95 protein-coding genes and 1 tRNA gene (2 of these 96 running past the window's edge) are annotated in these 114,603 nt (G+C 72.9%); 58 read left to right on the top strand and 38 right to left on the bottom strand.

All coding sequences use genetic code 11. The annotated features are described in order from the left end of the window. The 12 genes from ACGF3A_RS19030 to ACGF3A_RS18975 form a co-directional block, all read left to right on the top strand. Window positions 1-1,513, top strand: partial view of an HAD-IIIC family phosphatase gene (locus ACGF3A_RS19030; RefSeq protein ID WP_393731207.1) — the 3' portion only. The gene continues 353 nt to the left of window position 1, outside the view; the window shows 1,513 of its 1,866 coding nt (coding positions 354-1,866); its start codon lies off the left edge, out of view; it ends in the stop codon at window positions 1,511-1,513. A gap of 315 nt (window positions 1,514-1,828) precedes the next feature. After that, the gene (locus tag ACGF3A_RS19025; RefSeq protein WP_393731205.1) at window positions 1,829-3,604 is read left to right on the top strand and encodes a fatty acyl-AMP ligase; all 1,776 of its coding nucleotides are present in this window, start codon (window positions 1,829-1,831) and stop codon (window positions 3,602-3,604) included. 1 nt (window position 3,605) lies between these two features. After that, window positions 3,606-5,381: an acyl-CoA dehydrogenase family protein gene (locus ACGF3A_RS19020; protein ID WP_393731204.1), complete on the top strand. Its 1,776-nt coding sequence runs from the start codon at window positions 3,606-3,608 to the stop codon at window positions 5,379-5,381. A gap of 9 nt (window positions 5,382-5,390) precedes the next feature. Further along, complete coding sequence (locus ACGF3A_RS19015) at window positions 5,391-7,127, top strand: acyl-CoA dehydrogenase family protein (protein ID WP_393731202.1); 1,737 nt, start codon at window positions 5,391-5,393, stop codon at window positions 7,125-7,127. 91 nt (window positions 7,128-7,218) lie between these two features. After that, window positions 7,219-7,500 (top strand): acyl carrier protein, encoded by a 282-nt coding sequence (locus ACGF3A_RS19010; RefSeq protein ID WP_393731200.1) that lies wholly within the window; start codon window positions 7,219-7,221, stop codon window positions 7,498-7,500. Then, window positions 7,500-10,562, top strand: coding sequence for a type I polyketide synthase (locus tag ACGF3A_RS19005; RefSeq protein WP_393731198.1), 3,063 nt, complete (start codon window positions 7,500-7,502; stop codon window positions 10,560-10,562). Before ACGF3A_RS19010 ends, ACGF3A_RS19005 begins: the two co-directional genes overlap by 1 nt. Next, the gene (locus tag ACGF3A_RS19000) at window positions 10,559-11,596 is read left to right on the top strand and encodes a 3-oxoacyl-ACP synthase III family protein (protein ID WP_393731197.1); all 1,038 of its coding nucleotides are present in this window, start codon (window positions 10,559-10,561) and stop codon (window positions 11,594-11,596) included. Before ACGF3A_RS19005 ends, ACGF3A_RS19000 begins: the two co-directional genes overlap by 4 nt. A gap of 13 nt (window positions 11,597-11,609) precedes the next feature. Further along, a complete protein-coding gene (locus ACGF3A_RS18995; protein ID WP_393731195.1) occupies window positions 11,610-11,834 on the top strand; it encodes a phosphopantetheine-binding protein in 225 nt (74 codons plus the stop codon). Then, entirely contained in the window at window positions 11,831-12,715 is an 885-nt protein-coding gene (locus tag ACGF3A_RS18990) for a 2-oxo acid dehydrogenase subunit E2 (RefSeq protein ID WP_393731193.1), read from the top strand. Before ACGF3A_RS18995 ends, ACGF3A_RS18990 begins: the two co-directional genes overlap by 4 nt. Further along, a complete protein-coding gene (locus ACGF3A_RS18985; RefSeq protein ID WP_393731191.1) occupies window positions 12,672-13,508 on the top strand; it encodes a 4'-phosphopantetheinyl transferase family protein in 837 nt (278 codons plus the stop codon). Before ACGF3A_RS18990 ends, ACGF3A_RS18985 begins: the two co-directional genes overlap by 44 nt. 141 nt (window positions 13,509-13,649) lie before the next feature. Then, the gene (locus ACGF3A_RS18980; RefSeq protein ID WP_393731189.1) at window positions 13,650-14,780 is read left to right on the top strand and encodes an alpha/beta fold hydrolase; all 1,131 of its coding nucleotides are present in this window, start codon (window positions 13,650-13,652) and stop codon (window positions 14,778-14,780) included. Between the two features lie 50 nt (window positions 14,781-14,830). Beyond that, the gene (locus ACGF3A_RS18975; protein ID WP_393731187.1) at window positions 14,831-15,772 is read left to right on the top strand and encodes a hypothetical protein; all 942 of its coding nucleotides are present in this window, start codon (window positions 14,831-14,833) and stop codon (window positions 15,770-15,772) included. 377 nt (window positions 15,773-16,149) lie between these two features. On the opposite strand, the gene ACGF3A_RS18970 is transcribed toward ACGF3A_RS18975, so the two are convergent. Both ACGF3A_RS18970 and ACGF3A_RS18965 read right to left on the bottom strand, forming a co-directional pair. Continuing rightward, on the bottom strand, window positions 16,150-18,891 hold the full coding sequence (locus ACGF3A_RS18970) for a BTAD domain-containing putative transcriptional regulator (protein WP_393731185.1): 2,742 nt from the start codon (window positions 18,889-18,891) through the stop codon (window positions 16,150-16,152). 64 nt (window positions 18,892-18,955) lie between these two features. Beyond that, window positions 18,956-19,972 carry an AfsA-related hotdog domain-containing protein gene (locus ACGF3A_RS18965; protein WP_393731183.1) on the bottom strand — a complete coding sequence of 339 codons (1,017 nt, stop codon included), beginning with the start codon at window positions 19,970-19,972 and terminating at the stop codon, window positions 18,956-18,958. Window positions 19,973-20,233: 261 nt separating this feature from the next. Between ACGF3A_RS18965 and ACGF3A_RS18960 the strand changes: the two genes are divergently transcribed. From ACGF3A_RS18960 to ACGF3A_RS18940, 5 genes are all read left to right on the top strand, one after another. Next, window positions 20,234-22,057: a glycoside hydrolase family 15 protein gene (locus ACGF3A_RS18960; protein WP_393731181.1), complete on the top strand. Its 1,824-nt coding sequence runs from the start codon at window positions 20,234-20,236 to the stop codon at window positions 22,055-22,057. Between the two features lie 106 nt (window positions 22,058-22,163). Further along, complete coding sequence (locus ACGF3A_RS18955; protein ID WP_393731179.1) at window positions 22,164-24,050, top strand: fatty acyl-AMP ligase; 1,887 nt, start codon at window positions 22,164-22,166, stop codon at window positions 24,048-24,050. A 28-nt stretch (window positions 24,051-24,078) separates the two neighbouring features. Next, complete coding sequence (locus ACGF3A_RS18950; RefSeq protein ID WP_393731177.1) at window positions 24,079-24,378, top strand: acyl carrier protein; 300 nt, start codon at window positions 24,079-24,081, stop codon at window positions 24,376-24,378. Next, window positions 24,378-25,163, top strand: a complete 786-nt coding sequence (locus ACGF3A_RS18945) for a 4'-phosphopantetheinyl transferase family protein (protein ID WP_393731175.1) — start codon at window positions 24,378-24,380, stop codon at window positions 25,161-25,163. Before ACGF3A_RS18950 ends, ACGF3A_RS18945 begins: the two co-directional genes overlap by 1 nt. Window positions 25,164-25,316: 153 nt before the next feature. Next, on the top strand, window positions 25,317-25,922 hold the full coding sequence (locus ACGF3A_RS18940) for a response regulator (RefSeq protein WP_393731173.1): 606 nt from the start codon (window positions 25,317-25,319) through the stop codon (window positions 25,920-25,922). Window positions 25,923-25,942: 20 nt separating this feature from the next. Here ACGF3A_RS18940 and ACGF3A_RS18935 read toward each other — a convergent pair whose 3' ends face one another. The 3 genes from ACGF3A_RS18935 to ACGF3A_RS18925 all read right to left on the bottom strand — a co-directional run bounded on the left by ACGF3A_RS18935 (window position 25,943) and on the right by ACGF3A_RS18925 (window position 29,824). Beyond that, a complete protein-coding gene (locus ACGF3A_RS18935) occupies window positions 25,943-27,208 on the bottom strand; it encodes a sensor histidine kinase (protein WP_393731171.1) in 1,266 nt (421 codons plus the stop codon). A gap of 77 nt (window positions 27,209-27,285) precedes the next feature. Continuing rightward, entirely contained in the window at window positions 27,286-29,538 is a 2,253-nt protein-coding gene (locus ACGF3A_RS18930) for a TOMM precursor leader peptide-binding protein (RefSeq protein ID WP_393731169.1), read from the bottom strand. Between the two features lie 7 nt (window positions 29,539-29,545). Further along, window positions 29,546-29,824 (bottom strand): hypothetical protein, encoded by a 279-nt coding sequence (locus ACGF3A_RS18925; RefSeq protein ID WP_393731167.1) that lies wholly within the window; start codon window positions 29,822-29,824, stop codon window positions 29,546-29,548. A 252-nt stretch (window positions 29,825-30,076) separates the two neighbouring features. On the opposite strand from ACGF3A_RS18925, the gene ACGF3A_RS18920 reads away from it, so the two are divergent. Next, window positions 30,077-30,925: a BTAD domain-containing putative transcriptional regulator gene (locus tag ACGF3A_RS18920; RefSeq protein ID WP_393731165.1), complete on the top strand. Its 849-nt coding sequence runs from the start codon at window positions 30,077-30,079 to the stop codon at window positions 30,923-30,925. A gap of 101 nt (window positions 30,926-31,026) precedes the next feature. Then, complete coding sequence (locus ACGF3A_RS18915) at window positions 31,027-31,884, top strand: BTAD domain-containing putative transcriptional regulator (RefSeq protein WP_393731163.1); 858 nt, start codon at window positions 31,027-31,029, stop codon at window positions 31,882-31,884. Here ACGF3A_RS18915 and ACGF3A_RS18910 read toward each other — a convergent pair. After that, window positions 31,872-33,224, bottom strand: a complete 1,353-nt coding sequence (locus tag ACGF3A_RS18910; protein WP_393731162.1) for a hypothetical protein — start codon at window positions 33,222-33,224, stop codon at window positions 31,872-31,874. The genes ACGF3A_RS18915 and ACGF3A_RS18910 overlap by 13 nt on opposite strands. After that, complete coding sequence (locus tag ACGF3A_RS18905; RefSeq protein ID WP_393731160.1) at window positions 33,221-34,579, bottom strand: DUF6002 family protein; 1,359 nt, start codon at window positions 34,577-34,579, stop codon at window positions 33,221-33,223. Before ACGF3A_RS18905 ends, ACGF3A_RS18910 begins: the two co-directional genes overlap by 4 nt. A 233-nt stretch (window positions 34,580-34,812) precedes the next feature. On the opposite strand from ACGF3A_RS18905, the gene ACGF3A_RS18900 reads away from it, so the two are divergent. The 4 genes from ACGF3A_RS18900 (at window position 34,813) to ACGF3A_RS18885 (ending at window position 37,315) form a co-directional block, all read left to right on the top strand. Beyond that, complete coding sequence (locus tag ACGF3A_RS18900) at window positions 34,813-36,066, top strand: aldehyde dehydrogenase family protein (RefSeq protein ID WP_393731158.1); 1,254 nt, start codon at window positions 34,813-34,815, stop codon at window positions 36,064-36,066. A gap of 102 nt (window positions 36,067-36,168) precedes the next feature. Next, window positions 36,169-36,507: a TcmI family type II polyketide cyclase gene (locus tag ACGF3A_RS18895; RefSeq protein WP_393731156.1), complete on the top strand. Its 339-nt coding sequence runs from the start codon at window positions 36,169-36,171 to the stop codon at window positions 36,505-36,507. Continuing rightward, entirely contained in the window at window positions 36,504-36,827 is a 324-nt protein-coding gene (locus ACGF3A_RS18890; protein WP_393731154.1) for an antibiotic biosynthesis monooxygenase family protein, read from the top strand. Before ACGF3A_RS18895 ends, ACGF3A_RS18890 begins: the two co-directional genes overlap by 4 nt. Further along, window positions 36,824-37,315, top strand: coding sequence for an SCP2 sterol-binding domain-containing protein (locus tag ACGF3A_RS18885; protein ID WP_393731153.1), 492 nt, complete (start codon window positions 36,824-36,826; stop codon window positions 37,313-37,315). The genes ACGF3A_RS18890 and ACGF3A_RS18885 overlap by 4 nt, the downstream gene beginning before the upstream one ends. 177 nt (window positions 37,316-37,492) lie before the next feature. Here the strand turns inward: ACGF3A_RS18885 and ACGF3A_RS18880 are convergent, their stop codons facing one another. Further along, window positions 37,493-37,984: a PPOX class F420-dependent oxidoreductase gene (locus ACGF3A_RS18880; protein ID WP_393731151.1), complete on the bottom strand. Its 492-nt coding sequence runs from the start codon at window positions 37,982-37,984 to the stop codon at window positions 37,493-37,495. Window positions 37,985-38,033: 49 nt separating this feature from the next. Then, window positions 38,034-38,483, bottom strand: coding sequence for a MarR family winged helix-turn-helix transcriptional regulator (locus ACGF3A_RS18875; RefSeq protein WP_393731149.1), 450 nt, complete (start codon window positions 38,481-38,483; stop codon window positions 38,034-38,036). A gap of 124 nt (window positions 38,484-38,607) precedes the next feature. Here ACGF3A_RS18875 and ACGF3A_RS18870 point away from each other — a divergent pair, with 124 nt between their 5' ends. After that, window positions 38,608-39,696 carry an NAD(P)/FAD-dependent oxidoreductase gene (locus ACGF3A_RS18870; protein ID WP_393731147.1) on the top strand — a complete coding sequence of 363 codons (1,089 nt, stop codon included), beginning with the start codon at window positions 38,608-38,610 and terminating at the stop codon, window positions 39,694-39,696. A gap of 228 nt (window positions 39,697-39,924) precedes the next feature. On the opposite strand, the gene ACGF3A_RS18865 is transcribed toward ACGF3A_RS18870, so the two are convergent. The 3 genes from ACGF3A_RS18865 to ACGF3A_RS18855 all read right to left on the bottom strand — a co-directional run bounded on the left by ACGF3A_RS18865 (window position 39,925) and on the right by ACGF3A_RS18855 (window position 42,528). Further along, window positions 39,925-41,406, bottom strand: a complete 1,482-nt coding sequence (locus ACGF3A_RS18865; protein WP_393731145.1) for a SulP family inorganic anion transporter — start codon at window positions 41,404-41,406, stop codon at window positions 39,925-39,927. Window positions 41,407-41,417: 11 nt separating this feature from the next. Then, a complete protein-coding gene (locus tag ACGF3A_RS18860; RefSeq protein ID WP_393731143.1) occupies window positions 41,418-42,038 on the bottom strand; it encodes a carbonic anhydrase in 621 nt (206 codons plus the stop codon). Window positions 42,039-42,150: 112 nt separating this feature from the next. Further along, on the bottom strand, window positions 42,151-42,528 hold the full coding sequence (locus ACGF3A_RS18855) for a hypothetical protein (protein WP_393731141.1): 378 nt from the start codon (window positions 42,526-42,528) through the stop codon (window positions 42,151-42,153). A 170-nt stretch (window positions 42,529-42,698) separates the two neighbouring features. Between ACGF3A_RS18855 and ACGF3A_RS18850 the strand changes: the two genes are divergently transcribed. Further along, a complete protein-coding gene (locus ACGF3A_RS18850; protein ID WP_393731139.1) occupies window positions 42,699-43,124 on the top strand; it encodes an NUDIX hydrolase in 426 nt (141 codons plus the stop codon). A gap of 223 nt (window positions 43,125-43,347) precedes the next feature. Here the strand turns inward: ACGF3A_RS18850 and ACGF3A_RS18845 are convergent, their stop codons facing one another. Then, window positions 43,348-44,253 carry a hypothetical protein gene (locus ACGF3A_RS18845; RefSeq protein ID WP_393731137.1) on the bottom strand — a complete coding sequence of 302 codons (906 nt, stop codon included), beginning with the start codon at window positions 44,251-44,253 and terminating at the stop codon, window positions 43,348-43,350. 198 nt (window positions 44,254-44,451) lie between these two features. Between ACGF3A_RS18845 and ACGF3A_RS18840 the strand changes: the two genes are divergently transcribed. The 3 genes from ACGF3A_RS18840 to ACGF3A_RS18830 all read left to right on the top strand — a co-directional run bounded on the left by ACGF3A_RS18840 (window position 44,452) and on the right by ACGF3A_RS18830 (window position 49,302). After that, window positions 44,452-47,562, top strand: coding sequence for an endo-alpha-N-acetylgalactosaminidase family protein (locus ACGF3A_RS18840; protein WP_393731134.1), 3,111 nt, complete (start codon window positions 44,452-44,454; stop codon window positions 47,560-47,562). A gap of 135 nt (window positions 47,563-47,697) precedes the next feature. Continuing rightward, a complete protein-coding gene (locus tag ACGF3A_RS18835) occupies window positions 47,698-48,570 on the top strand; it encodes a helix-turn-helix domain-containing protein (RefSeq protein WP_393731890.1) in 873 nt (290 codons plus the stop codon). A gap of 63 nt (window positions 48,571-48,633) precedes the next feature. Continuing rightward, window positions 48,634-49,302: a DUF4097 domain-containing protein gene (locus ACGF3A_RS18830; RefSeq protein WP_393731132.1), complete on the top strand. Its 669-nt coding sequence runs from the start codon at window positions 48,634-48,636 to the stop codon at window positions 49,300-49,302. On the opposite strand, the gene ACGF3A_RS18825 is transcribed toward ACGF3A_RS18830, so the two are convergent. Then, entirely contained in the window at window positions 49,289-52,630 is a 3,342-nt protein-coding gene (locus tag ACGF3A_RS18825) for a BTAD domain-containing putative transcriptional regulator (RefSeq protein ID WP_393731130.1), read from the bottom strand. The genes ACGF3A_RS18830 and ACGF3A_RS18825 overlap by 14 nt on opposite strands. Before the next feature lie 105 nt (window positions 52,631-52,735). Between ACGF3A_RS18825 and ACGF3A_RS18820 the strand changes: the two genes are divergently transcribed. Beyond that, window positions 52,736-53,635 carry an NAD(P)-dependent oxidoreductase gene (locus tag ACGF3A_RS18820; protein WP_393731129.1) on the top strand — a complete coding sequence of 300 codons (900 nt, stop codon included), beginning with the start codon at window positions 52,736-52,738 and terminating at the stop codon, window positions 53,633-53,635. A 38-nt stretch (window positions 53,636-53,673) separates the two neighbouring features. Then, on the top strand, window positions 53,674-54,033 hold the full coding sequence (locus ACGF3A_RS18815) for a chorismate mutase (RefSeq protein WP_393731127.1): 360 nt from the start codon (window positions 53,674-53,676) through the stop codon (window positions 54,031-54,033). Window positions 54,034-54,063: 30 nt separating this feature from the next. Here ACGF3A_RS18815 and pyk read toward each other — a convergent pair whose 3' ends face one another. From pyk to pepN, 5 genes are all read right to left on the bottom strand, one after another. Beyond that, window positions 54,064-55,488 (bottom strand): pyruvate kinase, encoded by a 1,425-nt coding sequence (pyk, locus tag ACGF3A_RS18810; RefSeq protein WP_393731126.1) that lies wholly within the window; start codon window positions 55,486-55,488, stop codon window positions 54,064-54,066. Between the two features lie 142 nt (window positions 55,489-55,630). Then, window positions 55,631-56,353 (bottom strand): SIMPL domain-containing protein, encoded by a 723-nt coding sequence (locus ACGF3A_RS18805; RefSeq protein ID WP_393731124.1) that lies wholly within the window; start codon window positions 56,351-56,353, stop codon window positions 55,631-55,633. Beyond that, entirely contained in the window at window positions 56,350-57,756 is a 1,407-nt protein-coding gene (locus ACGF3A_RS18800; RefSeq protein WP_393731889.1) for a lysine N(6)-hydroxylase/L-ornithine N(5)-oxygenase family protein, read from the bottom strand. Before ACGF3A_RS18800 ends, ACGF3A_RS18805 begins: the two co-directional genes overlap by 4 nt. Before the next feature lie 5 nt (window positions 57,757-57,761). Then, window positions 57,762-59,186, bottom strand: coding sequence for a pyridoxal phosphate-dependent decarboxylase family protein (locus tag ACGF3A_RS18795; RefSeq protein ID WP_393731122.1), 1,425 nt, complete (start codon window positions 59,184-59,186; stop codon window positions 57,762-57,764). A 190-nt stretch (window positions 59,187-59,376) separates the two neighbouring features. After that, complete coding sequence (pepN, locus tag ACGF3A_RS18790) at window positions 59,377-61,893, bottom strand: aminopeptidase N (protein WP_393731119.1); 2,517 nt, start codon at window positions 61,891-61,893, stop codon at window positions 59,377-59,379. 49 nt (window positions 61,894-61,942) lie between these two features. Here pepN and ACGF3A_RS18785 point away from each other — a divergent pair, with 49 nt between their 5' ends. Continuing rightward, window positions 61,943-62,533: a dienelactone hydrolase family protein gene (locus ACGF3A_RS18785; RefSeq protein ID WP_393731117.1), complete on the top strand. Its 591-nt coding sequence runs from the start codon at window positions 61,943-61,945 to the stop codon at window positions 62,531-62,533. A 4-nt stretch (window positions 62,534-62,537) separates the two neighbouring features. On the opposite strand, the gene ACGF3A_RS18780 is transcribed toward ACGF3A_RS18785, so the two are convergent. Then, window positions 62,538-63,308, bottom strand: coding sequence for a transcriptional regulator (locus ACGF3A_RS18780; protein WP_393731116.1), 771 nt, complete (start codon window positions 63,306-63,308; stop codon window positions 62,538-62,540). A gap of 109 nt (window positions 63,309-63,417) precedes the next feature. Continuing rightward, window positions 63,418-63,491: transfer RNA gene (locus ACGF3A_RS18775), tRNA-Leu, on the bottom strand. Between the two features lie 96 nt (window positions 63,492-63,587). Here ACGF3A_RS18775 and ACGF3A_RS18770 point away from each other — a divergent pair. After that, the gene (locus tag ACGF3A_RS18770; RefSeq protein ID WP_393731114.1) at window positions 63,588-64,256 is read left to right on the top strand and encodes an ANTAR domain-containing response regulator; all 669 of its coding nucleotides are present in this window, start codon (window positions 63,588-63,590) and stop codon (window positions 64,254-64,256) included. A 79-nt stretch (window positions 64,257-64,335) separates the two neighbouring features. On the opposite strand, the gene ACGF3A_RS18765 is transcribed toward ACGF3A_RS18770, so the two are convergent. The 9 genes from ACGF3A_RS18765 to ACGF3A_RS18725 form a co-directional block, all read right to left on the bottom strand. After that, complete coding sequence (locus ACGF3A_RS18765) at window positions 64,336-65,052, bottom strand: ABC transporter ATP-binding protein (RefSeq protein WP_393731888.1); 717 nt, start codon at window positions 65,050-65,052, stop codon at window positions 64,336-64,338. Then, a complete protein-coding gene (locus tag ACGF3A_RS18760; protein WP_393731112.1) occupies window positions 65,049-65,963 on the bottom strand; it encodes an ABC transporter ATP-binding protein in 915 nt (304 codons plus the stop codon). The genes ACGF3A_RS18765 and ACGF3A_RS18760 overlap by 4 nt, the downstream gene beginning before the upstream one ends. 3 nt (window positions 65,964-65,966) lie before the next feature. Beyond that, the gene (locus tag ACGF3A_RS18755; RefSeq protein ID WP_393731887.1) at window positions 65,967-67,802 is read right to left on the bottom strand and encodes a branched-chain amino acid ABC transporter permease; all 1,836 of its coding nucleotides are present in this window, start codon (window positions 67,800-67,802) and stop codon (window positions 65,967-65,969) included. Between the two features lie 5 nt (window positions 67,803-67,807). Then, window positions 67,808-68,737 (bottom strand): branched-chain amino acid ABC transporter permease, encoded by a 930-nt coding sequence (locus ACGF3A_RS18750; RefSeq protein ID WP_393731110.1) that lies wholly within the window; start codon window positions 68,735-68,737, stop codon window positions 67,808-67,810. 101 nt (window positions 68,738-68,838) lie between these two features. Next, window positions 68,839-70,080 carry a branched-chain amino acid ABC transporter substrate-binding protein gene (locus tag ACGF3A_RS18745; protein WP_393731108.1) on the bottom strand — a complete coding sequence of 414 codons (1,242 nt, stop codon included), beginning with the start codon at window positions 70,078-70,080 and terminating at the stop codon, window positions 68,839-68,841. Window positions 70,081-70,383: 303 nt separating this feature from the next. Then, a complete protein-coding gene (locus tag ACGF3A_RS18740) occupies window positions 70,384-70,998 on the bottom strand; it encodes a hypothetical protein (RefSeq protein ID WP_393731106.1) in 615 nt (204 codons plus the stop codon). A 4-nt stretch (window positions 70,999-71,002) separates the two neighbouring features. Next, on the bottom strand, window positions 71,003-71,377 hold the full coding sequence (locus ACGF3A_RS18735) for a hypothetical protein (RefSeq protein ID WP_393731104.1): 375 nt from the start codon (window positions 71,375-71,377) through the stop codon (window positions 71,003-71,005). 193 nt (window positions 71,378-71,570) lie between these two features. Then, complete coding sequence (locus ACGF3A_RS18730) at window positions 71,571-72,032, bottom strand: PaaI family thioesterase (RefSeq protein WP_393731102.1); 462 nt, start codon at window positions 72,030-72,032, stop codon at window positions 71,571-71,573. A gap of 79 nt (window positions 72,033-72,111) precedes the next feature. Next, window positions 72,112-74,427, bottom strand: a complete 2,316-nt coding sequence (locus tag ACGF3A_RS18725; protein ID WP_393731100.1) for an FdhF/YdeP family oxidoreductase — start codon at window positions 74,425-74,427, stop codon at window positions 72,112-72,114. Window positions 74,428-74,612: 185 nt separating this feature from the next. Here ACGF3A_RS18725 and polA point away from each other — a divergent pair, with 185 nt between their 5' ends. From polA to ACGF3A_RS18695, 6 genes are all read left to right on the top strand, one after another. Continuing rightward, entirely contained in the window at window positions 74,613-77,348 is a 2,736-nt protein-coding gene (gene polA / locus ACGF3A_RS18720; protein ID WP_393731098.1) for a DNA polymerase I, read from the top strand. Between the two features lie 572 nt (window positions 77,349-77,920). Continuing rightward, window positions 77,921-78,937, top strand: coding sequence for a serine hydrolase (locus tag ACGF3A_RS18715; protein ID WP_393731096.1), 1,017 nt, complete (start codon window positions 77,921-77,923; stop codon window positions 78,935-78,937). 103 nt (window positions 78,938-79,040) lie between these two features. Further along, a complete protein-coding gene (locus tag ACGF3A_RS18710) occupies window positions 79,041-80,837 on the top strand; it encodes a lytic transglycosylase domain-containing protein (RefSeq protein ID WP_393731094.1) in 1,797 nt (598 codons plus the stop codon). A 162-nt stretch (window positions 80,838-80,999) separates the two neighbouring features. Next, window positions 81,000-81,491 (top strand): hypothetical protein, encoded by a 492-nt coding sequence (locus tag ACGF3A_RS18705; RefSeq protein WP_393731093.1) that lies wholly within the window; start codon window positions 81,000-81,002, stop codon window positions 81,489-81,491. Between the two features lie 134 nt (window positions 81,492-81,625). After that, complete coding sequence (locus ACGF3A_RS18700; RefSeq protein ID WP_393731091.1) at window positions 81,626-81,760, top strand: SPW_0924 family protein; 135 nt, start codon at window positions 81,626-81,628, stop codon at window positions 81,758-81,760. 14 nt (window positions 81,761-81,774) lie between these two features. Then, complete coding sequence (locus tag ACGF3A_RS18695) at window positions 81,775-82,791, top strand: DUF3068 domain-containing protein (protein ID WP_393731089.1); 1,017 nt, start codon at window positions 81,775-81,777, stop codon at window positions 82,789-82,791. A 27-nt stretch (window positions 82,792-82,818) separates the two neighbouring features. Here the strand turns inward: ACGF3A_RS18695 and hrpB are convergent, their stop codons facing one another. Next, on the bottom strand, window positions 82,819-85,407 hold the full coding sequence (gene hrpB, locus ACGF3A_RS18690) for an ATP-dependent helicase HrpB (RefSeq protein ID WP_393731088.1): 2,589 nt from the start codon (window positions 85,405-85,407) through the stop codon (window positions 82,819-82,821). A 64-nt stretch (window positions 85,408-85,471) separates the two neighbouring features. After that, window positions 85,472-86,296: a class I SAM-dependent methyltransferase gene (locus ACGF3A_RS18685; RefSeq protein ID WP_393731086.1), complete on the bottom strand. Its 825-nt coding sequence runs from the start codon at window positions 86,294-86,296 to the stop codon at window positions 85,472-85,474. 333 nt (window positions 86,297-86,629) lie between these two features. Between ACGF3A_RS18685 and rpsA the strand changes: the two genes are divergently transcribed. Continuing rightward, window positions 86,630-88,147, top strand: coding sequence for a 30S ribosomal protein S1 (gene rpsA, locus ACGF3A_RS18680; RefSeq protein ID WP_393731085.1), 1,518 nt, complete (start codon window positions 86,630-86,632; stop codon window positions 88,145-88,147). Window positions 88,148-88,281: 134 nt separating this feature from the next. On the opposite strand, the gene ACGF3A_RS18675 is transcribed toward rpsA, so the two are convergent. Further along, entirely contained in the window at window positions 88,282-89,283 is a 1,002-nt protein-coding gene (locus tag ACGF3A_RS18675; protein ID WP_393731083.1) for a sheath polysaccharide-degrading enzyme, read from the bottom strand. 247 nt (window positions 89,284-89,530) lie between these two features. Between ACGF3A_RS18675 and ACGF3A_RS18670 the strand changes: the two genes are divergently transcribed. The 4 genes from ACGF3A_RS18670 to ACGF3A_RS18655 all read left to right on the top strand — a co-directional run bounded on the left by ACGF3A_RS18670 (window position 89,531) and on the right by ACGF3A_RS18655 (window position 92,910). After that, on the top strand, window positions 89,531-90,496 hold the full coding sequence (locus ACGF3A_RS18670; protein WP_393731886.1) for a proteasome assembly chaperone family protein: 966 nt from the start codon (window positions 89,531-89,533) through the stop codon (window positions 90,494-90,496). A 35-nt stretch (window positions 90,497-90,531) separates the two neighbouring features. After that, window positions 90,532-91,119 carry a dephospho-CoA kinase gene (gene coaE / locus ACGF3A_RS18665; protein ID WP_393731081.1) on the top strand — a complete coding sequence of 196 codons (588 nt, stop codon included), beginning with the start codon at window positions 90,532-90,534 and terminating at the stop codon, window positions 91,117-91,119. 289 nt (window positions 91,120-91,408) lie between these two features. Continuing rightward, window positions 91,409-92,428, top strand: a complete 1,020-nt coding sequence (locus ACGF3A_RS18660; protein ID WP_393731079.1) for an ADP-ribosylglycohydrolase family protein — start codon at window positions 91,409-91,411, stop codon at window positions 92,426-92,428. Window positions 92,429-92,502: 74 nt separating this feature from the next. Continuing rightward, window positions 92,503-92,910: a tetratricopeptide repeat protein gene (locus ACGF3A_RS18655; protein ID WP_393731077.1), complete on the top strand. Its 408-nt coding sequence runs from the start codon at window positions 92,503-92,505 to the stop codon at window positions 92,908-92,910. A 37-nt stretch (window positions 92,911-92,947) separates the two neighbouring features. Here the strand turns inward: ACGF3A_RS18655 and ACGF3A_RS18650 are convergent, their stop codons facing one another. After that, entirely contained in the window at window positions 92,948-93,493 is a 546-nt protein-coding gene (locus tag ACGF3A_RS18650) for a hypothetical protein (protein ID WP_393731075.1), read from the bottom strand. Window positions 93,494-93,570: 77 nt separating this feature from the next. Here ACGF3A_RS18650 and ACGF3A_RS18645 point away from each other — a divergent pair, with 77 nt between their 5' ends. From ACGF3A_RS18645 to ACGF3A_RS18635, 3 genes are all read left to right on the top strand, one after another. Further along, on the top strand, window positions 93,571-94,017 hold the full coding sequence (locus tag ACGF3A_RS18645; RefSeq protein WP_393731073.1) for a hypothetical protein: 447 nt from the start codon (window positions 93,571-93,573) through the stop codon (window positions 94,015-94,017). A gap of 76 nt (window positions 94,018-94,093) precedes the next feature. Further along, complete coding sequence (locus tag ACGF3A_RS18640) at window positions 94,094-94,831, top strand: 2OG-Fe(II) oxygenase (protein WP_393731071.1); 738 nt, start codon at window positions 94,094-94,096, stop codon at window positions 94,829-94,831. After that, entirely contained in the window at window positions 94,828-95,379 is a 552-nt protein-coding gene (locus tag ACGF3A_RS18635; protein ID WP_393731069.1) for an ABC transporter substrate-binding protein, read from the top strand. Before ACGF3A_RS18640 ends, ACGF3A_RS18635 begins: the two co-directional genes overlap by 4 nt. Here the strand turns inward: ACGF3A_RS18635 and ACGF3A_RS18630 are convergent. Beyond that, on the bottom strand, window positions 95,341-96,072 hold the full coding sequence (locus tag ACGF3A_RS18630; RefSeq protein ID WP_393731067.1) for a hypothetical protein: 732 nt from the start codon (window positions 96,070-96,072) through the stop codon (window positions 95,341-95,343). The two genes, ACGF3A_RS18635 and ACGF3A_RS18630, sit on opposite strands and share 39 nt — an antisense overlap. Window positions 96,073-96,316: 244 nt before the next feature. On the opposite strand from ACGF3A_RS18630, the gene ACGF3A_RS18625 reads away from it, so the two are divergent. From ACGF3A_RS18625 to ACGF3A_RS18590, 8 genes are all read left to right on the top strand, one after another. After that, window positions 96,317-97,831 (top strand): glycoside hydrolase family 3 protein, encoded by a 1,515-nt coding sequence (locus ACGF3A_RS18625; protein WP_393731065.1) that lies wholly within the window; start codon window positions 96,317-96,319, stop codon window positions 97,829-97,831. Between the two features lie 765 nt (window positions 97,832-98,596). Next, window positions 98,597-99,613 carry a phytanoyl-CoA dioxygenase family protein gene (locus ACGF3A_RS18620; protein ID WP_393731063.1) on the top strand — a complete coding sequence of 339 codons (1,017 nt, stop codon included), beginning with the start codon at window positions 98,597-98,599 and terminating at the stop codon, window positions 99,611-99,613. 45 nt (window positions 99,614-99,658) lie between these two features. Then, window positions 99,659-100,978 carry a DUF6271 family protein gene (locus ACGF3A_RS18615; RefSeq protein WP_393731061.1) on the top strand — a complete coding sequence of 440 codons (1,320 nt, stop codon included), beginning with the start codon at window positions 99,659-99,661 and terminating at the stop codon, window positions 100,976-100,978. Window positions 100,979-101,019: 41 nt separating this feature from the next. Next, window positions 101,020-102,186, top strand: a complete 1,167-nt coding sequence (locus tag ACGF3A_RS18610) for a type III PLP-dependent enzyme (RefSeq protein WP_393731059.1) — start codon at window positions 101,020-101,022, stop codon at window positions 102,184-102,186. Then, window positions 102,187-102,720 carry a GNAT family N-acetyltransferase gene (locus ACGF3A_RS18605; protein WP_393731057.1) on the top strand — a complete coding sequence of 178 codons (534 nt, stop codon included), beginning with the start codon at window positions 102,187-102,189 and terminating at the stop codon, window positions 102,718-102,720. Window positions 102,721-102,725: 5 nt separating this feature from the next. Next, window positions 102,726-103,940, top strand: coding sequence for an MFS transporter (locus tag ACGF3A_RS18600; RefSeq protein ID WP_393731885.1), 1,215 nt, complete (start codon window positions 102,726-102,728; stop codon window positions 103,938-103,940). Window positions 103,941-104,050: 110 nt separating this feature from the next. Continuing rightward, complete coding sequence (locus tag ACGF3A_RS18595; RefSeq protein ID WP_393731055.1) at window positions 104,051-106,873, top strand: DEAD/DEAH box helicase; 2,823 nt, start codon at window positions 104,051-104,053, stop codon at window positions 106,871-106,873. Next, window positions 106,870-108,267: a hypothetical protein gene (locus tag ACGF3A_RS18590; protein WP_393731053.1), complete on the top strand. Its 1,398-nt coding sequence runs from the start codon at window positions 106,870-106,872 to the stop codon at window positions 108,265-108,267. The genes ACGF3A_RS18595 and ACGF3A_RS18590 overlap by 4 nt, the downstream gene beginning before the upstream one ends. 103 nt (window positions 108,268-108,370) lie before the next feature. Here ACGF3A_RS18590 and ACGF3A_RS18585 read toward each other — a convergent pair whose 3' ends face one another. Both ACGF3A_RS18585 and ACGF3A_RS18580 read right to left on the bottom strand, forming a co-directional pair. Then, window positions 108,371-108,799: an ester cyclase gene (locus tag ACGF3A_RS18585; protein ID WP_393731051.1), complete on the bottom strand. Its 429-nt coding sequence runs from the start codon at window positions 108,797-108,799 to the stop codon at window positions 108,371-108,373. An 88-nt stretch (window positions 108,800-108,887) separates the two neighbouring features. Further along, window positions 108,888-109,547 carry a TetR/AcrR family transcriptional regulator gene (locus ACGF3A_RS18580; protein ID WP_393731049.1) on the bottom strand — a complete coding sequence of 220 codons (660 nt, stop codon included), beginning with the start codon at window positions 109,545-109,547 and terminating at the stop codon, window positions 108,888-108,890. Window positions 109,548-109,658: 111 nt separating this feature from the next. Between ACGF3A_RS18580 and ACGF3A_RS18575 the strand changes: the two genes are divergently transcribed. From ACGF3A_RS18575 to ACGF3A_RS18565, 3 genes are all read left to right on the top strand, one after another. Next, window positions 109,659-110,306, top strand: coding sequence for a hypothetical protein (locus tag ACGF3A_RS18575; protein ID WP_393731047.1), 648 nt, complete (start codon window positions 109,659-109,661; stop codon window positions 110,304-110,306). Between the two features lie 8 nt (window positions 110,307-110,314). After that, entirely contained in the window at window positions 110,315-111,592 is a 1,278-nt protein-coding gene (locus ACGF3A_RS18570; RefSeq protein WP_393731045.1) for an APC family permease, read from the top strand. Between the two features lie 115 nt (window positions 111,593-111,707). Continuing rightward, entirely contained in the window at window positions 111,708-112,973 is a 1,266-nt protein-coding gene (locus tag ACGF3A_RS18565) for a hypothetical protein (RefSeq protein WP_393731043.1), read from the top strand. A gap of 65 nt (window positions 112,974-113,038) precedes the next feature. On the opposite strand, the gene ACGF3A_RS18560 is transcribed toward ACGF3A_RS18565, so the two are convergent. Next, window positions 113,039-113,854 carry a class I SAM-dependent methyltransferase gene (locus ACGF3A_RS18560; protein ID WP_393731041.1) on the bottom strand — a complete coding sequence of 272 codons (816 nt, stop codon included), beginning with the start codon at window positions 113,852-113,854 and terminating at the stop codon, window positions 113,039-113,041. Between the two features lie 250 nt (window positions 113,855-114,104). On the opposite strand from ACGF3A_RS18560, the gene ACGF3A_RS18555 reads away from it, so the two are divergent. Then, window positions 114,105-114,603, top strand: partial view of an MHYT domain-containing protein gene (locus ACGF3A_RS18555; RefSeq protein WP_393731039.1) — the 5' portion only. It continues 335 nt past the right edge of the window; only the first 499 of its 834 coding nucleotides appear in the window; the start codon lies at window positions 114,105-114,107; its stop codon lies off the right edge, out of view.

Below are 114,603 nucleotides of genomic sequence, written 5' to 3'. Positions count from 1 at the left end.
CGCCCTGTGCGTGCTCGACGCCGACGTGGTCTTCGGCGAACTCCCCGTCCCCTGGCGGGTGGAGGACGTAACGGAGGCCACGACCGCCAAACTGGAGCTGCTGGGCCACCTGGCCGCGCAGCACGCCACCCACGCGCCGGGCACGCTGGTCCTCAACACCCTGCCGCTGCTGCGCTTCCACACCGCGCAGCTCGCCGACCACCGCTCGCGCGCCGAACTCGGCGTCGTCTGGCGGGAGTTCAACGCGGGCCTGCTGCGGCTCACGACCCACCACCCCCGGCTGCACGTCGTCGACCTCGACCCCCTGATCGCCGAGGGCGGCCCGGTCCGCGACACCCGCCTCGCCGCCTACGCCAAGGTCCAGCTCGGCGAGGAGCTCCTCGGCCGCTACGCCCGCGAGATCGGCCACCTCGCCCGCACCCTGCGCGGCCGTACGAAGAAGGTCCTCGCGGTCGACCTCGACAACACCCTGTGGGACGGCATCCTCGGCGACGACGGCCCCGAGGGCATCGCGGCGGCGACGACGTACCGGGGCGAGGCGTTCCGCACGTTCCAGCGCGTCGTCAAGCAGCTGGGGGCGCAGGGCGTGCTGCTGACGGCCTGCAGCAAGAACGACGAGGCTCCGGTGCGCGAGGTTCTCCGGTCCCACCCGGACATGGTCCTGAAGGAGGACGACTTCGTCCGCGTCACCGCCAACTGGCAGCCCAAGGACGGCAACCTCCGGGACCAGGCGGACCGCCTCAACCTCGGCGTCGACAGCTTCGTCTTCGCCGACGACTCGCCCTTCGAACGCGGCCTGGTCGCCGGGAGCCTCCCCGAGGTCGCGGTGGTCCCGTTGGACGAGGAACCGGCGCTCCACGCCGAACGGCTCCTCGCCGACGGCTGGTTCGACGTCCGCGAGCTCACGGCGGAGGACCGGCTGCGCGCCGGGCAGTACCGCTCCGACGCCGAGCGGGCCGACCTGCGGGAGAACACGGGCTCGATGGAGGAGTACCTGCGCGGCCTCGACGTCCGCGTCGAGTTCTCGCCCGCGCGGGACCACGAGGTCGCGCGCCTCGCGCAGATCACGCTCCGCACCAACCAGTTCAACCTCACCACGCGGAGGCTGCAGCAGACCGACGTCCAGCGCGTCCGCGAAACGGACGGTTCACAGGCCCTCGCGATCCGCGCCCGCGACCGCTTCGGGGACAACGGCGTGGTGGGCGCGGTCTTCGTCCGCTGGACGGAGGGGGCGCTGTGGATCGACAACGCCCTGCTGAGCTGCCGCGTCTTCGCGCGCGGCATCGAGGACGCGGCCCTGTCCGCGCTGCTCCGTCACGCGAAGGAGTCGGGCGCGCGGTGCGCGCACGCCGAATACCGCCCCACCGCCAAGAACACCCGCTACCGCGACTTCTGGCCCACGCAGGGCTTCGCCCTGACGGAGGAGAGCCCGGACGGCACCCTGACGTTCACCCACGAGCTGGCCGCGCTGCCGCCGATCCCGGAACACGTCACGCTGACGGCCGAGTTCTGACCAGCTTCCGGAGAGGCGCCTGGTGCGGGCTCATTCCCCTGCCCCGCCCCTTCCCGAAACCGGGGGCTCCGCCCCCGGGCCCCCGGGAGGGGGGGCGGGGCCGAGCCCGTCCGTCGCCCCGGGGCGCCCCGCAGGGGCGCCTCAGGGGCGCGGGGAACTGCGCGCTCAGCCACAGCGCACCCGCACCCGGCAACGCAGGGCAAGGGGCAGCCCCTGAGCCGGTCTCCGGACATACGGCACACAACCGAAGCCTTAGGCCCGTCCCGGAGGGTCTAGGTGTCCGCCACATCCTCGTCTGAGAGGTCAGGGAACGACGTGACTAGCACAGGCTTCCGCACGTTCACGGAACTCGTGCTCGCGCGAGCAGAAGCGCTCGGCGGCGAGGACTCGTTCATCTTTCTGCCCGACGACGCCAGCGGCTCGACGCCGGAGCACCTGTCGTACGCCTCGCTCGACCAGGAGGCCAAGCGGATAGCGTCCTGGCTCCAGGCGAACGGCGCGGCGGGGCGGCAGGTGCTGCTGCTGTATCCGCCGGGGACGGCGTTCGTGAAGGCGTTCGTGGGGTGCCTGTACGCGGGGGCCGTCGCCGTGCCCGCGCCGCTCCCGACCGAGCAGGGCCAGCACTTCGCGCGCGTGTCCGGGATCCTGCGCGACGCGGAGGCCCGTGCCGTGCTGACCGACACCGGCAACGCGCCGGAGATCGCCGCGTGGCTGGCGGCCGAGGGCATGACCGAGGTGCTGTGCCTGGCGACGGACCAGGGGCCCTACGGGGACGCCGCCGCGTGGACCGAGCCGGAGATCGCGCCGGAGAGCCTCGCCTTCCTGCAGTACACCTCCGGGTCCACGAGCGAGCCCAAGGGCGTGATGGTCTCGCACAGCAACCTGCTGGCGAACCAGGCCGCGATCCAGAACTCCGTGGGCTCGAACGAGCACTCGCGGTACGGCGGCTGGCTGCCCTTCTACCACGACATGGGGCTCATCGGGCACATCCTCCAGCCGCTCTACCTCGGCGGCTCCGCGGCGCTGATGTCGCCCGTCTCGTTCCTGAAGCGGCCCTACCGGTGGCTCCAGATGATCGGTGACTACGGCGTGACGATCGGCGGCGGCCCCAACTTCGCGTACGACCTGTGCCTGCGCCGCGTCACCGACGCGCACATGGAGAATCTCGACCTGTCGACATGGCAGGCGGCTTGCAACGGCGCCGAGCCCATCAGGGCGGAGACGATCCGCGCGTTCACCAAGCGGTTCGAGCAGGTCGGCTTCCGCCCGGAGACGTTCTTCCCCTGCTACGGCATGGCCGAGACCACCCTGCTGATCTCCGGTGTGCCGCGCGGCACCCGCCCCGTCGTACGGGACGTGGACGCCGCCGGACTGGAGCGGGGCGAGATCGCCGAGCCGCGCGAGCAGGCGCCCACGCGGCAGCTCGTCAGCAGCGGGGCCGTGAAGGACTTCGACGTGCGGATCGTCGACCCCGACACGTTCGAGGAGCGGGCCGAGGGGCAGGTCGGGGAGATCTGGGTCAAGGGCGACAGCGTCGCCAGCGGCTACTGGAAGCGGCCGCTGACCAACAAGGAGATCTTCGACGCGCACATCCGCGACGGCGAGGGCGGCTGGCTGCGCACCGGGGACCTCGGGGTCTTCGAGGGCGACGAGCTGTACGTCACCGGACGGCTGAAGGAGATCATCATCTTCGCCGGGCGGAACCTCTACCCGCAGGACATCGAGCGCGCCGTCCAGTCCAGCGACAAGTCCCTGGGCATCGGCGCCGGTTCGGTCTTCGCCGTGGACACCGACCGCGAGCACCTGGTCGTGCTGCAGGAGGTGCGGACGAGTGCCGTCAGCACCGACCTGCGGACCGTCGCCACCGGGGCGCAGCGGCTGATCGGCATGGAGTTCAACATCCCGGCCGGCAACGTCGTCCTGGTGCGGCCCGGCACCATCAAGAAGACCACCAGCGGCAAGATCCAGCGGACCGCGATGCGCAAGCTCTTCCTGGAGGGCGCCATCACGCCGCTGTACGAGGTGCTGGAGCCCGCCGTGCGCGAGCTGGTCTCCGACGCCACCGACCGCCCGCTGGAGCCGGTGGTCTGACATGGAGCATCCGCCCTACCGGCTCGCCGAGGACCTGGACAGGTTCCTCGGCGACCCCCGGGACCCGGCCGAGGAGTTCTCGTACGCGCGCTGCGTCGAGCTCGACGAGAAGGAGGAGTTCCCGGCCGCCATCTGCGCGCTCCTGGAGCAGTGGGGGCTGTCCGGCTACTACGTGCCCGTCGAGCACGGCGGCAGCCTGCGCGACTACGAGCAGCTCCTCCAGCTCTCCCGTACGGTCGCCCGGCGCGATCTGACGGTCGCGATCGGGCACGGTAAGACGTACCTCGGCACCGTGTGCGTCTGGGTCTCCGGCACGGCGGAGCAGGCCACCTCGCTCGGCGGCGCCGTCCGCGCCGGGCTGCCCGCCTCGCTCGCGCTGACCGAGCGCGCCCACGGCAGCGACCTGCTCGCCGGAGAGGTGCGCGGGGAGCCGCGGGAGGCGGGGGAGGGCGGCGGATGGTCGGTCTCGGGCGAGAAGTGGCTCATCAACAACGCCACCCGCGGCACCCTCCTCTCCCTGCTGACCCGCACGGCCCCGGAGGGCGGGCCGCGCGGCTTCAGCGTGCTGCTCGTCGACAAGCGGCGGCTGGCCGAGGGCACCTTCCAGCACGTGCCGAAGGTGCACACCCACGGCATCCGCGGCGCCGACATCTCCGGCATCGCCTTCGACGGGGCGCACGTACCGGCCGAGGCGCTCGTCGGCGCCGAGGGCGGCGGCATCGAGACCGTCCTCAAGGCCCTCCAGCTCACCCGCACCATGTGCGCCTCCCTCTCGCTCGGCGCCGCCGACCACGCGCTCGCCCTCGGCCTGGACTTCGCCGAGGAGCGCGAGCTGTACGGGCGCCGGCTGATCGACCTGCCGCAGGCCCGGCGCACGCTGGCCGCCTGCGCTGCCGACGTCCTGCTGCACGAGGGCCTGGCGGTCGTCGCCTCCAGGGCCGTGCACACCCAGACCGCCGAGATGAGCCTGACCTCGGCCGTCGTGAAGTACCTGCTGCCCAGCGGCACCGAGACGGTCATCGGCGACCTCACCCGGCTGCTGGGGGCGCGCGCCTTCCTCAAGGGCGTCTACGCCGACGGCAGGTTCCAGAAGGTCGAGCGGGACCACCGGATCGTGGGCCTCTTCGACGGCAACACGCTGGTGAACCTGAACTCACTGGTGAACCAGTTCCGTTCGCTGGTGCGCGGCTACCGGCGCGGCACCGGCGACGGCGAGGGCGCGGCGGCCGCATACGACCTGTGCGCCCCGCTGCGCCCCCTCGACCCCGCGCTGCTGTCGCTGGTGGCCCGGCGCGGCAGCGGCGTCATCGCCTCGCTGCCGCGCTCGGTGGCCGAACTGGAGCGCCGGGCCGCGGCCCGGCCCGCGCTGGAGGGCGCCGCCGCGCGCGCCCGCCGGGTGCTGGAGCGGACCGCCGAGCTGCACGAGCGGATGGCGGCCCACCAGGACTCCCTCGCCGAGGTGCCGGAGGCCGCGTTCGCGACCGCCCGCGGCTACGCCCAGTGCTACGCGGCCGCCGCCTGCCTGGGCCTGTGGACGGGGAGCGCCGACGCGGCGGCCGAGGGGCCCACCGGGGCGCTGTGGCGGGACGGGCTGTGGCTGTGCGCCGCGCTCGACCGGCTGCTGGCGCGGCTCGGCGACCCGGCCGCCGGGGACCCGGCGGCCTACGAGGAACTCCTCGCCCGTCTGCGCGCGGCCCGCCGGGAGGGCGCGCTGTTCTCCCTGCTGCCCCAGCGGACGCCCCATGGAACGACCGGCCCGCGCGCCGGAGAGAGCTGAGAGGACCCCATGTCGATCGGTATCGCGGCACAGGAGGAGCGCGTCGTCGCCCGTATCGCCGAGCTGGAGAAGGTCCTCGGCGACCCGGCCGACCCCCTGGGCGACGTGTCGTACGCGCGCGTCCTGGAGGCCGACGAGGAAGGCGAGATGCTCACCCCGGGTGAGCGGCTGCTGGACGACGTGGTCCTCAACTCGGACTTCGTCCCCCGCGCGCACGGCGGCCGGCTGGAGCGCATCGACAACCTGGTGCGCGTCATGCGCCAGGTGTTCCGCCGGGACGTGGCCCTCGGCCTCGGCTACGGCGTCACCTCGTTCATGGCCGGTGTCAACCTGTGGACCTGCGGCACGGCCGAGCAGCGCGAGCGGCTGGCGCGGCTGCTGCTCGACGGGGGCAAGGTCTCCGTCGCGTACCACGAGCTGGCGCACGGCAACGACTTCGTCCGCAACGAGTTCGAGGCCACCCCGACCGGGGACGGCTTCCGGCTCAACGGCACCAAGCAGGTCATCAACAACGCCGACCGGGCCGCCGCCTGGGTGCTCTTCAGCCGCACCAGCGACAAGCCCGGCAGCCGCAGCCACTCGGTGATGTTCGCCGAGCGCGGCGGCCTGGACGCCGCCAGCTACCGGGTGCTGCCCCGCTACGACGCCGTCGGCGTCCGCGGCTGCCACCTGTCCGGGCTGCACTTCGAGGACTGCGCGCTGCCGTCCGACGCGCTCGTCGGCGAGCTGGGCCAGGGCGTCGAACTCGCCCTGCGCGCCTTCCAGATCACCCGCACAGCGGTGCCCGGCATGGCGCTCGGCGCGACCGACACGAGCCTGCGCACCGTCGTCCGCTTCGCGCTCGGCAGGCAGCTCTACCGGCGCTCCGTGATGGAGATCCCGCACGCCAAGGCCACCCTCTCCGGGGCCTTCCTCGACCTCCTCGTCTGCGACAGCCTCTCGCTCGCCGGGTCCCGCGCCGTGCACCTGCTGCCGGACGAGACCAGCGTCTACGCGGCGGCCGTCAAGTACCTGGTGCCCAGGATGCTCTCGGACGCCATGAACGAGCTGTCGATCGTCCTCGGCGCCCGGTTCTACGTCCGCGAGGGCGAGTTCGGGATCTTCCAGAAGCACGTGCGCGACCTGCCGGTGCTCAGCCTCGGGCACGCGGGCTCCGCCGCCTGCCAGGCCACGATCATCCCGCAGCTCCCGAGGCTGGCCCGCCGCGCCTGGTTCACCGGGGACCCCGCGCCCGACGCGCTGTTCCGGCCCCGCGAGGACCTGCCGGAGGTCTCCTTCGACGGGCTGACGCTGGCCAGCGGACGCGACGGGCTCAGCGCCTCGCTCGTCGCCGCCGTCGACGAACTGCCCAGCGGCACCCCCGTGGAGCGCGCCGCGCACGGCATCGCGCTGAAGATGATGGACGAGCTGCGGCAGGTCCAGGAGGAGGCCCTCGCGCTGGCGCCGGAGGACCGTACGGCCCTCGCCCGGCCCGCCTCCTTCGCGCTCGCCGACCGGTACGCGGTGCTGCTCGCCGCGGCCTCCGCGATCGGCGTGTGGCGGCAGGCGGCAGCGGCGCCGGCCGACGACCCGTTCCTCGCCGACCCGGCCTGGCTCGCGGCGGCGCTGCACCGGCTGTCGCGACGGCTCGGCCACCGCCCGCCCGACCTGCCCGCCGAGGCCGAACCCCGTGTCCACGAGGAGGTTCTGCGCCGGTTCCAGGAAAACGCGAGCTACGACCTCTACAACACACCTCTGGCGGGCTGAACCGCCCGCCGGAGCCCGATCCGAGCCCGAACCGAGCCCGACCCGAGCCCGATCCGTCCGCTGTGACGACCCTTGCCGAGGAGTGCGAATCATGTCCGTTCCGGCCGCAGGACACACCGCCGAGACGCTGACCACCTGGCTGGCCGAGCGCATCGCCCTGTACCTCAAGCGGCAGCCCGCCGAGATCGACCCCACCGTCCCGCTCGCCGAGTACGGACTGGACTCGGTGGCCGCCCTGAGCCTGTGCGGGGACATCGAGGAGGACTTCGACGTCATCCTCGAACCGACCGTGGCGTGGGACTACCCGACGGTGGGCGCGCTCGCCGCGCACCTGCGCGAGGAGCTCGCCGCCGCCACGTCGGAGGCCGTCTGATGACCGACGTCCCCCAGGACGCCGTCGCCATCGTCGGCGTCGACTGCCGGTTCCCGGGGGCGCCCGACACGGGCGCCTACTGGGACCTGCTGATGCGCTCGGGGGACGGCGTCGGCCAGGTGCCGGGGCAGCGCTGGGACGCGCGCGAGTTCCACTCCGAGGAAGCGGGCGCCGAGGGCAGCAGCAACACCACCGAGGGCGGCTTCATGGCCGACCCCGACGCCTTCGACAACGAGTTCTTCACCATCTCGCCCCGCGAGGCCGCCGCCATGGACCCCCAGCAGCGGCTGCTGCTCCAGTCCGCGTGGCGGGCCGTCGAGGACGCCGGAACCGCCCCGCAGACCCTCGCCGGGTCCCGCACCGGGGTGTTCGTCGGGATCATGGGCAACGAGTGGGCGCAGCTCCACCTCACCGACTACGCCCGGGTGACGGCGCAGGCCGGGTCCGGCAACGGCTACTGCATGACCGCCAACCGGATCTCCTACCACCTCGACCTCAAGGGCCCCAGCCTCGCCGTCGACACCGCCTGCTCCTCGTCGCTGGTCGCCGTGCACCTCGCGGGCAACGCGCTGCTGTCGGGGGAGTGCGACACCGCGCTCGCCTCCGGCGTCAACGTCGCGCTCACCCCGGCCCTGTCGATCTTCTACACGCAGGCCGGGCTCTCCGCGCCCGACGGCCGCTGCAAGCCCTTCGCCGCCGGTGCCAACGGCATCGGCAGGGGCGAGGGCGTCGGCACCGTCGTGCTGCGCAGGCTCTCCGACGCGCGCGCCGACGGGCAGCGGATCTACGCCGTCGTCCGCGGCACCGCCGTCAACCAGGACGGGCGCAGCAACGGCATCACCGCGCCCAGCCGCTGGGCCCAGCAGGACGTGCTGGAGGCCGCGTACGCGCGGGCGGGCTGCGACCCCGCCGACGTCGTCTTCACCGAGGCGCACGGCACCGGCACCGTCCTCGGCGACATGATGGAGGTCAAGGCGCTCGGCCACCACCACAGGGGCCGCGCGCGCCCGATGGCCATCGGCTCGGTCAAGGGCAACCTCGGCCACGCCGAGGGCGCCGCCGGGATCGCCGGGCTCATCAAGGTCGCCCTCGCGCTGCACCACAGGACCGTGCCCGCCAGCCGCTACGCGGCCAAGGAGAACCCGCAGCTCAGGCTCCGCGAGCACGGACTGCGGCTGCTGAAGGCCCCGCTGCGGCTCAGCGGCACGGCGCTCGCCGGGCTCAGCAGCTTCGGCCTCGGCGGCACCAACGCGCACGCGGTGCTGGAATCGGCGCCCGCCGTGCGTACGGCACCGCGTGACGGAGCGGAGGAGGAGACCGAAGCGACCGGCATCGGCTGCGGGATCTTCACCCTCACCGCGCCGGGGGCCGACGCCGTGGCCCGCAATCTGCGGGTCCAGGCCGAGGCCGTCGCCGCGCGCAAGCAGCCCGCGGGACCGCTGTGCTGGACCAGCAACCGCGTCAAGGCCGGGCACCAGCTCCGCTTCGCGGTCGCCGCCGACGACAGCGCCGAACTGGCCGGGGCGCTGCGCGAGGCCGCCGAGACGCCCGACGCGCTCGCCCAGCTCACCGGCCAGCCCCCGGGGCCGCCCCGGCTGGCGTTCCTGTACACCGGGCAGGGCTCGCAGTACGCGGGCATGACCGCGCGGCTGTACCGCGAGTCCCCGCTCTACCGCCGGTTCCTGGACGAGGCCGACGAGGCGCTGCTCCCGCACACCGGGCGCTCCGTGCGCGACCAGCTCCTGGACGGCGACGAGGACGTGCACCGCACGGCGTACGCGCAGCCCGCGCTCTTCGCCGTCGGCTACGCGCTGGGGCGCACGCTCACCGAGCTGGGCGCGGAGCCCGGGCTGCTGCTGGGGCACAGCGTCGGCGAGTTCGCCGCCGCCTGTCTCGCGGGCGCGCTCACCCTCGAAGGCGCCGCGCGGCTGATCGCGGCCCGCGGCAGGCTGATGCAGCAACTCCCGTCCGGCGGCGGCATGCTGGCCGTGCTCGCCGGGCCCGACGCGCTGCGCGACCGCGTCGCCGACGAGCCGCTCATCGACCTCGCCGTGCTCAACGGGCCGCGCGCCTGCGTGCTCTCCGGCGAGCTGACCGCGCTCGGCCGGATCGAACGCGAGCTGGCGGGTACGGGCGTACGTACGCGCAGGCTGCAGGTCTCGCACGCCTTCCACTCGCCCCTGATGGACCCGATGCTCGAACCCTTCGCGCGCGAGGCCGAGAAGGCCGGCGGCGGAGTGCCCCGGCTGCCCTTCCACTCGACGCTGCGCGGCCGCCTCCTCACCGAAGGGGAGGCGCTGGACGCCGCGTACTGGACCGAGCACGTGCGCGCGCCCGTCCTGTTCGCGGACGCCGCGGGCGGCCTGCTCGCCGAGGGGCCCAGCCATCTCGTCGAGATCGGCCCCAAGCCCGTCCTGCTGTCGATGACGGCGCACCTGGGCGGCCCCGCGGGCGGCACACGCGGGACGCGCGGGATACGCCCGGCGTCCGTACTGCCCGTCAAGGACGGGGAGTCCGGGGCCCGGCGGCTCGCCGAGGCCGTCGCCGAGCTGTACCGGGGCGGGGTCGACCCGCGCTGGGAGGCCGCGTACCCCGCACGGGAGCGCACCGCGCTGCCGCTCGCGCCCTACGCGTTCTCCGCCGCGCACCGCTACTGGACGCGCGAGCCGGTACGCCGGGACGCCACGGCGCGGTCCGAGGAGCCCCCGGCACCCGCCGCACCCGTCCAGGAGAAGGCGGCACCCACCGGCGTACTGACGCTGGACAGGCCGCCGGAGGGCGACCCCGTCGCCACCGTGGTGTACGAGGCGATCGCGCAGGTCGGCGGCTACGCCGTCGAGGAGCTCTCGCCCTCGCTGCGGCTCTACGAGGACCTCGGCTTCGACTCCGTCATGATCATGGAACTCAAGACCCGCCTGGAGGAGCGGCTGAGCGGCACCGCCGCGCTGACCGTCCAGGACCTGCTGCCCCAGCTCGCCACCGTCGGCGACCTCGCGGACTTCCTCGGCGAATACCTCGGCCGGGACGCGGATGGAGCGGAGAAGGAGGAGAAGACAGCGTGAATCACCATGCCCCGGCGGAGGCCCCCGCCTACCTCGCCTCGGTCGGCACCGCGCTGCCCGGCGACCCCGTCGACAACGCGGCGCTCGCCAAGGCGCTCGGTGTCAACGAGGAGTGGATCGAGGTCTTCATCGGCACGAAGACCCGCCACTTCGCCCGCGACCTCGCCACCGGCACCGTCCGCTGGTCGCTCGCCGACCTGTGCGCGCAGGCCGGGGCGCGGGCGCTGGACGGTCCAGGGCCGGGCCACGAGGACATCGACTTCGTCGTGCTGGGCACCGCGACCCCCGACACCCTGATGCCCGCCACCGTCAACCACGTGGCCGACCAGCTCGGCCTCGACCAGGTGCCCACCTTCCAGCTCCAGTCGGGCTGCGCGGGCGCGGTCCAGGCGCTGAGCCTGGCCCGCACCATGATCGCCTCGGGCGAGTACGGCACGGGCCTCGTCATCGGCGGCGACGTGTGCAGCAAGCACCTCGACCTCGACCGCGACCTGTCCGGCGCGGCCCCCGGCGACATCGTGAACTTCGTGCTCTTCGGCGACGGCGCCGGAGCGGCCGTCGTCACCGGCGAACCCGCGGGGGAGCGGGTGGCCCTGCGCCGCGTGCTCAACCGCTTCACCGGGCTGGGCCGCGAACCCGGCCAGGTCATCGAGTGGTTCGGCCTCGCCGACCGCTACGACGACCGGCAGGCCGTACGCGAGGACTACAAGGCCATCGAGGAGGCCGTGCCCGTCATGGCCGTCGAGATCCTCTGGGAACTCCTCGGCGACCTCGACTGGGAGGCCGAGGACCTCCACTACCTCCTGCCCCCGCAGCTCTCCGGCCGCATGACCGCGCGTATCACCGGAGAGCTCGACGTCCCCTCGGCCCGCGAGATCTCCTGCGTCGCCGACACCGGCAACAACGGCAACGCGCTGCCCTTCCTGCAGACCGAGAAGCTCCTGGAGCACATGGCCACGGGAGAACGCGCACTGGCGGTCGCCATCGAGTCCAGCAAGTGGATCAAAGCGGGCTTCGCCCTGGAGAAGCTGTGACCCTGGAGAACCTATGACCCTGGAAGACTTCGCCCGAATCGTCAGCGACGAACTCGGCGTCTCCTTCGGCACCGACGAACTCTCCGCCGACTTCGACGACCTGCCCGAGTGGGACTCGCTCTACCTGCTGAAGGTCGTCACCGCCGTCGAGTCCGAGCTGCGCCGCTCCGTGCCCGTGGGGAAGGTGCTGGAGGCCCGCAGCCTGAAGGAGATCTACGACCTGGCGGTCACGGCGTGAGCGGGACGAGCGGCCTCGGCAGCACCGTCTTCGCCGAGCGCCGGCGCCGCCACACCCTCTACTTCCTGGAGTGGGCCGCGCGGCAGCGCCCGGTGCACCTGGACACCGAGGTCGACATGACCCGCGTCCAGCGGCACCGGGCCGCCGCGCGGGAGAGAGGCGAGCGCTACGCGGTGGTGAGCTATCTGCTGTACGCCACGGGGCGCGCCCTCGCCCGGCACCCCGAGGCCAACGCGGTCGCCGCCACCCCCTGGCCCGCGCCGCTGCGCGCGCCCCGGACCGTACGGTTCGAGGGCGTCACGGCGAAGCTCGCCCTGGACCGCCCGGTCGGTCCGGACGCCGAACGCACCGTGCTCTCCGCGCTCGTACCGGGCCTGGAGTCCGCCGGACTGCCCGCCATCCAGCAGCGCGTCGAGCGCTACGCCGGGCGGTACGCGGCCGAACTCCCCGAATTCCAGCGGGTCCTGAAGCTCGGCACGCTCCCCGCCCTCCTCGGGCGGGCGCTCTTCGGCGCGGCCCTGCGCGACCCTCGGCGGCGCCCCGACATCTTCGGCACCGTCTCGGTCAGCTCGCTCGGACACCGCCCCGTGGACGGCTTCCACTCGGCGGGCGGCACGGCGGTGACCGTGTGCGCGGGGCAGATCGCCGAACGGGCCGTCGTCCGCGACGGCCACGTCGTACCCGCGCCCGTCATGCGGCTCGGCCTCACCTTCGACCACCGGGTGATCGACGGCGCGACCGCCGCCGATGTGCTGGGCACGCTCCGACACAGCTTGGAGGACTTCGATGACGGCTCCTGGGAGGACGCCTCACGGGCGCACCTTCGGAGCACCGATCATGATCTCGGGTCCCCGGGGGGACTGGCACCGAGTCCGCGCTGACCTCGACCGGTACGCGACGGTCGTGCTCTACGCCCACCTGGGCGACTGGCAGCCGCAGCGCGCGGGCAACCCGCGGCTGCGGGCCCTGCTGGGCCGCGACTGGGCCCGCTTCCTGGACCTCACGCACCCGGGACTGCGCACGCGCTTCGCCTCCTCACGGGTGCTGCTGAAGTTCGCCGCGGCCTCGGTGCTGCACGTCGCCCCGCAGGACATCGAGCTGGGCTACACGCCGACGGGCCGCCCCTATCTGCGCGGCTACGACGGCGTGCAGATCAGCCTCAGCCACACCGACGAGCTGCTGCTCGTCGGCCTCGCGACGGGCGGCGTGATCGGCGTGGACGCCGAACGCAGCGACCGTTCGCTCTACGGCCCGGGACTCGGCCGCCAGCTCTGCACCGCCAACGAGACCGAACTGATCGAGGCCATGCCCCTGGAGGAGCGCGACGCCGCGCTCCTGCGCCTGTGGACCCTCAAGGAGGCCTACAGCAAGGCCATCGGCCTCGGCATGCAGTTCCGCTTCACCGACTTCGGCTTCCGCCCCGACGGCACCCCCACCGAGGTACGCCGCCCCGACGGCACGCCCGGCACGGGCGACGAGTGGTCGTTCGGCACGTACCTGCTCGACGCGAGCGACGGGCAGTACACGGTGAGCGTCGCGGTCGGCGACGCGGGCTTCGGCGGCACCGTCGACCATGCCGCCGCCACGACCCTCGACGCCGGCATCGTGGATGCCCTCACCGAGGCCCTCGGCGCGGACCTCTCCGAGGACGCGGACGAGTTCGGCGACTGGTAGAGGCCCTGGGCAGGGGCTGCCCCTGGCGGTGCGTCGCAGTCTGCCGGTGCGTTGTGGTTGCTCGCGCAGTTCCCCGCGCCCCTTTGGGGCGCACAACTCAGCCTTCACCAGCGCTGAAGGGGACGGCGAGACGCTGTCGGCATGGAGCACCTCCAGGAACTGAAGGAATTCGCGCTGCTGCACGCGAGGGGCCAGGGCATGGCCCCGGCGCACGCGGCGCGCGTCGTCTCCCGTATCGCCAACGACACGCCGGGCGACGCCCGTTCATGGGCCTCCGTATGGGTGGCCGAGGGGCGCTCCGCGTCCCGGCGCGGCGATCTCCTGGCCGCCTGCCGCAGCTATGCGCTGGCCCGCTTCCCGTACCCCGCCGACGAGGAACGCCGGCTCGCCCAGCGGCTCTGCGTGGACGCCTTCGACACCTGGCGCGGGGAGCACGACGTGGAGCGCCTGGAGTTCCCCCTCCCCGGCGACGCCACCTGCCGCGCCTGGGCCTCGGGGCTCGACCGCGACCGGCCGCTGCTGATCGTGATGGGCGGCATCGTCAGCGTCAAGGAACAGTGGGCGCCGCTGCTGCCGCTGCTGCGCAAGATCGGCTTCGCGGCCGTCGTCACGGAACTGCCGGGCGTCGGCGAGAACTCGTGCGTCTACGCGCCCGACTCCTGGCGCATGCTGCCCACGCTCCTCGACCACCTCGCGGGCCGCGCCCGGGTCGCCGACACCTCGCTGCTGGCCCTCAGCTTCAGCGGCCACCTCGCGCTGCGCGCCGCGGGCAAGGACGCGCGGATCCGGCGCGTGCTGACCGTCGGCGCGCCCGTCACCGACTTCTTCCGTGACACCGGCTGGCGCGCGGGCGTGCCCGCCATCACGCTCGACACCCTGCGGCGCCTGACGGGCGCCGCCGACCGGGACCAGCTCTTCGCCGTGCTGCCCGAGTTCGCGCTGACCGCCGCGGACCTCGCCGCGATCCGGATCCCGGTCCGTTACGTCGTCAGCGCCCGCGACGAGATCATCCCGCCCGGCGAACGCGCCCGGCTCCGGCAGGCGCCCGGCGACATCCGTTTCAAGGTCTTCGACGACGTGCACGGCTCGCCGTCCCATCTGGGGGCGACGCGCCGCTGGTTGTTCGGCTCGCTGCTGCGCAGCCGTTTCCTGTCGCTGAGCGGAGGACGTAACCATGCCCGACACGACCCCGACGGTCCAGCCCTGGCGCACCCTGTCCGCACTCGGGGTGCTGGAGAGCGACCTGCACCCCGAGGAGGCCGAGCAGGCTGAGCCGGAGGAGTAGTTGACCCTCCCACGGTGTCAGGGCCTTCCGTAGGCCCATGAACGACATCGACTACACCGGCTCGGGCCCGTACTGCTACACGCACTCCCTCGCCATGGTGCTCGGGCCCGGGGCGCCCGGCCCGTCCGTCATCGAGACGCTGACCGGCTCCGCCTTCGGCGCCCAGCTGGCGGGCGGCACGGTGCCCTTCTTCGACCCGTACGGCTGGGACCCCGAGGTCGGCCTCGACGACGCGATCGGCCTCCTCGGCCTGCGCTGCGCACGTACGTGCGGGGGTACGCCCGAGGAGGCCCTGGCCCGGCTCCGCGCCGCGTGCGCGCGGGGCCCGGCCCTCGTCGGGCCCGTGGACATGGGCATGCTCCTCTACCACCCGGGCACGCCCTGGCCGCCCGAGCCCGGCGGCAGCGACCACTACGTGGTCGCGCTGGAGGCCGACGAGGACTCCGTCCTCCTCCACGACCCGCACGGCCATCCCTACGCGACGCTCCCCACGGGCGACTTCCTCACCGCCTGGCAGGGCAGCACGGTCACGTACACCGATGCGCCGTACGTGATGCGGACCGATTTCGTCCGCGTCCGTGAGGTCGCCGCGGAGGAAGCGCTGCGTGCGGTGTTGCCCGGTGCGGTCGCCTGGCTCGGGGGCCGCGCGGACCGCCCCGTCCCCGCGGGCACGCTGGGCGGCGCGGCGGCCCTGGAGGCCCTCGCCGTCCAGGTCGAGGACGGCCTGGACCCCGGTGTCCAGGGCCTCCTCGAACACTTCGCCGTCCGCGTCGGCGTACGACGCCTGGCGGACGCGTCCACGTCCCTGTTGCCCCTGGGCCTCCCCACCTCCGCGCGCCTCCTGCTGACCCAGTCCCGCCTTCTGGGCGCGGTCCAGCACCCCCTCACCCGTGGGGACACCGGAACGACGGCCCACCTCCTCCGCGAACTGGCCCCCACGTACGCCCAGTTGCGCGAGACCTTGCAGAAGGAGCTGTGAGGGGCACGGCACTGTGCCCCGTCAGGGGCGCGAGGCTGTGCTTGTTTTGCGGCTCCGCCGCGTGGGCGCGACCGGTTCAAGACTTCGGGGCTTGCCCCGGTTCCCTCAGGGGCGCGGGGAACTGCGCGACAAGCCACGACGCGGCCGCAGCCCGCGAAGCACAGCCCGGGGCACCCCGAACCCGGCTCTTTCACCGGTGCACCCGGCGAAGGGGGCTGCGCTTGCCAACCCTGCGCCTTGCGCAGACTTCCCAAGCACAGTGGGGGGGGGGAGGGAGCAGACTTCCCAAGCGCTGCAGGGAGAGCCAGGGGCGCGGGGAACTGCGCGACCAGCCACGACGCACCCGCAGTCGGCGGTGTGCGGACAGGGGCACTCTCTTACGTGTGGGGTGAGGCGATCAGCCAGATTCCGGGGCGGACTTCCAGGGTGCTGGGGACTCCCGTGGGGGTTTCGCGGAGGCGGTCCGCGACGCGGCGTGCGTAGGACGCCCAGCGGTTGTCGCCCAGCGCTTCCGCCTCGGCCCCGCACGCGGCAAGGCGGTCGAGGGCCGTCGCCACGTCCTCGCGGCGCAGCGCCGCGAAGGCGAGGCCGCGCAGGGCCTCCATCGCGCCGCGCGGGTCGCGCGAGGCACGGCTCGCGGCGAGGGCCCGCTCGTACGTGCGCGACGCGCGGGCAGTCTGCCCCTGGTCGAGCAGCACGTCGGCCTCACCGGTGAGGCAGCGGCCCTCGGAGGCCGCGCCGCCCACGTGCCGCGCCAGCCGGTAGCGGTCGAGGGCGCGCGCGTGCCGGCGGCGCTGCCAGGCGAGGTCGCCGAGGGAGCGGAGCAGGGTCGCCTCGGCGAGGGCGTCCTCGCCGTGGCGCGCGGCGTCGAGGGCGAGTTCGTGTGCGGTCTCCCAGTCGTCCCAGAGCGCGCACGCCTCGTAGTAGCCGCCCGCCGCCGAGGCGAGGGCGCAGCACAGCCGCCACAGGCCCGCGGCGTGGCACTGGCGTACGGCCTCCAGCAGGCCCGTGGACTCCTCGCGGAACCAGCGCAGGGGAGCGGGGCCGACCCACGCGGCGCCGTTCTCGTCCGGGAAGTCCCCGGTTCCCGCGAGCGTGTCGCGGCCGGGGGCGAGGCGCGCGTCGGCGTGGCGGGCGAGCGTCAGCCAGGCGCGGCCGAGCCGTTCGGTGGCGCGCGGGGCCGTACGGGGTTCGGCCGCGGCGAGTTCGTCGAGCATCTCGACGGCCAGGTTCCGCAGCAGGGAGGGGAAGCCGTAGCGTACGGCGCCGGACGAGCCCTCGACCGCGCTCTCGACCGCGCCGTTGCCGTCGTCCTCCGCCCGGCGGGCCTCCAGGAGGTGGGACCTGGTCAGTTCCTCCGCGAGGCGCTCGGCGCCGGAGAGATCGGTGCCGAGCAGCGCGGCGACGGTCCACAGCGGGAAGTCGGGCTGGGGGGCGAGCGCGAGGAGGCGGAAGGCGCGGCGTTCCTCGTCGCCCACTTCCTGACAGGCCGTCAGCAGGCTGCCGCGTACGTTCAGGTCGCACAGGGCGAGCGCCGCCAGGCGCGTACGCTCGTCGCGCAGCCGCCGCGCCAGGCCCGGCGCCGTCCAGTGCGCGCGGGCCGCGAGACCGGCCGCCGCCACGCGCAGCGCGAGCGGCAGGCAGCCGCACAGCCGGGCGATCTCGGCGGTGGCGCGCGGCTCCTCGGCCATCCGCCGTCCTCCGGCCTCGCGCAGCAGCCGCTCGGCGTCGCGGGGCTCCAGGACGTCGAGCACCAGGTGCTGGACCCCGTCGAGGCCGCCCAGCGCGCGGCGTCCGGTGACGAGGACGGTCGTGTCGGGCAGGGCGCCGAGCAGGGGCCGGACCTGGCCCTCGGAGACGGCGTCGTCCAGGACGAGCAGCAGCTTGCGGCCCTCCGTGGCGCGGTAGAGCAGGTCCGCCAGCTCGTCCTGCCCGCGCGGCGACGCCGTGCCGGGCAGGTCCTCGCGGCGCAGCCTGCGCAGCAGCGTGGTCATCGCGGCGGCGGGCGTCACGGCCCGGCCGCCCGCGTCGCGCAGCCGCAGCAGCACGCGCCCGTCGGGGTACGACTCGGCAGCGCCGTGTGCGAGGCGTACGGCCAGCGCGGTCTTGCCGACGCCCGCGCGCCCGGAGACGGCGAGGACGCGTGCGCCGCCGTCCCCGCCCCCGCCCCCCGTCGCCTCGGCCAGCATGCGGCCGCCGGAGGCCAGTTCCTCGCCGCGTCCGGTGAAGTCGGAGGCGGCGGGCGGCAGCCACAGCACGGGCCCCGGGCCGGGAGGGGGGTCCGCGGGAGGGGCGCCGGAGGGGGCCGCCCGCGTGGGGACGGGGGGTGGCGGAGGCGGCTCCTCCTGCCAGGCGAGCGCGGGGTCGGAGGCGAGGATACGTTCTTGCAGGCGGGTGAGGACGGGGCCCGGCTCGACGCCGAGCTCGTCGATGAGGGCCCGCCGCGCGCGCTGGTAGGCGCCGAGCGCGTCGGACTGCCGCCCGGAGCGGTAGAGCGCGACCATGAGGTGCGCGTGCAGCGTCTCCCGCATCGGGTGCTCGTTGGCCAGCGCCATGAGTTCGCCGGTCAGCTCGTGGTGGCGGCCCAGCCACAGATCGGCGGAGATGCGCTGCTCCAGCACCTCGGTGCGCAGCTCGTCGAGGCGTACGGCGTTCGTCTCCAGGCACGGCCCGTGCGGGATGCCGGAGAGCGCCGAGCCGGTCCACAGGGTGAGGGCCCGGCCCAGCAGCAGCGAGGCGTTGGCGTAGTCCCGCCGTTCGTAGGCCGTGCGGCCCTCGGCGCGCAGCGACTCGAAGACGTTGAGGTCCAGCTCGTCGGGGCCCACCTGGATCAGATAGCCGGGCGGCTGGGTCAGCAGCGGCTGCCCGGCGGTCTCGCCGCCGTCGCTGTCGCCGCCGTCGCTGTCGCCGCCGAGCGCCTTGCGGAGCTGCGAGACGTAGACCTGGAGCGTCGTGGCCGCGGTCCGCGGCGGCTCGGTGGCCCACAGCTCGTCGATCAGGGTGTGGGCCGGTACGACGCTGCCGTTCTGGACCAGCAGCGTGGCGAGGACGGCGCGCGGCTTGGCCGCCGACGGCGTGCGCGGCGCCATGCTCACGGGCCCGAGAACGCGGAAACGCACGGTGCTCCCCCTTAGTCGTGCTGTGCCTGTCGTGCTGTGCCTGTCGTGCGGTGTTCTTCGTCTGTTACTGGCAGTCCTGGAGGACCGAGGCGTGGATCCGGGCCACCGTGCGGTTGCCCTGCGAGAAGACCAGCCGCCACTCGCTGGTGGGCCGGTCGCCCGCGTCGCGCGCCGGTTCCCCGCCGCCGCCCGCGCGGGAGTGGTGCCGCACCTCGCACCACAGCGGATGCCCCAGCTCCGCGAAGCCGCGGAACGAGGCGTGCCAGTGCGTCATCACCGAGTGGGCCGGGGCGAAGCCGTGCCGACCCGCCGCCGCGACCAGCGCCGCCTGCCGCGAGGCCTCCAGGAAGAGCGCCGGGGGCAGCTCGCCGGGCATCGCCTGCAGCGCCTCGGCCGCGGCGCGCGTGTCGACGGGGAAGAGCAGCGTCCCGTCGTCCGGCCCTGGGCCGTCGCCGCCGGGGTCCTCGGTGGGCGGGCCCAGCAGCACGTTGCGGGCCGAAACGCGGCCCACCTGGTGCGGCTCGGGCGCCCCGTCGGACGTACGGACCCGCTCCTGGGCCGTCGCGGCGGCGCTCTCGCGCAGCCCGGCGGCACGGTGGCTGCGGTAGACGCCCGGGGTGGCGAAGACCAGCCGGGCCCGCGCGGTCGCGCAGCGGTGCCCGCCGATGCTCACCACGGCGTCCGCCTCCAGGCCGCGCGGCACGCCCCGCACCACGTCGACCGGCGTCAGCTCCAGCTCCAGCGCGAGCTGCGCGCCCTGGGAGCCGTTCGCCCCGTGCGTACGCCGCCAGGGCGTCAGGTCGGTGACGGTGGCGCCGCCCTCGGCGATCACGGCGTGCCGCCGCTCGGGGACGCGGAAGTACTGGTGCGCGGCGAAGAGCGCCGCCTGCCGCAGCGACTCGACAGGTAGCAGCAGGTCGTGGAAGGGCGCCGCCAGGTCCGTGAACAGCGGGTGCTCGCCCGGGAGTTCGGCGGAGAACGCGAACCGCTGGCGTACCGGCGTGACCGCGCCCAGCACGAACCCCTCCGGGGTGTCCGGCTGGTAGAGCAGGTGGTGCGGTCCGAGGAAGGTGCCGTGCAAGGGCGCGGAAAGGCTCGCTACAGGCGGCCTGGACACACTCTCCATGGGGATCCTCTGCGTAGTTCTCTGTGTGGTCCTGCGGGGCCGGGCCAAGGTGGCCCGCGACGCTTGAGAAATGAGGGAGGGGAGGCAGAGCGCACGGCGTTGCGCCGTGCGCCGCGCCCGTGCTCCGTCGTACGCCGTGAGGCGTCCGAGCGTGCCTTGAGGACCCCTCCATACGCTCCGGACGACTGATCGGGACGGCGGCGTCGGGAGCGTGTTGTGGCTGCACTCATCGAGGACTTCGCGCTGGTGGGGGACATGCGGACGGCCGCACTCGTCTCCCGTTACGGCTCGGTGGACTGGCTCTGTCTGCCGCGCTTCGACTCCCCGGCGGTCTTCGCCGGGCTGCTCGGCGAGGACGAGCACGGCTCCTGGCGGCTGGCGCCCGCCGAGTGCGTCGCGGGCCGCAGACCGGCGGCCCGCCGCCGCTACCGGGGCGACTCGCTCGTCCTGGAGTCGGAGTGGGAGACCCCCGGCGGCACCGTGCGCGTCACGGACTTCATGCCGCCGCGCGGCCGTTCGGGCTCGCCGGACGGGGCGCCGTGCGTGGTGCGCGTCGTGGACGGCCTGACGGGCAGCGTGCGGATGCGCTCGGTGCTCCAGACGCGGTTCAGCTACGGACGCATCGTGCCGTGGGTGCGCCGCGAGAGCCACGGCGGCAACCGGCGCCCCGACCGGGTGGTCGCCGTCGCCGGGCCCGACTCGCTGTGGCTCGACACCGACGCGGACACCTACGGCACCGACCTGACGACGTACGCGGACTTCACGGTGACCGCGGGGCAGCGCACCGCGCTCACCCTGACCTGGCAGGCGTCCCATCTGCGCCCGCCGCCCCGCCCCGACGCGGAGGCGCTGCTGCGCGACACCGAGCGGTTCTGGGAGGACTGGACGAACCGCTGCACGTACAACGGCCCCTGGCGGGAGGCCGTCATGCGCTCGCTGATCACGCTGAAGGCGCTCACCTACGCGCCGACCGGCGGCATCGTCGCGGCCCCGACGACCTCGCTGCCCGAGGAGATCGGCGGCGTCCGCAACTGGGACTACCGCTACACCTGGCTGCGGGACGCCGCCATCACCCTCTCCTCGCTGCTGCGCACCGGCTACCACGAGGAGGCCAGGGCCTGGCGCGAGTGGCTGCTGCGCGCGGTGGCGGGGGACGCGCGCAACCTGCAGATCATGTACGGGGTCGCGGGGGAGCGGGAGCTGGCCGAGTCCGAGCTGCCCTGGCTGCCCGGCTACGAGAACTCCCGCCCCGTCCGTATCGGCAACGGCGCCGCGGGGCAGCTCCAGCTCGATGTGTACGGCGAGGTCGTCGACGCGCTCTACCTGGGCCAGACCTCGGGCCTGTCCAGCGACGACGACGGCCACGTCCTGCAGATGAAGCTCATGAACTACCTGGAGTCGAGCTGGCAGGAGCCCGACGAGGGCATCTGGGAAGTGCGCGGCCCCCGGCGGCACTTCGTCCACTCCAAGGTGATGACGTGGGTCGCCGCCGACCGCACGGTGCGCCGCCTCAGCAGGCTGCCGGGCGAGCCCCCGGTCGGGCGCTGGCGGGCGCTGCGCGACGAGGTGCACCGCGAGGTGTGCGCCAAGGGATTCGACTCGGACCGCAACACGTTCACACAGTCCTACGGCTCGCGCGAGCTGGACTCCTCGCTGCTGCTGATCCCGCAGGTCGGTTTCCTGCCGCCGCACGACCCGCGAGTCGTCGGGACCGTCGAGGCCGTGCAGCGTGAGCTGAACGACGACGGCTTCGTCCGCCGCTACCCGGTGGAGCAGGACGGCTCGGAGTCCGTCGGCGGCGACGGACTCCCGGGCGGCGAGGGTGTCTTCCTGGCCTGCTCGTTCTGGCTCGCGCACGACCTCGCGCTGATCGGGCGGCGCGCGGAGGGCCGCCGCCTCTTCGAGCGGCTGCTCGCGCTCCGCAACGATGTGGGGCTGCTCGCCGAGGAGTGGGACACGGGGCGCCGCCGGCAGGTGGGCAACTTCCCGCAGGCGTTCAGCCACGTGCCCCTGATAGACGCCGCGCTCCGGCTCGGCTGAATGCTTCAGGTGGTACATCCACACGCATTAGAGGCGTACTTGAGGGAGTACGGTCACCCTCTGGCCATAGATGATGAGTCACACATCGTCGGCTATGGGGGCGCAGATGGCTGGGCCGAGGAATTTCACCGAGCTCGTCGTGCGGAGGATGGCGGAACTGTCCGACAGGGACGCCTATCAGTTCGTCCGCGTGCGCGAGGACGGGGACGCGGACGGCGACCGCCGGGGCGACCGCCACGGTGACCGCCACGGCGACGTCGGCGGTGAGTCCCTCTCGGCCACCCCCCTCACCTACGGCGAGCTGGGGACCCGCGCGATGCGGCTCGCCTCCTGGCTCCAGGAGCGCGGCTGCCACGGGCAGCGCGTGCTGATCCTGCACGGCGACGGGCGGCAGTTCATCAGCAGCTTCCTGGGCTGCCTCCTCGCCGGGGCCGTCGCCGTGCCCGCGCCGCCGCTGGGCGGGGCGCGGCAGAACGTGGAGCGCGTCGCCAACATCGTCCGCGACGCCTCCGTGAGCTATCTGCTCACCGACGCCGCGAACGCCTCCGCCGTCTCCCAGCTCCTCGCGAACATCGGCCACCCCGAGGTGACGTGCCTGGCCACCGACCGCACCCAGGTCGGCACGGAGGCGGCCTGGGAGGAGCCGGGGCTCTTCCCCGACGACGTGGCCTATCTCCAGTACACCTCCGGCTCGGTCAGCGAGCCCAAGGGCGTGATGGTCACCCACCGCAACCTGCTCGCCAACCAGCGCGCCCTGCAGCAGGCGCTGCGCACGGACTCCGCCGCCCGCGTCGGCGGCTGGCTGCCCTTCCACCACGACATGGGCCTGGTGGGGCAGTTGCTGCACCCGCTGTGGCTGGGCACCAGCGGGGTGCTGATGCCGCCGGTCACCTTCGTCAAGAAGCCCGTGCGCTGGCTGCGCATGGTCGACCAGTACGGGATCACCGCGGGCGGCGGCCCCAACCTCGGCTACGAGCTGTGCGTGCGCCGCGTGCGCCCCGAGCAGACCGAGGGCCTGGACCTGTCCCGCTGGGTGACCGCCGTCAACGGCGCGGAGCCCGTGCGCGCCGAGACGATGGACGCCTTCGCGGAGAAGTTCGCCCCCGCCGGATTCCGCCGCGAGGCCTTCTACCCCTGTTACGGGCTGGCCGAGGCGACCCTCCTCGTCGCCGGGGGCGTGCCCGGCAGCCGCGTCCGCGAACGCGTGGCGGACGCCCGCAGCCTGGAGCACCACCGGCTGCGCGAGCCGCGCCCCGACCGGCCCGCGCGCACCCTGGTGAGCTGCGGGCTGCCCCGCGACTGCGAGGTCCGCGTCGTCGACCCGGAGAGCCACGCGCGGCTCCCCGACGGGCAGGTGGGCGAGGTGTGGCTGCGGGGCGAGAGCGTCGCGCACGGCTACTGGAACAGACCGCTGGAGAACCCGCGCGCCTTCCGCGCCACCACCAGCGACGGCGCGGGCGGTTTTCTGCGCACCGGCGACCTCGGCCTGCTCGACGGCGGCGAACTCTTCCTCACCGGGCGGCTCAAGGACGTACTCATCGTCGGGGGCAGGAACCTTTACCCACAGGACATCGAGCGCAGCGTGCAGCGTGTCAGCGCGCTCTTCGGCTCCAGCGCGGCGTTCTCCGTGGAGTCCGGCGGCGATCACGTCGTGGTCGTCCAGGAGGTGCGCACGGGGCGGGACTTCGACGCCGAGCTGACCTCGCTGGCGGCGGCCGTCCAGACGTGCGTGGCCAAGGAGTTCGAGGTGGCGGCCGAGAACGTGCTCCTCGTGCGGCCCGGCACGGTGCGCCGCACCACCAGCGGCAAGCTCCAGCGCACCGCCATGCGCCGGCTCTTCCTCGACGGGCAGATCCAGCCCCTGCACGAGGTCGTCGCGCCCGAGGTGCGCAAGCTCGTCGCCGTCGACGGCGGCCGCTCGGGCGGCGGCGCCGGGGGCGGCCCGTACGGGGACGAGCCGTTCGCCGGAGGCCCGTACGGCGACGACGCCTGAGGGCTTCCAGGAGCTGAGGGGAGCAGGGATGACGGAGCGGCGTGTGCACGAGGTGGTGGCCGGGATCGCCGGGCTGCGCGGGGAGGAACTCGACGCCTCCCAGCGGCTCTACGAGGACCTGGGCTTCGACTCGGTGATGCTGCTGGAGCTGAAGAACCGGCTGGAGGACGACTTCCCCACCCTGCGGGAGATCTCGCTGCCCGAGATGCTCCCGTCCATGGGGAACGTGGCCTCCCTCGTCGCGTACGTGGACGTGGTGACGGCGGAGCCGGACGGGGCGGAGTGGCCGGACGGGCCGGACGCGGGTGACGGGCAGGGGTCCGCCTGATGCGGAAGGTGGCGGAGCCGGAGGCCGCCGCGTTCGCCAGCCCCGTCCGCTCCACGGGGCCCGCCGCCTCCTGGGAGCCCGTGCGGCGCGCGGTCGAGGAGCACGGCAGCGTCCTCGTGCACGCCCGGCTCGGCGACTGGACGCCGCCCGACCTGGAGGCGCCGGGGCTCGTACGGCTGCTGGGCGAGGACCACGCGCGCTGCCGGACGATGACGCACCGCGGGATCAAGGCCCGCTTCATCGCCTCCCGGCTGCTCCTCAAGCACGTCGCGTGCGCGGCCGTCGGGGCCACGCCCGAGGCCGTCGAGCTGGCCTACCGGCCGGGCGGGCGCCCGTATCTGCGCGGCCCCGGCCGGATCGACATCAGCCTCAGCCACACCGAGGACCTGCTGCTCGTCGGGCTCACCCGGCGCGGCTGGATCGGGGTGGACGCGGAGGCCAAGGACCGGCCGATGCTGGGCCTGGGCACCGACGCGCAGGTCTGCACACCGCACGAGCGGCGGATGCTGGCGCGGATCGCGCAGGAGCGGCGCAACGGCGCGCTGGTGCGGCTCTGGACGCTCAAGGAGGCCTACAGCAAGGCGATAGGGCAGGGCATGCGGTTCCGCTTCACCCAGTTCGGCTTCGGGCCGCAGGACCGCAACCCCTCGGTGCTCAGGCCCGACGGCACCCGGGGAACGGGGGACGAATGGACCTTCCACACCTGCGTGGTGGACCGCGCCTACACGGTCAGCGTCGCCCTGTTCGACGCGGCGCTCGCGGAGCAACGGAGCCGCCACGACTAACGGCCTACACTCACGGCACTGCTTTGGCCTTAGGTTGCACTCAAGCCGCTGTCCGGCACGCGGACGGGACGGTATCGTCGCATACCGAACCAGCAGCCTGAGTGCGGAACCAGCGGGATACGTGCGGGCCGAGTGCCGCGGGGGAACTCGACAATGATCAGAGTGGTGATGGCCGAGGACATGCACATGGTCCGGGGGGCGTTGGTGGCCCTGCTCGACATCGAGACGGACATCGACATCGTCGCGGAGGTCGACTCGGGGAACGACATCCTGCCCACCGTCTTCGCGCACCGCCCGGACGTCGCCGTCATCGACATCGACCTGCCGGGCATGGACGGGCTGACGGCCGCGGCCGAGGTGCACGAGAAGCTGCCCGCCTGCCGCGCGCTGATCCTCACCAGCCTCGGCCAGCCGGGCAATCTGCGCCGTGCCCTGGAGGCCAAGGTCTCCGGCTTCCTGCTGAAGGACGCCCCGCCCAGCAAGCTCGCCGACGCCATCCGCCGGATCCACGCGGGGGAGCGGGTCATCGACCCCGAACTCGCCCTCGGCGCCTGGTCGGCCCGCGAGAACCCGCTCACCGCGCGCGAGACGGAGGTGCTGCGGCTGGCCGCCGAGGGCGCCGAGGCCGCCGACATCGCCGGGCGCCTCTTCCTCTCGATCGGGACGGTGCGCAACTACCTGACCACCATCGTGATCAAGCTCAGCGCCCGTAACCGGGTCGACGCCATCCGCATCGCGCGCGAGCAGGGCTGGCTCTGAACCTCTGAACTCCACCGGCCTCACGCCGTGTTGGGCAGCTCCTCGACCGGTGGGTCCAGGCGGTCGGGCGCGCCGGTCTCCAGCGGGACCACCGCCTCCAGATGGAACCTGCCGTCCTTGCGGACCCGCGCGGAGAGCGTGCCGCCGATCGCGGCGAGCCGGAGGCTCAGGTTGCTGATCCCGTTGCCCGTGAGCCCGTTCCCGTCCGCCGGGGCCACCACGGGGACCGGCGGGCCGTCCGGCTCGGTCACCCCGTCGTTGACGAGGCGCAGCACGGCCGCGCCGCCCAGCACGGTCACCGTGATCGAGCAGCGGCGCACCTTGCTGTGCCGCAGCACGTTGGTGATGCCCTCGCGCAGCACCGTCGCCAGCACCGTGCCCACCGCGTTCGGTATGCCCTCCAGCGAGGTGTCGACCTCCGCCTCGATCCCCGCCGCCTCGAACACCGAGACGGAGGAGGAGACCTCGGCGGGCAGCGAGATGTTGCGGTAGTCGCGGGCGACGGCCCGTACGTCGGAGAGGGCCTGCCGGGAGACCTCCAGCACCGAGGTGACCTCGCGCTTGGCGCGCGCCGGATCGGTGTCGACCAGGCGGTGCGCGAGCTCACTGCGCAGCGTGATCGCGGAGAGGCTGTAGCCCAGCAGGTCGTGCAGGTCGCGCGCGAAACGCAGCCGCTCCTGCTCGACGGCGAGCCGGGCGATCTCCTCCTGCGCGGCGCGCAGCCGGACCACCATCTGGGAGAGCAGCGTCAGCCCGACGACCACGGCGGCGGTCGTCATGCTCGCCACGCCCAGGTAGAGCCCCTCGTTGTAGGTGAAGCCGAGCCTGAGGGCCAGCACCGAGACGCTGACGCACACCGCTCCCGCGACCAGCCACGACCAGGGGCGGCGCAGGGTGAGCAGCACGGAACCGGCCAGCAGGCCGGGCAGGCTGATCCAGGACTGTCCGAGCACCAGCACGGGCAGATAGACGAGCACCGCCTGGGCGCCCAGCACGACGTACAGCTTGCGCTGCGACAGCTTGGTCTTGCGCGGGGCCGAACGGAGCACCTGCGTGACGAACAGCCCGGCGATCGCGACGGTGCCCAGCGCCATCTGGAGGAGCGAACCGCCGATGTAGACGAGGTGCAGCGAGGCGGAGAAGAAGATTCCGCACAGCACGATCACGAGCAGGGCGTAGGAGATGCGGACCGCGGACCGCGCTTCCCCGCCCTGCAGACCCGGCGACGACGCCTCGGACGAGGCGAAGCTGAGGCTTCGCTCTTCCTGTGCCTGGTGAGTCTTCACACCTGTGCTTCTCCCCGTTCAGACCCTTGGCCTTGGCGGGATAGTAAGCGGGGCGTCGCCGCACGAGAGCGCCATAACTAGACAAAGACCGGTATCGGATTGAGCTGCTCGTAGGGCGTCGGCGCCGTCTGCCGCCCCAGCTCCACCGGTACGTCGTACAGCCGTCCGGGCCCGAACCGCGCCCAGAAGTGCCGCAGCCCGGGCACCAGCACCTTCACCACCGGGATGCCGAGGTCCGGCCGGGTCTGGTCCAGCACCAGCAGCTCCATGCCGCGGGCGCGCACCATCCGCTCGGCGGCGTGGATGTCCTCCAGCAGGTCCTCGCGCGGACAGTAGCCGTACTCCGGCATCCGGCGGGCCCTGGCCCCCGGGTCCGGCGCGAGATGAGGCTGCCCGGCCAGCGTCGCTCGCCGGCACCAGTCGAGCAGCTCGGGATCCTCGGCGGGCGGCCCGTGCCGCACGGCGGAGAGGAACTGGTTCATCTCCGTCACCGCCCTGCGCACCGCGAGCGCGGGATCGAAGTGGCTGCCGAAGCCGAACACGATGTCCTCCTGCGGCTTGTCGGTCCGCCGGGAGAGCGCCGCGACGGTGGGCACGCCCAGGTCGGAGGAGAGGTCCAGGACCCACAGCTCCCGGTGCAGCTCCGCGTAGGCGGCGCGTATCGCGTCGAGTTCGCCGTCGTGGAAGGAGTCGAGATCGACGCCGGGAGCGCGGGTGCGGTTGTACCACCACAGGGCCACCGCGTCGCGCTCCACGAGTTCGAGGAACCCCTGGACCACGGCGTCCTCCAGGCTGCTGCCCGCCGCGTTGCCGTTGGAGTCGGCCAGTACGTAGGTCGGCCCCGGCTCTCCGGCGGTGTCGAAGTAGAGCATCCGCGTCGGCAGCAGCCGGTGTCTGCCGCCGGTCACCGACCAGACGGGGGTCCAGTCGACCGGGGCGTCCGCGTCGAACGGCTCGCAGACGTACTGGAACCGTGGACGGGCGGCGTTCCACTCGTGCCGCGTCACGTACTGCCGCTCGTGGTAGAGCTGGCAGCGGTTGGGGTGGATCGCGTCGTCCCCCAGCTCGGCGAGGCTCGCGCGCACCACCGGCTCGTCGCCGTGCAGCGTGGCCGAATATCGCTCAAGGGCCTCGCACAGCGCCCCGACTTTGGCATCGAGTTCGGTCACCCCCTTCCCCCCGCTCTGCCCGCGCAGCCCGCTGCGGAAGGAGGTGAGCCCGCCGCCCGTCGCGGCCGGATTGCTGCCCGAGACGTAGGAGTTGAGCCCCTCCGGGCAGTTCAGATCCCGCCGCAGCGTACGGACCACACCCGTGACGTCGCCCACGAGGTGCTCGTAACGCTCCAGGACCTGCCGCGGGGGCAGCGAACGGTGCCCGCCGCCCGAGACCGAACGCTTGGGCCGGGACGTGAACGAGAGAGGCCCCCGCACCCGCCGTCCCACGAGCCCCGGATCCCCGCACGCGGAGCACTGGGGTCTGCGGTCCACGGCGTGCCGCCGGGAGTCCAGCCGGAGGCTGTCCAGCGTCCACACCGAGGCCTGGCTCCCGTCGCGGAATCCGGCCAGCCACTTCTCCGACTGGAGGGTCACCAGATGCAGCGCCATCGCCCTGCTCGCCGCCGTCGCCGCGCGCGGCGGCGCCAGCGGCGCGCGCTGCCCCAGCGCCTGCCCGAGATACAGCTCCGACTGCCGGTGATGGCGCAGCCGGTGCGCCAGGCAGTGCCAGCAGGACCCGGTGCCCGGCTGGAAGACCGGGCCGATCCACGGGGTGACCCCCGAGGGCTTCGCGAGCAGCCAGGGCCGCCCGGCGGCCCGCTGCGCCTCGTCGATGTCCGCGAGCCCGGCGCACAGATAGTCCTCGCAGAGCACCACGGTCAGTTCCGCCTCCTCGTCCGCCGTCAGGGCGATGCCCGCGGTCGCGAAGGCCTCGGCCGTCAGCAGGCCCTCACCGGACCCCGACAGCTCCAGCAGCCGGACGCGGCCCGTCGAGAGCCGCCCCGCCGCCTGTCCCCCGTCCATCCCGGCGGCCTCCCAGAACGCCGCGTGGGCGTCCTGGGAACCGGGGCGCGGGGAGGGCCCGAACCGGCCGATGAGGCCGGCCCTGGCGAGAGCTCCCAGCACGCCGCCGAGCTGTGCCGGAGACAGCAGCCCTCTGGTCTCCCGCACCAACGCGGGGAGATCGCGGCTGCCGTCGAGCAGGGGAGCCAGCATGGCCACGGCATCACCCTCAAGCGCGGTGACGCCCTGCTCGGAGACCAGATAGGTCGCGTCGTCCGGCACAACCGCCGGGGTGAGATGGCGCTTGAACCCCACCCGGGTGTACGTGTCCATCTACGGCTCACAGGGTCCGTAACGGCACGGGTACCCCCCAGCAGGGGCCGGTGGCGCGGACCATGACGGGCACGCACTCGCGCCTGTCCAGGCTGGTGATCGTCACCTCGGAGCCCGCGTCGGCGGGCAGGGCGGGGATCTCGGTCTCCTCGTCGGTATCGATGCCGAACTCGGCGAGCACGTCGCGCGGTTCCACCGCGTAACGCACGGCGAGCACGGGGTCGAGATGGCACTGCGCGGTCAGCTCCGCGAACCGCCAGTCCGTCGAAAGCGCGTGACCTGTCATCGTGGTTCTCCCGTCTGTGATCGGTTGTCGTGTGGTGGGGAGTGGCCCGAACGTGATGGTCGGCTGCGCAAGGAAAAGTGTGGGCATGTGACCAGGTGATGGAGTAGTGGAGCGGTCACGAACCTGGATGTGAAGAATTCACGGTCCGCTCCGGCGGACGTTCAGGCCCATGATCGTGAGTTGTTCACTGGTCCCTCCGGCGGCGGGGTGGAAGTCTCCCAAGCGGGTTTCTTCTCTGACAGGAGGCACCGGATGCTCATCAGAGTGCTGGGCACTCTGCACGCGGAGACGGCAGGTGTCCCGATCGTGCCGAGCGCGGCCAAGCCACGGCAGATCCTGGCGCTGCTCGCGCTCAACGGGCGCCGGATCGTGCCGGTGCCGGACCTCATGGAGGAGGTGTGGGGCGCCGATCCGCCCCGGAGCGCGACCACCACGATCCAGACGTACATCCTGCAGCTGCGGCGTAGGCTCCGCCTCGCGCTGGGCGACGGACAGGGCGAGGCGGCTCCCCGTGACGCGGCCCGCGACAAGGAGATGCTCGCGACGCGGCACGGCGGCTACCAGCTCGACGTGGACCCCGCCGACGTCGACGCGCTGGAGTTCGACCGGCTCACGCACCAGGGCCACGCGGCCTACGAGACGGGCGACATGGAGTCCGCCTCCCGGCTGTTCACCACGGCCCTGGGGCTGTGGCGGGGGCCCGCGCTCGCGGACCTGCCGCACGGACGGCACCTGGCCATCGAGGTGACGCGGCTGGAGGAGGGCAGGCTCAGCGCGCTGGAGCGCCGGATCGCCGCCGACCTCCGGCTCGGCCGGCACGGCGAGGTGCTGGGGGAGCTGTGCGCCCTGCGGGGGCGCTACCCCCTCTACGAGAACCTGCACGGGCTCCTCATGATCGCCTTCTACCAGGACGGCCGTTCCTCGGACGCGCTGATCGCCTTCAAGCGGCTCCGCGGAACGCTCGTCGAAGAACTCGGACTGGAGCCCTCACCCCACCTCGACCGCCTGCACCAGGCGATCCTGCGCGGCGAGAACGCCCTGAACGTCTGGAGCGGACCCGCCCCCGCAGGCCCCGGCGCGACGGCGGTCATCGCCGGGTGAGGGGCTCCGCCGGGGCGCCCTCCACGTGATCTCGACCGGTTGTCCAGCACGGGTCGTGAGCATCGGGCCCCCGACGTCGGAATACCGAAGGGAGTCGGGAGATGGACATCAGCGTGCTGGGACCGTGCAGGGTCGTGCAGTCGGGAGTCTCCGTCGTCCCCACCGCAGTCAAGCCCAGGAAGGTCCTCGCCCTCTTCGCGATGCACCCGGACCAGGTGGTCTCGGTGGCCTCGCTGGTGGAGGAGCTGTGGGGGGAGTCGCCGCCGCGCAGCGTGCAGACGACGCTTCAGACCTACGTGCTCCAGTTGCGCAACCTCATCGAGGCGGTCCTCGGCGAGACGCCACCGGCCGATCTGCCGCACGGCGCGAAGAGCGTCCTGGTCACGGAGCCGGGCGGCTATCTGCTCGACACCCAGGGCGGCAGGATCGACGTATCGGAGTTCGACAGGCTGTCCGGAGCGGGTCACCGGGCACTGGAGGCCGGGGACTTGGTGGGTGCCTCGGCCTCCTTCCGCTCCGCGCTCGACCTGTGGCGCGGCCCCGCGCTCGTCGACGTGCAGTGCGGGCCGCTGCTGGAGATCGAGGCGACCCGCCTGGAGGAGTCCCGCCTCGGGATCCTCAACCAGCGCATCGACGTGGACCTCTCGCTCGGCCGCCACCACGAGCTGGTCGGCGAGCTGTCCGGGCTGGCCGCGCAGCACCCGCTGCACGAGGGGCTCCAGGCCCAGCTCATGCTGGCCCTGTACCGCTCGGGCCGCCGGGGCAGCGCGCTGGAGGTCTACCAGCGGCTGCGCGGCGTCCTCTCCCGCGAACTGGGCCTCGACCCCTCGCCCGACCTCCAGCGCCTGCAGTGCGCGGTGCTCGACTCGTCGGACGAACTGGCCCTGCCGCTGCCGCCGTTCTCCGACGGCGCGCTCGCCGGGAGCGGCGGCCTGCTGCGCGCGCTTCAGGACCGCTGAGCCCCCACGGGGCGGCCGGACGGCTCCCGCACCCAGGCGAGCACCACGTTCTGGCCGCCCGTCCCCGCCGGGGTCCGCCCCGTGGGGGCCGACACGGTCCAGCGGGCCCAGCAGCCGCCGGGGCGGCCCGCGAAGAGCATCGGGCCGAAGACGGCCGTCACCCGCGCGGTCCACACCGCGTCGCCGTCCGTCAGCTCCAGCTCCGAGCCCAGCGGCTCCACGTACTCCTGCACCACCCCGTCGCCGCGCCGGAAGGCGTCCCCGACGGCCTCGTGCCACCGGGCCTCCTCCGTGTCCCGCCCGACGAGTACGCCGTCGGTGCCGGGCACGGCGCCCTTGAGGACGAACGCCTCCCGCTCCTGGAGCACGGCCTCGGGCAGCTCCCGCTCCCTGCCCCGCCACGTGGTGCGGCCCGCGAGGGTGAGCCGCGTCCAGGGCAGCCAGCGCTCCATCAGCTCGCGCTCGCCCCGCGTCATCCAGGGCAGCCCCTCCGAGACCAGCGCGAGCACCCTGCGGTCGGCCAGCAGCCCGCTGCTCTGCGGCGGCAGCAGGAGCAGCCCCGCGTGCTGCGCGTCCCGTACGGGCGCCGTGGCGAGCCCCTCGCGGGCCCAGGCCGTCGGCGAGAAGCGGCACAGCCCCAGCGGGTAGCGCAGCCGGGCCGGGCGGCCCAGGGCCTCGGGGAGCGCGCCGGGTTCGAAGAAGTCGGCCGTGAAGCCGTGCGCGCGGAAGCCCGCGACCTCGCGCTCCGCGCCGTCCGGTCCGAGGTCGGCGGCGCGGCCGATGACCGCGACGGCGCGCGGCAGCCGGCGGCGGGCGCAGACCTCGGCGAAGGCGGCGGCCCTGACCGCCAGCGGATCGTGCCCGGTGAACGGCGGCTCCCCGCCGCCGCCCTCCGGCGTGTGGACGCGCCGCCACACCCGCGTCAGCCCCTCCGCCTCCACGGCCCCCCGGAAGGCGCCGCCCACATGGAAGTCGAGCAGCTTGGGGCCGTCCGCGCTCAGCACGATGTCGGGGCGCGCCATCATGGCGCAGTAGCTGGTCTCGGTGTTGTCCATGCCGGACAGCAGCGGGTGGTCGGCGGCCCGCGCGCCCAGCGCCGCGAGCCGCGCGGGCCAGGTCGTGCCCCGCGCGAGCGCGGCCCGGCGCAGCAGGGCCAGCACCAGCCTGCTGATGCCGAACAGCTCGTCGTAGGACCGGCGCGGCAGCACGAACGGGCTTGCGGGCAGCGCGTGTTGCCCGGCGCCAGCGTCAGGGCCGGGCCCGGCGAGGCCCTCGGCTCGCAGCAGGGCCGCGATCTCGCCCGGCTCGTGGCAGAACGACGGGGGACCGGGCGCCGTCATGGCCGCTCCTCCTCCAGTGCCTCGGTGACGATGGTGTCCAGCTCCTCCACCGCGTCGGCGTAGCGCAGCCGCCCGTCGGGCAGCGGGGCGCCGTCGTGCGCGGTCCAGCCGCCGGTGTGGTGCACCAGCACCTCCGTGTCCCCGCCGGCTCTCAGCACCCCCCGGTCGACGGCGCACAGCACCCCCGTCAGCGCCATCACCAGCGACCACTCGCGGAGCCTGCCGGGCGCCTCGGGCAGTTCGACGCCCGCGGCGCGCAGCAGCGAGCGGACGGTCGGGTAGCGCGCGAGGCACTCGTAGGCGGAGACCACCGAGCCGCTTCCGCCGCTCCCGCGCACCAGCGCGGTCACCTCCCCGGCGGTGGCCGGGGCGCGGGTGAAGAACGTCGGCTCCAGCACCTCGTCCGGGCTGTGCGCGGCGTACGGGAACCGGGGATCGGCCGACTGGAGGTGCAGCCGCCGCGCCGCGTCGTACGCGTAGGCGGGCATCGGCGCGCGGGAGAACGAGCCGAAGCACAGGTGCAGCACCAGGTCGGGGGCGTTGAGGTGCTGGACGAGGTGGTAGCGCGGCGGGGGGTGCGCCCCGGGGACGCCGGGGAGCAGCAGCGTGCCGTCGTGGTGGCCGAGCAGCCCCGCCGCGCCGTCCACCGCCTGCGCGTGCACGCGCCCGCCGGGCGGCGGCGCGGCCATCAGGTCCCGCTCCAGCAGCGCGCGCACGGCGCCCGCGGCGCGGTCGCCCGCGAGCCCGGGGACGAGCCAGAGCGCGCTGCCGTACTCCTGGCGCAGCTTCCCGGCGTACTCCCGGTGGTACGCGTGGGCGAGCCCGCGTACGCCCTCGGGGTCCGAACCGTGGCAGACCACCGCCGGGTTGCGGCGGCGCGGCCCCGGCAGCGCGCCCAGCTCCGAGTCCCACACCTTGGTACGGGAGCGCGCGGGCACCAGGGACACCACGCGCAACCGCCCGGGGTCCGCGAGGCCGTGCCGGTGGGCGCGCAGCACCGCGTCGCGCAGCGCGGTCGCGCCGTTCCCGGAGGAGGGCGCGAGCAGCGTGACGGACTCGCCGGTGCCCGCGGTGGCGCGCAGATGCGCGACGGCGCGGGCGACGGTCACCAGCGCGCCCAGGCTCTTCGCGGTCGGCGCCGCAGGGTTGCGGCACAGGTCGAGCAGCCGCAGCCGGGTCCCGTGGTAGTCGGGCAGCGGCAGCACGGCCGCCTCGGCGGCCGACAGGTAGTCGCGCAGCGCGTCGTCCAGCGGTGGCAGTCCGCCGCCGGGGAACGCCTCGCGCACGGTGTCCCAGTAGGAGGCCAGCGCGGGGACCGGCGTCCGTGTGGTTCCGGTCGTCTCGACGAGATTCATGGGCGGTCTCCCGGGTCGGACGGACGGGCCCCAGGGGTCCTTGAGCGGGCGTCAGGCGTGTTCCGAGAGTTCCGCGAAATGCTCTGCTCGGCGCCTGTACGACAGTTCAGGGCGCACGGGTTCATTTCTCGATTTCTAGCCTGGCGGTCTCAAAGGCAGGTCGAGGCCGCGGAGGGCGCGCCACCCGGCGCGCGCTCCGCGGGACCGGCCGGGAGACCCGGAGGAGAGGACCGATGAACCAGCCGTTCATGCCCGTGCTGGAGTCCTTCACCCGCAACTGGCCCGACTTCGAGGCCGCGCACGGCCGGGCCGCCGCCGCGGCCTGCGCCCTGCTCCAGCACGGCGACGCGCTGCTGTCGGTGCTCACCCGCGTCGCCACCCACCGCAGCGCGCGCGACGAACTGCTGCGCGCGGTCGCGACGCTGGCGGGCGCGCCCCGCGAACTGGCCCGGCACGAACCGCCGCAGCACACCCGGATCTCGGCGTTCCTGCCGCCGCACAACCTGCTGTACGCGTACGTCGTCCACGGCCTGGTGCCCGCGCTCTACGCCGACGAGGTCGTGCTGCGCCCCACCGAGCGCACCCAGCACACCGCCAACGCGCTGCACAAGGCCCTCACCCGCCACCTTGACCCCGCGCTGACCGAGCACGTGCAGCTCACCGACGCCACCCCGCAGCAGTTCGCGCCCGTCTGCGCCGAGTCCGACGCCGTCGTCTTCTGGGGCGTGCCCGAGGACGCGCACGCGGCGATGGCCGCGATCGGCGAGCGCCCCCTCTTCCTCGCCCTGGGCCCGGCGCCCGACCCGCTGGTGGTCGGCCCGCGCACCGAACCGGCCGCCGCGTGCCGCGCCGTGCTCCGCGCCCGGCTGCACAACTCGGGCCAGGACAGGCTCTGCCCCGACGTGATCTTCGTGCACCGGCTGCGGCTCGACGCGCTCGTGGAGCGGCTGCGCGCCGAGCTGTCGGTGCTCACCGTGGGCGTACGCACGTGGCCCGACACCGTCCTCACCTCGATGATCTACAGCGACGCGGTCGAGCGCACGGCCCGGTTCCTGGAGGAGCACCGCGACCACGTCGTGACGGGCGGCACGGCCGACCCGGACCGGATGCTCGTCGAGCCGACGCTGCTCGTCCTCCCCGAGAGCCCCGGCTTCCACCCGCCCGAACTCCTCACCCCCGTCTTCTGCCTCGTGCCCTACGACGACCCCGCGCTGATCCGCGAGTGGGCCAGGGACCCGCTGGAGCTGGAGCGCGGACGGTACGCCTCCGTGCTGGGGGAGCCTCGGCTGACGGGCGAGACGCTCGGCACGGCGGCGCTGCTGCGCAACACCACCGCACACGACGTCGAGGACGGCAACCGGCCGTTCGGCGGCTTCGGCGCCCACGCCGGCGGGGTGCGCCACGGCGGGCGGCTGATCGGCAGGCCGCTGCTGCTCTCCCAGGAGGCCTCGCTGCGCCGCCCCGTCATCACCGGCCCCCTGCGCTGACCCGTCGCCCACCCGACCACTGGAGTCAGGGTCGAGTGGGGCTCCAGTGCGCCTTGGCACGGTGGTACGGGCAGGATCTCTCCCCCGCGAAGGAGGCCGACGGTGGCGTACCGAACGCTCATAGTGGCGCGCATGGAACCGGGGAAGGCCGACGCCATCGCCCGGATCTTCGAGGAGTCGGACGCGGGCGAACTGCCCCTCATGGCCGGGGTCTCCCACCGGACCCTCTACTCGTTCCACGACCTGTACTTCCACCTCGCCGAGACCGAGGGCGAGCTCACCCCCGAGCTCTACCACGCCCGCAGCCACCCCCTCGTCGACGACCTCAACACCCGCCTCAACCAGTGCCTGTCGCCCTACGACCCGCACTGGAAGGAACCGAAGGACGCGCTGGCGGAGCCCTTCTACGTCTGGTCGAAGGGGGAGGGCAGGATCAAGTGAGCGAGGTGCGGGTGCTGGTGCACCAGGCCGTGCACGACGACCAGCAGCTCCAGGCCGTCCGCGAGGCGTACCGGGTGCTGAGCAAGCGGATGGCCGAGGTCCCCGGGCTGCTCGGCAGCGAGCTGCTGCGCTCGCCCGACGATCCCACCTCGGTGATCTTCATGAGCAGATGGACAGACCTTGAGGCGTTCCGGAGCTGGGAGCGCAGCCCCGGGCACCGCGAGGACACGGCCCCGCTGCGCCCCTACCGGGACCTGCGCTACGCGGTGCCGTTCGGGGTCTACGAGGTCGAGGTGACCGGAGGAGAGGGCTGGGAGTGACCGGGACCGCGAGCGAGAGCACGGACGAGAACACGGACGAGAAGGCTGAGGGGACGGCCGGACCGGCCGCCCGGGTACGGGCGGCGGGCGAGGCGGTGGACGGAGCCGATCCGCTGCCCTCGGCGGAGCAGGTCGAGCAGCTGCTGGACCTGCTCTGCGCGTGGTTCCGCCACCGCTTCCGCCCCGAGCGCGCGGTGGGCCGCTCCGGCACCTTCCGCCACGAGGTCGTGACCCCGCTGGGCGTCCGCCACCGCTATCTCTCCGTCGTCAACGGCCACTGCGCGGCGTTCGTCGCGGGCCAGGAGTCCGATGTGACGGTCGGCGTGGAGCTGCGGGACCTCGTCGCGCTGGCGACGGGGGAGAGCCGCGCGGACGAGGTGTTCGTCGCGGGGCGGCTGAAGTTCACGGGCGACGTCTTCTTCGCGATGAACTGGTTCGAGTGGTTCGGATTCCAGGACCGCCGCTTCCCGGACCGCCGGAACGGGTGAGCCTGCCCGGCGCCCGGCGGCGGGGGCTTCGCGAGAGGGAGAACACCCCCGCGCACATTCCCTGTCGCGGCGCTCCTCCCCGCCGCCCGAGGGGCGCGAGCAGGCCGTTCCACTCCCTGGATCGTGCCACCGCCGTCTCGCGCGGGGCTCGGGGACGTCTGGAGCCCCCGCCGGGGCTCACTCGGATTCCGGCTTCTCCTCCTCCGGCTCGGCCAGCCGGGCCGGGAAGCCGCCCGTCGCGATCGGACCCCAGCGGCGCGGCGTGACCCGGATCAGCGACTTGCCCTGCGTGAGCATCGCCGCCCGGTACTCGTCCCAGTCCGGGTGCTCGCCGGAGATCACCCGGAAGTACTCGACCAGCGGCTCGACCGAGTCCGGCGCGTCGATGACCTCGGCGTCCCCGTCGATCTGGACCCAGGGGCCGTTCCACTCGTCGGAGAGGACCAGCACGCTCACCCGGGGATCCCGGCGCGCGTTACGGGTCTTGACGCGCTCCGGATAGGTCGACATGACGACACGCCCGGCCTGGTCCACGCCGCAGGTCAGGGGCGACGCCTGGGGGGCTCCGTCCGCGCGGCGGGTCAGCAGGATCGCCCGGTGCCGCGGCCGTACGAACTCCAGCAGCCCGGCCAGGCCGACACGGGTGTTGGTGGCGATGGAAGGACTCATGCGCCGAACGTACGGCATGGAGTGCGCTCGAAGACCACTCCGGACGGCCCTACTCGGTGCGGTCCCACGGGCGGCCGGTCGCGGCGGTGTGAGCGGCGAGGATCCGTGAGACGGACGAGGTGAGCCGGTCCCTGTCCCGGCCGTCGAAGTCGTGCAGGAGCGCGTCGAGCCGCTCGCCCATGGCCCGGTGGGACTCCTGGCCGATCCGCTCCCCGGCCTCGGTCAGCTCGATGCGGCACGCGCGCCGGTCGTTGCCGTCGCGCACCCGGTCCACGAGTCCGCGCCGCTGCACCCGGTCCACGAGCCCGGTGAGGCTGGACTTCTCCAGATGCAGCAGCCTGCTCAGCTCGGTCATGCCGACGGGCCCGTCGATGAGCATGCACAGGAGCTGCGCCTGCTGCGGGGTGAGGTCGGCCTCGCGGCAGACGTCGGCGAAGACGTGGTCGACCAGGTGCGTCAGCCGGACCAGCGCATCCGTGACCTTCAGCTCCTCGCCCATGCCGCTCCCTCTCCGCCGCCGTCGTCGCCTGTGCCCGGAGTCTAGTTGACGACGGTTCGTGCTACGAACTACCGTCATTGTTCGTACTACGAACTGTCGTGGATGCGAACGAAATGGAGAGGTCATGAACGCGCATGCGACCGTTGCCGTCGTCGGGGGCGGATACGGCGGGGTCTCCGTGGCCAAGGCCCTGGACGACGTGGCCGACGTCGTCCTCGTCGACGCCAGCGACACCTTCGTGCACAACACGGCGGCCCTCCGCGCCCTCGCCGTCCCGGAGTGGACCGAGCGGATCTTCCTCCCCTACGACCGGCTGCTCGCCCGGGGCACCGTCCGCCACGACCGCGCGGTCCACGTGGACGCCGACGCCGTCACCCTCGCCTCCGGCGAGCGGATCACCGCCGACTGGACGGTGCTGGCCACCGGCTCGGCGTACCCCCTCCCCGCCAAGTTCGGCCTGAACGACAGCGCCTGGGCCAAGGACCGGCTCCACGCCCTGCGCGCCGCGCTGAGCGACACCGAGCGCGTGCTCCTCCTCGGAGCCGGGCCCGTCGGACTGGAGCTGGCGGGCGAGATCAGGGCCGCGTGGCCCGGCAAGGAGATCACCCTCGTCGACCCCGGCGAGGAGCTGCTGCCCGCGTTCCCCGAGGAGTTCCGCGCGGCGGTACGCGCCGAGCTGGACGCCCTCGGCATCACCGTGCTCCTCGGCACGGGCCTCGCCGAATTGCCTCCCTCCTCACCGGGCGAGGCCAAGACGTTCACGGCGACGACCCGGGACGGCCGCCGCGTCGAGGCCGACATCTGGTTCCGCTGCCACGGCGCGGCCCCCGTCACCGACTACCTCTCCGAGGAGGTGGCCGCCACGGCACGCCGCCCCAGCGGCCACCTCGACGTCACCCCCGAACTGCGGCTCGCGGGCCAGGACCGGATCTTCGCCCTCGGCGACGTCACGGCGCTCCCCGAGGGCAAGACCGCGAAGGCGGCGAGCGCGCACGCCGAGGTCATCGCCGCGAACATCCGTACCCTCGTGTCAGGGGGCGGCCCCCTGACCTCGTACACCCCGGCGGGGCCCGCGATAGTCCTCCCCCTCGGCCCGGAGCGGGGCGCCTCGTACGCCCCGGAGATGGGCGTGCTCGACGCCGCCACGACGTCCGAGATCAAGGGCCGCGCCATGATGCTCGACCGCTTCACGGAACTTCTGGGCAGGGCCTGATCCTGTCGACCGAGCCTGGGCTGCCCCTGCCTGTGCGTTGCGGACTGCGGCTGCGCTGTGGCGGGCCGCGCAGTTCCCCGCGCCCCTGACGGGGCGCTCTGAAGCGCCCCGGAGGGGCCGCTTCAGGGGCGCGGGGAACTGCGCGACCAGCCACCACGCACCCGCAGGCCGCGACGCACAGCAAGGGGCACCCCCTTCCCGGAATGGGGAGAAGGGGGTGCCCCTCAATCAGGCCGTCACCCGAGGTGCGGTCGCCGACCGGTTGTGCTGCTCTTCCCAAGACGCGAGGGCAAGCCCACAGGCATGGTCGACGTGGCGGAGCCCGTCCAGACGGAGTTCGACCCGGCGGTCGGACGGCAACGCCTCCAACTGGTCCAGAAGCTTGGGCAGCCGGAGAAAGGTCGCGTTGCCCACCACCCGTACCCGGAGCGGCAGCGCACCGTCACCCGGTTCCTCCGTCTCGACGTGCACATGGGACGTCTCCCATGCCGTCTTGACCACGGCCGTCAACAGCCCCAGCAGCACGCCCTGGAACATGTCCGTGACGACGATGGCCACCGCCGTCACCGCCAGCACCACCGCCTCGGCCCGGTGCTCACGCCAGAGCGGCGCGAACTCCCGTACGGGAATCAGCTTCCAGCCCGCGTGCACCAGCACGCCCGCCAGCGCCGAGACGGGGATCAGCTCCAGCGCCGCGGGGAACGCGGCGGCGAAGAGGAGCAGCCACGCCCCGTGCAGCACCCGCGAGAGCTTCGTACGGGCCCCCGCCGCGACATTCGCGGAGCTGCGCACGATGACGGCGGTCATGGGCAGGGCGCCCAGCCCCCCGCAGACGGCGTTGCCCGCACCCTGCGCGATCAGCTCCTTGTCGTAGTCCGTGCGCGCCCCGTCGTGGAGCCGGTCGACGGCCGCCGCCGAGAAGAGCGACTCGGCCGAGGCGATCAGCGTGAACGCGAGCACCGTGCCCAGCATGCCCACGGACGCCAGGCCCGCGAAGTCCCCGGCGCCCGGCGGCTGTACGGACGCCAGCAGGCCCTGGACCTCGACGCGTGCCACGGGCAGGTCCAGCGCGACCGTCGCGCCCGTGGCCAGCAGCACGGCGGCGAGCGGCGCGGGCAGCACGCGGGCCCCTGCCCGCCACCGCGGCCACAGCGCCAGCACCAGCACGGTCGCGGCGCCGAGCCCGAGCGCGGTGAGCGCGCCGGAGTCGGCGAGGGTGTCCACGACGAGCCCGCCGAGGCCCAGCAGCTTGTCGGGGCCGCTGCTCGGCGCCTCCGCGTCGGCCAGCGCGTAGAGCTGCCCGGCGATCAGCACCAGGCCGATGCCCGCCAGCATGCCCTGGACGACGGAGACCGAGATCGCCCGGAACCAGCGGCCGAGCCGCAGCACGCCCATCGCGATCTGGAGCACCCCGGCGGCCAGCACCAGGACGCCGAGCCCGCCGAGGCCGTAGCTGTCCACGGCCTCGTACACGAGCACGGTCAGGCCCGCCGCCGGGCCGCTGACCTGGAGGCTGCTGCCCGGCAGGAAGCCCGTGACCAGGCCGCCCACGATGCCGGTGATCAGGCCGAGTTCGGCGGGTACGCCCGAGGCGACGGCCACGCCCACGCAGAGCGGCAGCGCGACCAGGAAGACGACGAGGGACGCCGTCACATCGGCCCGCAACGTGCCCCGGCTACGGAAAGGGTTGAACTTTTCGGTGATCGGCACAGCGGGCCCCCTCAGAGCGGCAGGAAGGCGTCGGCGTGCGGCTGGTGCTCCAGGACGAGCCCGGTGTCTATCGCGTAGAACCAGCCGCGCAGCCGCAGCTCTCCCGCCGCCTCCCGCTGGGCGACGCACGGGTACGCGCGCAGCCGGGCGAGTTGGGCGCGCACATGGCGCTGCACGGCGGCGGCCACGTCGGCCTGGTGCCGTTCGTCGTCGTCGGCGGCGAGCTCGGCGGGTTCGGGGAGCTGGGCCGCCAGCCAGCCGCCGACCGCGGGCACGGCGGCGAGGTCGTCGCCGCGCACCCGCGCGCCGACCGCGCCGCAGTGCGAGTGCCCGCACACGACGATCTCGGGGACCTGGAGCACGCCCACCGCGTACTCGATCGTGGCCGCCTCGCCGGAGGGCGCCGAGGCACCGCCGTACGGGGGCACGGCGTTGCCCGCCGTGCGCAGCTCGAAGAGCTGCCCCGGCCGGGCCCCGGTGAAGACCGAGGGCACCACCCGGGAGTCGGAGCAGGTGATGAAGAGGGCCTCGGGCGACTGGCCGCGCGCGAGCCTGCCGAAGCTCTCGCGCTCGTCGGCCCGGGCGTCGATACGCGCGGGGAACGCGCGGACATGAGGAATCAGGGACTGCATGAGGATTTCCTCGCGTGGAAGCGTCGCGCCTCCCCGGCACGGGGGAGAGCGCGGTGAACGGGACGGTGACGTGCGGGCGCGGGCGGCGTCGGCGCCGCCCGGCGCGCGCCTGTCAGCGCCGGAACACCTCGTGCAGCACGGGCAGGGACACGGATCTTCTCCACGGCACGCCCGCCGTACCGGTCGGCGGGACGCCGTCCCCGTGCGGCAGCGCGACGGGTTCGGTCCAGCGGACGGCGGTGGTACGGGGCGGATGCTCGCCCGGCACGGGCGGCGCGGCGGAGTACCGGCCCGAACGCCGTACGCCGTGATCGGCGTGCTCGTGCTCGGCCTCGCCCGCCGTCTTGCTCACCGTCTTCGGCGCGGTGGCGGCGTCGCGCGCCTCGGCCCGCGCCTCGTCCGCCGTCACGCCGTCGACCGCCAGCACCAGGGAGAGCACCAGGGTGAGGGCGTACAGACACATCCGTACGACGGTCACGCCGCGCCGCATCTCCCCTCCTCCCTGGTCACCTGTAGTGGGCGGTCTCCATGGTCACCCATGACATGTGACGGTCCGCGTGGTGTGCGGTTAACGATCGGTGAACTCCCCGCGAGGGCACGGGCGTACACGTCGCGCGGTGATCGCTAATCTGTTCCCCACCCCCAGGTCAGGAGGCCGCCTTGGACCACTCCGTACGGTCACGCGTCTCGGCGTACGCCGTCGTCACCGCCGACGCGCACCTGCTGCTGACGCGGCTCGCCGCGTCGTCGCCGGTCTTCGAGCCGGGCCTGTGGCACCTGCCGGGCGGCGGCATCGACCCCGGCGAACAGCCGGACGCTGCGCTCGGCCGTGAACTGTGGGAAGAGACCGGCCTTGAGCTCGCCTCGGCCCCGAGGCTGGCCCTGGCCCGCTCCTACGCCGCCACGCGTCTCGGTGTGACCTGGCACCTGGTGGGCCTCTTCTACCGCGCCGAGGTCGCGCCGGGTTCCCTCCGCGTCACCAAGCCGGACGACTCGACGTCGGAGGTTGCGTGGCTGCCTCTGGCTGACTTGAGCCCGTCAATGCTCTCCCCGGCCGCCGTTGACGCCTTGGACCTGCTCGACTGAGCCGCCGGGCACGGGCTGCCCCGTCCTGTGCTTCGCGGGCTGCGGGCGCGCTGTGGCCGCTCGCGCAGTTCCCCGCGCCCCTTCGGGGCGCACCCGTGCGCGGCGCTCTGAAGCAGGCCCCGGAGGGGCCGCTTCAGGGGCGCGGGGAACTGCGCGACCAGCCACCCACGCACCGGCTGTCCGCCACGGGCGGAAAGGGGCACCCCGGACCCCGCCTCTCACATCACGTATCGCACTCCAGCACGGTCCGGCAAAGACCGCAGCGGGCCCGCACCCGACCCCGGACCGGCACTCTGATGCGCTGATGGCACGTCGGACAGGGAAAAGACACCCGCAGCGGAGAGTTGTGCTCGAAGGTGTATTCCTCGTTGCCCAGCGGAGGGGACCCGGGGGAGAGGTGGGCCTGGGCGTACCGGCGGTCCTTGGCGTAGCGGTGACGGCCGGCCCAGTTGGCCGCGACGAGCGGGGCCCGCTCCTCGTCGCGGGCCGCGAGCGCGCTGCCGCGTACGTACGCCTCGTACGCCTGCGGGCTCGTGAACCAGATCGACGGGTCCTCACCGAAGAGCCGGGCCCGTTTGGCCAGCACGTAGCCGAACTCCTCCGGCGTCAGATAGCCCAGCTTCTGCGAGGAGAGCTCGTCCTGCCGGAAGGCGTCGAGCAGCAGCCAGCCCGCGCCCAGGTACGCGGTCGCCGTGTCGGTCAGGATCTCGTTGTCCCGCGTGCCGGGGAAGGAGAGGTCCAGGCGGTGCAGATAGACGTGCATGACCTCGTGCGCGAGCGCGGCGCCGATGTCGCGGCGGTGGTTCTTGAAGCGGGAGTTGAGCTCCACGAAGTACTCGGGCCCGGCCGTGAGTTCGACGTGCGCCGCGTGCTCCATCTCGCGGAAGCTCACGATCACCCGCGCCCGAGGCAGCCGCAGATGCCGCACCATCACCTGCGCCACGCGCTGCGTACCGAGGTACAGGTCGTCGTGGTCGGCGAACGCCACGTCGCCCGGCGCGACGCTGGCGTCGAACGTCTCGACCGTGTCGCGCGACAGCCGCCGGTAGAGCGCCGTCACGGCGGACCTCACGGTGTGCAGATGAGGGAAGCCGTGCTCGACGGGATCCTTCGCACCACGCGCCGACACCGGCCTCACCCCCACGCGCCCCGCCGCAACTGCCCTCCCCGCCACTCTACGACCCGTCCCCGGGGCCGGTCCGGAGCCCGGAAGTCCAACACCTGCCCCGTCTTTGTCCATAGGCGCGCCCGTCCCCTCTGTCGCAGGCTGACGCCCCACAAGTCACCCTTCAAGACGGCGCCCGGCAAGGGAAACGGAGTGGAAGCGATGAGCGAGCAGCGGCTCGGCACCCGTACGGACGGACTCTCACGGAGAGCCGTGGTCGCCACCGGCACCCTCGTCGGCACCGGGGCGGCGTTCGGCCTGCTCCCCGGGGTCACGGCGCGCGCCGACGAGCCGAAGGGCACCCACACCCTGCGTTCCGAGGCCCTGGACGTCACCGTCGACACCGAGTTCCCCCGCGTCATCGGCTACCGGCACCGGGAGAGCGGCGCCGAGCTGCCCGCTCAGGACGAGGCCGTGACCACCCTCCTGGTCGACGGCAAGGAGCACACTCCGAAGGTCACCAGCGAGCCCGGCGACTCCCGTATCGCCTACACGCTGACCCTCGACGGCGGCACCACGCTGACCGTCGAGATCACGGTCGAGGGCTGGAGGACGGACTGGCGCGTCACCGGCATCGAGGACACCGGCGGCAAGGCGCCCCGCGTCGGCACCCTGGAGATCCCCGGGCTCGCCTTCCTCGCCGTACGGGCCGATCAGAAGAAGCCCACGCTGCTCGCGGCCCGCGTCGAGATCGACAAGGACAAGAGCGGCGACACCCTCGTCGAGCTGACCGGCTCCACGCCCGCCGACCCCGACCCGCTCGGCTGCGCGTACGCCGTCGTCTCCACCTCCGAGCTCGCCGCCGCCGTCGAGACGAACACCGTTTACGACAAGCCCGACGACACCAAGGGCGCCACCTGGGAGAACGGGCGGCTGTGGCGGCAGACGGTGAAGGGGAAGGACGGCAAGCCCGTCGCCCGGGTCCGCTGCGGACAGTGGACGCACCGGGCGGCGACCGCGGGGGAGAAGGACACCGAGCCCCTCCCGTACGCCACCGTGATCCTCACCCGCGACCGCAACGGCGACGGCACCGTGGACTGGCAGGACGCGGCGATCGCGATGCGCGAGATCATGGTGAACCCGCTCGGCGCGGACGAGCAGCATCTGCGCGTCGTCCCGCACATCGCGTTCAACTTCGCCAGCCAGGCCACCAACCCGTTCCTCGCCACCCTCGACAACGTCAAGCGCGTGCACCTGGCCACCGACGGTCTGCGGCAGTACACCCTGCTCAAGGGGTACGCCAGCGAGGGCCACGACTCCGCGCACCCCGACTACGCGGACAACTGGAACACGCGCGCGGGCGGCCTGGCGGAGATGAACCTCCTGCTGGAGAAGGGCAGCGCCTGGAACAGCGACTTCGCGCCGCACGTCAACGCCACAGAGTCCTACCCCGTGGCCAACGCCTTCTCCGAGAAGCTCGTCGACAAGAAGAACGAGCAGTGGGACTGGCTCGACCAGTCCTACCGCATCGACCAGCGCCGCGACCTGGTCTCCGGCGACATCGCCCAGCGCTTCCAGGACCTGCGCGACCAGGCCCACAAGGGCCTCAACGCTGTCTACATCGACGTCTTCCGCGAGTCCGGCTGGACCTCCGACCGCCTCCAGCGCGAACTGCGCGACCAGGGCTGGCTGGTCACCACCGAGTGGGGCCACGGCTTCGAACGCAGCGCCCTGTGGTCCCACTGGGCCACCGAGACCGACTACGGCGCCGACACCTCGCGCGGCATCAACTCGAAGCTCATCCGCTTCCTGCGCAACCACCAGAAGGACGTCTTCGCCGACAAGTGGCCCACCCTCCTCGGCATCCCCCGCATGGGCAACTTCGAGGGCTGGGTCGGCAAGACCGACTGGACCAAGGACTTCTACCCGCTGATCTGGGCGCACAGCCTGCCCGCGAAGTACCTCCAGGCCCACCCGATCCGGACGTGGACCACGCACGAGATCACCTTCGAGGGCGACACGGAGACCGCCGTCACCGACGAGGGCGGCAAGCGCCGCATCACCACCGACGGGCGGCGCGTCTACGACGACGGCGCGTATCTGCTGCCCTGGGAGCCCCGCAAGGCCAAGGACCCCGCGAAGCTCTACCACTACAACCCGAAGGGCGGCGCCACCACCTGGCAGCTCCCCTCCGGCTGGTCCGGCGCCTCCACCGTGCACCTCTACCCCCTCACCGACCAGGGCCGCGGCAAGGCCGTACGGCTCCGGGTCTCCGGCGGCAAGGTCACCGTCACGGCCGAGAAGGCCCAGCCGTACGTCCTCTACCGCGAGCCCGCGCCCGCGCAGCCCGACCCGAAGTGGGGCGAGGGCACTCCGCTGACCGACCCCGGCTTCCACTCCGGGAACCTGGACGGCTGGCAGGTCAAGGGGAAGGCCGCCGTCGAGCGCAGCGCCCTCGGCGACCACGAACTCGTCCTCGCGGGCGGTGCCGCCGCCTCCGTCGGCCAGCGCCTCGCGCGCCTCAAGCCCGGCACGTACGCCGCCTCCGTCCAGGTCGAGGTCGGCGCCAAGGCGGGCGAGAAGCGCCGCGCCGCGCTCACCGTCACCACCGCCGACGGCGTCACCGCCGAGAACTGGACGGAGACCTCCACCGCCGTCAACTACGTCGCCGCCGACCGCAAGCACGGCACCCGCTTCCAGCGGCTCACCACCTGGTTCACCGTCCCGGAGGGCGGCGGCCCCGTCACCCTCGCCCTCACCGCCGCCAAGGGCGCGGCCCGCGTCCGCTTCGACAACGTCCGCGTCGTGCCCGGGAAGCGCAGCGAGCAGGACGGCACCCTCTGCCACGAGGACTTCGAGCACGTCCCCCAGGGCTGGGGCCCCTTCGTCAAGGGCGACGCGGGCGACGCCAACGACCCCCGTACGCACCTCGCCCAGCGGCACGCGCCGTACACCCAGCGCGGCTGGAACGGGAAGGCCGTCGACGACGTCATCGACGGCACCCAGTCCCTCAAGTCCCGCGGCGAGAACAAGGGTCTCGTCTACCGCACCGTCCCGCACACCGTCCGCTTCCGGCCCGGCAAGAAGTACGAGGTCTCCTTCCGCTACGAGAACGAGAAGGCCGACCAGTACGCCTGGATCACGGGCGTGGACACCCCGGAGGCCAAGGAGCTCAAGCGGACCCCGCTGCCCGTCGCGACCGAACCCACCAACCACACCCACACCTTCACCGCGCCCGCCGACGGCGAGGTCTGGGTCGGCCTGCGCAAGACGGGCGAGGACGCCAAGGCCGAATGCGTCCTCGACACCTTCACGGTGACCGAACTCGACTGATCCCGTGACCGAACTCGACTGATCGACCAGTGACCGAACTCGACTGATCCCCGTACGCTGCTCCCCTCGATAGCCGGTGGACCGGTGGGACCGAGGGGAGCTGGCGCGGTGGCCGAACGGAAGTACCAGTCCTGGATGCGTTATTTCACCCCCGGCCCCGTCCACCATCGCCTCGGCCTCGTCTGTCTCGGCGTCGGCATGCAGCACGGCCCGCTCCCGCCCGTCGGCCCCCGCACCCTCGACCACCACGTCGCGATCGTCGTCAGCGCGGGCCGCGGCTGGTGCCAGGACACGGAGGGGCGGCGCCACGAGGTCATCGCCCCGGCGCTGCTCTGGATCACCCCCGGCGTCCCGCACCACTTCGGCGCGGACCCCGAGGAGGGCTGGGACGAGGCGTTCGTGGACTTCACCGGCTCCGCCGTCGCCGCGTACACCGAACTCGGCTGCATCGAGCCCGGCCGTCCCCTCGTCCCCCTCACCGACGCGGGACCGGCGCGCGGCGCGATCACCCGCATCACGCGCGCCGCGCGGCAGGGCAATCCGCTGCTGGAGATCGAGACGGCCGCCGCCGTGCACGAACTCCTCGTCGCGCTGCGCCGCACCCGCGCCGACACGACCGCCGACGGCGCCCCCGTCCTGGAGGCCCTGGCCCGCGACGCGTTCCTGCCCCTCTCCGTCGCCGAGCACGCCGCGCGGCACGGCATGACGGCCGCCGAACTCCGCACGGCCGTACGGCGCAGCGCCGGGTGCAGCCCCAAGGACTACGTGCTCGGGATACGGCTCGGCCGCGCGAAGGAGCTGCTCGCCGGGACCGATCTGCCCGTCTCCACGGTCGCCCGCCGCGTCGGCTACGACGACCCCGCCTACTTCTCCCGCCTCTTCACCCGCCGCGTCGGCATGGCCCCCGTACGCTTCCGCGAACAGCAGGGCCGTACGGTCCCCGGCGGCTGGAGCCACACCGTTCCCGACCCGGACCGCCCGCCGATGATCAGCCACGCGCAACCCTGACGCCCCTCGCGAGGTCTCTCCGCACGCAGGCATCACACACGTACAGCGGGGGAGCGTCCAGTCATGCGTCAACGGTTCCGGATCATGGGGTTCGTGGCCCTCGCCGCCGCCGGAGCGGTCGGCACGAGCGCGTGCGGCCTGCTGCCGGAGGAGGAGATGGAGGACGACACGAAGGTCAGCGAGAAGATCGTCTCCGTCCGCCTCGACACCGAGTCCGGCGACATCACGCTGCGGGGCGAGAAGGACGCCCCGGGAGTCTCCCTGCACCGCGAGATCGAGTACAGCGGCGAGAAGCCCGGCGCCTCCCACAGCGTGCAGGACGGCGTGCTGACCCTGAAGGGCTGCGGCGAGGACTGCGAGGTCAGCTACACCGTGGACCTCCCCGCCGGCCTCCCCGTGTCGGGCAGCACCTCCCACGGCGACATCACCCTCCGGGCCATGGGCACGACCGACGTCAGCACCAGCAACGGCGACGTCAAGGCCGACGGGCTGACGGGCAGGTCCCTGCGCGCCGAGTCCTCCAACGGCTCCCTCGACCTGTCCACCGCCGTCCCTCAGGACATCCGCGTCAACTCCTCCAACGGCGACGTCACCGTCCACCCCGCGAAGGGGCCGTACCGCGTCGAGGCCAGTACGAGCAACGGCGACAAGACGCTGAAGGTCCCCGACGAGAAGAAGGCGCCGCATCTGCTGGACCTGAGCAGCAGCAACGGCGACATCACCGTGGAGTAGCCGCCAGCGCGGTGGTGAACTCGGCGTCGAAGGCCGGGCCGCCGAGGGCCGTGCGGCAGCGGGCCGTCACGCGGTCCACGTCCGCCCGCTCGCCCGCGGCCAGCGGGGCGCCCGCCGCGCGGCGGGCCCTGTCGGCCGCGCCGAGGAGACGGGCCGCGTACGCCGGGTCGCCGCCCAGCGACACCGCCCCCGCGAGCCCCTCCCGGGCGAGGGCGACGCCCCGGGGATCGCCCACGGTCCGGGCGTCCTTGAGCCCTTCCTCCTGGAGGGCGCGCGCCGCCTCGGCGTCCCCGCGCAGCTCGGCCACGAAGCCGAGTTCGGCGAGGACGAGGGCGGTTCCCGGCAGGAAGTCCGCCCGGCGGTGCCACTCCAGCATGCGCCGCAGCTGGGCCTCCGCCTCGTCGAGCCGTCCCGCGCGCCGGGCGGTGAGTCCGAGGCCGATCTCCGCGTGCGCGACGCCCGCCGCGTACCCCTGCCGTACGGCCCTGCCGCGGGCCCGCTCGTGGAGCGCGGCGGCCTGCTCGTACCGTTTCGCGAGCATCTCCACCGAGCCCAGGTGGGTCAGCCACGCGGTGGCCTCGGCCTCCAGGCCCAGCTCCTCCGCACCGGCGAGGCCCTCGCGTACGAGACGGCGGGCCTCCTCGTAGTCGCCGGAGATCTGGGCGAGCGCGGCCAGCACCTCCAGGGACTGCAACCGGCCCCAGCGGTCGCCGCGTTCGCGGAACCCTTCGCCCGCGCGGAGCGCGTCGCGGCGAGCCGCGTGCAGGTCACCGCGGATCAGCGCCTGGTTGGCCCGCAGTCCCACCAGTACGGTCTCGCCCCACCCGTCACCCGCACCCCGCGCCAGCTCCAGCGCCTCGGGCAGCAGCTCCTCCCCGGCGACCAGCTCACCGGCCGTCCACAGCGCGAGGGTGAGAAACCCCGCCGCCCGCGCGTGCGCCAGGCCGTCCGGCTCGCCGTGCACCCCGCCGTCCGGCGGGGCATCCGGCCCGCCGGGTGGCCCGCTGTCCGGCCCGCTGTCCGGTTCGGCGCCCGGTTCGCCGGGTGGCCGGGCGTCCGGTCCGGCCTGTGGCGCGCGTTCCGGACGCGCCCTCCGCGGCGGCGCGTCCGGCCCGTGCTCCCGCTCCCCGAACGCGTCCAGCGCCTTCCGCCACCCCGAGGCGGCCCCGCCCTCCCCGGGGCCACCGGCGAGGAGCACCGCCCCCGCGTGCCGGGTCCGGGCCGTGACGAGCAGGGGGTCCGGCGCCGCGGAGCCGCCGCGGTCCGTCGCCGCGAGCGCCGTGTCCAGGGCGCGCAGGGCCTCGCTCGTACGGCCGCGCAGGAACCAGTACCAGCTCTGGGCCGTGACCAGCCGCAGCGCGCGGTCCGTGGCGCCGTGGGCCAGCGACCAGTCGAGCGCGGCACGGAGGTTCGCGGTCTCGGCGTCGAGGCGGGCGAGGGCGTCCCGCTGGCCGGGCCCGCGCAGCCGGGCGTCGGCGTGCTCGGCGAGCGCCGTGTAGCAGCGCGCGTGCCGGTCCCGCACGCGCTCCGTCTCGCCCGCCTCCGCGAGCCGTTCGAGGCCGTACGCGGCGATGCTCTCCAGCAGCCGGTAGCGGCGCGGCGCGTCGGGCCCGCCGTCCACCGGGACCACCAGCGAACGGTCCACCAGCCGCGCCAGCGGCGCGAGAACGTTGTCCTCCGGTACGCCCTCGCCCCCGCACACCTCCTCGGCGGCACGCAGCGTGCAGCCGTCCGCGTGCACGGCGAGCCGCCGCAGCACGGCGCGCTCGGCGTCGTCCAGCGTCTCCCAGCTCCAGTCGATCGCGGCCCGCAGCGTCCGCTGCCGCGCGGGCGCGCCCCGTTGCCCGCTGCCGACGCGCTCGCCGAGCAGCCGGAACCTGTCGTCGAGCCGGTCCGCCAACTCCCGTACGCCCAGCGCCCGTACGCGCGTCGCCGCCAGCTCCAGCGCGAGGGGGATGCCGTCCAGGCGGCGGCAGACCGCGCGCGCCGCCTCCGCGTCGGCGTCCGCGCCCTCCCCGGCGCGGGCGGCGAACAGCCGCAGCGCGTCCTCCTCGGCCAGCGGCTCGACGGGGCGCACGGTCTCGCCGGGGAGCGCGAGGGGCTCGCGACTGGTGGCGAGCACCCGCACACCGGGCGCCGCGCCCAGCAGCGCGCCGGTCAGCGCGGCGGCCTCCCCGACGACCTGCTCGCAGTTGTCGAGGATCAGCAGCAGCTCGCGGTCGCGCAGCACCTCGGTGAGGCGTTCGACGGGCGCCCTGCGCGCCTCGTCCCGAACCCCGAGCACCGCCAGCACGCTCTCGGCCAACGCGTCCCGTGAACCGGCGCCGCCGCACTCCGGGTGGTGCGCCGCCAGCTCCACCAGCCACACCCCGTCGCGGAACCGGTCCGTCAGGCCCGCCGCCGTCTCCAGCGCGAGCCGCGTCTTGCCCACGCCGCCGGGGCCCGTGAGCGTCACCAGCCGCGCCGCGCCGAGCACTTCGCGTACGGCCGCGACCTCGCGCTCCCTGCCGATGAGCGGCGTGAGCGGGGTGGGCAGAGGGGACGTGGCCCGCGCGGGAGGAGCGGCGTCACCCGTACTCACGGCCTGTTCCGGCCGGCGCAGCTCGGGTGCCTGGCGCAGCACCGCCCCGTGCAGGTCCGTCAGCTCGGGCCCGGGGTCCACGCCCAGCTCCTCGGCGAGCAGCGCCCGGACGCGCTCGTACGCCGCCAGCGCCTCGCTCTGCCGCCCCGCGCGGTACAGCGCGCGGATCTGCGTGGCGCGGAGCCGCTCGCGCAGCGGATGCCGCTCGACGAGGTCGCCCAGCTCGCCGGTGAGCGCGGCGTGCTCGCCCCGCTCCAGCCGGGCCTCGGCCCACTCCTCCAGGGCGGTGAGCCGCTCCTCCTCCAGCCGTACGGCGGCGGCGCGTACGAACTCCTCGTCGGCGAAGTCCGCGAACGCGGGCCCCCGCCACAGCGCGAGCGCCTGTCCGAACAGCTCGGCGCGGGGCCCGGGGCTCTCCTCCTCGCGCGCCCGCGCCGTCAGCTCGTGGAACCGTCCCGAGTCCACCGCGTCCCCGGCCGCGCGCAGCAGGTACCCGGGCGGGCGGCGCACCACCAGGTCGCGGCCGACCGCCCGGCGGAGCTGGGAGATCTTGGTCTGGAGGCTGTTGGCCGGGTCGCGGGGCGGACGGTCGCCCCAGAGCGCGTCGGTGAGCGTCCCCGTCGGCACGGGCCTGCCCGCGTGCACCAGCAGATGCGCCAGCAGCGCACGGACCTTCACCTCGGGAACGGCCACGGGATCCCCGTCGGCGCCCCGCACCTCCAGCGGACCCAGCACCCCGAATCGCATGCGCACACGCTAACCCGGCCCGGCGGCCCGGCTGCCCGGCGGCTCCTCAGAGAACCGTCAGGGAATCGTCGGAGAACCGTGCGCGCACTCCGGCACGGTGACGCCATGACCCAAACCCTTAGTTCCACCTCGACCAAGAGTCCCGTCACCGTCCTCGGCCTCGGCCCCATGGGCCGCGCCCTCGCCGCCGCGTTCGTCGAGGCCGGGCACCCCACGACCGTATGGAACCGGACCTCCGGCAAGGCGGCCGAGCTGGAGAAGCGCGGCGCGGCCGTCGCCGCCACCGCCGCCGAGGCCGCCGCCGCGAGCCCCCTGGTGATCGTCTGCGTCCTCGACAACGACGCGCTGCGCGCGGTCACCGCCCCCGCCGCCGAGGCCCTGCGCGGCAGGACCCTGCTCAACCTCACCTCGAACGCCGCCGACCACGCCCGCGAGACCGCCGCCTGGGCCGCCGAGCACGGCATCGACCACCTCGACGGCACCATCATGACCCCGACGATCACCATCGGCGGCCCCGACGCCGTCTACCTCTACAGCGGCCCCGAGGAGCTGTACGAGCGGCACCGCGCGACCCTCGCCGCGCTGGGCGGCACCGGCACGTACCTCGGCGCCGACCCCGGTCTGGCCGGGGCCTACGACGCCTCGCTGCTCGGCTTCTTCTGGACCGCCGTGACCGGGTACGTCCACGCGCTGGCCCTGGCCCGCGCCGAGGGCGTCGAGCTGACGGACCTCGCGCCGTTCGCACAGAACCTCGGGTCGCTGATGGCGAGCGTCACCCACGTGTTCGCCGAGGACGTCGAGAAGGGGCGCTACGAGGGCGACGAGTCCAACATCCGCTCCGTCCGCGCCGGGCTGGCCCACGTCCTGCACGCCGCCGAGGGCAAGGGCCTGGACAACACGGTGCTGCGCGCCGCCAAGGCCCTCACCGACCGCGCGGTCGCCGACGGCCACGGCGAGGCCGCCATCAGCCGCCTGGTGGAGACGGTGGCCGAGCCCGCGTCATAGGCTTGGCGGTCCCGACCGACGACTCCGCAGGGGCAGACATGGCAACCACGCGAGGCGAGCAGACCGACACGACCGCCGCGCCGGACGCGACCGACGCCGTACGGGAAGAGCTGGGATCCCTGCGCGACAGCATCGACAACATCGACGCGGCCGTGGTGCACATGCTCGCCGAGCGGTTCAAGTGCACGCAGCGGGTGGGCCGCCTCAAGGCGGACCACCGGCTGCCGCCCGCCGACCCCGCCCGCGAGGCCCGCCAGATCGCCCGCCTCCGCGAACTGGCCCAGGACGCCAAGCTCGACCCGGCCTTCGCGGAGAAGCTCCTCAACTTCATCATCGCCGAGGTGATCCGCCACCACGAGCAGATCGCCAACCACACGGCGACCGGCGACGGAGCCTGACGCGGGCTGCCCCGCGGGCTGCTCCTCGGGCTACTCCTCCTCGCCGAGGCGGTGCACCCGCACCAGGTTCGTGGAGCCGGGGACGCCCGGCGGGGAGCCCGCGGTGATGATCACGAGGTCGCCGCGCTCGCAGCGGCCCAGCTTCAGCAGCATCTCGTCGACCTGGTCCACCATCTCGTCCGTGCTCTGCACCATCGGGCCGAGGAACGTCTCGACGCCCCACGTCAGATTGAGCTGCGAGCGGGTCGCGAGGTCCGGGGTGAAGGCGAGGACCGGGATGGGGGAGCGGTAGCGCGAGAGGCGGCGGACCGTGTCGCCGGACTGCGTGAAGGCGACGAGGAACTTCGCGCCGAGGAAGTCCCCCATCTCGGCCGCAGCCCGCGCCACCGCGCCGCCCTGGGTGCGCGGCTTGCTGCTCTCCGTGAGCGGCGGCAGGCCCTTCGCGAGCATGTCCTCCTCGGCGGCCTCGACGATACGGCTCATCGTCCGCACCGTCTCGATCGGATACTTGCCGACGCTCGTCTCGCCGGACAGCATCACCGCGTCGGTGCCGTCCATCACCGCGTTCGCCACGTCGGAGGCCTCCGCGCGGGTCGGGCGCGAGGCCTCGATCATGGAGTCCAGCATCTGGGTGGCGACGATCACCGGCTTCGCGTTCCTCCGGCACAGCTTGATCGCGCGCTTCTGCACCAGCGGCACCTGCTCCAGCGGCATCTCCACGCCCAGGTCGCCGCGGGCGACCATGATGCCGTCGAAGGCGTCCACGATGGACTCCAGGTTCTGCACCGCCTGCGGCTTCTCCACCTTGGCGATGACGGGCAGCCGCACGCCCTCCTCCGCCATGATCCGGTGCACGTCCTTCACGTCGTGCCCGCTGCGCACGAACGACAGGGCGATGACGTCGGCCCCCATGCGCAGCGCCCAGCGCAGGTCCTCGACGTCCTTCTCGGAGAGGGCGGGCACGGAGACCGCGACGCCCGGCAGATTGAGCCCCTTGTGGTCGGAGACCATGCCGCCCTCGACCACGACCGTCCGCACCACCGGGCCCTCGACGCCGGTCACCTCCAGGGTGACCCGCCCGTCGTCCACGAGGATCCGCTCGCCGCGGGTGACATCGGCGGCCAGCCCCTCGTACGTCGTCCCGCACATCGCGCGGTCGCCCTCCGTCCGCTCGACGGTGATGGCGAACTCGTCCCCGCGTTCAAGGAGTACGGGCCCCTCGCGGAAACGGCCGAGCCGAATCTTCGGACCTTGAAGGTCCGCGAGGATGCCGACGCTGCGCTTCGTCTCCTCGGCGGCGGCGCGCACCCGGTGGTAACGCTCCTCGTGCTCGGCGTGCGTGCCATGGCTCATGTTGAAACGAGCCACGTCCATCCCGGCCGTCACGAGCGTCTTGATCTGCTCGTACGAATCGGTGGACGGGCCCAGTGTGCTGACGATCTTTGCTCGGCGCATACTGCGAGCCTACGACTTACCCGCCCGTAGATGGCTGCCGCCAGAGGAATGTCCAATGCCCTTTCCGTGAAAGGGCATTGGACGGAGAACGGCCAACTAATAAAGTGCGCGGGCACTCGCTCCGATGAGCAGAATTCCCTTCTCAGGTGAGCGTGGGAGGGCTCATCAGAAATCGCGCGTTCACCTGAGCCCGCACCGTCTGCCGCTGCGGCTCCAGATCCAGCGCGGGCGCCGCCTCCGCCGCACCCCCGTACGCCGCCCGGGCCATCCCGCCCGGCGCCGCCGGATACGGCGGCGGAGGCCCCGGCTCCTCCGCGCCCAGGTCCGCCAGCTCCACCAGCGCCACCAGCGAGGCGCCCAGCGCCTCCGCGTACTCCCGGGCCCGCGTCACCGCCTCCCGCACCGCCTGCTGCCGCGCCTCACGCCGCGCGGGCGACCCCGGCCGCAGCTTCCACCACGGCCCCTCCACCTGCGTCAGCTCCAGATCCGCCAGCCGCGTCGTCAGCTCGCCCAGCGCCGTGAAGTCCGCGACCTCCGCCGAGACCCGCACCCGCCCGTGATACGTACGGATCCGCTCCCGCTTCCCCTTCTCCGTCAGCTCAGGACGCACGCTGAACGAACCCGTCTCCAGCTTCTCGACGGCCTCCCCGTACCCCTTGATCAGCTCCAGGACCCGCGCGTTCCGCCGCGTCAGATCCTCCAGCGCCGCCCGCCGGTCCGTGCCCCGCGCGCTCACCGTCACCCCGATCGACGCCACCTCCGGATCGAACTCCAGCAGCGCCTCGCCGCGCACCGCCACCCGCGGCGCCTCGGCCGTACCGAAAGGAACAGGAACTCCGGAAGCGGAGGGCTCAGATATCGTCATGGCGCACACTCTCTCAAGCCCGCGCCCACCGGCGCCCCACGCAGCCCGAAACTCGTGAACGCGCTCCGCCGCGGCAGCGGAAGGACCTCCTCACCCGCCAGCGCGTTCACGATCACCGCGCTCCGGTGCGCCGCCAGCCCCAGATCCGGCTCACCCACCCCCAGCGCGTGCCGCGCCGCGTTCTGCACGAAGACGCTCCCCGTCACCGACGGATCCAGCACCAGCCGGTGCGCCTCGTCCACCCGCGGCCGCTCCGCCGAGTCCCGCCGCACATACGGATCCAGCGCCGCCAGCATCCCGCTCGCCGACCGCTCCTCGTACCCCGTCGCCAGCACCACCGCGTCCGTCGTCAGCCTGCTGCGCTCGCCCTGGTCCTCATGCACCAGATGCAGCTCCAGCCGCGTCGTCCCCAGCCGCCCCGCCGTCCGCACGCTCACCCCCGGCGTCAGCACCGCGTCCGGCCAGCCGCCGCCCACCGTCCTGCGGTACAGCTCGTCATGGACCGCCGCCAGCGTCCCGGCGTCCACCGCCTTGTGCAGCTGCCACTGCTCCGGCACCAGCCGGTCCCGCACCTGCTCCGGCAGCCCGTGGAAATACCGCGTGTAGTCCGGCGTGAAGTGCTCAAGACCCAGCTTGCTGTACTCCATCGGCGCGAACGCCGGACTCCGCGTCAGCCAGTGCAGCCCCTCCCGCCCCGCCGGACGCCGCCGCAGCAGATCGAGGAACACCTCCGCGCCCGACTGCCCCGAACCGATCACCGTCACATGCCCCGCCGCCAGCAGCCGGTCCCGGTGCTCCAGATACTCCGCCGAGTGCACCACCGGCACCGTCGGCGCCTCCGCCAGCGGACGCAGCGGCTCCGGCACCCGCGGCGCCGTCCCGATGCCCAGCACCAGATTCCGCGCGTACGACCGCCCCAGCGCCTCCGCCTCACCGGCCGCGTCGACCTGCGTGAAGTCCACCTCGAACAGCGCCCGTTCCGGATTCCAGCGCACCGCGTCCACCTGATGCCCGAAGAACAGCCCCGGCAGCCGCTCGCTCACCCACCGGCAGTACGCGTCGTACTCCGCGCGCTCGATGTGGAACCGCTCCGAGAAATAGAACGGGAACAGCCGCCCCTCCTCCCGCAGATACCGCAGGAACGACCACGGGCTCGACGGATCCGCCAGCGTCACCAGATCCGCCAGGAACGGCACCTGCAGCGTCGTCCCCTCGACCATCAGCCCCGGATGCCAGCGGAACTCCGCCCGCTGCTCGTAGAACGCCGTCCGCAGCCCCGGCACCCCGTGCGCCAGCGCCGCCAGCGACAGATTGAACGGGCCGACGCCCACCCCCACCAGATCCAGCGGCGCCTCACCCGGCGCCTCCCCGGCCGCCTCGCCCACAGGGCCGGTCTCCTCCATGGCCGTCATCGGCGTCCCTCCGGAACCGCGTCGTGCACGAGCTTCAACAGCGCCGCCAGATCGTCCGGTCGCGCCTCGGGGTTCATCAGCGTCGCCTTCAGCCACAGACGCCCCCGCAGCTCAGCCCGGCCCAGCACCGCCCGCCCCTCCGCGAGCAGCCGCCGCCGCACCAGCGCCACCGTCGCGTCGTCCGCCCCCGCTGGGCGGAACAGCACCGTCGACATCGGCGGACGCGCGTACAGCTCGAACCGCCCGTCCGCCTCCACCATCCGCGCCAGCCGCTCCGCCGCCGCGCACACCCGCTCCACCAGCGCCGCCAGCCCCTCCCGGCCCAGCGCCCGCAGCGTCACCGCGACCTTCAGCACATCCGGACGGCGCGTGGTGCGCAGCGAACGGCCCAGCAGGTCCGGAATCCCCGCCTCCGTGTCGTCGCCCGCGTTCAGATAGTCCGCGCGGTGGTCGAGCGGACGCAGCGCCGCCGCCTCCGGCACCACCAGCAGACCCGCCGCCACCGGCTGCCACCCCAGCTTGTGCAGATCGAACGTCACACTGTCCGCCCGCTCCAGCCCCGCCAGCCGCGCCCGCAGCCGCTCACTGAAGAGCAACGGACCGCCGTACGCCGCGTCCACGTGCCAGCGCGCCCCGTACCGCGCCACCACCGGACCGATCTCCAGCAGCGGATCCACATCCCCGCTGTCCGTCGTCCCCGCCGTCGCCACCACCAGCGCGGGCTCACCCCGCGTCTGCTCCAGCGCCACCTCCAGCGCCGCCGGATCCAGCACCCCACGCGGCGCAGGAACCACCAACGGCGCCTCAAGACCCAGCAGCCACGCCGCCCGGTGCACACTGTGATGCGCGTTCGCCCCGCACACCACCCGCACCGCGCCCCCGCCCCGGTACCGCCGCGCCCGCTCTCTCGCCAGCAGCACCGCCAGCTGATTCGCCTCCGTACCGCCCGTCGTCACCAGCGCGTCCGGATCCTCGTCCGGCGCCCCCTCGTACACCAGCCGCGCCAGCTCACGGCAGACCAGCGCCTCCAGCTCCGACGCCGCCGGAGCCTGGTCCCACGAATCCATCGACGGATTCAACGCCCCCGCCGCCACATCCGCCGCCACCGCCAACGCCAGCGGCGGACAGTGCAGATGCCCCGCACACAGCGGATCCGCCGGATCAGCGGCGCCCCGCGCCACCAGCCGCACCAGCGCGTCCAGCGCCTCCCGCGCCCCCGAACCCCGCTCCGGCAGCACCTCCCGCACCGTCCGCCGTACGTCCGCCGCCACCGCCCCCGGACCCCCCGACGGCAACGGCCCGCCCCGCGCCCCCGCCCCACCCGCCAGCGCCTCCAGCACCGACCCCAGCAACGGACGCAGCGCGGCGGGACCCTCGGCCCCACCCGCGAGCAGGCAGGAACCATCGGCGAACGCAGACATGGGCGGGCTCTTTCCGTACAAGATGGTTAGGGCGCCCTAACCTAGGCGCCGCGCCCGCGCCGGACGGCGATCTCGCCGCTTCTTCGCCCGAAGGGGGTACGGCCGTACGGAACGCCGCCGGAGATCTGATAAAGGGGCCGGAACGGGCCCTGCGGACAGCCCCGTTCCGGCCCGCGACTCGCTCCGCGCCTCAGCTTCCGGCGGCCTCCCGCACCCGCAGCGCACGCCGCAGATCATCCAGCTGATCCACCCACGCACGCCGCAGCGCCCGCACCGGAACACCCGACCGCAGACACTCCTCACCCCGCGCCAGCGTCCCCGCGTCCACCCACATCCTCGGGAACGCGTACCGCCCCGCCAACTCCGCCAACGACGCGCCCCGCCGCTCCGACACCCGCACCGCGTCCGCGAAATACCGCTCCGCGAACCCGCCCAGCAGACCCGCCTGCTCCGGCTGCCAGAAACCCTGCGCCGTCGCCGCGAACAGATAGTTCGACAACGCGTCCTCAGTGCCGAACATCGCCTCCCACGCAGCCGCCTTCCCCGCCGCGTCCGGCAGCGCCGCACTGCACCGCGCCGCGCCCTCCTCACCCGTCGCGCTCGGATCCTCCTCCAGCGCCGCCTCCACGTCCGCGACCCCCACCGCGCCCAGCACCGCCAGCCGCAGCAGCAGCCGCCACCGCAACTCCGCGTCCAGCTCAGGACCGCCCGGCACCATCCCCGCCGCCCGCCACGTCGCCAGCTCCCCCGGCGACGTCGCACAGTCGATGAAGTACCGCACCGCCGTCAGCCGCACGCCCCCGTCCCGCGCGCCCACCCCCTCCAGCAACTCCCGGCACGTCTCCGCCAGCAGCCCCAGCACCTCGTCCCGCGCCGCCCCGCCCGCCACGAACCGGTCCGCGACCTGCACCCGCGCGAACGCCAGCACACCCTCCACGATCGCGTTGTCCGACTCCGCCGGAAGATGCGCCCGCACCGTCCGCACATACTCCAGCGGCGCCAGCTCACCGTCCCGCACCATGTCCCGCGCCGCGTTCCACAGCACCGCCCGCGACAACTGCCCCGGCAGCCCCGACAGCGCCCGCCGCGCCGTCTCCCACGACCGCGCGTCCAACCGCACCTTCGCGTACGTCAGATCCCCGTCGTTCAGCAGCAGCAGATCCGGCTGCGGCCCGTCCAGCCGCACCGACAGACCCCCCTCCGCCGGAACATCCCGCTCCAGCCGCTCCCGCAGCACCAGCCGCCCCGGATCCGCCGGCGCCTCGTCGTACAGCCCGATCGCCAGCCGGTGCGGACGCCCACCCCGGTGCTCGACCTCCACCTCGCTGCCCTCGGCCCGAGGCACCAGCGTGTCGACACCCGTCGTCCGCAGCCAGCGCTCCGCCCAGCCGTGCACATCACGGTCCGACGCACGCGAGAGCGACTCCAGGAAATCCGCCAGCGTCGCGTTCCCGAACCGGTGCCGTGCGAAATGCTCGTTGATCCCCGCCAGGAACGCCTTCTCACCCAGCCACGCCACCAACTGACGCAGCGCCGAGGCACCCTTCGAGTACGAGATCCCGTCGAAGTTCGTCCGCGCCGCCGCCGTGTCCGGCACCGCCTCCGCCAACGGCGCCACCGGATGCGTCGAAGGACGCTCGTCCGCGTCATAGCCCCAGCACTTGCGCGACACCCCGAAATCCGTCCAGGCGCCCGTGTACTCCGTCGCCTCGCACAGCGTCTGGTACCCCATGTACTCCGCGAACGACTCGTTCAGCCAGATGTCGTCCCACCAGCGCAGCGTCACCAGATCGCCGAACCACATGTGCGCCATCTCGTGCGCGATGACGATCCCGCGCGTCTCCCGCTCCGTCGCCGTCACCGCCGACCGGTAGATGAACTCGTCCCGGAACGTCACCAGCCCCGGATTCTCCATCGCCCCCGCGTTGAACTCCGGCACGAACGCCTGGTCGTACGAGTCGAACGGATACGGCTCGTCGAAGATCTCGTGATACCGGTCGAAGCACCGCCGAGTGAGGTCGAACAGCTCATGCGCGTCCGCCTCCAGATACGCACCCAGCGACTGCCGCACATGCAGCCCGAACGGCAGCCCCGCGTGCTCCGTCCGCACCGAACGGTACGGACCCGCCACCACCGCCATCAGATACGTACTGATCCGCGGCGTCCGCGCGCACTCCCAACGCCCCTCGACGTCCCCGGTCCGCGCCGCCACCCCGTTCGCCAGCACCGTCCACTCCGCAGGAGCGGTCACCTTGACATCGAACTCCGCCTTCAGGTCCGGCTGATCGAAGCACGCGAACACCAGCGGCGCGTCGGAGATGCAGCACTGCGTATAGACGTACGCCCGCCCGTCCACCGGATCCACGAACCGGTGCATCCCCTCGCCGACCCGCGAATACCGCATCTCGGCCTCGACCCGCAGCTCATGCGCGCCCCCCTCCAGCCCTCTGAGGGGGAACCGCCCCTCCCGCAACTCCCCGGCATCCAGCTCGACCCCGTCCAGCACCACCCGCCCCAACGCGGCGGGCCGCACCTCCACGAACGTGTCGTCGTCCGGACCCTCCCGCACCGTGAAGTGAACAGTCGTGATCGAACCGAACGTCTCCTCGCCCCGCGTCAGATCGAGGTCGATCGCGTATTCCTGGACATCCAGCAGCTGGGCTCGGGCCTGCGCCTCATCGCGCGTCAATACGGACATGCGCGCCATACTCCCGCACGCGCGGCCGACTGTCAGACCCACCCGCTATACATCTCCCATGACCGAGATCGTGCTCTTCCACTCCGTCCTGGGCATCCGCGCGGGAATCACCGACGCCGCCGCCCGCTTCCGCGCCGCCGGCCACACCGTCCACACCCCCGATCTCTACGAGGGCCGCTCCTTCGACACGTACGACGAGGCGTTCGCCTTCCTCGCCTCCATCGGCGGCATCCCCGAACTCATCACCCGCACCCAGGCCTCCGTCGAGCACCTCCCCGAGGACGTGGTCTACGCGGGCTTCTCCAACGGCGGCGCCTCCGTGCTCCTCCTGACCGCCACCCGCCCCGGCGCCCGCGGAGCCCTCCTCTTCCACGCCGCGATGCCGCTCACCGCCTTCGAGATGGACTTCACCTGGCCCCACGGCGTCCCCGCCCAGGTCCACTACGCGACGGGCGACCCGTACCGAGAGGAGGCCGGCATCACAGGCCTAGCCGCGGAGGTCCGCGCGGCGGGAGCGCCCTTCGACCAGTACGACTACGAGGGCACAGGCCACCTCTTCTCCGACCCGGAACTCCCGGAGGAGTACGACAAGGAGTCGGCGGAGCTCATGTTCTCCAGAGCCCTGGAGTTCCTGGAGCGGGTCGGCTGAGCGGTCAGCTCTTGGGCCCGACGTGCGCGTCCATAAGGGCCACGGAGGCACGTCGGGCGACGGAGATGTTGTGCCCGCCCCTGCGGTGGCGGGCGCTCTTCCACTCCACCCCGAGGTTGTCGAGGGTGTCGGTGAACAGGCGCAGGATGTCGTCGGACTTGTTGGTGAAGAAGTAGCGCGGGTACTCGTACCGCTTGCGCTGCCCGGCGACCGTGCGGGTCGTCCAGTTCGTGATCCGGCACCCGTCGGAGTGGATGAGCCCTCGGACGAACGCCCAGGGGTGCTCGTCCACGATGGTTTGCTGCCAGGGTTCGAGCGCGATACGGCGGTCGTGTTTCCGGCCGGGGCCGTGCTGGGGGAGGAGGCACGGCCAATGGCTGTGGTAGGCGGTCACGTTGACGCAGCCCTGCCGCTGCACGCGGAACACGCTCTTCTCGGGGCAGACCGCCTTGACCGCCCGCTCGCACTCCACGATGAGCCTCGGCCACGCGTCGGCGCACGCGATCCGTAGGAAGTACGTACGGGCGAGACGGCTGACGCAGCCGTCCCCGAGATAGAGCCCGAGCAGATAGCTGTACGCGGCGGTGTCCGGAGGGAGCCCGCCCGGGTTCTCGCAGCGCCAGCAGGCCACGCCCCGGGAGGGTGCCGGGTGCAGCCGCTGTTGCCATGACCGGAGCGACCAGCGTGATATGCCCGTCTCCCGGCTCACGGAATTGAGACTGCGGCCCTGGGCGAGCAGGGCGAGGGCGCGCTTTCGGGTGGGGAGGTCGTACATAGCCGCAGGATTCGGCACGGTGTGCGGATTCTGCGTCTGCGGGGGAGGGATTCGCTCGAAGTGGCGAAGCTATGCGATTTCGCTGGCAATCTTCGAATCAAAGGTAAAGTGCCCCGGGTCGGACTCGAACCGACACTGCATGGGTTTTGAATCCATTATCTCTACCAATTGGATTACCGGGGCCAGTGGAATCGAAGGCAAGAACCCACCCGCTGTGCCCACACCATACAGGACCTGGGTAGGCTCTTACCTCCCACCTGTGCGGAAACGAGGAGCCCAGTGAGCACCGCGGACGTCCCCGAGCCTGAGACCACACCCACGGCGGAAGCCGAGCCCGGCGGCAGCGAGCACGTCCCTCCGACCACCACCCGCGTCGTCATCGCCGAGGACGAGGCGCTGATCCGGATGGATCTCAAGGAGATGCTGGAGGAAGAGGGCTACACGGTCGTCGGGGAGGCGGGCGACGGGCAGGCCGCGCTGGAGCTGGCCCGTGAGCACCGTCCTGACCTGTGCATTCTCGATGTGAAGATGCCGGTGCTCGACGGCATCTCGGCGGCCGAGAAGATCGCGGAGGAGAGCATCGCGCCCGTGCTGATGCTCACGGCGTTCTCGCAGCGCGAGCTCGTGGAGAGGGCGCGTGACGCGGGGGCGATGGCGTATCTCGTGAAGCCGTTCAGCAAGAGCGACGTGGTGCCCGCGATCGAGATGGCCGTCTCGCGGTTCACGGAGCTGAAGGAGCTGGAGAAGGAGGTCGCGGACCTCTCGGAGCGGCTGGAGACGCGGAAGCTGGTGGACCGGGCGAAGAGCGTGCTGCAGACGCAGTACGGGCTGAGTGAGCCCGCCGCGTTCCGCTGGATCCAGAAGACGTCGATGGACCGCCGGCTCTCGATGCGCCAGGTCGCGGAGGCCGTGATCGAGGACGGCGAGGAGCGGAAGAAGAAGCAGTAGCGGAGGAGAGAGAAGAGAGAGGGGCCCGGCGGAACGGAATTCCGCCGGGCCCCTTCTCTGTCTGCTCTGTGCGTGCGGCTCAGTCCTCGCCCAGGTACGCCTTGCGTACCGACTCGTCGTGCATGAGTTCCTCGCCGGTGCCGGACAGGGAGATCTTGCCGATCTCCATGACGTGGCCGTGGTCGGCGAGGGAGAGGGCGGCCTGGGCGTTCTGTTCGACGAGGAGGATCGTCGTGCCGTCGGCCTTGAGTTCGCTGATCGTCGACATGATCTTCTGCATCATGATCGGCGAGAGGCCCATCGAGGGTTCGTCGAGCATGAGGAGCTTGGGCCGGGACATGAGGGCGCGGCCCATGGCGAGCATCTGCTGTTCGCCGCCGGAGAGGGTGCCCGCTGCCTGGCGGCGGCGTTCTCCGAGGATGGGGAAGAGGTCGTAGGCGCGCTGGATGTCGCTGGTGACTCCCTCCTCGTCCTTGCGGAGGAACGCTCCGAGCTGGAGGTTCTCCTCGATGGAGAGCCGGGGGAAGATCCGGCGGCCCTCGGGCGAGTGGGCCATGCCCATGGCGACGATCTTGTGTGCGGGGACCCCGAGGAGCGGGACGCCGTCGAAGGTGATCTTTCCGGCGAGGGGCTTGAGGAGGCCGGAGAGGGTGCGCAGGGTGGTGGTCTTGCCGGCGCCGTTGGTGCCGATCAGGGTGACGACCTGGCCTGCCTCGACCTGGAACGAGATGCCCTTGACGGCTTCGATCTTGCCGTAGGCGACCCGCAGGTCCTCGACTTCGAGCAGGGCCATCAGCCCTCGCCCCCTTCCTGCTCACGCGAGCCCTCGCGCGAGTCCTGCTCGCGCGATCCCTCGGCTGCCTGGACCTCGGCGATCTCCGCCTCGCCGGGTTCGCCCTCGAAGGGGGTGCCGAGGTAGGCGGCGATGACGCGGTCGTCGTTCTGGACGGTCTCGGGGCTGCCCTCGACCAGTTTCTCCCCCTGGACGAGGACGGCGACGCGGTCGCAGAGGTTGAAGATGAACCGCATGTCGTGCTCGATGACGAGTACGGCGGTGCCCTGTTCCCGTACGGCGAGGACGAGTTCGCGGGTGGCCTCGGTCTCGGACGAGGTCATGCCCGCGGTGGGCTCGTCGAGCAGGAGCAGCCCCGGCTGGCTGGCGAGGGCGCGGGCGATCTCCAGCTTGCGCTGCTCGCCGTAGGGGAGGTTGCGGGCGAGGTGTTCGCGTTTTTCCTGGAGGCCGGTGAAGCGGAGGAGCTCCATGGCCTGGTCCTCGGATTCGCGTTCGGCGCGGCGGAAGCCGGGGCCGCGCAGGAGGGCGGAGAAGAGGCCCTCGCTGGTGCGGGTGTGGCGGCCGACGAGGACGTTCTCCAGGACGGTCATGTTGGCGAAGAGCCGGATGTTCTGGAACGTACGGGCGATGCCTGCCTGGGTCACCAGGTGGGAGCGGTGGGGCAGGACGGTGCCCTTGTAGCGGACGGTGCCTTCGGTGGGGATGTAGAGCCCGGTGAGGCAGTTGAAGAAGGTGGTCTTACCGGCGCCGTTGGGGCCGATGAGGCCGACGATCTCGCCGCTGTCGACGGTGAGGTTCACGTCGTGCACGGCGGTGAGGCCGCCGAAGCGCATCGTGACGCCGGAGGCGTCGAGGACGGCCCGGCCGTCGGCCGGGGGCGCGGCGGCCCGGTCGGTCTTCGTCGTGGTCGTCATGGCTCACGCCTCCGCTTTGCCGAGACCGGGGGCGTCGCCCGGGGGCACGTCGAGCTGCCCGGTCTCGTGGAATTCGAGCTGCTTGCGCCGGTCGGCGATGAGTCCTTCGGGGCGGAAGCGCATCAGCAGGATGAGCGCGATGCCGAAGAGCAGCAGCTGGTAGTCGGCCATGAACTGCAGCTTGGCCGGGATGAGGTAGAGCAGTGCGGCGCCGATGAGGGGGCCGCTGACGGTGCCCATGCCGCCGAGGATGACGGCGATGAGCAGGAACGCCGAGTTCGGTGGAGCCGTATGCACGAATTTGTACGATTCTGGGTTCACCGAGAATTCGACGTGGGCCAGGACCGTACCGGCCATTCCGGCGAGGGTGGCGCCGAGGGCGAAGGCGAGGACCTTGAACCGGAAGGCGTTGATGCCCATGGCGCGGGCCGCGGTCTCGTCCTCGCGGATGGCGATCCAGGCGCGGCCGATGCGGGAGTTGTCGGAGCGCCGGAAGATCGTGACGACGATCGCGGTGAACACGAGCATCAGCAGGTAGTAGTTGGCGAAACGGCCGATCTCGAAGCCGAGGATGTTGTGTTCCTCGCCCAGGTTGAAGCCGAAGAGCTCCAGGTCCGGGATGTTGGGGATGCCGTTGGGGCCGTTGGTGATGTTGGGTCCGGAGTCGCCGTCGAGGTTCTGGACGGAGATCCGGAAGATCTCCCCGAAGCCCAGGGTGACGATGGCGAGGTAGTCGCCGTGCAGCCGGAGCGAGGGGAAGCCGATGATCAGGCCGAAGACGAGTGCGACTCCGGCGCCGAGGAGCACGGCGGCCCAGAAGGGCATGTGGACGCCGAAGCCGTCGGGCGATCCGGAGACGAGCGCGGCGGTGTAGGCGCCGACGCCGAGGAAGGCGACGTAGCCGAGGTCGAGGATGCCCGCGAGGCCGACGACCATGTTCAGGCCGAGGGCGACGGTGCCGAAGACCAGCACGCTGACCGCGATGTTGGTGTACGCCTCGTTGCTCTGGGTCAGGGGGAAGAGCAGCGCGGCGACGAACGCGGCGGCGAGGGTGACGCCCCGGTGCTTCGCGGTGAAGGCGGAGAGCCGCTTGGTGAGTCCGGCGCGTCCGACGGCGGGTGCGGCGAAGGCGGCCAGCACGAGGAAGCCGATGAACGGGGGGCCGTCCTCGGCCTCGATGCCGTACGCGAAGACGTACAGGCCGATGCCGCAGGAGGCGCAGATGATGAGGATCTCGGCCCAGCCGGGGAGTTCGTCGCGCAGCCGCTGGGGCGCGGGTGCCTTGAGCGCGTTGAGGAGCCGCTTCCAGAAGTTGGGTGCTTCTCCGGTGAGCGGGTCGACTTCGGAGGGCAGGTCGGAGGGGAGGGCGAGCGCGCCGATCAGGGCGATGAGCGAGCCCGCGACGCCGACCCACATGCCGGGTTCGAAGTTGACGACGCCGCCGAGCTGTTCGGCGATGGCGCCCGCGGTGTACCAGGTGACGCCGAGGGTGCCGGTCGCGGAGAGCAGCACGGCGCTGTGCTTGCCGCCGGGGGTGAGCCAGCGCAGTCCGCGCAGGCCCCAGGAGGAGGCGAGGAAGGCGGCGGTGAGGATCGACCCGATGAGGGTGAGGATCTGCAGCCCTGCGGGGTAGAAGGCGATGGTGAGGTCGCCGGGGAACTCCGCGGTCCAGGTCCAGGCGAGCATGGTGCTCGCGAAGGCGACGACGGAGCCGAGTGCGACGAGGATCCGTGCGAGGCCGAGGTTGGAGTCCGCGTCGGGGCGCAGCCGGAGGGGCGCGCCCTGGCCGGTGGCGGTGTGCGCGGTGGCGGTGGTGTCCTTCGTGGAGGAGGTCGTCATGGTGATCACGCCCGATCCGCGAGACGCTCGCCGAGGAGGCCCTGTGGTCGTAGCAGCAGGACGAGGATGAGCAGGACGAAGGCCCAGACGTCCTTCCAGGAGCCGCCGCCGAACTGCTCCATCCCGGGGATGTCGCCGATGTAGGCGGTGGCCATGGCTTCGGCGACGCCGAGGACGAGTCCGCCGACCATGGCGCCGTAGATGTTGCCGATGCCGCCGAGGACGGCGGCGGTGAACGCCTTGAGGCCCGCGATGAAGCCCATGCGGAAGTTGACCTCGCCGGTCTTGAAGCCCTGGGCGATGGCGGCGATGGCGGCGAACGCGGCGCCGATGGCGAAGGCCATGACGATGATGCGGTCGGTGTTGATGCCCATGAGCTTGGCCGTGTCGGGGTCCTGCGACGTGGCCTGCATGGCGCGGCCCGTGCGGGTCTTGGCGACGAAGACACCGAGGGCGATCATGCACACGGGGGCGGCGATGAAGATGAAGAGGTCCTCGCGGGAGATCGTGACGAAGCCCAGGTCGTAGTCGCTGCCGCTGAACTGCGGGAAGGGACGTGCCTTCTTGGCGTCGGGGTAGAACGACCAGACGGCCTGCTGGAGGGCGAGGGAGAGGCCGATGGCGGTGATGAGGGGCGAGAGCCGTGGCCCGCCGCGCAGTGGCCGGTAGGCGAAGCGTTCGGCGCCGACCCCGACGAGGGTGGCGCTGACGACGCCGAGAAGGATCATGAGGGGCAGGGCGAGTGTGAGGCCCGTGCCTTCGGGGAGCCAGAGATACGCGGTCAGCGCGCCGAAGCCGCCGATCATGAATATCTCGCCATGAGCGAAGTTGATGAGCTGGACGATGCCGTAGACCATCGTGTACCCGATCGCGATGAGGCCGTACAACGCGCCGAGTGCGAGTCCGTTCGCCAGCTGATCCGGCAGATCTTGCACCGGGAGTCCTCCGGGGATGTGTCAGATACGGCTGCGCGGGGGCGCTGGTGGCGCCCCCGCGCAGCAGCAGAGATGTACGGGAAGGGCGGGTTCCGGGTGGGTCAGTCGCCCTGGAACGTGCCGGTCTTGACGGGCTTGTGCTTGCCGCCCTTGACCTCGTAGACGGAGAGCTGCTTGTTGGTGGTGTCGCCGTACTTGTCGAAGGAGACCTGTCCGGTGACGCCGCTGAAGCTGACCTTCTTCATGGCTTCGGTGACCTGCTTGCGGCCGTCGTCACCCTCGGGCAGCTTGCCGTCGTTCTTCTCGACGACGGCCTTGACCGCCTGGATGATGGCCCAGGTGCTGTCGTACGAGTAGCCGCCGTAGGCGTCGTAGAAGGCCTTGTAGCCTTCCTTCTTGTAGTTCTTGATGAACGTCTTGGCCGTGTCGAGGGTCTCCAGGGGAGCGCCGACCGAGGTGGCCATGTCGCCTTCGGACTTCTTCTTGTGCAGCTTGATGTACTCGGGGCTGTAGAGCGCGTCGCCGCCGACGGTGGGCAGCGTGCCGCCCGCCTTCTTGATCTGGGCGGAGAGCGGGGCGCCCGCGGGGTACTCCATGCCGAGGTAGACGAAGTCGGCCTTGGACTTGGCGACCTTGGTGGCCACGGCGGAGAAGTCGCGGTCCTCCGGGTTGATGTGGTCGCTGCCGACGACCTTGCCGCCGAGCTTCTTGAACTCGTCGCTGAAGGTTCCGGCCAGTCCCGCGCCGTAGGTCTTCTTGTCGTCGATGACGTACGCCTTCTTGAACTTCCGCTCGTTGAAGAGGTACTGGGCGGCGTAGGGGCCCTGGACCGCGTCGGTGGTGGAGGTGCGGAAGTAGGTGTCGAAGAGGCGCTTCTTGTCGCCCTTCTGCCAGTCCGGGCCCTGGGAGAGCTGGGGCGCGGTGTTGGCGGGGGAGACCTGCACGAGGTTGGCGTTGCCGAAGACCTTCTGCATGGTCTGGCCGACGTTCGAGTTCAGCGGGCCGACGACGCCGTAGACGTCCTGGTTGCCGACGAGCTTGGTCGCGTTCTGCTGGCCGGTGCCCGCCTGGGCCTGGTCGTCGAGCGGCTCCAGCTTGAAGGTGACGCCCTCGACCTCCTTGTTCTTGTTGGCGGTCTTGACCGCCAGGTCGGAGGAGTTCTTGATGCCCTGGCCCAGCGCGGACAGATCACCGGTCAGGGGGGCGTCGAGCCCGATGGTGACAGTGGTCTTGTCGCCGCTGTCGCCTCCGCCGCCGCTGTCGTCGCGGGACCCGCACGCCGACAGCGTGAGGGCGCCCGCCGTGACGGCGGTGGTGAGTATGAGCAAGGAACGGTGACGCACGATCAGTCCTTTCCCCAGGCGCGGCCCTCGATGGATGAGTGGCCGTACTGCGTTCTGCGGGGGTCGCCCCCCGTACCCCCGAGCGGGGGCCGTACTGGTGACGCGGATCGGTGCTCGCAACGCACGCCCGGCGGCGCGGTGACTGGCGGTGACTCTATGGGTGAGGGCCGAAGTAAGGCAGAGGTCAAGTCGAGGATGTGACTCTCTTGTTATGACCGGGCCCGTTCGGGGGCGTGATGATCAACATCCCTGGTATGACGGGGAAGTTGCGGACACGTAAGCCGTCATGAAGCCGCAGCGTGCTCAGGGGGTGTGAGCTGAGTCCTTGACGGGGGGTTCGCATACCGTACGGAATACGCGCGTCAGTGCGTGTGCGTAACGATCTCCGGGGATCACACTCAGATGCTGTGAGGCCCGCGCATTACGCAGCGTCACTTCGAGGAAGGGCAGGCGTGCCTGGACGGGCAGTCCCTCGCAGGAGCGGATGTGCGCGCGCAGTTGCAGGTTCCGGGGCGTCTCGGGCCTGACGGAGAGGGGGCGCGGGGGCTCCATCGAGACCTCCAGCGCCTCGTAGCCCTGGGTGACGCGCGAGATGGTCACCGGATCGTCCGTGGTCACCCGCAGCGCGATGGAGAACGTCCGGGCGCGCGGTGAGGTCGTCGCAACGTCCAGGAAACGGATGTCGGTGCTCTGCGCCGGGTACGGCACGAGGCGCGCGGCGTGCCGCCTGCCCTCGGGATGCTCGGACGGCCCGGAGTTCACCCCGTACACGGTCGCGGCGACGACGAGCGCGAGCGCGGCTCCGCCCACGGTCCCGTGCCGCACCCTGCGCGGCAGCGCCGCCCACCGCTCCCGCAGCGGCGGCGCCTCGCTGCCGCTGGTCAGCGTGTCGGGGCGGGGGTCCGGAGGGGCGCTCACGCCGTCACCCGGGCCAGCCGCCGGAGGAGGCGGGGCTCTCGGAGCTGAGGGCGGCGCACCGCTCGCGGGCCTCGCGTTCGACGAACGCGTGCGCGGCGCGGCGCCCTTCGTCCGCGCGGATCCGCCGGGCCTCCTCGGAGAGCTTCAGCACCAGCGTGTTCTGCCGGTCGGAGAGCCCTTTCTGCTGGTAGTCGGACTGGTCGCCGCCGCCCGGCTTGAGCGCGTCCTTCGCCCAGCGCGCGACGATCCCGGCGCACAGCTCGGCGGGCGGGGTGGTCCGGCTCCGCGGCTCCGGCCGCCCCGAGCCCCCGTCCGTACAGCCCGCGAGCACGACGACGAGGCACGACGCTGCACAGGCGGTACGGCGGATGTCCCCCATGCCGAGGAAAGTAGCGTCACCCCGCCCAGCGGGAAAGACATCGCGTCAGAGCCGGGGCCCCGTCAGGGGCGCGGGGCTGTGTCGATTTGCGGCTCCGCCGCGTGGGCGCGGGGAACTGCGCGACAAGCCACGACTCACCCGCAGACTGCGACGGACGGAACGGGGCAGCCCCTTCCCAGCTCAGAAGAGAGGATCAGGCCACCTCGGCGTCACGCAGAAGGCACGTAAGCCGCGCGGTGCACACCCGCTTGCCCTCCTCATCGGTGATCGCGACCTCGTACGTGGCGGTCGTACGCCCACGGTGGACCGGCGTGGCGACACCGGTCACCAGGCCCGACCGCATCCCCCGGTGGTGCGTGCAGTTGAGGTCGACGCCGACGGCGAGCTTGCCGGGGCCGCCGTGCAGCATGGCGCCGACCGAGCCGAGGGTCTCGGCGAGCACGGCGGAGGCGCCGCCGTGCAGCAGCCCGTACGGCTGGGTGTTGCCCTCGACGGGGAGGGTGCCGACCACGCGCTCGGGGGCTGCCTCCAGCACCTGGAGCCCCATGCGCTCGCCGAGGTGGCCCGCGGAGAAGAGGGACGGGAGGTCGAGGCCCGATCCGCTCCACTGGTCCAGGACGGCCTGGGGGAACTTGGTGCTGGACTGCTCACCCATGAGCGGCGGCTCCGTTCGTGCTGATGTCCTCGCACACGTTTCCGTGCACGCGCTTTCAGCCCGAGCTTAAGCCAGCGGCTCACTCGCCCTGGAACGCCTCCCGGGACGAGGGCGTCAGCCGGACGATCACGGACTTGCTGGCGGGGGTGTTGCTGGTGTCGGCCGTGGCGTCGAGGGGGACGAGGACGTTCGTCTCCGGGTAGTACGCCGCGGCGCAGCCGCGTGCCGTGGGGTAGTGGACGACGCGGAAGCCGCGCGCGACCCGCTCGACGCCGTCGCTCCACTCGCTGGTCAGGTCCGCGTACGCGCCGTCGGCGAGGCCCAGTTCCTCGGCGTCCTCCTTGCGGACGAGGACCACACGGCGGCCGTTCCTGATGCCGCGGTAGCGGTCGTCCAGGCCGTAGACGGTGGTGTTGTACTGGTCGTGGGAGCGCAGCGTCTGCAGGAGCAGCCGCCCCTCGGGCACCTCGGGGTACTCCACGGGGGCCGCGGTGAAGTTGGCCTTGCCCGTGGCCGTGGGGAAGCTGCGGGAGTCGCGCGGGGCGTGCGGGAGGGCGAAGCCGCCGGGGTGCGCGACCTTCGCGTTGAAGTCCTCGAACCCGGGCACGACGCGGGCGATACGGTCACGGATCAGGCCGTAGTCCCCCTCGAACTCCTCCCAGGGCACGCGGGAGCGGTCACCCAGCACGGCCCGCGCCAGCCGCGCGACGATCGCGGGCTCGGAGAGCAGCTTCGGGCTCGCGGGCGCGAGGCGGCCGCGCGAGGCGTGGACCATGCCCATGGAGTCCTCGACGGTCACGAACTGCTCGCCGCCGCGCTGGGTGTCCCGTTCCGTACGGCCGAGCGTCGGCAGGATCAGGGCGCGGGCGCCGGTGACGCAGTGCGAGCGGTTCAGCTTGGTGGAGACGTGCACCGTGAGGCGGGCGCGGCGCATGGCGGCCTCGGTGACGTCCGTGTCGGGGGAGGCGGAGACGAAGTTGCCGCCCATGGCGAAGAAGACCTTGGCCTCGCCGTCGCGCAGCGCGCGGATGGCCCGGACGACGTCGTACCCGTGCTCGCGCGGCGGGGCGAAGCCGAACTCCTTCTCCAGCGCGTCCAGGAACGCGGGCGCGGGCCGCTCGAAGATGCCCATGGTGCGGTCGCCCTGCACGTTGCTGTGCCCGCGCACGGGGCAGACCCCGGCGCCCTCCCGGCCGACGGCGCCGCGCAGCAGCAGGAGGTTGACGACCTCGCGGATGGTCGGCACGGAGTGCTTGTGCTGGGTCAGGCCCATCGCCCAGCACACGATGGGGCGGCGGGAGGCGAGGACCATCTCCAGGGCGCGCTCGATCTCGTCCCGGGTCAGGCCGGTCGCGCGCAGGGTCTCGTCCCAGTCGGCATCGCCGCCGGGGTCCACGGCGGCCTTCTTGAACTCCTCGAAACCGTGCGTGTACGTCTCCACGAACTCCTGGTCGACGGCGTCCTCGCGGTCGCTCTCCAGGATCATCCTGTTGAGCGTACGGAAGAGGGCCTGGTCGCCGCCGATACGGATCTGGAGGAACAGGTCGGTCAGCGGGGTGCCGCCCGCGGCCAGCCCCTTGGGCGTCTGCGGGTTCTTGAACCGCTCCATCCCGGCCTCGGGCAGCGGATTGACGGTGATGATCTTCGCGCCGCCCGCCTTCGCCTTCTCCAGCGCGGAGAGCATCCGGGGGTGGTTGGTGCCGGGGTTCTGGCCCGCGACGATGATCAGGTCGGCCTTGTACAGATCCTCCAGCAGGACGCTGCCCTTGCCGACGCCGAGCGTCTCGGTGAGGGCCGAACCGGAGGACTCGTGGCACATGTTGGAACAGTCCGGCAGGTTGTTCGTGCCGAACTCGCGGGCGAAGAGCTGGTAGAGGAACGCGGCCTCGTTGCTCGTACGCCCCGAGGTGTAGAAGAGCGCCTCATCGGGTGACGCGAGCGCCGTCAGCTCCTCGGCGATCAGGGAGAACGCCTTCTCCCAGGACACCGGCTCGTACGCCTCGGCGCCCTCCGCGAGGAACATGGGTTCGGTGAGGCGGCCCTGCTGCCCGAGCCAGTACCCGGAGCGGGTGGCGAGGTCGGCGACGGGGTGCGCGGCGAAGAAGTCCCGGGTCACGCGCCGGGTGGTGGCCTCCTCGGCGACGGCCTTGGCCCCGTTCTCGCAGAACTCCGCCGCGTGCCGCTTGTCGCCCTCGGGCCAGGCGCAGCCGGGGCAGTCGAAGCCGTCCTTCTGGTTGACGCGCAGCAGCGTCAGCGCGGTGCGCCGCACGCCCATCTGCTCCCGCGCCATCTTCAGCGAGTGCCCTACGGCCGGGAGTCCGGCGGCGGCATGCTCGGGGGCGCTGACCTGGGGCGCGTCCTGAACGGGATCGGAGGAGGGGGCTTTGCGGCTCATCCCCCGATGGTGCCTCTTGAGATGCAGCCGACGCCAGAGGGTGCCCCCTCCTCCGCCCGTGTCTCCTTCCCGGGGTGCCGGACAGGGGGTGCCCGTGCCCGGGGCCGGATTTCCCCGAAAGGCACAAAAGAGGGCACAAGGGGTATCGGCGGGAACTGTCAGTGGGGCGTGGGAGTATCGGGGACGTGGCTAAGACGGCATCGAAGACGACTCCCAAGACGGCGACATCCCAGGAGCAGGGGGAGGCCCCCCGCCTGCTCCTCATGGACGGGCACTCCCTGGCGTACCGCGCGTTCTTCGCGCTGCCCGCGGAGAATTTCTCCACGACCTCGGGCCAGACGACGAACGCGATCTACGGCTTCACGTCCATGTTGATCAACACGTTGCGTGACGAGGCGCCCACGCACTTCGCCGTCGCCTTCGACGTCTCCCGCAAGACCTGGCGCTCCGAGGAGTTCACGGAGTACAAGGCGAACAGGTCGAAGAGCCCGGACGAGTTCAAGGGCCAGGTCGAGCTGATCGGCGAGCTGCTGGACGCCATGAAGGTCCGGCGTTACGCGGTGGACGGGTTCGAGGCCGACGACGTCATCGCCACCCTCGCCACCCAGGCCGAGGCCGAGGGCTTCCAGGTCTCCATCGTCACCGGCGACCGCGACGCCTTCCAGCTCGTCACGGACAACGTGACCGTGCTCTATCCCACCAAGGGCGTCTCCGAGCTGACCCGCTTCACCCCCGAGAAGGTCCAGGAGAAGTACGGGCTGTCGCCGTCGCAGTACCCGGACTTCGCCGCCCTGCGCGGCGACCCCTCGGACAACCTGCCGGGCATCCCGGGCGTCGGCGAGAAGACGGCGGCCAAGTGGATCAACCAGTTCGGCTCGTTCGCCGATCTCGTCGAGCGCGTCGAGGAGGTCAAGGGCAAGGCCGGGCAGAATCTCCGCGACCACCTGGACGCCGTGAAGCTCAACCGCCGCCTGACCGAGATGGTCCGCGACGTCGAGCTGCCCGACCGCCCCGAAGACCTGGCCCGTGTGCCGTACGACCGCGAGGCGATCGGCGTCATCCTGGACGCCCTGGAGTTCCGCAACCAGAACTTCCGCGAGCGCCTCTTCGCCGTCGACCCCGGCTCCGAGGAAGGCGAGGAGCAGGAGATCGGCGCGGGCGTCGAGGTCGACGGCGTGCTGCTCGACCCGGACGCGCTCGGCCCCTGGCTGGACGAGTACGGGCACGGCGTGCTGGGCGTCGCCACCGTCGACGTGTGGAAGCAGGGCAGCGGCAGCGTGAGCGAGGTCGCGCTGGCCACGCCCACGGGGCCCGCCGCCTGGTTCGACCCCGCGAAGCTGACGGAGGCCGACGAGAAGGCGTTCGCCGCCTGGCTCGCGGACGCCTCCAAGCGCAAGGTGATGCATGACGCGAAGTCGCTCATGCGGGTCTTCGCCGACCACGGCTGGAGCGTGGACGGCGTCTGGATGGACACCGCGCTCGCCGCGTATCTGGACAAGCCCGGCCGCCGCTCCTTCGCGCTGGACGCGCTCTCCGTGGAGTACCTGGGCCGGGAGCTGCTGCCGACCGCCGAGGCGGACGGGCAGCTCGCGCTCGGCGTGGACGAGCAGGCGGAGGCCGACGCGCTGATGACCAAGGCGCGCACCATCCTCGACCTGGGCGTGGCCTTCGAGGCCCGCCTGGAGCAGGTCGGCGCCGAGGAGCTGCTGCGCGACCTGGAGCTGCCGACGTCCGCGATGCTCGCGCGGCTGGAGCGGGCCGGCATCGCGGCCGACCGCGAGTGGCTGACGGGTATGGAGCAGCAGTTCGCGGACGCGGTGCAGCAGGCCGTCACCGAGGCCCACGCCTCGGTGGGGCACGAGTTCAACCTCGGCTCGCCCAAGCAGCTGCAGGAGGTCCTCTTCGGAGAGCTGGGCCTGCCCAAGACGAAGAAGACCAAGACCGGGTACACGACGGACGCCGACGCGCTGGCCTGGCTCGCCGCCCAGACCGAGCACGAGCTGCCGGTGATCATGCTGCGCTACCGCGAGCAGCAGAAGCTGCGCACCACCGTCGAGGGCCTCATCAAGACCATCACGCCGGACGGACGTATCCACACGACGTTCAACCAGACCGTCGCCGCCACGGGCCGTCTCTCCTCCACGGACCCCAACCTCCAGAACATCCCGGTGCGGACCGACGAGGGCCGGGCCATCCGCCGCGGCTTCAAGGTCGGCGAGGGGTACGAGTCGCTGCTGACCGCGGACTACAGCCAGATCGAGCTGCGCGTCATGGCGCACCTCTCCGAGGACGAGGGCCTGATCGAGGCCTTCACCTCCGGCGAGGACCTGCACACGACGGTCGCCTCGCAGGTCTTCGGCGTCGAGAAGTCCGAGGTCGACCCGGAGATGCGCCGCAAGATCAAGGCGATGTCCTACGGTTTGGCGTACGGCCTCTCCGCCTTCGGCCTCTCGGGACAGTTGGGCATCACGCCGGACGAGGCCCGCAAGCTGATGGACACCTTCTTCGAGCGGTTCGGCGGGGTGCGGGACTATCTCCAGCGCGTCGTGGAAGAGGCCCGCGCCACGGGCTACACCCACACGATCATGGGCCGCCGCCGCTACCTCCCGGACCTCAACAGCGACAATCGCCAGCGCCGCGAGATGGCCGAGCGGATGGCGTTGAACGCGCCGATCCAGGGCACGGCGGCGGACATCGTCAAGGTCGCGATGCTGAAGGTCGACGCGGCGCTCCGGGAGAAGGAGCTGCGCTCCCGGATGCTGCTGCAGGTCCACGACGAAATCGTCCTGGAGGTCGCTCCGGGCGAGCGGGAGCAGGTCGAGGAGCTCGTCCGCGAGGAGATGTCCTCCGCCGCCGATCTCCGCGCCCCCCTCGACGTCTCGGTAGGCGCGGGCCAGGACTGGGAATCCGCCGCCCACTAGCCCCCCACGGGGAGCAGCCGCACAGGGGTGCCCCCTACCCAGGGCACCCCTGCCCCTCCCTCGCCCCCTGCACTCGGGAGCTCTGCGCTCCTCGCTCCGCCCCACAGCGCTTGGGCAGCCTGCGCTTCTCCCTCCACCCCCTGTGCTTGGGCCGCGCGCCGCGCTGAAAGAGGGCTGCTCTGCTTCTCCCTCCGCCCCTGCGAAGCTTGGGAAGTCTGCGCAAGGCGCAGGGTTGGCAAGCGCAGCCCCCTTCGCCGGGTGCCCCGCGCAACGGGGCCGGGTTCGGGGTGCCCCGGGCTGTGCTTCGCGGGGCGCGCCCGCGTCGTGGCTGGGCGCGCAGTTCCCCGCGCCCCTAATCGGGCAAGCCCCGACGTGTCGTGACCGGTCGCGCCCCGCGGCGGAGCCGCCAAACAAACACAGCCCCGCGCCCCTGGAGGGCAAAGGGGCAAGCTCCGATGCGTCGTGGCCCGGCGCGCCCACGCGGTGGAGCCGTCCGCGCCCCTGAAGGGGCACTCATCCAGTCGGGTCAGCAGAGAGCGCGGTCTCTGCGCGGGGCGGCGACGCTGAAGGGCATGTGCGCGACAGCGAGAACCCGGAACCGTACCTTCACGGCGGGCGGCGTGCTGCTGGCCAGCACTCTGCTCGGCGGGCTCATGGCGGCACCGCCCGCCGTAGCCGTACAGACCCCCGCCGCGGAGCGGCTCTGTACGGCCCCCGGCGACCCCGGCCTCGCGGCAAGGATGGACCGGGACCTGCGGAGCGTGCTGCGGCAGCGTGGCGGGACCGTCGCGTTCGACGTCCAGGCACCGGGCCACGGCAGCAAGGGAGTCACCTGCGCACGCAACGCGCACACGCTCTTCGACGCAGCCAGCGTCGCCAAGGTGCTGATCCTGGAGACGGTGCTGCACCGGGCCGCGTCCGAGAGGCGCGGCCCGACGCCCCGCGAGTCCCGCCTCCTGCGGGCGATGATCACGCGCTCGGACAACGGCGCCGCGTCCACGCTCTGGCGGGATGTGGGCCTCGCCCGCCTCAAGGGCGTACTGCGCCTCGCGGGCGCGGGTGACACCTCGCTCGCGGCCCGGCGTTGGGGCCTGACCCGGACCTCGGCCCGGGACCAGACGCGGCTGCTGGGGCTGCTCACCCGCCCCGGCTCACCGCTCGGGCACCCCCGTCACGCCCTGGACCTGCTCGCGCAGGTCGACCCCGCGCAGCGCTGGGGCGTCTCGGCGGGCGCGCCGCACGGGGTGACCGTCCATCTCAAGAACGGCTGGCTGCCGCGCCGCTGGCACGGCTGGCGGGTGCACAGCGTGGGCGCGTTCACGGGGGAGGGCACACGTAAGGGCACGCGGAAGGGGCCGTACCGTATCGCCGTCCTCACTCAGGACAACCCGGGTATGCGTTCTGGCGTACGGACGATCGAGCTGCTGTCGGCCACCGTGCACCGGCACTTGGCGACCGGCCGTACGCCCGCGCGTCCGTTCACGCCCGGCGGCGCGATCGACGCGCGCCCCGACGGAAGCGACCTCGACGCACGGGTGACGGGGCGGGAAACCCCGGAGGAACCCCGCTCGTTGATCACGTCGAAATAGGGTCACAAGTGTCGGAAGTGCTCTGGGCCCACTGACTTAGGGCCCAGACTTGCCGTAGGGTCACGGGTGACTGCGTCCCCAGGGGAGAGGACGGGACTGACCAATGGCGCGGTACCGCGGCAGGCACGCAGCAGCCAAGCAGAAAGCCACCGGCACCGGTGAGGGCGGCACACACCGCCTCGGCGGGTTCGTCGGCACGAGCAGATTCCGCCGGGGGCTGGGCGGCACCGCCGTCGCGGCTGTCGCGATGGCCGCGCTGACCGCTTCGCAGGCGCCCGGCGCCGTGCTCGGCGGTGGCGGCAAGGACGACGGCAAGCGCGCGGATGCCGCGCCCGGTGACCGTACGCCCGGTGACGGCTCGTTCCACACCGAACTGCCCCCGCTGGAGAGCCCCGAGCCCCCGGACAAGCGTTCGCCGGACGTGCCCGGCATGGGCGACGCCGAGTCCGGCATCCCGGCCTCCCTGCTCTCCGCGTACAAGAACGCGGAGAAGAGGGTCTCGCCCGGATGCGGCCTCCCCTGGGAACTCCTGGCCGGTATCGGCAAGGTGGAGTCCGGCCAGGCGCGCGGCGGCGCGGTCGACAAGGAGGGCACGACCCTCCGCCCGATCCTCGGCCCGGTGCTGAACGGCGAGGGCTTCGCCAGCATCAAGGACACCGACGGCGGCGAGTTCGACGGCGACGCGAAGTACGACCGTGCCGTCGGGCCCATGCAGTTCATCCCCTCGACGTGGGAGCGCTGGGGCCAGGACGGCAACAACGACGGCCGTAAGGACCCGAACAACATCCACGACGCGGCGCTCGCCGCGGGCGAGTACCTGTGCGCGAGCGATCGCAACCTGGCGGTCAAGGCCGACCTGGACCGCGCCATACTCAGCTACAACAACTCCAGCGACTACCTGCGCACCGTCCTCGCCTGGTTCAACTTCTACCGCGAGGGCACGCACGAGGTCCCGGACGGCAGGGGCGTACTGCCCACCTCGCCCGGCGCGGGCGGCTCGGACGAGTCCGCCAAGGGCTCCCCGGACGGCGGTTCGGGCTCCGGATCCGGCGGCAAGGGCTCCGGCAAGGGCGAGGGCAAGCCCGGCAAGGACAAGCCCGGTAAGCCAGGCAAGGGCGGCTCCGGCGGCAAGGAGACGGACAAGCCCGGCAAGCCGGGCAGGCCCGGCGGTGGCGGGGGCGGCGGCAGCAGCCCGAGCCCCAGCCCCTCCGACCCCGGCGAGCCCACCCCGAGCCCGAGTCCCACGGGCCCGGCGAGCCTGGAGCGGGTCGGCGCGAAGAACATCACGGCCGTCGCGGGCTCGGACTTCGCCGAGCGTCCCCGCGTCCGTGTCGAGAACTCCAAGGGCAAGGGCGTCAAGAACGTCAAGGTCCAGTTCGAGATCCGGGGCGAGACGGGCGCGGCCTTCTCCGGCGGCGCGAAGAAGATCACCGTACGCACCGGGGCCGACGGCCTGGCCACGGCGCCGGCGCTCGCCGCGGGCGACGCGGCGGGCTCGTTCACGCTGCGCGCCACGGTGCCCGGCGAGAAGCTGGCCGCCGTGGACTTCGGCGCCTCCGTGACGGCCCCCGAGGCCGACGCGCTGACGCGGACGACGGACTCCGCGCTGGAGACCGCCAAGGGCGACGGCTTCGCGAAGCCGGTCGAGGTCAAGGCCACGAACAACGGCAAGGTCGCCAAGAACGTCGCGGTCTCCGCGACGATGGCCGACGCGGCCAAGGGCCCCTTCTTCAAGGATGCCAACGGCAAGCCGCTGCGCGCCCTCAAGGGGCTCAAGACCAACGCCAACGGTGTTCTGAAGCTCCCGACGATCTACGCCGACGGCAACGCGGGCACGTTCACCCTCCGCCTCAAGGCGACCGGGGGAGCGACCCTCGCGGTCAAGCTCACGGTGAAGTAACCGACGGGCGTTCGCTCCGTCTCCCTCGTCCCGCCGGGCACCCGCCCGGCGGGACGAGTGTTTTCCGCGGCAGTGCCGCGCCCTTGACCTGGGGGAAAACCCGTATGCCTTCCGGCGGTTAGCCCCGTGGGAACGGGCTGCGCGCGCTGGTTCGCTGGACGCATGGCAACCACAGAGCGTCCCGCGCCGCACTCTTCCGCCCCTGCCTCCTCCGTCCTCGCGCAGATCGTGGGGGCTCCCGCGTGGCGGGAGGCGGGCAGGGCCGTCGCGTTGCTGCCCGCGTCCGTCACGCGGCTCTCCTCGGTCCCCCGGGGCGTGTGCGGGGTGGCACTGGGGCTGTTCGGCTGGACGCTGGCGCTGTTCGCGGGGCAGGCGACGGTGAACGGGGTGCTGTATCCGCTGGTCGACGCGCACGACTACCAGCACTCCTGGGGCGGCCCCACGCTGATCGGCGCCTGGCTGGTGCACGCGCTTGTCGCCGTGCCCGTGGTGGTGGGGGCGCTGGGCGCGCTGCGCGGCGTCGTCGCGGTCGACCGGGTCAACGCGCGGGCCGCGGCGGGCGGCCGGCGCGGCGGCTGGTGGACGGTGCCGCTGTCGGCGGTGCTGGCGGTCCTGGCCGTGCTGCTGATCAACACCTGGCTGAACCAGCTCTAGGCCCCTGGGGACAGGGGGGTTCCGCACGGTTCCCATCCACGCCGCCCGTTGCTACGGTGCCCCCGCCCCCGTTCCTGACGCTGCATCAGATGTCGCGGACACCGCCGCGGCCCGACGCTGGGAGGTGCCGACGTATGCGTGCCCTGATCGCCGCGGGGATCGGCCTCGCCGCCGCGTTCGCCCTCGTGCTCACGGTGACGGCCATCGGCGCCCCACCAGGCGAGACCTCGCCGAAACCGCTGCACACCACCGTCCCCGCGCACCCCTAGCCGCAGGAGGCAGCATGCGCCGGAGAGCGAGCCTGATCCTCCTCGCGTGCGCGGTGTTCTTCGCCGCGCTCTCGCCGCTGATGCGCTGGTACGCGTTCCCGCGGCTGGCGAAGATCCCGCCGAGCCAGTACCAGGACATGGTGCTGGAGGCGAAGAACGCGACGCTTCTGGACTACGCCACGATGAAGTCCAAGAAGGTCCCCAAGGTCAGCATCGTGCAGACCCTCAAGGGCAACGTGGAGGCCGCGGAGAAGGTCAAGGACCGCACGGGCAAGGACGTCGTCGTCTGGGACACGCTCAGCTATGTCGCCGACCCCAAGGGCAAGCTCGTCTCCAGCATCCCGGAGCGGTACGTCTTCGACGCCCACACCCAGGAGCCCGTCCACGCGGGCGGCGAGCACGTCGACGGCGACAAGGTCCGCCGCGAGGGCATCGAGTACAAGTGGCCGTTCCTCACCGAGAAGCGCGACTACGAGTACTACGACTTCCAGGCCCGCTCCACCGCGCCCATCCACTACAAGGGCACCCGCACCGTGAAGGGCCTGGAGACCTACTACTTCGAGCAGACCATCCCCTGGACCAAGGTCAAGGTCCCCAAGAAGCTGCCGCTCGGCGCCACCCCCAAGGTCGTCGAACAGATGGGCATGGAGCGCTGGTACAGCACCAAGCGGATGTTCTGGGTCGAGCCCACCACCGGCGCGCCCGTCGACGGCCAGGAGCTCCACAAGGAGCAGATGCGCTGGACGGACAAGCCGGAGAAGAAGCCGCTCACCGCCTTCTCCGGGCACGTCAAGATGCGCCCCGACTTCCAGAACGAGACCGTCGACCTGGTCAAGTCCCAGCGCCAGCTCGTCCTGCTCATGACGTCGTACCTGCCCTGGGGCTTCGGCGGCCTGGCCGTCGTCCTCCTCGCCCTCTCCCTCACCCTGGAGTACCGCGCCCGCCGCCCGTCCGATCCCACGCCCGCCGACGGCGCGGAGGCCCCGGAGCCCGATCCCGAGCCGGGCCCGCCGCCGGTCGTCAACGCCTGAGCCGAGTCTCAGCGCTTGAGCCGAGTCTCAGCGCTTGAGCCGTGCCTTCGTGTGCCGCGTCGGCTCCGCCGCCGACGGGTCCTCGGGCCACGGGTGCTTCGGATACCGGCCCCGCAGCTCCGCGCGTACGCCCCTGTAGCCGTCCCCCCAGAACGAGGCCAGGTCGGAGGTGACGGCGGCCGGGCGGCCCGCGGGGGAGAGGAGGTGGAGCAGGACGGGGACGCGGCCCCCGGCCAGGCGGGGCGTCTCGCGGGCGCCGAACATCTCCTGCAGCTTGACCGCCAGGACGGGCTGTTCGGGGCGCCCGTAGTCGACCCGTACGCGCGACCCCGACGGCACCTCGATCCGCTCGGGCGCCAGCTCGTCGAGGCGGGCGGCGTCGCCGGTGGCCCAGGGGAGGAGGGAGTTCAGGAGATCGGCCCCGGTGGGCAGGCGGGTCCCGGTGAGCCACTCGTCCGCGCGCGCCACCAGCGCCTCGTCCGACACGTCCGGCCAGGGCGCGCCCAGGGCGTGGTGGAGGAAGGCCAGGCGTGCGCGCAGCGCGAGCGCGCCCTCCGACCAGCGGAGCAGTGCGGGGCCCCGCGCGCCGAGCGCGTCCAGCAGCGCGGAGCGCACCTGGGCGGGGGCGGGGTCGCGCACGGGGCGCGAGGCCAGCTCGACCGCGCCGAGCGCCTCCACTTCCCGCGCGGTCACCATGCCGCGCTCCGCATCCCAACGCACCTCGGTCCGTACGGAACGCAGCGCGCCCGCCGCCTCGGCGGCCGTCCTCGCGTCGACCGGAGCGGCCAGCCCTACGCGCGCGGACGCGGCGCCCACGGGGCGGTCGGCGACGGCGACCGCCAGCCAGGGGGCACGCCGCAGCCGGGTGTCCCGCGCGAGCTCGGCGCCCGTACCGGAGACCATGAGGTACGAGGTCTCGCTCCGGGCCCGGGCGACCCGTTCCGGATAGGCGAGCGCGACGACAGCCCCGACGACCTCCTCATCGGTGACGGCCCCCGCAGCGCCGCTCAACGTGCCGTCCGTAGCGTCGCCGGAGGCATCGGCATCAGTATCGGTATCGGCGTCAGGCGTGGTGGCCGGTCGGGGTGCGGGGTCTTCCGTCAGCAGGCCTCGCAGCCGCCGTACCTCGGCCGACCAGCGCGTGCCGTACGGGTCGCGGCGGCCCGCGCGCCGGGCCGTGCGGAGGGCTTCCGCGGCGTCGTCGCCGTACGCGCGGGGCGGCTCCTCGCTCAGCAGGGCGACGGCCTCGGCGGCCCGCTCGGGGCCGACCGCGGCCGCGCCGTCGAGCAGCGCGCGCGCCAGCCGGGGGTGCAGGCCGAGGCGCGCCATCCGCGCGCCGCGCTCCGTGACGCGCCCCGCGCCGTCCAGCGCTCCCACCGCCCGCAACGTCTCCCCGGCCGCCGCCATCGCCCCCTCCGGGGGCGTGTCGAGCAGCGCCAGGCCGCGTGCGCCCGGGGCGCCCCAGCAGGCGGTCCGGAGCGCGAACGCCGTCAGATCCGCCACCGCGATCTCCGGCGAGGGCTCGCGCGGGCGCCCCGCGTCCTCGGCCTCCGCCCAGCAGCGGAACACCGTCCCCGGCGCCTCACGCCCCGCACGCCCCCGGCGCTGCTCCGCGCCCGCGACCGACACCCGCACCGTCGTGAGCGCCCCCAGGCCCCGCGCGTGATCCATGCGCGGCTCGCGCGCCAGCCCGGAGTCGACCACGGCCCGTACGCCGGGCACGGTCAGGCTCGACTCGGCCACGGAGGTAGAGAGGATCACCCGGCGCGCCGGACCCGTACGGCCGCGCAGCACGTCCTCCTGGACGGCGGCCGGAGCGCGCCCGTGGAGCTGCAGCACCTCGGCGCCCGGACCGCCGGCCCCCTCCAGCAGCGCCGCGACCCGGCCGATCTCCCCGACGCCCGGCAGGAAGCACAGCACGTCGCCCTCCGGCACGGCGTCGAGCGCCTCCCGGACCGTCGCCGCGACGTGCCGCAGCAGCGCGGGGTCCACCCAGGTCCCGTGCGCGGGGCGCACCCCGGCGGGCGGCGGCGCGTACCGCACCTCCACCGCGTGGCTCGTGCCCCTCCCGGACACCACCGGCGCCGACAGCAGCCGCGCCCACGCCGCACTGTCCTGCGTCGCCGACGCCGCGACGATCCGCAGCTCGGGGCGGAGCGCCTCCCGTACGTCCAGGAGGAACGCCAGCGCGGTGTCCGCGTCCAGATGCCGTTCGTGGCACTCGTCGACGAGGACCACATCGGTCCCCGGCAGCTCCTGGTCGCGCTGGAGCCGCTGGAGGAGCACGCCGGTCGTCACGACCTCCACCCGGGTGCGCGGTCCCGCACGGCGCTCGCCGCGCACGGTGAACCCGACGCGCTCCCCCGGCCGTTCGCCCAGCAGCCACGCCATCCGCCGGGCGGCGGCGCGTGCCGCCATCCGGCGGGGCTCGGCGACGAGGACGCGCCGCGCGGGCGCCCCGTCGTCCAGGAGTCCGGCCAGCGCGAGTGGCACGAGGGTGGTCTTGCCGGTGCCGGGCGGCGCGTGCAGCACGCCCGCCCCGTGCCCGTCGAGCGCGTCCCGCAGCTCCGGCAGCGCCTCCCGTACGGGCAGCCGCCCCAGCTCCTCCGTACGCACCGCGCCCCTGTGCTCTCTCCCCGCCAAAGTCACTCAGGTCCCGTCCGTCAGTCCCGTCGGTCCGTCAGTCCCGTTCGCACACGAAGATCGCCGTGCCCGGGATCAGCCTCCCCCGCAGCGGCGACCAGCCGCCCCACACCTGCTGGTTCCACTCGGGCCACTCCGGCTCCACGAGGTCCACCAGCCGGAACCCGGCGCCGACCACGTCCCGCACCCGGTCGCCGAGCGTCCTGTGGTGCTCGACGTAGACGGTGCGGCCCTGGGCGTCCTCCTCGACGTACGGCGTGCGGTCGAAGTAGGAGGACAGCACGGCCAGCCCCTCGGGACCCGGCTCGTCGGGCAGGGCCCAGCGCAGCGGGTGCGTGACGGAGAAGACCCACCGGCCCCCGGGCCGCAGGACCCTCCGTACCTCGCGCATCACCCGTTCCGGTTCGGCGACGAAGGGGAGCGCGCCGAAGGCCGAGCAGGCTCTGTCGAAGGAGCCGTCGGCGAAGGGGAGCGCACCGGCGTCGGCCTCGACCAGCGGGAAGCCAAGGTCCCCGCCGAGTCCGTCGCCGATCCGCAGCGCGTGCTGGAGCTGCCGGTGCGCGAGGTCGAGGGCCACGGGGCGGGCGCCCTGCGCGGCCAGCCAGCGCGAGCACTGCGCGGCGCCCGCGCCGATCTCCAGGACGTCCATCCCGGGCAGCGCGGCGGCGGGGGCCAGCAGCCGGGCCTCTTCCTCGTCGAGCCCCTCGGGGCACCAGACGAAGCGCGCGTCCCCCAGGAACTCTCCGTGATCCTTCTGGTACTCGTCGGCGTTGCGGTCCCACCACATCCGGTTCGCGCGGCTGCTCTCGGCGTCCCCGGCGGGCCGTCGTACGGCCTCCGCCTCGTCCGTGATCTCGTCCATGGCACCTGTCGTCGTACGCTTGGCGCCGGCCCTCGTGCGGAGCCGCGGAGGCGCTGCACACAGGCCCGGCGCAGGAAGTTCTGCCGGGTATGGGACGGTCCGTCCCAGGTGTGCTCTTTCGCGCATTGACCATGCCCAGCGGCCCCCGTATGCTACAAGTTGCGCTGCGGGCCTGCGCGCCTCAGACGGAGCAGGTCGCGCTCGCATCGGTTGTATTGTCCCCTCGGGTTTCCGGCTTTCAAGCTGTCCGGCTGGCGTGCACGTGGTGCGATAGAGGGCTCTCGGCGTAGCAGTACCTACGACTTCATGTCCGTACCGGAGACCCTTTCCCACATGACGAGCAGCACCGAGACCTCCGCCACCACTCCGCAGGTTGCGGTAAACGACATCGGTTCCGAGGAAGCCTTCCTCGCCGCGATCGACGAGACGATCAAGTACTTCAACGACGGCGACATCGTCGACGGCGTCATCGTGAAGGTCGACCGGGACGAGGTCCTGCTCGACATCGGTTACAAGACCGAAGGTGTCATCCCTTCCCGTGAGCTGTCGATCAAGCACGACGTCGACCCCAACGAGGTCGTCGCCGTCGGTGACGAGATCGAGGCCCTGGTTCTCCAGAAGGAGGACAAGGAAGGCCGCCTGATCCTCTCGAAGAAGCGCGCTCAGTACGAGCGTGCCTGGGGCACCATCGAGAAGATCAAGGAAGAGGACGGCATCGTCACCGGTACCGTCATCGAGGTCGTCAAGGGCGGCCTCATCCTCGACATCGGCCTCCGCGGCTTCCTCCCGGCCTCCCTGGTCGAGATGCGCCGCGTCCGCGACCTCCAGCCCTACGTGGGCAAGGAGCTCGAAGCCAAGATCATCGAGCTGGACAAGAACCGCAACAACGTGGTCCTGTCCCGCCGTGCCTGGCTCGAGCAGACCCAGAGCGAGGTCCGCCAGACCTTCCTCACCACCCTCCAGAAGGGCCAGGTGCGCTCCGGCGTCGTCTCCTCCATCGTCAACTTCGGTGCCTTCGTGGACCTGGGTGGCGTGGACGGACTCGTGCACGTCTCCGAGCTGTCCTGGAAGCACATCGACCACCCGTCCGAGGTCGTCGAGGTCGGCCAGGAGGTCACGGTCGAGGTCCTGGACGTCGACATGGACCGCGAGCGCGTCTCCCTGTCGCTCAAGGCGACCCAGGAAGACCCGTGGCAGCAGTTCGCCCGGACCCACCAGATCGGCCAGGTCGTCCCCGGCAAGGTCACCAAGCTGGTGCCGTTCGGTGCGTTCGTCCGCGTCGACGAGGGCATCGAGGGCCTGGTCCACATCTCCGAGCTGGCCGAGCGCCACGTGGAGATCCCGGAGCAGGTCGTCCAGGTCAACGACGAGATCTTCGTCAAGGTCATCGACATCGACCTGGAGCGTCGCCGGATCTCGCTGTCCCTGAAGCAGGCCAACGAGTCCTTCGGCGCCGACCCGACCGCGGTCGAGTTCGACCCGACGCTCTACGGCATGGCCGCGTCCTACGACGACCAGGGCAACTACATCTACCCGGAGGGCTTCGACCCCGAGACCAACGACTGGCTCGAGGGCTACGAGACCCAGCGGGAGGCGTGGGAGAACCAGTACGCCGAGGCGCAGACCCGCTTCGAGCAGCACCAGGCCCAGGTCATCAAGTCCCGCGAGGCCGACGAGCAGGCGGCGGCCGAGGGCGCGACCACCGGTGGCGCTCCGACCCCGCAGGGCGGCGGCCAGGGTGGCGGCGGCGGTTCGTACTCCTCCGAGGGTTCGGACGAGGACTCCGGCGCCCTCGCGTCGGACGAGGCGCTTGCGGCCCTCCGCGAGAAGCTCGCCGGCGGCCAGAGCTGATTTCCCCCAGCTACCGCTGGGAGGTGCCCCCAGCCGCTAGGCGATAGCCGATAAGAGGCCCGCACCCCTTTCCGGGGGTGCGGGCCTCTTGGCGTTGAGGCGTTGGGGCTGCGAAGGGGGTGCCCCTTGCCGTGCTAGCCCTCGACCGGCACTCCCGGGTTGGTCAGTCCCTTGCCGCCCTTGACCGTGTTGTCGCCGGAGACCGTGACGGGGCAGGACTTCGCGTCGTAGTTCGTGACGTTGATCGCGAACTGGTCCTTGCCGGAGGAGCCCGTGAGGTCGGAGTGGTTCCCCCGGAACACGGTTCCGCAGCCCCAGCCGTCCTGCTGCTCATGGGTCTCGAAGCCGCTGTTCGTCGTGTTCTTGCCGGTGTTGTTCTCGACGAGGACGTCGTTGCCCTTGATGTCGACCCAGGAGTCGTCGTAGTTGGCGCCGGTCAGGCCGTCGCCGTCGAAGGTGTTGCCGATGATCTTCGCGCCGGTCGTGCCCTCCTTGATGTCGATGCTCTCGCCGCCGACGCCGGGGCCCAGGGTGTTGTTCTCGATCACGATGCCGTCGCTCTTGTCGTCCGTACCGCCCGCGCTGCCGACGTAGACGCCCTCGCCCATGCCGCGGCCGTTGTTGCCGGTGTCGCGGACGGTGGAGTTCCTGATCGAGCCGTCCGAGCTGGACTCGCGCCAGTGCACGCCCTCCATGTCGAGGCCGTGCACGGTGACCCCGTCGAGATGGACGCCGTCGGCGCCGTCCATGACGATGCCCTTCTGGCCGCCCGTGACGGTGAAGCCCTTGAGGTTCCAGTGGCCCGCGCCGTCGAGGTGCAGGCCGTAGCCGCCGCCGGCCGTGAGGACCGCCTTCCCGGAGCCGGTGAGGGTGATGGGGGAGCCCTCGGTGCCGGCCTGGCTGGTCTTGAAGTTGCCTTTGTACGTTCCGTCGGCGAGCTGGATGGTGTCGCCCGCCCCGGCCTCGGAGAGCGCGGCCTTGAGCCCGGCGGCGTCGCTGACCTCGATGACCTCGCGCGGCCCCGGCCCCGGCCCCGGTCCCGGGCCGGAGGCCCCGGCGGTCGCGTTGCCGACGGCGAGGCCGCCCGCGGCGAGCAGCGCCGCGGACGACAGGACGAGCACTCTTCGGGTGCGCATGGGGGGACTCCCGGCTGATGGGGGACGAGCGGACATGTATGTGAACGCAGGGTGCTCACATGAACTCCTGCGGTGTCCGGTGAAGCTAGGGTCGGGGCGCGTACGCGTCAAGGGGCCCGGCGCGAGGAAAGTTAGGAACCTTTCCAGTTGGCCGTACGAGAGACCCCTGGGACCGGGAATGCCGCTCCGGCAGCGGGCGTTGACGATACGTATGCCAGAGGAGCGTGAAGCAGTGGATCCGCAAGGTATGTACGAGTGGGAGCAGAGCGGGCTGGACGCGGTCGACGCGATCGTGGGCGAGCCCGACAGCGCCGGTCTGGTGATGCTCTATCACTTCGAGGGCTTTATGGACGCCGGAGACACCGGCGAGCAGATCGTGGAGCGGCTCGTGGACAGCCAGCCCTCCCTCACCGTCGCCCGCTTCGACGTCGACCGGCTGATCGACTACCGCGCCCGGCGCCCGATCATGACCTTCCGCCGCGACCAGTGGGTGGCGTACGAGACGCCGCGGCTGGAGCTGCGCCTGATGCGGGACGCGACCGGCGCCCCGTTCCTGCTGCTCTCGGGTCCCGAGCCGGACAGCGAGTGGGAGCGCTTCGCCGCCGCCGTCCGCGAGATCGTCGACCGGGTCCGCGCCCGCCTCTCCGTGAACTTCCACGGCATTCCCATGGGCGTCCCGCACACCCGCCCCGTCGGCCTCACGCCGCACGGGAACCGGACGGAGCTGATCCCCGGCCACGCCTCGATGTTCGACGAGGCGCAGGTGCCCGGCAGCGCCGCCGCGCTGATCGAGCTGCGGCTCGCGGAGAGCGGGCACGACGTGCTCGGGGTCGTCGCCCACGTGCCGCACTACATCGCCCGTTCCACCTACCCCGACGCGGCCCTGGTCGTCGCCGAGGCCATCACCTCCGCCACGGGCCTCGTCCTCCCCGAGGTGGCCCACCAGCTCCGCACCGAGGCCCTGCGCACGCAGAACGAGATCGAGCGCCAGCTCGCCGAGGGCGACGAGGAGCTGGTCTCCGTCGTCCGCGGCCTGGAGCAGCAGTACGACGCGGTGGCGGGCGCCGAATCGCGGGGCAATCTCGTCGCCGAGCCGGTGGAGCTGCCCTCGGCCGATGAGCTGGGGGAGGTCTTCGAGCGCTTCCTCGCCGAGCGCGAGGGCGAGGGCGGCGCCGCCGGGGGCGGGGGAGGCAGCGAGCCGGGGGAGCGCTGAGCCCTGGCGGGGCGTCGCCGTATAGCGTGTCCCGCATGGTCAAGGTCGGTCTGACAGGCGGAATCGGTGCGGGGAAGAGCGAGGTCTCGCGACTGTTCGCGGCGTGCGGCGCGGTGATCATCGACGCGGACCGGATCTCCCGCGAGGTCGTCGAGCCCGGGACGTTCGGACTCGACGCGATCGTCGCGGAGTTCGGCGCGGAGATCCTCGGCCCCGACGGGACGCTGGACCGGCCGAAGCTCGGCGCGCTGGTGTTCTCCGACACCGAGCGCCTCGCCGCGCTCAACGCGATCGTCCACCCGCTGGTCGGCGCCCGCTCCGCCGAGCTGGAGCGCGAGGCGGGCGAGGACGCCGTCGTCGTGCACGACGTCCCGCTGCTGGTGGAGAACGGACTCGCGCCGCTCTACGACGAGGTCGTCGTCGTGGACGCCTCGCCCGAGACCCAGCTCGACCGGCTCGTCCGGGCGCGCGGCATGGACGAGGGCGAGGCCCGCGCCCGCATGGCGGCCCAGGCCACCCGCGAGGAGCGGCTCGCGGTCGCGGACGTCGTGATCGACAACGACGGCCCGCTGGAGGACCTGGAGCCGCAGGTGCGGCAACTCTGGAAACGCTGGACGTCCTGACGGCCTGTCCTGATCGGCCTGGCGTCCTGTCCGCCTGTGCCGTATCCGGCGGATCATGATCGCCCTCGTCTCAGGGCTGGGCAGGGGCAGCCCTGTGCGGTGCCTTGCAGGCTGCGGCTGCGGCTGCGTCGTGGCTTGTCGCGCAGTTCCCCGTGCCCCTGAGGCCTCAGGGGCACGGGGAACTGCGCGCGCAACCACCCACAACCCCCAGCCTGCGGCACACAGGCAGGGGCAGTTCCTGCCCAGCCCTGAGACGGGGGCGGGGCGTTGTGTGGGGTTGGATGGGGGCATGGCCCGTGTAGACAGCAAGCGAGCGGCGACCGGGGTGATGACGGGGCTGGCGCTCGGGGACGCGCTCGGCTTTCCGACCGAGTTCAACGACGTCCCGCGGATCCTGGAGAAGTGCGGTCCCTGGCGCGGCATGGCGCTGCCCGACCCCGCGTTCGTGACGGACGACACCCAGATGACCCTCGCCCTGGGACGAGGGCTGCGCACCGCGGCGGAACGCGGGGCGCTGACGCCCTCCCGGGTGGCCCGTCCGGTCCGTGAGGAGTACGTCGAGTGGTGGCGCTCTCCGGAGAACAACCGTGCGCCGGGGCATACGTGCCTGGTCGCGTGCGAGCTGCTCAGCCATGACGACCGCCGCTGGCAGGAGGCCAGCCAGACCGGCTCCAAGGGATGCGGCGCGACGATGCGGGTGGCGCCCGCCGGGCTGGTGCCGGGGCTCTCGGACGAGGCCAGGTCCGGTGTGGCCCAGCTCCAGGCGGCGCTCACGCACGGTCACCCGACCGCGCTCGCGGCGAGCGACCTGGTCGCCCAGGCGGTACGGCTGCTGGCGCACGGCACCCCGCCGGGCGCGCTCCCGCGCGCGCTGCGCGAGCACGCCCGGGAGAACCGCTCCCGCTACCACGAGTGGTGGCTCGGTGACCTGTGGCGGTTCGCGCACGACCACGGCCCGGTCGCGTTCATCGAGCGGGGCTGGGACGAGTGCCTCGACGTGCTCGACCGCGTGGAGGCCGCGCTGCGCGCCCCCGACCCGGAGGCCGACCCCTGCGAGGCGACCGGAGAGGGCTGGGTCGCCGAGGAGTCGCTGGCCACGGCGCTGCTCTGCTTCCTGCTCTTCCCCGAGGAGCCGCTCACCGCGCTGCGCCGCGCGGCCTGTACGGCCGGGGACTCCGACTCCCTCGCCTGCCTCACCGGCGCCTTCGCGGGCGCGTACCTCGGCGCGGACTGCTGGCCCTCCGAGTGGGCCGGGCGGATCGAGTACCGGCAGGAGCTCCTCGCCCTCGGCGCGCTCTGGGACGAGTGACGCATGACGGGTGGCGGGAATGCGGTGCGGGGGCCGCTTGTTGTGAGGGTCGACCGAAGCGGAAGGAGGGCGGCGTGACCGTGACGAGCCCTGAGACCAACATCATTCAGTTCCGCGCGGCGGAGCGGTTGCTCGACGCGCGCGACCCGCGCGGCGCGGTCACCCTGCTCGACGGCGTGATCGCGGACCACCCCGAGCACACGGCGGCCCGGCTGCTGCGTGCGCGGGCGTATTTCCTGGAGGCGCGGCTGCGGTCCGCCGAGGAGGAGTTCGCCTGGGTGCTGGAGCGCGAGCCCGACAACGCGTTCGCGCACTTCGCGCTCGCGCGCACCCTCCAGCGCGCCTCGCGGGGCGACGAGGCCCGGCGCCACTTCCGGCTGGCCGCCGCGCTCGATCCGCGCCCGGACTTCATCGAGGCCGCGGGGTTCGACAGCTTCGAGCCCCCGGCGCCGGGCACCCCGCAGGAGGACCTGGGGAACTGAGCGGGAGGGTGAGGGACGGCGGGGCGCTGAGCGCCGCTCAGCGTCCCGCGGCCCACGCCGCGAGGGCGTCGAAGTCCGCGCGGCGCAGGCCCCGTCGGGCGCTCACCTGGTGCAGCAGCGCCGGCCCGTCGTGGTGCGCGGCCACATACCGCCGCTCCCGCCGGGTGATCGCGTCGTCGACCCAGGCGAACGGGCGTCCGTCCGCCCACGCGACGATGTGCCGGGTCTTCCACAGCAGCCCGTCCAGCTCGGGCCCCGCGTCCTGGGGCCACTCGACCACCGGGAGCGGCGGCAGCCCCAGCACGGGGGCGATGAACTCGTTGGCCTCGTGCGCCCAGGCCGTGGCCCACACCAGCTCGTAGGGGAGCGCGCGGAGCAGCGCGCCGTGCTCCGCGCGCAACCGCACGCGGTACGGCGGCACGCTCGCCGCGGGCGCCGGAGCGTACCGCGCGACGAGGCTCGGCGGCTTGATGAGGTGCGTCGTGTAGCCGAGGGGGAGCCAGGAGAAGCGCGTCGCGAACGGATTGAGCGGGCCGTCGACGTCGAGCATCAGGAGCGGGCGCGGGCCCGGACGTTCGCTCATGGCCCGAACGTACCCGGGCGTGCGCGCGGCGGCACGCGATCTGGCGGTGCCGCTCCCGCTGTTCTACCGTGATCCGTATGGACGTTGAGGCCGCCGCAGCCCTTGTCGCCGCCGCCGGTACCGCTGTCGGGACGGGTGCCGCGGGCGCCGCGGGGGAGTCGGCGTGGCAGTCCCTGGCCGGTCTCGCGCGCCGTGCGACGGGCCGCGTGCCGGATCGTGCGCCGGGCCGTGCGCTGGGCCGTGCGCCCGGCGGGCCGGAGGACGCCGCCGAGCCCGACGGCGTCCCGGTGGACACGGCGGACCCCGTGGCCGTGCGGGACTTCGCCGCGCTGCTGCTGCGGCGTGCCGTCCAGGACGACAATTTCGCCGCGCAGTTGTGCGACTGGGCCGAGCGGCACCGCACCACGATCGAGGCGACGCGGCACCACGACAGCTCCGTGGTGGAGAACAAGATCATCGACTCCCGCGTCTCCGGCCCCGTCATCCAGGCCCGCGACATCCACGGCGGCATCACCCTCAACTGACGCCCCGGCGCCCGTCCCGTAGCGCGGCGTCCGATTCCCGCCAGCACGGCGGCCCGTACGGTCGCACCGTGGAGGCATGAACGACCTGACGACGCCCACCGCCCCGGCGGCCCTCGCGAGCCGCGTCGCCGCGCAGGACTGGGACGCGCTCACCGAGGAGCTCGACGCCCACGGCAGCGCCCTCACCGGTCCGCTCCTCACCCCGGCCCAGTGCCGCGAGATCTCCGGCCTGTACGAGGACACCGCGCGGTTCCGCTCGACCGTCGACATGGCCCGGCACCGCTTCGGCTCCGGCCAGTACCGCTACTTCACGCACGAGCTGCCGGAGACGGTCGCCGCGCTGCGGGCCGCGTTCTACCCGTGCCTGCTGCCCGTCGCCCGCCGCTGGGCGGAACGGCTCGGCCGCCCCGCGCCCTGGCCCGACGCGCTGGAGGAGTGGCTGGAGCAATGCCACGAGGCGGGCCAGCCGCGCTCGGCGCAGATCCTGCTGCGGTACGGGCCGGGGGACTGGAACGCCCTGCATCGCGACGTGTTCGGCGAGATGCTCTTCCCGCTCCAGGTCGTCGTCGGGCTCGACGTGCCCGGGACCGACTACACCGGCGGCGAGTTCCTGATGACCGAGCAGCGCGCCCGCGCCCAGTCGCGCGGCTCGTCCACGACGCTGCCCCAGGGCCACGCGCTCGTCTTCACCACCCGCGACCGCCCCGTGGCCTCCCGGCGCGGCTGGGCGAACGGCCCGATGCGGCACGGCGTGAGCACCGTACGCTCCGGCCGCCGCCACACGCTCGGCCTCGTCTTCCACGAGGCGGCATGAGGGAGTCCGGATCGCCGCTCCTGGGGGCCGGGGAGCTGTCCGCGTACGGTCGGCTGCCGGGGCCGCGCCCGCACACCGGGGCCGAACTCGCGGCCGTGACGCGACTCCTGGCCCCGGATGTACGGACCGTGGCCGTCGGGCACGGCAGGGACGGCGCGTCGCGGGCCGCGGCGGAGGCGTTCGCGGCCGTGTGGAGGGCACGCGGCGGTACGGTCGCCGCCGTCGTGAACTGGCCGGAGACGGCCGCCTCCTGGCTCCGCGCCGCGCGGCGCCTGACGGAGGGGGAGCCGGACGGGTGGGTGATGGCCGCGGCGCTGCCCGGATTCGCGCAGCTCGCCCGCAGGCTGCGCCACAGCACCGGCTGGGACCCGTCCCGCACGGTCGCGTTCGCGTCGCTCCACGACTCACGCCTCCCCGCGCTCGCCGGACCCGACGCCGTGCACGGCCTGCGCGGCGCGACGTCCGGGGGCGGCACCTGGGAGATACGGGGCGGTTGGCTCGTGGAGGGGTCAGCTCTCGGCGCTGGGCGGGGGCGCCTGCGGGGGTAACGGCGCTTCGAGCCGGATCAGGTCGCCCACGCCCACGCCCACGCCCGCGACGCCCTGGAGCGTGACGGCGAGGGAGAGCAGGGCCTCCCGTACGGCGGCGAGGTCGGCGCGGAGCTGCTCGGCATGCGCCCACTCCCGCTCGTACGCCACCGGGCCGGTGCCGGCGGGGCGCTGCGACTCGTACGCGGCGAGGCGGGGTGCCAGGTGGAGAGCAGGGGGCGCAGCACGCGGTTCGGCGCCGCGTTCCCCGGCGGGATCTGCTGGCTGGACGGCCGGTGCGAGGGGGCGTACGACGGCGGTCTGAGCGCCCTCGAACAGCGGCTGGGCACGCGCGACCTGTACGCGTACTTCGCCGCGCGCTTCCGTGCCCCGCACCCCCTGGGCCGTACGCTCCTCACCCCCCGCAGCCGCGCCTACGAGGCGCTGGGCGCCCCCGTCGACCTGCGCTCCCTGCCGCCCGAGCACGCGAGCGAGCTGGCGGGCTCGTACGAGCTGGCCGTCGAGGCCGGCAGACATCCCCGCGCCCTCGCGCTGCTGGCCCGGCGCCGGGCGGCGACGGGCATCTCCGAACTCCGCGTCCGCAGCCTGCTCTCCCGCGACCATGACCACGGCGCGGGTACGGGCGTGGGCACGGGCGTCGCCGCGCGTGACGGCTGGCGGCCGTGCCCCGTCACGGTGCACGCCTGGCGCCATCACGACCCCGCTCCCGGGTGTTTCCCCCGCCTCCCGCGACCTTCCCCGAGCCGCCTCGCGGCCGTACCGTCGGGTAGTGCCACGGGAGTTCGCATAAGTACCACGCGGCCGAGGCGTCCCAATCCGGCCGTCGCGCGCCCCATTTCGGCACATTCCCCCTCACGAGTACTCCTTGACACTCCGGATTGGTATAGGCCAATATCCGCCTTGGTCTGCACCAACGTCGCCCCCTCGGAGGTCCCTCATGGCACACAGCAGCCACCCGGAGCTCGTCCGGCTCGCCAACTCCGTCCTCCAACCGGGGTTCGTGGGTACGACCACCGCACCGGACTGGCTGCGCCGGAGGGTCTCCGAGGGGCTCGCCTCCGTCGTCCTGTTCGGCCGCAACATCGAGAGCCCGGAGCAGGTCGCCGCGCTCACCGCGTCGCTGCGGGCTGAGAACCCCGACCTCATCGTGGCCATCGACGAGGAGGCGGGGGACGTGACGCGCCTCGACGTGCGTACGGGCGCCTCCTGGCCCGGCAATCTCGCGCTGGGCGCCATCGACGACCCCGCCCTCACCGAGGAGGTCGCCCGCGACATCGGCCACAGCCTGCGCGCGATAGGCGTCTCGCTCGACTACGCGCCCAGCGCCGACGTGAACTCCAACCCGATGAACCCGGTCATCGGCGTCCGTTCGTTCGGCGCGCGCACCGAGGTCGTCTCCCGGCACACCGCCGCCTGGATCCGCGGGCTCCAGTCCGCCGGGGTCGCCGCCTGCGCCAAGCACTTCCCGGGTCACGGCGACACCAACGTCGACTCGCACCACGGCCTCCCGCAGACCTCGGCCGACGCCGACGAGATCGCCCGTGTCGCCCTGCCGCCGTTCACGGCCGCGATGGAGGCGGGCGTGCGTACGGTCATGACGGCGCACATGCTCATCCCGGCGTACGACACGGAGCTGCCCGCCACGCTCAGCCCGAAGATCATCAACGGGCTGCTCCGCGACCGGCTCGGCTTCACGGGCCTGGTTGTCACCGACGGCATCGAGATGGGCGCGGTCTCCGGCCCGTACGGCATCGCCGGGGCCACGGTCAGGGCCGTCGCGGCGGGCGCCGACGCGGTGTGCGTGGGCGGCGAGAGCGCGGAGGAGTCGACGACCGTCGAGCTGACGGAAGCGCTCGTCGCGGCCGTGCTGGACGGCACGCTGTCCGAGGAGCGCCTCGCGGAGGCGGCGGCGCGCGTACGGGAGTTCGCCTCCTGGTCGGCCGAGCTGACGCGGAAGGCGGACCCGGACGCGAAGGTGCCCGACATCGGGCTGGTCGCGGCCCGCCGCGCGGTGCGCGTGCACAGCCGCCCCGGCGCGGGCGCCGAACTGCCGCTCACGGGCGCCCCGCACGTCGTGGAGCTGTCCCCGACGATGAGCCTCGCCGTCGACGGCGCCACCCCGTGGGGCGTGGCGGACCCGCTGCGCGCGCTGCGGCCCGGCACCACGTCCGTCCGGATCGCCGAGGATGAACTGGCGGGCCAGGACGACCTGCTGGACCGCGTCGCGCTCGCGCCCGCGACCGGGCGCGAACTGGTCGTCGTCACGCGGGACGCGGCCCGGCACCGCTGGATGTCGCAGGCGCTGGCGGGGCTGCTGAGCCGCCGCCCCGACGCGCTGGTGGTCGAGATGGGCGTGCCCGGCGGCGACCGTATCGGCGCCGTCCACCTCGCCACGCACGGCGCCACGCGCGTCTCCGGGATCGCGGCGGCGGAGGTGCTGGCGGGGGCCTGACGGACTAGGGGGTTTCTGATGGATCTCCGTGGAGGAAGGAGCGGCGTCCGGTGCGTGCTCTCGGCGTGCCGGCCGGAAGTCCTCGTACTGGGCGTACTTGGTCTTTCGGCCGGTGCGGCGAGAGTGCGTGCCGGGCGTCGCGACGCCGCGGAGATCCATCAGAAGCCCCCTAACGGGGGCCGGCCCGCCCGGCGCTCCTGACAGTGGCCCGTGCGCACTGCTCGCGGGCCGCTGACGCATGCTCGGACTCCGTGTGCGACGGGCGTCTTTCGTGCGGGTGAACGGGGCGGGACGAGGCTCCGGTACCCAACTGGAGCCCCTGGGGCCGGGGTTGACACTGCCGGTGGTCTAGTCCAACCTGGGGACACATCGAGTTGGTCTAGTCCATCTCAGGGGAAGCGCGGCGCTGTCCGTCCGTACGCTCGCAAGTCCGTACGTCTGTCCGTCCGGGTTTCTCCGTCCCCGTGATGGGCGCGAGCGCGAGGAGGGAGAACCACCGGCCCCGCCGTCGGCGGGAGCCACCGCCTCCATGAACGACCGGCCCGCAGGCGCCCTTCCGCTCGCCCGGACCGCGAGCCGTCACGGCCCCCCGCCCGGATGCCGCCTTCCGCAGGCATGAACCGGCCCGCCGTGCCCTCCTGTCTCTCTTCTCTCTCTTCTTCCCCGCCTCTCCGGCTTTCTGATTCCGTCATTCCCTCTGACGCGGCGCGACGGAGAGCGGCCCCTTCACGCCACTTTCACTGTCACTGTCACTGGAGCAGTCGCATGCCCACGCCCGACGGACATCTGTACCGAGCTGCCTCGGACACCCCGTATTTCAGCGCGGACGGCGAGACCTATCTCGCGCAGACGCCGCTGAAGGACATCCGGAAAGCCAGACCGCTGCGCGTGCTTTCCGAAGAGGACCTCGCCTTCTGGCAGACGTACGGCTACATCGTCGTCAGAGAGGCCATTCCCGCCGAAGCGGCCCGGAAGCTGCTCGACTTCACCTGGGAATTCCAGGGCCTCGACCCGGAGCGGCCCGAAACCTGGTACCCGGAGCGGGAATTCCGCGACGACCTCGACCGGGACCTCTACATCTACGGCTTCGTCGAGGCGTACCACCACCAGCTCCTCTGGGACAGCCGCCAGGCCCAGCGGGTCTACGACGCGTTCGTGGACGTCTGGGACTGCGAGGAGCTGTGGGTGACCCTCGACCGGCTCAACCTCAATCCGCCGAACGTCGAGAACCGCGACCGCGCGCTGATCGACCCCACCGACGAGGGGTTCGACATCAATCTCCACTGGGACGTCGACTCCACGCTCGGCGTGCTGCCGCAGCGCGTCCAGGGAATCATCGCGCTGAACGACACCCGTGAGGATCACGGCGGATTCCAGTGCTGCCCGGAACTCTTCCGCCGGTTCGACCGCTGGAAGCTCGACCAGCCGGACGACCGCGATCCGATCAGGCCGAACGCCGACCGTACGGAATTCCCCGTGGTCCGGCCGGAACTCCGGGCGGGCGATCTGCTGATCTGGAACGGCATGCTCGCGCACGGCGTCGCGCCCAACACCTCGGAGAAGGGCGTCCGCGCGGTCCAGTACCTCTCGATGATGCCCGCGCTGGAATCGCACCACGCGCTCACGAAGTCCCGCGTCGAGTCCTGGCGCCACCTCGCCACTCCGGACTGGAACAAGACGCTCGTCGGCGACGCGTTCCGGCACGAGTCGGAGCGTTACGGGACCGCCGAGCTGAACGCGCTGGGGGAGAAACTGCTGGGTCTCACGAGCTGGCACGCGTAGGAATCCGAAGGAATCCGAACGGTGAACCGGAACCGGAGAACCTGAATGCGTTCGATCTGTCTGACCCTTCCCACGAACAGGGCCTGCGCGCCCATGGTGACGGCGCTGATGCGGGAGGCGGCGTACGCGGCCCGGAATTTCGACGTCGAGGTGCACGTCCTCGTCCTGGATTCCTCAGGACCCGCCTCCTTCGCGGAACACGCCTCGGCCCTGCGGTACGCGCGGGAGGCGCACCCGGCGCCGCACGTCGTCACGCACCACCTCGGCGAGGAGGAACAGCGCGACTTCCTGCGCCGGGTCATCCACGGCGCCGGGGTCGCCAAACCGGAGCTGATGCTCGACCTCATGCTCCCGGAAAGCGTCTCCTACGGCGCCTGCACCAACCGGGCCTTTCTCCTCGCGAAGGCGCTCGGCTGCGAGTCCGTCCACCGCCGGGACTCCGACAGCAGTTACCAGGTGTTCGACGGCGAACTCGTCTTCCCCGTCCACCACGAACTCCTCTCCCTCGGGAAGCTTCCGCACGAGGCGACGGACGGCGTGACGGAGAGCGCTCTCGGCCCGGAGCACGCCGGGAAGCCGGTGGCGCTCGTCGCCGGTTCCTTCGTCGGCGAACTCTCCGTGGACATCGGCGAGATCCAGCGCCTCGACCCCGAGGTCTACTACGACGTGGTGAGCCTCTGGGCCCCCGTCGGCTGGCCCCGGGAGCGGAAGAGGGAACTCGTCGACGAATCCTTCCGCGGCGCCGGGAACGAGCCGTTCACCGGCGACCGTTCCGTGCTGACCCTCGTCGACCCCATGCGGATCGACATGTGCAACATCGGCTTCCACGGCGTGCACGAGTGCGTGCCGCTGCCGCCCGCCACGGAGACCATCGGCAGCGACTATTTCCTGATGCATCTGGTCCGCAACGCGGGCCTGCCGGGCGTGCTGCACAACCGCAACATCGTGAACTTCTACACCGGCGAGAGAAGGACCGACCCCGGATTCCTCGCCTATCAGACGCGGTTCACGAAGTTCTTCTTCTCGATGCTCTACCTGAACTTCCTCTACGACCGGCTGGCGGAAACCGGAACATCGCTGCTCGACGACGCGCACCTCGTACGCGCCGACCGCGTCGCGGAACTCGTACGGGAAAGCACCCTGCTGGACACCGCCGAGAACGTCGAAAGGCTCGACATCCTCGCGCGCTCGTACCGGAAGCTCGGCGGAAGATACGCCGAATTCGCCGCCTCCCTGGAGCCGCGCGGCCCCCGGCTGCTGGCCGAGGCACGGCACGACATGGAGGACTTCGCGCTGCTCACCGAGGTCTGGGGAGCGCTGATGCAGGCGAGCACGTCCACGACCGTCCACCGGCTCCCGCGGTGAGCCGCGGCAGCGCGGCGGTACGCAGCAGAACGGGCATCCACATGTACGTCAGCACACGTCTGCGCGCGGCCCTGGCCGCCGCGACGGAGGACCAGATCGTCTTCGACCTCCCGGGCATCGAGGAGCGGTACGCGACGCTCGTACGGGAACTCCCCGGCCTCTCCGTCCGCTTCGCGATGAAGGCGTGCCCGGTGGACGAGGTGCTCGCGTGCCTCGTCCGGCGCGGCGCCGGGTTCGACGCGGCGAGCCCGCAGGAGATCGCGCAGGCCCTCGCCGCGGGCGCGGATCCCCGCGACATCCACTACGGCAACACCGTCAAGTCCGACCGGAACATCGCCGAGGCCCACCGCCTGGGCGTCCGCGACTTCGCCACCGACAGCGTGGAGGACGTCTGGGCGCTCGCGGCCCACGCGCCCGGCGCGCGGGTGTTCTGCCGGCTCGCGACCGACGGGGAGGGGGCCCTGTGGGGCCTCAGCCACAAGTTCGGCTGCTCGCCCGCCGACGCCCTCCAGGTGATGGAGACGGCCCGGGACACGGGCCTCATGCCGTCCGGGCTCTCCGTGCACGTCGGCTCCCAGCAGATGACGCCCGAGGCGTGGCGGGCCGCCGTCGAGCGCATCGCCGGGGTCCTCGTCGCGCTGCGCGAACGGGAGATCCACCTGGACCACGTCAACCTGGGCGGCGGCCTGCCCGCGCTCGGCTACCTCGACCGGCACGGCACGCGCCTGGACCCGCCGCTGGACAAGATCTTCGCCGTCCTGCGCGAGGGCGTGCGGCACCTGCGCGAACTCTCCGGCACGCCCCTGGAGTTCCGTATGGAACCGGGCCGCCATCTGGTCGCCGACCACGGCGCGATACGCGCCCATGTCTCCCGCCTCTCCGCGCGGCGGGGAGCGACCGGGGAGCGTCAGCACTGGCTGTACCTGAGCTGCGGGAAGTTCAACGGCCTGTACGAGATGGACGCGCTCCAGTACCCGCTGGTGTTCCCCTCGCGGAACAGTGCGGAGCTGGTCCCCGCCGTCGTCGCGGGGCCCACCTGCGACAGCGACGACGCGTACAGCCACGAGGGCAGCCTCGTCCGCGTCCCCAGGGGCGCGGCCTCCGGAGACCCGGTCTGGGTCCTCTCCTGCGGGGCCTACGCGACGAGTTACACGACCAGAGGGTTCAACGGTTTCGGCCCGCTGCCGTACAGGGCGGTGCCGCGCTAGATGCCGACCCTGAGAAACGACGTCCTCGTCAGGCCCCTCGCCGACGGCGACTGGAGCGGCGTGGCCCGTCTGGAGGCCGACGTCTACGGACCCCTCGGCCTCTCCGAGGGGGCGGAGGCGCTCGCCTCACGGGCCAGGACCTCCCCGGGGACCTGCTACGTCGTGGAATCCGACGCGCACACGGCGGGCTATCTGATCTCGCTTCCCTACCCGCCGTTCCGGAGCCCCGATTTGGCGCGTACGGAGGAGACGGCGTTCCGCTCGACCAATCTGCACCTCCACGACCTGGCCGTCGCCGAACGGTTCCGGGGCGCGGGACTGGCACGGCGCCTCCTGGAACGGCTCGACGCGACGGCCCGGAGCGAGCGGTACGAACGGATCTCCCTGATCGCCGTCGCGGGCAGCGCGCCCTTCTGGTCGGCACGCGGATTCCACCCCCACCGGGAGGTCGGCCTCCCGGCCAGTTACGGCACGGACGCGACGTACATGTCCATGCCGATACCCGGCAGAGTGCCCGAACGACGAAAAGGCTGATGCACATGCTCCGTGTCCGCGACGACTACCGACGGGCGCAACTGGCGATCGCGGCACTGTTCTGCGTACTCGGGTTCCAGTACGCCACCTGGGCGGCGCGGCTCCCCGCGATCAAGACGGAACTCGGGCTGACGGACGCCGAACTGGGCCTGCTGCTCATGGCGACGGGCGTCGGCGCCGCCGTGTCCTTCCCGCTCGTCGCCGTCCTGACCCGACGGCTGGGCTCGCGACGGCTGGCCGTCCTCTCGGCGCTCTTCCTGGGCGTGCTCCTGCTCGCCCTGGCGGCCGCGCCGAACTACCCCGTCGCGCTGCTCGTCATGTGCGCCGACGGTCTGGGCGTCGGCTGTCTGAACGTCGCCATGAACGCGCAGGGGGCCGAACTGGAGGCCCGCTTCGCACGCACCGCGATGGCACGGCTGCACGCCACGTTCAGCGCGGGCTCGCTGGGCGCCGCGCTGCTGGCCTCCGGCGTCAACACCGTGACCTCCTCCATGACGGCCCATTTCGCCACGGCCACCGCCCTCGTCCTGCTCCTGGTGGCCTATGCGAACCGGGGCCTCCTGACGGAGCAGCCGGACGCGCCCCCGGAGGCGGCGGCGGAGCCGGAGCCGGAGCCCCGCAAGGGGCTCACCCTTCCGACCCGCGTGACCATCTGGATGGGCTGCGCCATGGTCTTCGGCACGGTGGCCGAGGGCGCCATGAACGATTGGTCGGCCCTCTACATGAAGGAGGTCGCCCACGCCTCCTCGCACGTCGCGCCCCTGGGCATCGCGGTCGTCTCCGTGATGATGGTCCTGGCCCGCCTCTTTGCCGACGGCTGGCGCTCCCGCTGGGGCGACGGCCGTATCGTCCGCTTCGGCAGCGTCCTGGCGGGCGCGGGCCTCGCCCTCGCCCTCCTGGCAGGAGGCGTGGTCCCCGCCCTGATCGGCTTCGCCTGCGTCGGGCTCGGCATCGCCGCCGTGACGCCCTGCGTCTACGTCTCCGCCGCCCGCCAGGGCCCCCAGGCCCTCGCGCTCGTCGCCGCCATGGGCACCACGGGCCTCCTCGCGGGCCCGCCGGTGATCGGCTTCATCGCGAACGCCACCACCCTCACCTGGGGCATGGCCACCGTCGCCGCCTCCGCCGCACTCGTCGCCCTCTGCGCCCTGCGCATCGAGTGGGCGCCCGCACCGAAGCGGGAGGGGGCGAGCGCCGAGCCGTCGGTGGCCACCGGCCCGTAACCCCCCCCGTCCTCCCACAGGTCCCCCGTCGCCCCTCACCGCCGTTGTCAGTGGTGACCCGTAGCGTGGAACGGTCGTTGCGAGGCGGGTTCCGGAGGGCGGTGAGCGGGATGGACGGGGAAGCGTTCGTGCGGTGCGCCGCCGTCTTCGTGCCCGCCGAGCTGCCGCGGGAGGGGCGCGTGGCGTTCTGGCGGCCGGACGGGGGCGCGCTGCCGGAGGGCGGCGGCGAGGCCGGGAGCGTCACCGTGGCGGGGCTGGGGGACACGGCGGCGCGGCTGCTGACCGTGGGGGAGGCCCTGCCCGTGCTGACCCGGGCGCGGACGGCGCCGTCCGCGCATCCGGCCGCCGCCTGCTGGGGCGCCGCCGCGCTGCACGCGCTGCGGATGGTCGCCATGGGGCGGCTCGTCGCGGGCGTCGGCGCGGGGGACGCCGACGTGTGGCGGGCCGGGCCGCTGGCGGCTGAGGACGCGGCGCAGGTCGCGGGCATCGCCGCCGCGCTGCCCTTCGAGGGGCACGCCGTGCCCGCCTCTCCGGAGTCCGCGGAGGCGGTGCCGGAGCCGGAGGCGCTCGTCCGGGCGTTCCTCGACGCCGTCGCCGACACGCTGCCGCGCACCTCGGCGGCGCCGCTCGCCGCGGGCGAGGCGTTCGCGGGCCGCCGTCCCCAGCGCCTGGGGGAGCGGTTCCCGGCCGTCCGGGAGTGGGCGGACGAGGTCGACGCCGAGGTGGACGCGGGGGTACGGATCTCGCTCCGGCTGGACCTGTCCGCGCGGGACCTGTTCGACGGCGCGGAGCGGAAGGACCAGGCCGTCGCCGCCGCCGTCGTGCAGGCGCAGAGCGTCGCCGACCCCACGCTCGTCGCGGACGTCGCCGACCTGTGGCGCGGCGAGGCCGAGCACATCGGCCCCCGGGGGAAGACGGGCACGGTGCTCGCCGTCCGCCGCGCCGCCCGCGTGTGGCCACCGCTGGGACGGCTGCTGGAGCGCCCCGTGCCGGACGTGCTGCCGCTCGGCGAGGACGAGGTGGACGAGCTGCTGGGCCGCGCGGGCCGTAAGCTCGCCGCCGCCGATGTCGCCGTGCACTGGCCGCGCACCCTCGCGCGCGAGCTGACCGCGACCGCCGTCGTGCGACCGCGCGGCGTGCGCGCGCCCGGATCGGCCGCCGACAGCTTCGGCTTCTTCGAGGAGCGGAAGCTCCTGGAGTTCCGCTGGCAGATCGCGCTGGGCGGCGAGCCCCTGACCGAGGGCGAGCTGGACGAGCTGGCCGAGGCGCAGCGCCCGCTGGTCCGGCTGCGCGACGCGTGGGTGCTGGTCGACCCCGCGCTCGTACGGAAGGCGCGGCAGCGCGACCTCGGGCTGCTCCCGCCGGGGGACGCCCTCGCGATGGCACTGACCGGTACCGCCGAGGTGGAGGGGGAGCCGACCGAGGTCGTGCCCCAGGGCGCGCTGGCGGAGCTGCGCGACCGGCTGGGTGCCGTCGAGCCCGTGCCGCCGCCCGCGGCGCTCCACGCCCGCCTGCGGGACTACCAGCTGCAGGGCCTCGCCTGGCTCGACCTGATGACCTCGCTCGGCCTGGGCGGCTGCCTCGCGGACGACATGGGGCTCGGCAAGACCGTCACGCTCATCGCCCTCCACCTGCGCCGCGCGGAGGCGGGCTGGAAGGCGCCGACCCTGGTCGTCTGCCCGGCCTCCCTGCTGGGCAACTGGCAGCGGGAGATCGCCCGTTTCGCCCCCGGCGTCCCCGTCCGGCGCTTCCATGGCGAGGCGAGGGAGCTGCCCCCGGACGAGGGCGGCTTCGTGCTCACCACGTACGGCACGATGCGCACCCGCGCGGACCAGCTCGCCGCCCGGGAGTGGGGCATGGCCGTGGCCGACGAGGCCCAGCACGTGAAGAACCCGCACTCGGCGACGGCCCGCGCGCTGCGCACCATCCCGGCCCCCGCCCGCGTGGCGCTCACCGGCACCCCGGTGGAGAACAACCTGTCGGAGCTGTGGTCCCTGCTCGACTGGACGACACCGGGACTGCTCGGCCCCCTCAAGACCTTCCGCGCCCGGCACGCCCGCGCCGTCGAGACCGGTGAGGACCCCGAGGCGACCGCGCGGCTGGCCCGGCTGGTGCGGCCGTTCCTGCTGCGCCGCCGCAAGACCGACCCCGGCATCGTCCCCGAGCTGCCGCCCAAGACCGAGACGGACCACCCCGTCGGGCTGAGCCGCGAGCAGACCGCGCTCTACCAGGCGGTGGTCCGCGAGACGCTCGCCCGCATCGGCGAGGCCGAGGGCATGGAGCGGCGCGGCCTGGTGATGAAGCTGCTCACCGCGCTCAAGCAGATCTGCAACCATCCGGCGCAGTATCTGCGCGAGAGCGCGCCCGGAGCGGACGCGCCCCGTCTCGCGGGCCGCGGCACGCGCTCCGGGAAGCTCGACCTTCTGGACGAGCTGCTGGAGACCATCCTGTCCGAGGGCGGCGCCACCCTGGTCTTCACGCAGTACGTCGCCATGGCGCGCCTTCTTGAACGGCACCTGGAGGCGCGCGGAATCACCACCCAGACGCTCCACGGCGGTACGCCCGTCGGGCGCCGTCAGGAGATGGTCGACCGCTTCCAGTCCGGCGAGGTCCCCGTCTTCCTGCTCTCCCTCAAGGCGGCGGGCACCGGGCTGAACCTGACGCGCGCCTCCCACGTCGTCCACTACGACCGCTGGTGGAACCCGGCCGTGGAGGAGCAGGCCACCGACCGCGCGTACCGCATCGGGCAGACCCAGCCCGTCCAGGTGCACCGGCTGCTCACCGAGGGCACGGTCGAGGAGCGCGTCGCGGAACTGCTCGACGCGAAGCGCCAGTTGGCCGAGGCCGTCCTCGGCGGCGCCGGAGAGGCAGCCTTCACCGAGCTGACCGACGCCGAGCTGACCGACCTCGTCTCGCTGCGGAGACCGGAATGACGGCGCGGGCGGGAGAGGCCCACACCGACGCGTTCCGTGCCGGAGGGATCCGTACGGACGAGACCCGCACGGCCAAGCGCCGTCCGGACGAGGCGCGTACGGGAGAGGCCCGGTCTGGCGAGGCCCGGTCTGGCGAGGCCCGGTCTGGAGAGGTCCAGTCCGGTGTGGCCCGGTCTGGCGGGGACCCGTCTGGCGAAGCCCAGTCCGCCGAGGTCCGGTCCGGCGAAGCCCGGTCCGGGCTCGTCGCGGCCTGGCTGCGTGCGCTGGAGGAGGAGGCCCCCGACCCGGCCCGTCTCACCCGCGGCAGGGCGTACGCGCGTGACGGCGGTGTCGACGCGGTCCGGATCGGCCCGGGCCGTCTCGTCGGCTTCGTCCACGGCAGCAGGCCCCGCCCCTACCGGGCGTCCCTGCGGCTGCCCGAGCTGACGCCCGAGGAGTGGGACACCTTCCTCGGCCTCACCGTCGCCGAACCGGCCCACACGACGGCCCTGCTGGACAGAGAGCTGCCGCCCGCGCTCGCCGGGGAGGCTCGGGCGGCCGGTGTCCGGCTGCTGCCGGAGCCGGGCGAGCTGAGGCCGGGGTGCTCGTGCCCCGACCCCGTCCGCCCCTGCAAGCACGCCGCCGCGCTCGGGTACGAGGCGGCGGCCCTGCTGGACGCCGACCCCTTCGTGCTGCTCCTGCTGCGCGGGCGGCCCGAGGCCGAGGTCCGCGGCGAGCTGAAGCGCCGCCAGCGCGCCACGGGCGGGGCCGAGCGCCCCGCCATGCCGACCGTCCCCGCGAGGACGGCACGGGCGGCGCGGGAGACGGGCGTACGGCCGCGGCTGCCCGAGCCGCTGCCCGTGCCGGAGGCTCCGGCCGAGTCCCGTTCGTATCCGGCGGTGCCGGGCGGGCCGAGTCCCGACGGGCTGGAGTTCCTGGCGAGCGACGCCGCCGTGCGGGCCCACGCCGCGCTCGCGCACGGGGAGCATCCGTTGCCGTCGCTCTCGGTCTGGCACGACACCATCCGCCTCGCGGCCACCCATCCGCGCCTCACCGGGCGGCGCACGCTCTCCCCGCTCTTCGCGAGCTTCGCCAAGGCCGCCGGGCGCACCCCGCAGGAGCTGACCCGCGCGGCGGCGGCCTGGCGGCAGGGCGGCGAGACCGGGCTCCAGGTGCTGGAGGAGGAGTGGGACCCGCCAGCGGGCGGGTTCGACCGCGCCCGCGGCGCCCTGGCCGCCGCCGGACGCCCCCGCATGACCATCCGGCGGAACCGGCTCACGGACCCCTCGCACACCGTCCAGCTCCGCTACGGGAAGGACGGCCGCTGGTATCCGTACCGCAGCGACCCCGGCGAGGACGACTGGTGGCCCGAGGGCCCCGCCGCCGACGACCCGGTGCGCGCGCTGGACGGCTGACCCGGTCGAAGGACCCGGTTCAAGGACCCGGTCGAAGGACCGGTCGGCGGACCAGAGCGACGTACCCTGCCGTCGCCTTGCCTCGCCTCGCCTCGCCGTCGCCTCAGGCGGACGGGGACGGCGGGCCGTCCAGCGCGCCCAGCGCCGTCATCATCCCGAGCCCGTCGGACACGACCCAGTACTCGGCCAGGCGGCCGTCCGCGACGCGGAAGATGTCCATCCCGGAGAACGCGACGCGCGTGCCCGGCGGCGCCGTGGCCCCCGGGATGCCGTCGCGGTACGTGCCGTGGAACGTCCAGCGGGCCGCGATCTTCCCGTCGCCGATCACGGGGCCCACGTCCAGGGTGATCTCGATGTCGGCGAAGTAGGTGTGGGACTGGCGGATCTGGTCGGCGGCGGAGCGCGGCCCGTGGACGTCGAAGTTGGGCCAGTGGCCGACGAAGTCGGGCGCGAGGATCTGCTCGGCCAGTTCGAAGTCGCCGTGCCACAGGTCGAACAGCCACTGCCGGTAGAGCGTCTCGATGGCATCCATGCCCTCATTTTGCGTACGCGTACGCAGAGACGTCAAACACCCTGCCAGGTCTGCCCCAGGTCTGCCCCGGGCCTGCCCCGAACCTGCCTCACGCCCGCAGCAGCGCGTCGACCAGCAGGGCGAGATCCGCCGCGAAATGGTCACGCCGGTCGGGCGCGTTCCAGTACGGACCCAGCGCCGCGACTGTCGGATACGCCCCCGGATCGGCCCCGGCGGGCACGCTCACCTGGTACGGCGCCCGCTTCCCCGGACGGGCCGAACGGCGCTGGGCGAGGTCGCCGAGGAGGAAGCCCCAGACGATCCGGTTCGCCGTGACCGCCTGCTCCAGGGAGAGCCCGCACTCCTGCCACGCCGTGTAGATCTCCTCCAGCAGCCACAGCACGGACGGCGCCATCAGGTCCCCGCGCCGCAGCACGTCCACGATCCACGGCCGTTCCGCCAGCTCGTCGTGCTCCCAGCGCAGCAGCGCGAGCAGCCGGTCGCGGGGCCCGTCCGGCAGTTCGGGGCGGGGCAGCCCGGCCACGATGCGGTCGAGGACGAGCAGCAGCAGCTCGTCCTTGTCGCTCACGTGCCGGTAGATGCTCATGGGGGCACTCCCCAGCGCGTCGGCGACCTTCCGCATGGACAGGGCCTCGCTGCCCTCCTCGGTGACGAGGGCCAGGGCCGCGTCGACGATCCGGTCCCGGGAGAGCCGCGCGGGGCGTCCGCGCCGCGCCGTCCGTCTGCTGCTGCTGTCGTTGTCGCTCACGGTCGGCAGTCTGGCACCGCGTCGTTCCCCCGGGAGACCGCCGGGGAGACCGCCGTGGAGACCGACCGGTACGCTGCGCGTCCTACGCACGGCAGGAACAGGAGTGGGTCGATGGCCTTCCGCAAGGCGACGATGAAACAGCAGGTGACCGAGGCCGTCGCGCAGCAGGCGCCCGGCGACAGGGCGTTGGTGACGCTCGCGACCGTCACGGGCCCGACCCCGTGGGTCAGCGTCGGACTCCTCGGCCTCATCGGCCAGTTCCTGGTGAAGTACTACTTCGTCACGGTCACGGACCAGGCGCTCCTGCTGCACCGGATGAACCGCTGGAACCAGCGCCCCAAGGAGATCGTGCACGCGATCCCGCGCGACCAGGCGCAGGCCCTCTTCCGCGAGGTCCAGCTCAACCCGCTGTGGAGCTTCTTCCACATCACCCTCCCGGACAAGCCCCAGCCCGTCCGTGTCAACGTCCACCGGATGTGGCGCAACGAGCTGGAGCAGCTCCTCGCGACCCTCGGCAGCGCCCCGCAGCCGTACGGCCAGCCGCCTCAGCAGCAGTACGCCCAGCCCCAGCAGTACGCCCCGCAGCAGCAGGGGTACGCCCAGCCCCCGCAGCAGCCGTACGGGCAGCCGCAGTACGGCCAGCAGCCGTACGGGGATCAGCAGTACGGCCAGCAGCCGTACGGCCAGCCGCAGCAGCCGTACGCCCCGCCCCAGCCGCCCCCGCAGCAGCCGGGCCCGTACAACCCGTACGGCGGCTGAGCGGCCCCATGAACGACGCGCGGCGTTCGCTCTCGCGTGGCCTCGGGCTCGGGGACGCGGTGCTGATCGGGCTCGGCTCCATGATCGGTGCGGGGATCTTCGCCGCGCTGGCGCCCGCGGCGGAGGCGGCGGGCGGGGCGCTGCTCGTCTCCCTCGCCGTGGCGGCCGTCGTGGCGTACTGCAACGCGACGTCCTCGGCCCGGCTCGCCGCCCGCCACCCCGAGTCCGGCGGGACGTACGTCTACGGGCGGGAGCGCCTCGGCCCGTTCTGGGGGCACCTCGCGGGCTGGAGCTTCGTCGTCGGCAAGACGGCGTCGTGCGCGGCGATGGCGCTCACGGTCGGCGCGTACGCCTGGCCGGAGCAGGCGCACGCCGTCGCGGTGGCCGCCGTGGTGGCGCTGACGGCCGTGAACTACGCGGGAGTTCACAAGTCGGCCCTGGTCACCCGCGTCGTCGTCGCGCTCGTTCTCGCCGTGCTGGCCGCGCTGGTGACCGCCGTCGCGACGAGCGGCGCGGCCGACGCGGGCCACCTGAACCCGTTGGACCCGGCGGACTCGTCGGTTCACCCCGGCGGTGTCACGGCGGGCGGCGTGCTCCAGGCGGCGGGGCTGCTGTTCTTCGCGTTCGCGGGGTACGCCCGGATCGCCACGCTCGGCGAGGAGGTCAGGGACCCGGCGCGCACGATCCCCCGCGCGATCCCGCTGGCGCTCGGCATCACCCTCGTCGTCTACGCGGCCGTCGCCGTGGCGGCGCTCGCGGTGCTGGGGCCGCGCGCCCTGGCGGACTCCGCCGCGCCCTTGTCGGACGCGGCGCGCGCCTCGGGCGCCGACTGGCTCGTGCCGGTGGTGCGGGGCGGCGCCGTTCTCGCCGCGCTGGGCTCGCTGCTCGCGCTCGTCCTGGGCGTCTCGCGCACCGTCCTGGCGATGGCCCGCGACCGCCGGCTGCCCGGCGCGCTGGCGGCCGTCCATCCGCGCTTCCAGGTGCCGCACCGGGCCGAGCTGCTGGTCGGCGCGGTCGTCGCGGTGCTGGCCGCGACCGTGGACGTGCGCGGCGCGATCGGCTTCTCCTCGTTCGGGGTGCTCGTCTACTACGCCGTCGCGAACGCCTCGGCCTGGACGCTGGCCCCGGAGGAGGGGCGTCCGCCCCGGCTCGTACCGGCGCTCGGGCTGGCGGGTTGCGCGGTGCTCGCCTGCGCGCTGCCCCTCACCTCCGTGCTCTCCGGCGCCGCGGTGCTCGCCGTCGGTGCCGCCGCCTACGGCGTACGCCCCCGGGGTGCGACGCACTGACCACGCCGGGGGCGCTACGGTGGCAATCCATCAGAGCTGGACGGCGACTTGGGAGGGGAGGCCCGGGGCCGTCCCGCCGCACGATCCGTACCATCCTCACAGGGGGGACCGCACAGTGACCGCAGTTTTCACCGCTGCCTACGAGGGCCTGACGGCGGAACAGGCACGGCTCTACCGGCTGCTAGGGCTGTACCCCGGCCACAGCGTGGACATCGGCCAGGCCGTCTGCGTCTCGGGAGCCGATCCGGAGACCGCGCAGGAACTGCTCTACGCGCTGGAGGACGCGGAGCTCCTGGAAGAGGGCGAGGACGGCCGGTACCGCTTCCTCGGCGAGGCCCGTGACCACGCCCGCGAGCAGGCGGCGCAGGTCGAGAGCGACGCCGAGCGCGAAGCCGTCCTGGAGCGCTGTGTCGACTACTACGTCACCGGCGCCGCCTTCGCCGACCTCGCCGTGATGGGCGAGCGTCGGCTGCGCGTCGGCGGCGAGGCCGTCCGCAGGCCCGGTGCCTACGACCCGTTCGGGGACACCGACCGCCGCCTGCACGCGCTCGGCTGGCTCATAGTCGAGCGCCTCGAGGCGCTCGCCGTACTGCGCGCCGCCGTCGAGCACGGCGGCATGGCCCACCAGGCGTGGCAGCTGGCCGAGTCCCTGACCGCCCTCCACCTCAACCACCGGCTGCCCGAGGAGTGGGTGGCCTGCTGCGCGCTGGGCGCCGAGGCGGCGGCCGCCGACGAGAACCCGGCGGCCGAGGCCCGGCTGCGCGCCCTGCTCTCCCGCCCGCTGCTCGACCTGGGCGAGGAGGAGCGCGCGCGGGCGGAGCTCGACCGGGCGCTCGAACTCGCCGACGCGACCGGCGACGCGCGGCTGCGCGCCCTCACCCTCGGCCTGGACGGCCGCTACTGGCAGACCCGCGACGCCGACCGCGCCTGCGCCGCCTACGAGAGCTCCCTCGCCCTCAACGAGCAGGCGGGCGACGCGCGCGGGGCCGCCCTCGCACGCTCCTTCCTCGGCTGGGGGCTCTGCGCCGCCGGGCAGTTCGAGAAGGCCGTGCCCGAGCTGCGCGCGGCCGAGGAGGCGCTCCGCGAGCTGGAGGACCCGCGCGGCATGGGCCGCACGCTGACCATCCTGGGCCGCGCGCTGGAGGGCGCCGGGGCCCACGAGGACGCCGTACGGGCGTACGAGGACGCCGTGCACGCCCTGCGCGAGTGCCAGGCCACCCACTACGAGGCCGAGGCCCTCGAAGCCCTCGCCGCGTGGACGGCGGGCCCTGGCGGCGACGAGGACACGGCGCGCGAACAGCTCGCGCGCGCCCTGGAGCTGTACGAGGCGGGCGGCAGCCCCCGGGCCGACTTCCTGCGCGAGCTCCTCGCGCAGTACTGACGGCCCGGCAGCGCGACAGCCCGACAGCCCGACAGTCCGATACGACGCGAGGGTGCCGGGGCGGCTCAGCCGTCCCCGGCACCCGCCGTCACGCGGATCTTCGACTGCTTGTGCGGGAGTGCGTCCCAGTCGTCCATCGGGACCGCCGTGAACCCCCGCGACTCGGCCAGCGCGAGCAGCGTGGCGGGCCGGTAGTAGAAGTCCTCGTGCAGGACGTGGTGCTCCTCGCCGTCCGTACGGTTGTACGTGAAGTCGAAGAAGCCGCCGGGCTTCAGCACGCGCCGTACGTGCGCGAAGCACTCGTCGATGACGTGCCGCGGCGAGTGCGAGAAGACGCTGTGCGCGTGCACCACGTCGAACGTCGCGTCCGGCAGGTGCGCGAGGCGCATGTCGCCGATCGCGCACAGGTACGGCAGCTTGTGCTGGAGCCCGCGCTCGGCCAGCACGCGCTGCGCCGCGAGCAGGATGTCCGGCGAGATGTCCACGCCGTAGTAGTGGCCCGGCTCCAGATAGTCGATGAAGCGCCATCCCGCGCGCAGATTGCCGCAGCCGATCTCCAGCAGCCGGTGCGAGGGCGCGAGCCCGTGCGCCCGCAGATAGCTGAACTGCAGCTCGCCCAGCGCGTTCCAGCGCTCCTCCGACGGCGTGCCGACCGCCCCGTTGGGGTTCCGCGCGGTGTCCGCGCGCATCACGCCCCGGTAGAACGCGATGTGGTCGTCCCCGGCCGTCCGGCGCAGCCGCCAGTCGCGGACCAGACGGCGTACGTACGGCGCGACGCGGGACGGGTGCCGCACCGCGCGCCGCGCCCGCCGGAGCGGTGAGGGCCGCGTCCTGCCCGCGGCGGCGTGGCCGAGCAGGATCCGGGTCGTCAGGGGAGGCATGGCGGTGCCTCGCTTTCCTGTGCCCGCGCGGGCGCCCGGCCCGCGCTTTCCAACAGTTCCTTCCGGGAAGCGTCCTTTGTCGCCGACCCGAAGTGAAGCCTCCGTGCGGGTGTGACGCGATGAGCTGAGACGAGCTCCGCAGAAGGGGGTACTACGGAGTAGTTGTGTCTCTACGATGGGGCCGCGTTGCGCCGGGTGCGCATTGTGTGACGACCTTTCGATCATCGAGCGGGCCACAGCGAGCCCTGGTATGGGGATGATGATGCAGAGCGCGGCCGGGGTACCGGTTGACGGATTCACGTACGGACTGGTCACGCCCATAGCGGCGTATGTGATGGCCTGCCTGGGCAGTGCCCTGGGGCTGCGGTGCATGGCCCGCGCGCTCAGCCTCCGGCGCAACGAGAGGGCCGGATGGCTGTTACTCGCGTCGCTGGCCATCGGCACCGGCATCTTCACGATGCACTTCATCGCGATGATGGGCTTCACCGCGCAGGGCATGGAGATCACGTACGACCTGCTGACCACCTACGCGAGCCTCGTGGTGGCCGTCGTCGTGGTCGGCCTCGGCATCTTCCTCGTCGGATACCTCGGCAAGACCACGGGCACGCTGCTCGCCGGGGGCGTGATCACGGGCCTGGGCGTCGCGGCCATGCACTACCTGGGCATGGCGGGCATGCGGATGAGCGGCAGCATCGGGTACGACACGCAGACGGTGCTGCTCTCCGTCGGCATCGCGGTCTTCGCGGCGA

This window comes from Streptomyces sp. NPDC048172 (assembly GCF_043202595.1).
Lineage (GTDB): Bacteria > Actinomycetota > Actinomycetes > Streptomycetales > Streptomycetaceae > Streptomyces.
The sequence above is the reverse complement of the archived record's forward strand: the minus strand, read 5'-3'. Positions and strand labels throughout refer to the sequence as shown.

Bases quoted from the DNA above. Each gene is read 5' to 3' on its own strand.
- ACGF3A_RS19020 (WP_393731204.1), top strand. From the start codon at position 3,606: ATGGAGCATCCGCCCTACCGGCTCGCCGAGGACCTGGACAGGTTCCTC.
- ACGF3A_RS19015 (WP_393731202.1), top strand. From the start codon at position 5,391: ATGTCGATCGGTATCGCGGCACAGGAGGAGCGCGTCGTCGCCCGTATC.
- ACGF3A_RS19010 (WP_393731200.1), top strand. From the start codon at position 7,219: ATGTCCGTTCCGGCCGCAGGACACACCGCCGAGACGCTGACCACCTGG.
- ACGF3A_RS19005 (WP_393731198.1), top strand. From the start codon at position 7,500: ATGACCGACGTCCCCCAGGACGCCGTCGCCATCGTCGGCGTCGACTGC.
- ACGF3A_RS18995 (WP_393731195.1), top strand. From the start codon at position 11,610: ATGACCCTGGAAGACTTCGCCCGAATCGTCAGCGACGAACTCGGCGTC.
- ACGF3A_RS18985 (WP_393731191.1), top strand. From the start codon at position 12,672: ATGATCTCGGGTCCCCGGGGGGACTGGCACCGAGTCCGCGCTGACCTC.
- ACGF3A_RS18980 (WP_393731189.1), top strand. From the start codon at position 13,650: ATGGAGCACCTCCAGGAACTGAAGGAATTCGCGCTGCTGCACGCGAGG.
- ACGF3A_RS18975 (WP_393731187.1), top strand. From the start codon at position 14,831: ATGAACGACATCGACTACACCGGCTCGGGCCCGTACTGCTACACGCAC.
- ACGF3A_RS18955 (WP_393731179.1), top strand. From the start codon at position 22,164: ATGGCTGGGCCGAGGAATTTCACCGAGCTCGTCGTGCGGAGGATGGCG.
- ACGF3A_RS18950 (WP_393731177.1), top strand. From the start codon at position 24,079: ATGACGGAGCGGCGTGTGCACGAGGTGGTGGCCGGGATCGCCGGGCTG.
- ACGF3A_RS18945 (WP_393731175.1), top strand. From the start codon at position 24,378: ATGCGGAAGGTGGCGGAGCCGGAGGCCGCCGCGTTCGCCAGCCCCGTC.
- ACGF3A_RS18940 (WP_393731173.1), top strand. From the start codon at position 25,317: ATGATCAGAGTGGTGATGGCCGAGGACATGCACATGGTCCGGGGGGCG.
- ACGF3A_RS18930 (WP_393731169.1), bottom strand. From the start codon at position 29,538: ATGGACACGTACACCCGGGTGGGGTTCAAGCGCCATCTCACCCCGGCG.
- ACGF3A_RS18925 (WP_393731167.1), bottom strand. From the start codon at position 29,824: ATGACAGGTCACGCGCTTTCGACGGACTGGCGGTTCGCGGAGCTGACC.
- ACGF3A_RS18920 (WP_393731165.1), top strand. From the start codon at position 30,077: ATGCTCATCAGAGTGCTGGGCACTCTGCACGCGGAGACGGCAGGTGTC.
- ACGF3A_RS18915 (WP_393731163.1), top strand. From the start codon at position 31,027: ATGGACATCAGCGTGCTGGGACCGTGCAGGGTCGTGCAGTCGGGAGTC.
- ACGF3A_RS18910 (WP_393731162.1), bottom strand. From the start codon at position 33,224: ATGACGGCGCCCGGTCCCCCGTCGTTCTGCCACGAGCCGGGCGAGATC.
- ACGF3A_RS18905 (WP_393731160.1), bottom strand. From the start codon at position 34,579: ATGAATCTCGTCGAGACGACCGGAACCACACGGACGCCGGTCCCCGCG.
- ACGF3A_RS18900 (WP_393731158.1), top strand. From the start codon at position 34,813: ATGAACCAGCCGTTCATGCCCGTGCTGGAGTCCTTCACCCGCAACTGG.
- ACGF3A_RS18880 (WP_393731151.1), bottom strand. From the start codon at position 37,984: ATGAGTCCTTCCATCGCCACCAACACCCGTGTCGGCCTGGCCGGGCTG.
- ACGF3A_RS18875 (WP_393731149.1), bottom strand. From the start codon at position 38,483: ATGGGCGAGGAGCTGAAGGTCACGGATGCGCTGGTCCGGCTGACGCAC.
- ACGF3A_RS18870 (WP_393731147.1), top strand. From the start codon at position 38,608: ATGAACGCGCATGCGACCGTTGCCGTCGTCGGGGGCGGATACGGCGGG.
- ACGF3A_RS18860 (WP_393731143.1), bottom strand. From the start codon at position 42,038: ATGCAGTCCCTGATTCCTCATGTCCGCGCGTTCCCCGCGCGTATCGAC.
- ACGF3A_RS18855 (WP_393731141.1), bottom strand. From the start codon at position 42,528: ATGCGGCGCGGCGTGACCGTCGTACGGATGTGTCTGTACGCCCTCACC.
- ACGF3A_RS18840 (WP_393731134.1), top strand. From the start codon at position 44,452: ATGAGCGAGCAGCGGCTCGGCACCCGTACGGACGGACTCTCACGGAGA.
- ACGF3A_RS18835 (WP_393731890.1), top strand. From the start codon at position 47,698: ATGCGTTATTTCACCCCCGGCCCCGTCCACCATCGCCTCGGCCTCGTC.
- ACGF3A_RS18830 (WP_393731132.1), top strand. From the start codon at position 48,634: ATGCGTCAACGGTTCCGGATCATGGGGTTCGTGGCCCTCGCCGCCGCC.
- ACGF3A_RS18825 (WP_393731130.1), bottom strand. From the start codon at position 52,630: ATGCGATTCGGGGTGCTGGGTCCGCTGGAGGTGCGGGGCGCCGACGGG.
- ACGF3A_RS18820 (WP_393731129.1), top strand. From the start codon at position 52,736: ATGACCCAAACCCTTAGTTCCACCTCGACCAAGAGTCCCGTCACCGTC.
- ACGF3A_RS18815 (WP_393731127.1), top strand. From the start codon at position 53,674: ATGGCAACCACGCGAGGCGAGCAGACCGACACGACCGCCGCGCCGGAC.
- pyk (WP_393731126.1), bottom strand. From the start codon at position 55,488: ATGCGCCGAGCAAAGATCGTCAGCACACTGGGCCCGTCCACCGATTCG.
- ACGF3A_RS18805 (WP_393731124.1), bottom strand. From the start codon at position 56,353: ATGACGATATCTGAGCCCTCCGCTTCCGGAGTTCCTGTTCCTTTCGGT.
- ACGF3A_RS18800 (WP_393731889.1), bottom strand. From the start codon at position 57,756: ATGGAGGAGACCGGCCCTGTGGGCGAGGCGGCCGGGGAGGCGCCGGGT.
- ACGF3A_RS18795 (WP_393731122.1), bottom strand. From the start codon at position 59,186: ATGTCTGCGTTCGCCGATGGTTCCTGCCTGCTCGCGGGTGGGGCCGAG.
- pepN (WP_393731119.1), bottom strand. From the start codon at position 61,893: ATGGCGCGCATGTCCGTATTGACGCGCGATGAGGCGCAGGCCCGAGCC.
- ACGF3A_RS18785 (WP_393731117.1), top strand. From the start codon at position 61,943: ATGACCGAGATCGTGCTCTTCCACTCCGTCCTGGGCATCCGCGCGGGA.
- ACGF3A_RS18780 (WP_393731116.1), bottom strand. From the start codon at position 63,308: ATGTACGACCTCCCCACCCGAAAGCGCGCCCTCGCCCTGCTCGCCCAG.
- ACGF3A_RS18760 (WP_393731112.1), bottom strand. From the start codon at position 65,963: ATGACGACCACGACGAAGACCGACCGGGCCGCCGCGCCCCCGGCCGAC.
- ACGF3A_RS18755 (WP_393731887.1), bottom strand. From the start codon at position 67,802: ATGACGACCTCCTCCACGAAGGACACCACCGCCACCGCGCACACCGCC.
- ACGF3A_RS18735 (WP_393731104.1), bottom strand. From the start codon at position 71,377: ATGGGGGACATCCGCCGTACCGCCTGTGCAGCGTCGTGCCTCGTCGTC.
- ACGF3A_RS18730 (WP_393731102.1), bottom strand. From the start codon at position 72,032: ATGGGTGAGCAGTCCAGCACCAAGTTCCCCCAGGCCGTCCTGGACCAG.
- ACGF3A_RS18725 (WP_393731100.1), bottom strand. From the start codon at position 74,427: ATGAGCCGCAAAGCCCCCTCCTCCGATCCCGTTCAGGACGCGCCCCAG.
- ACGF3A_RS18715 (WP_393731096.1), top strand. From the start codon at position 77,921: ATGTGCGCGACAGCGAGAACCCGGAACCGTACCTTCACGGCGGGCGGC.
- ACGF3A_RS18710 (WP_393731094.1), top strand. From the start codon at position 79,041: ATGGCGCGGTACCGCGGCAGGCACGCAGCAGCCAAGCAGAAAGCCACC.
- ACGF3A_RS18705 (WP_393731093.1), top strand. From the start codon at position 81,000: ATGGCAACCACAGAGCGTCCCGCGCCGCACTCTTCCGCCCCTGCCTCC.
- ACGF3A_RS18700 (WP_393731091.1), top strand. From the start codon at position 81,626: ATGCGTGCCCTGATCGCCGCGGGGATCGGCCTCGCCGCCGCGTTCGCC.
- ACGF3A_RS18695 (WP_393731089.1), top strand. From the start codon at position 81,775: ATGCGCCGGAGAGCGAGCCTGATCCTCCTCGCGTGCGCGGTGTTCTTC.
- ACGF3A_RS18685 (WP_393731086.1), bottom strand. From the start codon at position 86,296: ATGGACGAGATCACGGACGAGGCGGAGGCCGTACGACGGCCCGCCGGG.
- rpsA (WP_393731085.1), top strand. From the start codon at position 86,630: ATGACGAGCAGCACCGAGACCTCCGCCACCACTCCGCAGGTTGCGGTA.
- ACGF3A_RS18675 (WP_393731083.1), bottom strand. From the start codon at position 89,283: ATGCGCACCCGAAGAGTGCTCGTCCTGTCGTCCGCGGCGCTGCTCGCC.
- ACGF3A_RS18670 (WP_393731886.1), top strand. From the start codon at position 89,531: ATGTACGAGTGGGAGCAGAGCGGGCTGGACGCGGTCGACGCGATCGTG.
- coaE (WP_393731081.1), top strand. From the start codon at position 90,532: ATGGTCAAGGTCGGTCTGACAGGCGGAATCGGTGCGGGGAAGAGCGAG.
- ACGF3A_RS18660 (WP_393731079.1), top strand. From the start codon at position 91,409: ATGGCCCGTGTAGACAGCAAGCGAGCGGCGACCGGGGTGATGACGGGG.
- ACGF3A_RS18650 (WP_393731075.1), bottom strand. From the start codon at position 93,493: ATGAGCGAACGTCCGGGCCCGCGCCCGCTCCTGATGCTCGACGTCGAC.
- ACGF3A_RS18645 (WP_393731073.1), top strand. From the start codon at position 93,571: ATGGACGTTGAGGCCGCCGCAGCCCTTGTCGCCGCCGCCGGTACCGCT.
- ACGF3A_RS18640 (WP_393731071.1), top strand. From the start codon at position 94,094: ATGAACGACCTGACGACGCCCACCGCCCCGGCGGCCCTCGCGAGCCGC.
- ACGF3A_RS18635 (WP_393731069.1), top strand. From the start codon at position 94,828: ATGAGGGAGTCCGGATCGCCGCTCCTGGGGGCCGGGGAGCTGTCCGCG.
- ACGF3A_RS18630 (WP_393731067.1), bottom strand. From the start codon at position 96,072: ATGGCGCCAGGCGTGCACCGTGACGGGGCACGGCCGCCAGCCGTCACG.
- ACGF3A_RS18625 (WP_393731065.1), top strand. From the start codon at position 96,317: ATGGCACACAGCAGCCACCCGGAGCTCGTCCGGCTCGCCAACTCCGTC.
- ACGF3A_RS18620 (WP_393731063.1), top strand. From the start codon at position 98,597: ATGCCCACGCCCGACGGACATCTGTACCGAGCTGCCTCGGACACCCCG.
- ACGF3A_RS18615 (WP_393731061.1), top strand. From the start codon at position 99,659: ATGCGTTCGATCTGTCTGACCCTTCCCACGAACAGGGCCTGCGCGCCC.
- ACGF3A_RS18610 (WP_393731059.1), top strand. From the start codon at position 101,020: ATGTACGTCAGCACACGTCTGCGCGCGGCCCTGGCCGCCGCGACGGAG.
- ACGF3A_RS18605 (WP_393731057.1), top strand. From the start codon at position 102,187: ATGCCGACCCTGAGAAACGACGTCCTCGTCAGGCCCCTCGCCGACGGC.
- ACGF3A_RS18600 (WP_393731885.1), top strand. From the start codon at position 102,726: ATGCTCCGTGTCCGCGACGACTACCGACGGGCGCAACTGGCGATCGCG.
- ACGF3A_RS18595 (WP_393731055.1), top strand. From the start codon at position 104,051: ATGGACGGGGAAGCGTTCGTGCGGTGCGCCGCCGTCTTCGTGCCCGCC.
- ACGF3A_RS18590 (WP_393731053.1), top strand. From the start codon at position 106,870: ATGACGGCGCGGGCGGGAGAGGCCCACACCGACGCGTTCCGTGCCGGA.
- ACGF3A_RS18585 (WP_393731051.1), bottom strand. From the start codon at position 108,799: ATGGATGCCATCGAGACGCTCTACCGGCAGTGGCTGTTCGACCTGTGG.
- ACGF3A_RS18575 (WP_393731047.1), top strand. From the start codon at position 109,659: ATGGCCTTCCGCAAGGCGACGATGAAACAGCAGGTGACCGAGGCCGTC.
- ACGF3A_RS18570 (WP_393731045.1), top strand. From the start codon at position 110,315: ATGAACGACGCGCGGCGTTCGCTCTCGCGTGGCCTCGGGCTCGGGGAC.
- ACGF3A_RS18560 (WP_393731041.1), bottom strand. From the start codon at position 113,854: ATGCCTCCCCTGACGACCCGGATCCTGCTCGGCCACGCCGCCGCGGGC.